General features: G+C 66.5%; 111 protein-coding genes, 3 tRNA genes and 1 rRNA gene (1 of these 115 only partly in view). 46 read left to right on the top strand and 69 right to left on the bottom strand.

Features of this window, described 5'->3' with window-relative positions; genetic code table 11:
* The 7 genes from DV709_RS00560 to dph2 form a co-directional block, all read right to left on the bottom strand.
* Positions 1-200, bottom strand: the 5' end (the start) of a protein-coding gene (locus DV709_RS00560; protein ID WP_117591038.1) for a hydantoinase B/oxoprolinase family protein. Its footprint begins 1411 nt before the window's first position; the window shows 200 of its 1611 coding nt (coding positions 1-200); it begins with the start codon at positions 198-200; its stop codon lies off the left edge, out of view.
* Positions 197-2215: a hydantoinase/oxoprolinase family protein gene (locus tag DV709_RS00555; RefSeq protein ID WP_117591037.1), complete on the bottom strand. Its 2019-nt coding sequence runs from the start codon at positions 2213-2215 to the stop codon at positions 197-199. The genes DV709_RS00560 and DV709_RS00555 overlap by 4 nt, the downstream gene beginning before the upstream one ends.
* The gene (locus DV709_RS00550) at positions 2216-3424 is read right to left on the bottom strand and encodes an Nramp family divalent metal transporter (protein WP_117591036.1); all 1209 of its coding nucleotides are present in this window, start codon (positions 3422-3424) and stop codon (positions 2216-2218) included.
* Positions 3425-3547: 123 nt separating this feature from the next.
* The gene (locus DV709_RS00545; RefSeq protein WP_117591035.1) at positions 3548-4117 is read right to left on the bottom strand and encodes a ribbon-helix-helix protein, CopG family; all 570 of its coding nucleotides are present in this window, start codon (positions 4115-4117) and stop codon (positions 3548-3550) included.
* Between the two features lie 46 nt (positions 4118-4163).
* Entirely contained in the window at positions 4164-4706 is a 543-nt protein-coding gene (locus tag DV709_RS00540; RefSeq protein ID WP_117591034.1) for a hypothetical protein, read from the bottom strand.
* A gap of 68 nt (positions 4707-4774) precedes the next feature.
* Complete coding sequence (locus DV709_RS00535; protein WP_117591033.1) at positions 4775-5317, bottom strand: hypothetical protein; 543 nt, start codon at positions 5315-5317, stop codon at positions 4775-4777.
* A gap of 69 nt (positions 5318-5386) precedes the next feature.
* Positions 5387-6433, bottom strand: coding sequence for a diphthamide biosynthesis enzyme Dph2 (gene dph2, locus DV709_RS00530; protein ID WP_117591032.1), 1047 nt, complete (start codon positions 6431-6433; stop codon positions 5387-5389).
* A gap of 303 nt (positions 6434-6736) precedes the next feature.
* On the opposite strand from dph2, the gene DV709_RS00525 reads away from it, so the two are divergent.
* The 3 genes from DV709_RS00525 (at position 6737) to DV709_RS00515 (ending at position 8118) form a co-directional block, all read left to right on the top strand.
* Positions 6737-6928 carry a hypothetical protein gene (locus tag DV709_RS00525; RefSeq protein WP_117591031.1) on the top strand — a complete coding sequence of 64 codons (192 nt, stop codon included), beginning with the start codon at positions 6737-6739 and terminating at the stop codon, positions 6926-6928.
* 83 nt (positions 6929-7011) lie between these two features.
* The gene (locus DV709_RS00520; protein ID WP_117591030.1) at positions 7012-7668 is read left to right on the top strand and encodes an alpha/beta hydrolase; all 657 of its coding nucleotides are present in this window, start codon (positions 7012-7014) and stop codon (positions 7666-7668) included.
* Between the two features lie 33 nt (positions 7669-7701).
* Positions 7702-8118 (top strand): HIT family protein, encoded by a 417-nt coding sequence (locus DV709_RS00515; protein ID WP_117591029.1) that lies wholly within the window; start codon positions 7702-7704, stop codon positions 8116-8118.
* A gap of 42 nt (positions 8119-8160) precedes the next feature.
* Here DV709_RS00515 and DV709_RS00510 read toward each other — a convergent pair whose 3' ends face one another.
* Complete coding sequence (locus tag DV709_RS00510) at positions 8161-9183, bottom strand: sodium:calcium antiporter (RefSeq protein ID WP_117591028.1); 1023 nt, start codon at positions 9181-9183, stop codon at positions 8161-8163.
* Between the two features lie 116 nt (positions 9184-9299).
* Between DV709_RS00510 and DV709_RS00505 the strand changes: the two genes are divergently transcribed.
* From DV709_RS00505 to DV709_RS00495, 3 genes are all read left to right on the top strand, one after another.
* A complete protein-coding gene (locus DV709_RS00505) occupies positions 9300-9674 on the top strand; it encodes a YlbF family regulator (protein WP_117591027.1) in 375 nt (124 codons plus the stop codon).
* A gap of 323 nt (positions 9675-9997) precedes the next feature.
* Complete coding sequence (locus DV709_RS00500; protein ID WP_117591026.1) at positions 9998-10627, top strand: MinD/ParA family ATP-binding protein; 630 nt, start codon at positions 9998-10000, stop codon at positions 10625-10627.
* 19 nt (positions 10628-10646) lie between these two features.
* Positions 10647-11273, top strand: a complete 627-nt coding sequence (locus DV709_RS00495; RefSeq protein WP_117591025.1) for an RAD55 family ATPase — start codon at positions 10647-10649, stop codon at positions 11271-11273.
* 23 nt (positions 11274-11296) lie between these two features.
* On the opposite strand, the gene DV709_RS00490 is transcribed toward DV709_RS00495, so the two are convergent.
* On the bottom strand, positions 11297-11545 hold the full coding sequence (locus DV709_RS00490; protein WP_117591024.1) for a hypothetical protein: 249 nt from the start codon (positions 11543-11545) through the stop codon (positions 11297-11299).
* Between the two features lie 57 nt (positions 11546-11602).
* Entirely contained in the window at positions 11603-12604 is a 1002-nt protein-coding gene (locus DV709_RS00485) for an FKBP-type peptidyl-prolyl cis-trans isomerase (RefSeq protein WP_117591023.1), read from the bottom strand.
* Positions 12605-12805: 201 nt separating this feature from the next.
* Here DV709_RS00485 and cyaB point away from each other — a divergent pair, with 201 nt between their 5' ends.
* Positions 12806-13363 (top strand): class IV adenylate cyclase, encoded by a 558-nt coding sequence (gene cyaB, locus DV709_RS00480; RefSeq protein WP_117591022.1) that lies wholly within the window; start codon positions 12806-12808, stop codon positions 13361-13363.
* 18 nt (positions 13364-13381) lie between these two features.
* Here cyaB and DV709_RS00475 read toward each other — a convergent pair whose 3' ends face one another.
* The gene (locus DV709_RS00475; protein ID WP_117591021.1) at positions 13382-14551 is read right to left on the bottom strand and encodes an ABC transporter permease; all 1170 of its coding nucleotides are present in this window, start codon (positions 14549-14551) and stop codon (positions 13382-13384) included.
* 113 nt (positions 14552-14664) lie between these two features.
* Here DV709_RS00475 and DV709_RS00470 point away from each other — a divergent pair, with 113 nt between their 5' ends.
* From DV709_RS00470 to DV709_RS00450, 6 genes are all read left to right on the top strand, one after another.
* Positions 14665-15633: an ABC transporter permease gene (locus tag DV709_RS00470; RefSeq protein ID WP_117591020.1), complete on the top strand. Its 969-nt coding sequence runs from the start codon at positions 14665-14667 to the stop codon at positions 15631-15633.
* 135 nt (positions 15634-15768) lie between these two features.
* Positions 15769-16974, top strand: coding sequence for a methionine adenosyltransferase (locus DV709_RS00465; RefSeq protein ID WP_117591019.1), 1206 nt, complete (start codon positions 15769-15771; stop codon positions 16972-16974).
* An 88-nt stretch (positions 16975-17062) separates the two neighbouring features.
* A complete protein-coding gene (locus tag DV709_RS00460; protein WP_232819709.1) occupies positions 17063-18238 on the top strand; it encodes a tRNA sulfurtransferase in 1176 nt (391 codons plus the stop codon).
* Positions 18239-18299: 61 nt separating this feature from the next.
* Positions 18300-18752, top strand: a complete 453-nt coding sequence (locus tag DV709_RS00455) for a DUF5804 family protein (RefSeq protein WP_117591018.1) — start codon at positions 18300-18302, stop codon at positions 18750-18752.
* On the top strand, positions 18749-18898 hold the full coding sequence (locus DV709_RS17520; protein ID WP_157972613.1) for a hypothetical protein: 150 nt from the start codon (positions 18749-18751) through the stop codon (positions 18896-18898). The genes DV709_RS00455 and DV709_RS17520 overlap by 4 nt, the downstream gene beginning before the upstream one ends.
* A gap of 50 nt (positions 18899-18948) precedes the next feature.
* Entirely contained in the window at positions 18949-20004 is a 1056-nt protein-coding gene (locus DV709_RS00450) for a Kelch repeat-containing protein (protein WP_157972612.1), read from the top strand.
* A 26-nt stretch (positions 20005-20030) separates the two neighbouring features.
* Here the strand turns inward: DV709_RS00450 and DV709_RS00445 are convergent, their stop codons facing one another.
* Complete coding sequence (locus DV709_RS00445) at positions 20031-21038, bottom strand: PLP-dependent cysteine synthase family protein (protein ID WP_117591016.1); 1008 nt, start codon at positions 21036-21038, stop codon at positions 20031-20033.
* A 160-nt stretch (positions 21039-21198) separates the two neighbouring features.
* Between DV709_RS00445 and DV709_RS00440 the strand changes: the two genes are divergently transcribed.
* The gene (locus DV709_RS00440) at positions 21199-21582 is read left to right on the top strand and encodes a TlpA family protein disulfide reductase (protein WP_117591015.1); all 384 of its coding nucleotides are present in this window, start codon (positions 21199-21201) and stop codon (positions 21580-21582) included.
* A gap of 6 nt (positions 21583-21588) precedes the next feature.
* Here the strand turns inward: DV709_RS00440 and DV709_RS00435 are convergent, their stop codons facing one another.
* Positions 21589-23700 (bottom strand): thioredoxin domain-containing protein, encoded by a 2112-nt coding sequence (locus DV709_RS00435; RefSeq protein WP_117591014.1) that lies wholly within the window; start codon positions 23698-23700, stop codon positions 21589-21591.
* A gap of 166 nt (positions 23701-23866) precedes the next feature.
* On the opposite strand from DV709_RS00435, the gene purD reads away from it, so the two are divergent.
* The 3 genes from purD (at position 23867) to DV709_RS18275 (ending at position 27157) form a co-directional block, all read left to right on the top strand.
* On the top strand, positions 23867-25213 hold the full coding sequence (gene purD, locus DV709_RS00430) for a phosphoribosylamine--glycine ligase (RefSeq protein ID WP_117591013.1): 1347 nt from the start codon (positions 23867-23869) through the stop codon (positions 25211-25213).
* A gap of 155 nt (positions 25214-25368) precedes the next feature.
* A complete protein-coding gene (locus DV709_RS00425) occupies positions 25369-26487 on the top strand; it encodes a GNAT family N-acetyltransferase (protein WP_168191271.1) in 1119 nt (372 codons plus the stop codon).
* Between the two features lie 67 nt (positions 26488-26554).
* Positions 26555-27157, top strand: a complete 603-nt coding sequence (locus DV709_RS18275; protein WP_117591011.1) for an acyltransferase — start codon at positions 26555-26557, stop codon at positions 27155-27157.
* Here DV709_RS18275 and DV709_RS00415 read toward each other — a convergent pair.
* The 3 genes from DV709_RS00415 to DV709_RS00405 all read right to left on the bottom strand — a co-directional run bounded on the left by DV709_RS00415 (position 27148) and on the right by DV709_RS00405 (position 29307).
* Positions 27148-27936, bottom strand: coding sequence for a mechanosensitive ion channel domain-containing protein (locus tag DV709_RS00415; RefSeq protein WP_394338683.1), 789 nt, complete (start codon positions 27934-27936; stop codon positions 27148-27150). The two genes, DV709_RS18275 and DV709_RS00415, sit on opposite strands and share 10 nt — an antisense overlap.
* Positions 27929-28738, bottom strand: a complete 810-nt coding sequence (dacZ, locus tag DV709_RS00410; protein WP_117591009.1) for a diadenylate cyclase DacZ — start codon at positions 28736-28738, stop codon at positions 27929-27931. Before dacZ ends, DV709_RS00415 begins: the two co-directional genes overlap by 8 nt.
* A 485-nt stretch (positions 28739-29223) precedes the next feature.
* Positions 29224-29307, bottom strand: a tRNA-Leu gene (locus DV709_RS00405).
* Between the two features lie 94 nt (positions 29308-29401).
* On the opposite strand from DV709_RS00405, the gene DV709_RS00400 reads away from it, so the two are divergent.
* A complete protein-coding gene (locus tag DV709_RS00400; RefSeq protein WP_117591008.1) occupies positions 29402-29710 on the top strand; it encodes a transcription initiation factor IIB family protein in 309 nt (102 codons plus the stop codon).
* A gap of 5 nt (positions 29711-29715) precedes the next feature.
* Here the strand turns inward: DV709_RS00400 and DV709_RS00395 are convergent, their stop codons facing one another.
* The 10 genes from DV709_RS00395 to paaA all read right to left on the bottom strand — a co-directional run bounded on the left by DV709_RS00395 (position 29716) and on the right by paaA (position 36276).
* Positions 29716-30210: a phosphopantetheine adenylyltransferase gene (locus DV709_RS00395; RefSeq protein WP_117591007.1), complete on the bottom strand. Its 495-nt coding sequence runs from the start codon at positions 30208-30210 to the stop codon at positions 29716-29718.
* A 51-nt stretch (positions 30211-30261) separates the two neighbouring features.
* Positions 30262-30795, bottom strand: coding sequence for a helix-turn-helix domain-containing protein (locus DV709_RS00390; RefSeq protein WP_117591006.1), 534 nt, complete (start codon positions 30793-30795; stop codon positions 30262-30264).
* Between the two features lie 75 nt (positions 30796-30870).
* Positions 30871-31947 carry a glutamate--cysteine ligase gene (locus tag DV709_RS00385; RefSeq protein WP_117591005.1) on the bottom strand — a complete coding sequence of 359 codons (1077 nt, stop codon included), beginning with the start codon at positions 31945-31947 and terminating at the stop codon, positions 30871-30873.
* Positions 31948-32054: 107 nt separating this feature from the next.
* Positions 32055-32693 (bottom strand): fibrillarin-like rRNA/tRNA 2'-O-methyltransferase, encoded by a 639-nt coding sequence (locus DV709_RS00380; protein ID WP_117591004.1) that lies wholly within the window; start codon positions 32691-32693, stop codon positions 32055-32057.
* Complete coding sequence (locus DV709_RS00375; protein WP_117591003.1) at positions 32690-33532, bottom strand: NOP5/NOP56 family protein; 843 nt, start codon at positions 33530-33532, stop codon at positions 32690-32692. Before DV709_RS00375 ends, DV709_RS00380 begins: the two co-directional genes overlap by 4 nt.
* Positions 33533-33578: 46 nt before the next feature.
* The gene (paaE, locus tag DV709_RS17870; protein ID WP_168191272.1) at positions 33579-33743 is read right to left on the bottom strand and encodes a 1,2-phenylacetyl-CoA epoxidase subunit PaaE; all 165 of its coding nucleotides are present in this window, start codon (positions 33741-33743) and stop codon (positions 33579-33581) included.
* Positions 33743-34177 carry a 1,2-phenylacetyl-CoA epoxidase subunit PaaD gene (paaD, locus tag DV709_RS00370; RefSeq protein ID WP_117591002.1) on the bottom strand — a complete coding sequence of 145 codons (435 nt, stop codon included), beginning with the start codon at positions 34175-34177 and terminating at the stop codon, positions 33743-33745. The genes paaE and paaD overlap by 1 nt, the downstream gene beginning before the upstream one ends.
* Positions 34174-35007: a 1,2-phenylacetyl-CoA epoxidase subunit PaaC gene (paaC, locus tag DV709_RS00365; RefSeq protein WP_117591001.1), complete on the bottom strand. Its 834-nt coding sequence runs from the start codon at positions 35005-35007 to the stop codon at positions 34174-34176. Before paaC ends, paaD begins: the two co-directional genes overlap by 4 nt.
* Positions 35004-35330 (bottom strand): 1,2-phenylacetyl-CoA epoxidase subunit PaaB, encoded by a 327-nt coding sequence (gene paaB, locus DV709_RS00360; RefSeq protein ID WP_117591000.1) that lies wholly within the window; start codon positions 35328-35330, stop codon positions 35004-35006. The genes paaC and paaB overlap by 4 nt, the downstream gene beginning before the upstream one ends.
* Position 35331: 1 nt before the next feature.
* Complete coding sequence (gene paaA / locus DV709_RS00355) at positions 35332-36276, bottom strand: 1,2-phenylacetyl-CoA epoxidase subunit PaaA (protein WP_117590999.1); 945 nt, start codon at positions 36274-36276, stop codon at positions 35332-35334.
* A gap of 85 nt (positions 36277-36361) precedes the next feature.
* Here paaA and DV709_RS00350 point away from each other — a divergent pair, with 85 nt between their 5' ends.
* Positions 36362-37003: a helix-turn-helix domain-containing protein gene (locus DV709_RS00350; protein ID WP_117590998.1), complete on the top strand. Its 642-nt coding sequence runs from the start codon at positions 36362-36364 to the stop codon at positions 37001-37003.
* A gap of 48 nt (positions 37004-37051) precedes the next feature.
* On the opposite strand, the gene DV709_RS00345 is transcribed toward DV709_RS00350, so the two are convergent.
* The 6 genes from DV709_RS00345 to DV709_RS00320 form a co-directional block, all read right to left on the bottom strand.
* Positions 37052-38197: a YhjD/YihY/BrkB family envelope integrity protein gene (locus DV709_RS00345; protein WP_232819680.1), complete on the bottom strand. Its 1146-nt coding sequence runs from the start codon at positions 38195-38197 to the stop codon at positions 37052-37054.
* A 162-nt stretch (positions 38198-38359) separates the two neighbouring features.
* A complete protein-coding gene (locus DV709_RS00340; protein WP_117590997.1) occupies positions 38360-39133 on the bottom strand; it encodes a hypothetical protein in 774 nt (257 codons plus the stop codon).
* The gene (locus tag DV709_RS00335) at positions 39130-39933 is read right to left on the bottom strand and encodes a hypothetical protein (protein WP_117590996.1); all 804 of its coding nucleotides are present in this window, start codon (positions 39931-39933) and stop codon (positions 39130-39132) included. The genes DV709_RS00340 and DV709_RS00335 overlap by 4 nt, the downstream gene beginning before the upstream one ends.
* Positions 39926-40174 (bottom strand): hypothetical protein, encoded by a 249-nt coding sequence (locus DV709_RS00330; RefSeq protein WP_117590995.1) that lies wholly within the window; start codon positions 40172-40174, stop codon positions 39926-39928. Before DV709_RS00330 ends, DV709_RS00335 begins: the two co-directional genes overlap by 8 nt.
* On the bottom strand, positions 40171-41136 hold the full coding sequence (locus DV709_RS17515; RefSeq protein WP_157972611.1) for a hypothetical protein: 966 nt from the start codon (positions 41134-41136) through the stop codon (positions 40171-40173). The genes DV709_RS00330 and DV709_RS17515 overlap by 4 nt, the downstream gene beginning before the upstream one ends.
* Positions 41137-41297: 161 nt before the next feature.
* A complete protein-coding gene (locus DV709_RS00320) occupies positions 41298-41759 on the bottom strand; it encodes a MaoC/PaaZ C-terminal domain-containing protein (RefSeq protein ID WP_117590994.1) in 462 nt (153 codons plus the stop codon).
* A 279-nt stretch (positions 41760-42038) separates the two neighbouring features.
* On the opposite strand from DV709_RS00320, the gene DV709_RS00315 reads away from it, so the two are divergent.
* Entirely contained in the window at positions 42039-42482 is a 444-nt protein-coding gene (locus DV709_RS00315) for a hypothetical protein (protein ID WP_117590993.1), read from the top strand.
* A gap of 12 nt (positions 42483-42494) precedes the next feature.
* Here DV709_RS00315 and DV709_RS00310 read toward each other — a convergent pair whose 3' ends face one another.
* Entirely contained in the window at positions 42495-42809 is a 315-nt protein-coding gene (locus tag DV709_RS00310; RefSeq protein ID WP_117590992.1) for an ASCH domain-containing protein, read from the bottom strand.
* A 111-nt stretch (positions 42810-42920) separates the two neighbouring features.
* Here DV709_RS00310 and DV709_RS00305 point away from each other — a divergent pair, with 111 nt between their 5' ends.
* On the top strand, positions 42921-43367 hold the full coding sequence (locus DV709_RS00305) for a hypothetical protein (RefSeq protein WP_174786388.1): 447 nt from the start codon (positions 42921-42923) through the stop codon (positions 43365-43367).
* A gap of 26 nt (positions 43368-43393) precedes the next feature.
* Here the strand turns inward: DV709_RS00305 and paaK are convergent, their stop codons facing one another.
* Entirely contained in the window at positions 43394-44677 is a 1284-nt protein-coding gene (paaK, locus tag DV709_RS00300; protein ID WP_117590991.1) for a phenylacetate--CoA ligase PaaK, read from the bottom strand.
* 327 nt (positions 44678-45004) lie between these two features.
* Here paaK and DV709_RS00295 point away from each other — a divergent pair, with 327 nt between their 5' ends.
* From DV709_RS00295 to DV709_RS00270, 6 genes are all read left to right on the top strand, one after another.
* Entirely contained in the window at positions 45005-45796 is a 792-nt protein-coding gene (locus DV709_RS00295) for a hypothetical protein (RefSeq protein ID WP_117590990.1), read from the top strand.
* A 254-nt stretch (positions 45797-46050) separates the two neighbouring features.
* The gene (locus tag DV709_RS00290) at positions 46051-46932 is read left to right on the top strand and encodes a 3-hydroxyacyl-CoA dehydrogenase family protein (protein ID WP_117590989.1); all 882 of its coding nucleotides are present in this window, start codon (positions 46051-46053) and stop codon (positions 46930-46932) included.
* Positions 46925-47755, top strand: a complete 831-nt coding sequence (locus tag DV709_RS00285) for an enoyl-CoA hydratase/isomerase family protein (protein ID WP_117590988.1) — start codon at positions 46925-46927, stop codon at positions 47753-47755. The genes DV709_RS00290 and DV709_RS00285 overlap by 8 nt, the downstream gene beginning before the upstream one ends.
* A gap of 144 nt (positions 47756-47899) precedes the next feature.
* A complete protein-coding gene (locus tag DV709_RS00280; RefSeq protein ID WP_117590987.1) occupies positions 47900-48547 on the top strand; it encodes a DUF6517 family protein in 648 nt (215 codons plus the stop codon).
* 406 nt (positions 48548-48953) lie between these two features.
* Positions 48954-49922: a transcription initiation factor IIB gene (locus DV709_RS00275; protein WP_117590986.1), complete on the top strand. Its 969-nt coding sequence runs from the start codon at positions 48954-48956 to the stop codon at positions 49920-49922.
* 54 nt (positions 49923-49976) lie between these two features.
* Complete coding sequence (locus tag DV709_RS00270) at positions 49977-50156, top strand: DUF7836 family putative zinc-binding protein (protein WP_117590985.1); 180 nt, start codon at positions 49977-49979, stop codon at positions 50154-50156.
* Positions 50157-50211: 55 nt separating this feature from the next.
* Here DV709_RS00270 and DV709_RS00265 read toward each other — a convergent pair whose 3' ends face one another.
* A complete protein-coding gene (locus DV709_RS00265; RefSeq protein ID WP_117590984.1) occupies positions 50212-50616 on the bottom strand; it encodes a translation initiation factor IF-2 subunit beta in 405 nt (134 codons plus the stop codon).
* 161 nt (positions 50617-50777) lie between these two features.
* Between DV709_RS00265 and DV709_RS00260 the strand changes: the two genes are divergently transcribed.
* Entirely contained in the window at positions 50778-51014 is a 237-nt protein-coding gene (locus DV709_RS00260) for a UPF0058 family protein (protein WP_117590983.1), read from the top strand.
* A 36-nt stretch (positions 51015-51050) separates the two neighbouring features.
* On the opposite strand, the gene DV709_RS00255 is transcribed toward DV709_RS00260, so the two are convergent.
* From DV709_RS00255 to DV709_RS00245, 3 genes are all read right to left on the bottom strand, one after another.
* Complete coding sequence (locus tag DV709_RS00255; protein ID WP_117590982.1) at positions 51051-51500, bottom strand: DUF555 domain-containing protein; 450 nt, start codon at positions 51498-51500, stop codon at positions 51051-51053.
* A 92-nt stretch (positions 51501-51592) separates the two neighbouring features.
* Positions 51593-52528: a DNA-3-methyladenine glycosylase family protein gene (locus tag DV709_RS00250; RefSeq protein ID WP_117594004.1), complete on the bottom strand. Its 936-nt coding sequence runs from the start codon at positions 52526-52528 to the stop codon at positions 51593-51595.
* A gap of 61 nt (positions 52529-52589) precedes the next feature.
* Entirely contained in the window at positions 52590-53846 is a 1257-nt protein-coding gene (locus tag DV709_RS00245; protein WP_117590981.1) for a M20 family metallo-hydrolase, read from the bottom strand.
* A 121-nt stretch (positions 53847-53967) separates the two neighbouring features.
* Between DV709_RS00245 and DV709_RS00240 the strand changes: the two genes are divergently transcribed.
* The gene (locus tag DV709_RS00240) at positions 53968-55023 is read left to right on the top strand and encodes a lysylphosphatidylglycerol synthase transmembrane domain-containing protein (protein WP_157972610.1); all 1056 of its coding nucleotides are present in this window, start codon (positions 53968-53970) and stop codon (positions 55021-55023) included.
* Positions 55024-55066: 43 nt separating this feature from the next.
* On the opposite strand, the gene malQ is transcribed toward DV709_RS00240, so the two are convergent.
* Positions 55067-56557, bottom strand: coding sequence for a 4-alpha-glucanotransferase (malQ, locus tag DV709_RS00235; RefSeq protein WP_117590979.1), 1491 nt, complete (start codon positions 56555-56557; stop codon positions 55067-55069).
* Between the two features lie 129 nt (positions 56558-56686).
* On the opposite strand from malQ, the gene thrS reads away from it, so the two are divergent.
* On the top strand, positions 56687-58615 hold the full coding sequence (gene thrS, locus DV709_RS00230) for a threonine--tRNA ligase (RefSeq protein WP_117590978.1): 1929 nt from the start codon (positions 56687-56689) through the stop codon (positions 58613-58615).
* A 145-nt stretch (positions 58616-58760) separates the two neighbouring features.
* Complete coding sequence (locus tag DV709_RS00225) at positions 58761-59798, top strand: hypothetical protein (protein ID WP_117590977.1); 1038 nt, start codon at positions 58761-58763, stop codon at positions 59796-59798.
* A gap of 19 nt (positions 59799-59817) precedes the next feature.
* Here the strand turns inward: DV709_RS00225 and DV709_RS00220 are convergent, their stop codons facing one another.
* Complete coding sequence (locus DV709_RS00220) at positions 59818-61122, bottom strand: MFS transporter (protein WP_117590976.1); 1305 nt, start codon at positions 61120-61122, stop codon at positions 59818-59820.
* 146 nt (positions 61123-61268) lie between these two features.
* Between DV709_RS00220 and DV709_RS00215 the strand changes: the two genes are divergently transcribed.
* Positions 61269-64265, top strand: coding sequence for an FAD-binding and (Fe-S)-binding domain-containing protein (locus tag DV709_RS00215; RefSeq protein WP_117590975.1), 2997 nt, complete (start codon positions 61269-61271; stop codon positions 64263-64265).
* An 84-nt stretch (positions 64266-64349) separates the two neighbouring features.
* Positions 64350-65537: a pyridoxal-phosphate-dependent aminotransferase family protein gene (locus tag DV709_RS00210; protein ID WP_117590974.1), complete on the top strand. Its 1188-nt coding sequence runs from the start codon at positions 64350-64352 to the stop codon at positions 65535-65537.
* 36 nt (positions 65538-65573) lie between these two features.
* On the opposite strand, the gene DV709_RS17510 is transcribed toward DV709_RS00210, so the two are convergent.
* The 5 genes from DV709_RS17510 to DV709_RS00190 form a co-directional block, all read right to left on the bottom strand.
* Positions 65574-65747: a hypothetical protein gene (locus DV709_RS17510; RefSeq protein WP_157972609.1), complete on the bottom strand. Its 174-nt coding sequence runs from the start codon at positions 65745-65747 to the stop codon at positions 65574-65576.
* The gene (locus DV709_RS00205; RefSeq protein WP_117590973.1) at positions 65744-66082 is read right to left on the bottom strand and encodes a DUF7344 domain-containing protein; all 339 of its coding nucleotides are present in this window, start codon (positions 66080-66082) and stop codon (positions 65744-65746) included. Before DV709_RS00205 ends, DV709_RS17510 begins: the two co-directional genes overlap by 4 nt.
* A gap of 223 nt (positions 66083-66305) precedes the next feature.
* On the bottom strand, positions 66306-67022 hold the full coding sequence (locus DV709_RS00200; protein WP_117590972.1) for a hypothetical protein: 717 nt from the start codon (positions 67020-67022) through the stop codon (positions 66306-66308).
* Between the two features lie 114 nt (positions 67023-67136).
* Positions 67137-67796: a hypothetical protein gene (locus DV709_RS00195; RefSeq protein WP_198665615.1), complete on the bottom strand. Its 660-nt coding sequence runs from the start codon at positions 67794-67796 to the stop codon at positions 67137-67139.
* A gap of 216 nt (positions 67797-68012) precedes the next feature.
* Positions 68013-68086, bottom strand: a tRNA-Lys gene (locus tag DV709_RS00190).
* Positions 68087-68490: 404 nt separating this feature from the next.
* Here DV709_RS00190 and DV709_RS00185 point away from each other — a divergent pair.
* Positions 68491-69945: a DHH family phosphoesterase gene (locus DV709_RS00185; protein WP_117590971.1), complete on the top strand. Its 1455-nt coding sequence runs from the start codon at positions 68491-68493 to the stop codon at positions 69943-69945.
* Between the two features lie 6 nt (positions 69946-69951).
* On the opposite strand, the gene DV709_RS00180 is transcribed toward DV709_RS00185, so the two are convergent.
* On the bottom strand, positions 69952-70242 hold the full coding sequence (locus DV709_RS00180; protein WP_117590970.1) for a PRC-barrel domain-containing protein: 291 nt from the start codon (positions 70240-70242) through the stop codon (positions 69952-69954).
* Positions 70243-70430: 188 nt separating this feature from the next.
* On the opposite strand from DV709_RS00180, the gene DV709_RS00175 reads away from it, so the two are divergent.
* A complete protein-coding gene (locus DV709_RS00175) occupies positions 70431-71063 on the top strand; it encodes a halocyanin domain-containing protein (RefSeq protein ID WP_232819679.1) in 633 nt (210 codons plus the stop codon).
* Positions 71064-71100: 37 nt separating this feature from the next.
* Here DV709_RS00175 and DV709_RS00170 read toward each other — a convergent pair whose 3' ends face one another.
* Both DV709_RS00170 and DV709_RS00165 read right to left on the bottom strand, forming a co-directional pair.
* Positions 71101-73374 carry an LUD domain-containing protein gene (locus DV709_RS00170; RefSeq protein WP_117590968.1) on the bottom strand — a complete coding sequence of 758 codons (2274 nt, stop codon included), beginning with the start codon at positions 73372-73374 and terminating at the stop codon, positions 71101-71103.
* Positions 73371-73868, bottom strand: a complete 498-nt coding sequence (locus DV709_RS00165; RefSeq protein ID WP_117594000.1) for an LUD domain-containing protein — start codon at positions 73866-73868, stop codon at positions 73371-73373. The genes DV709_RS00170 and DV709_RS00165 overlap by 4 nt, the downstream gene beginning before the upstream one ends.
* 152 nt (positions 73869-74020) lie before the next feature.
* On the opposite strand from DV709_RS00165, the gene DV709_RS00160 reads away from it, so the two are divergent.
* A complete protein-coding gene (locus DV709_RS00160) occupies positions 74021-77215 on the top strand; it encodes an FAD-binding and (Fe-S)-binding domain-containing protein (protein ID WP_117590967.1) in 3195 nt (1064 codons plus the stop codon).
* Positions 77216-77298: 83 nt separating this feature from the next.
* Here the strand turns inward: DV709_RS00160 and DV709_RS00155 are convergent, their stop codons facing one another.
* From DV709_RS00155 to DV709_RS00145, 3 genes are all read right to left on the bottom strand, one after another.
* Positions 77299-78084, bottom strand: coding sequence for a helix-turn-helix transcriptional regulator (locus DV709_RS00155; protein ID WP_117590966.1), 786 nt, complete (start codon positions 78082-78084; stop codon positions 77299-77301).
* A gap of 293 nt (positions 78085-78377) precedes the next feature.
* Positions 78378-78824 carry a GIY-YIG nuclease family protein gene (locus DV709_RS00150; RefSeq protein WP_117590965.1) on the bottom strand — a complete coding sequence of 149 codons (447 nt, stop codon included), beginning with the start codon at positions 78822-78824 and terminating at the stop codon, positions 78378-78380.
* Positions 78821-79258 (bottom strand): DCC1-like thiol-disulfide oxidoreductase family protein, encoded by a 438-nt coding sequence (locus DV709_RS00145; protein WP_117590964.1) that lies wholly within the window; start codon positions 79256-79258, stop codon positions 78821-78823. The genes DV709_RS00150 and DV709_RS00145 overlap by 4 nt, the downstream gene beginning before the upstream one ends.
* 181 nt (positions 79259-79439) lie before the next feature.
* On the opposite strand from DV709_RS00145, the gene DV709_RS00140 reads away from it, so the two are divergent.
* Entirely contained in the window at positions 79440-81779 is a 2340-nt protein-coding gene (locus DV709_RS00140; protein ID WP_117590963.1) for a DEAD/DEAH box helicase, read from the top strand.
* 328 nt (positions 81780-82107) lie between these two features.
* On the opposite strand, the gene DV709_RS00135 is transcribed toward DV709_RS00140, so the two are convergent.
* Together DV709_RS00135 and malA are read right to left on the bottom strand one after the other, a co-directional pair.
* A complete protein-coding gene (locus DV709_RS00135; RefSeq protein WP_117590962.1) occupies positions 82108-82767 on the bottom strand; it encodes a hypothetical protein in 660 nt (219 codons plus the stop codon).
* Positions 82768-82925: 158 nt separating this feature from the next.
* Positions 82926-84908 carry an alpha-amylase MalA gene (gene malA, locus DV709_RS00130; RefSeq protein WP_117590961.1) on the bottom strand — a complete coding sequence of 661 codons (1983 nt, stop codon included), beginning with the start codon at positions 84906-84908 and terminating at the stop codon, positions 82926-82928.
* 129 nt (positions 84909-85037) lie between these two features.
* Between malA and DV709_RS00125 the strand changes: the two genes are divergently transcribed.
* Entirely contained in the window at positions 85038-89564 is a 4527-nt protein-coding gene (locus DV709_RS00125; RefSeq protein ID WP_117590960.1) for a glycoside hydrolase family 15 protein, read from the top strand.
* A gap of 137 nt (positions 89565-89701) precedes the next feature.
* Here the strand turns inward: DV709_RS00125 and DV709_RS00120 are convergent, their stop codons facing one another.
* Positions 89702-89977: a hypothetical protein gene (locus DV709_RS00120; protein WP_117590959.1), complete on the bottom strand. Its 276-nt coding sequence runs from the start codon at positions 89975-89977 to the stop codon at positions 89702-89704.
* 36 nt (positions 89978-90013) lie between these two features.
* Positions 90014-90259, bottom strand: a complete 246-nt coding sequence (locus DV709_RS00115; protein WP_117590958.1) for a hypothetical protein — start codon at positions 90257-90259, stop codon at positions 90014-90016.
* A 347-nt stretch (positions 90260-90606) separates the two neighbouring features.
* Between DV709_RS00115 and DV709_RS00110 the strand changes: the two genes are divergently transcribed.
* From DV709_RS00110 to DV709_RS00100, 3 genes are all read left to right on the top strand, one after another.
* Positions 90607-90948 (top strand): hypothetical protein, encoded by a 342-nt coding sequence (locus DV709_RS00110; protein WP_157972608.1) that lies wholly within the window; start codon positions 90607-90609, stop codon positions 90946-90948.
* Between the two features lie 72 nt (positions 90949-91020).
* Complete coding sequence (locus tag DV709_RS00105) at positions 91021-91500, top strand: SRPBCC family protein (RefSeq protein ID WP_117590956.1); 480 nt, start codon at positions 91021-91023, stop codon at positions 91498-91500.
* A gap of 77 nt (positions 91501-91577) precedes the next feature.
* A complete protein-coding gene (locus DV709_RS00100) occupies positions 91578-91982 on the top strand; it encodes a VOC family protein (protein ID WP_117590955.1) in 405 nt (134 codons plus the stop codon).
* 74 nt (positions 91983-92056) lie between these two features.
* On the opposite strand, the gene DV709_RS00095 is transcribed toward DV709_RS00100, so the two are convergent.
* From DV709_RS00095 to DV709_RS00060, 8 genes are all read right to left on the bottom strand, one after another.
* Positions 92057-92989: a DMT family transporter gene (locus DV709_RS00095; protein ID WP_117593998.1), complete on the bottom strand. Its 933-nt coding sequence runs from the start codon at positions 92987-92989 to the stop codon at positions 92057-92059.
* A 69-nt stretch (positions 92990-93058) separates the two neighbouring features.
* Entirely contained in the window at positions 93059-93637 is a 579-nt protein-coding gene (locus DV709_RS00090) for an NAD(P)/FAD-dependent oxidoreductase (protein WP_117590954.1), read from the bottom strand.
* Positions 93638-93860: 223 nt separating this feature from the next.
* Positions 93861-94604: a 7-cyano-7-deazaguanine synthase QueC gene (gene queC / locus DV709_RS00085; protein ID WP_117590953.1), complete on the bottom strand. Its 744-nt coding sequence runs from the start codon at positions 94602-94604 to the stop codon at positions 93861-93863.
* Between the two features lie 27 nt (positions 94605-94631).
* A complete protein-coding gene (locus tag DV709_RS00080) occupies positions 94632-95399 on the bottom strand; it encodes a 7-carboxy-7-deazaguanine synthase QueE (protein WP_117590952.1) in 768 nt (255 codons plus the stop codon).
* Positions 95399-95860, bottom strand: a complete 462-nt coding sequence (locus DV709_RS00075; RefSeq protein WP_117590951.1) for a 6-pyruvoyl trahydropterin synthase family protein — start codon at positions 95858-95860, stop codon at positions 95399-95401. The genes DV709_RS00080 and DV709_RS00075 overlap by 1 nt, the downstream gene beginning before the upstream one ends.
* Before the next feature lie 205 nt (positions 95861-96065).
* Positions 96066-96491 carry an acyl-CoA thioesterase gene (locus DV709_RS00070; RefSeq protein ID WP_232819678.1) on the bottom strand — a complete coding sequence of 142 codons (426 nt, stop codon included), beginning with the start codon at positions 96489-96491 and terminating at the stop codon, positions 96066-96068.
* A gap of 274 nt (positions 96492-96765) precedes the next feature.
* A tRNA-Tyr gene (locus DV709_RS00065) sits at positions 96766-96839 on the bottom strand.
* A gap of 27 nt (positions 96840-96866) precedes the next feature.
* Positions 96867-99137, bottom strand: coding sequence for an N-6 DNA methylase (locus DV709_RS00060; protein WP_117590949.1), 2271 nt, complete (start codon positions 99135-99137; stop codon positions 96867-96869).
* Between the two features lie 179 nt (positions 99138-99316).
* Between DV709_RS00060 and DV709_RS00055 the strand changes: the two genes are divergently transcribed.
* A complete protein-coding gene (locus DV709_RS00055) occupies positions 99317-100081 on the top strand; it encodes a hypothetical protein (RefSeq protein WP_117590948.1) in 765 nt (254 codons plus the stop codon).
* 27 nt (positions 100082-100108) lie between these two features.
* Here DV709_RS00055 and DV709_RS00050 read toward each other — a convergent pair whose 3' ends face one another.
* Positions 100109-101086, bottom strand: coding sequence for an AIR synthase family protein (locus tag DV709_RS00050; RefSeq protein WP_117593996.1), 978 nt, complete (start codon positions 101084-101086; stop codon positions 100109-100111).
* A 345-nt stretch (positions 101087-101431) separates the two neighbouring features.
* Between DV709_RS00050 and DV709_RS00045 the strand changes: the two genes are divergently transcribed.
* Positions 101432-102496 (top strand): pyridoxal-phosphate-dependent aminotransferase family protein, encoded by a 1065-nt coding sequence (locus DV709_RS00045; RefSeq protein WP_117590947.1) that lies wholly within the window; start codon positions 101432-101434, stop codon positions 102494-102496.
* Positions 102497-102840: 344 nt separating this feature from the next.
* On the top strand, positions 102841-103311 hold the full coding sequence (locus tag DV709_RS00040; RefSeq protein WP_117590946.1) for a HalOD1 output domain-containing protein: 471 nt from the start codon (positions 102841-102843) through the stop codon (positions 103309-103311).
* Positions 103312-103462: 151 nt separating this feature from the next.
* Here the strand turns inward: DV709_RS00040 and DV709_RS00035 are convergent, their stop codons facing one another.
* The 3 genes from DV709_RS00035 to DV709_RS00025 all read right to left on the bottom strand — a co-directional run bounded on the left by DV709_RS00035 (position 103463) and on the right by DV709_RS00025 (position 107135).
* Positions 103463-105376, bottom strand: a complete 1914-nt coding sequence (locus tag DV709_RS00035; protein ID WP_117590945.1) for a DEAD/DEAH box helicase — start codon at positions 105374-105376, stop codon at positions 103463-103465.
* A gap of 340 nt (positions 105377-105716) precedes the next feature.
* Complete coding sequence (locus DV709_RS00030) at positions 105717-106226, bottom strand: hypothetical protein (RefSeq protein WP_117590944.1); 510 nt, start codon at positions 106224-106226, stop codon at positions 105717-105719.
* Positions 106227-106565: 339 nt separating this feature from the next.
* The gene (locus DV709_RS00025) at positions 106566-107135 is read right to left on the bottom strand and encodes a hypothetical protein (protein ID WP_232819677.1); all 570 of its coding nucleotides are present in this window, start codon (positions 107133-107135) and stop codon (positions 106566-106568) included.
* A 1585-nt stretch (positions 107136-108720) separates the two neighbouring features.
* Here DV709_RS00025 and DV709_RS00020 point away from each other — a divergent pair.
* Positions 108721-109926, top strand: a complete 1206-nt coding sequence (locus tag DV709_RS00020) for a Cdc6/Cdc18 family protein (protein WP_117590943.1) — start codon at positions 108721-108723, stop codon at positions 109924-109926.
* A 192-nt stretch (positions 109927-110118) separates the two neighbouring features.
* Here the strand turns inward: DV709_RS00020 and DV709_RS00015 are convergent, their stop codons facing one another.
* Both DV709_RS00015 and DV709_RS00010 read right to left on the bottom strand, forming a co-directional pair.
* Positions 110119-110910 carry a helix-turn-helix transcriptional regulator gene (locus DV709_RS00015; protein ID WP_117590942.1) on the bottom strand — a complete coding sequence of 264 codons (792 nt, stop codon included), beginning with the start codon at positions 110908-110910 and terminating at the stop codon, positions 110119-110121.
* 131 nt (positions 110911-111041) lie between these two features.
* Positions 111042-111602 carry a TATA-box-binding protein gene (locus DV709_RS00010; protein ID WP_117590941.1) on the bottom strand — a complete coding sequence of 187 codons (561 nt, stop codon included), beginning with the start codon at positions 111600-111602 and terminating at the stop codon, positions 111042-111044.
* A 551-nt stretch (positions 111603-112153) separates the two neighbouring features.
* Between DV709_RS00010 and DV709_RS00005 the strand changes: the two genes are divergently transcribed.
* Positions 112154-112239, top strand: a 16S ribosomal RNA gene (locus DV709_RS00005); the annotation flags it as partial.

Below are 112239 nucleotides of genomic sequence, written 5' to 3'. Positions count from 1 at the left end.
TGGACCGGGATGTGCTCGGCCTGCGCGACGAGTCGTCCCTCGGCGTCGAACAGCGCCGTCGAGCAGTCGCGGCGCTCCTTGATGTTCGGCGAGTACGCCGAGGTGATGAGCACCTGTCCCATCTCCTCGGCGACGCCCTCCAACTGGTTGCGAAGGATTTCGAGCGTCACCGCGTCGATTTCGGCGTCGGGAGAGCTCACAGACCCTCACCTCCCTTCGTCAGGACGACGGTGCCGTCGGCCTCGACCTCGCCGGACCACCCGGGCGGGACGACGGCGGTGCTCTCGTCCTGTTCGAGAATCGCGGGGCCGTCGAACGTCGCACCGACGCCGAGCGCCTCGCGGTCGTAGACGGTCGTCTCGGAGAACTCGCCACCGCCGTCGAGTCCGAAGAACGCCTCTCGCGTCCCGCGAACCGGGTCGCCCGCACCCTCGTAATCGACCGACAGCGGGTCGCGTTCGACCGTCGCCGTCAGCCGGAGGTTGACGAGTTCGACGGGGTCCGAGAGCGTGTAGCCGTACGCCTCCTCGTGCGCCGCGGTGAAGCGTTCGGCGACCGCCTCGGCGTCGAACTCGTCGCCGACGGGGACGGAGAGCTCGAAGCTCTGGCCGACGTAGCGGAGGTCGGCGACGCGGTCGATACTCGCGGCGTCGGGCGCGGAGACGTCGGCCAACACGTCGGCGCGGAGGTCGTCGTACGCCGATTCGACGTGGTCGGGGTCCACGTCGGCAAGCGAGGTCCGGACGGTCCGGACCGAGTCGTGTTTCTCGTCGGCCGCGAGGAGCCCGTACGCCGAGAGCACGCCGCAGGCGCGCGGGACGACGACCGTTTCGACGCCCAACTCGTCGGCGAGCGCGGCCGCGTGCATCGGCCCCGCACCGCCGAAGGCGGCGAGCGCGAACTGCCGGGGGTCGTGGCCGCGTTCGACGGTGATAGTTCGGATGGCGCGAGTCATGTTCGCGTTGGCGACGCGGTAGACGCCCCGCGCGGCGGCGAGCGCGTCGGGCAGGTCGGCGTCGTCGGCGAGGGCGGAGAGCGCGTCGCGGGCGGCGTCGACGTCGAGCGAGAGTTCGCCGCCGAGGGCGGTGTCCCCGCCGATGTAGCCGAGCACGACGTTCGCGTCGGTGACGGTCGGCTTCTCGCCGCCGCGACCGTACGAGGCCGGTCCGGGGTTCGCGCCCGCCGACTCGGGGCCGACACGGAGCGCGCCGCCGGCGTCGACCCACGCGACGCTCCCGCCGCCCGCGCCGACGGTGTGCACGTCGACCATCGGCACGCGGATGGGGTGGCCGTTTATCTCGGCGTCGGTGGTCCGTTCGACCTCGCCGTCGCGGACGAGGCTCACGTCGCTGGAGGTGCCGCCCATGTCGAAGGTGACGAGGCCGCGCAGCGACTCGGCCGCTTCGACGGTCGCCCCCGCGCCGACGACGCCCGCGGCGGGTCCGGAGAGCGCCGTCGTCACCGCGTGCTTTCGCACCGTCTCGGCCGACGCGATGCCGCCGTTCGACTGCATGATTCGCGGCGTCGGGACGCCGGCGTCGCTCGCGCGCTCTTCGAGACGGCCGACGTAGGCGTCGATGGCCGGTGTGACGTAGGCGTCGACGACGGTCGTCGAGGTTCGCTCGTACTCGCGGAACTCCGCGAGCACCTCGTGGGAGACCGAAATCGGGACGTCGAGTTCCTCGCGGAGTACGTCGGCGACGGCCTGCTCGTTCTCCGGGTGCGCGTACGCGTGAAGGAGCGAGACGGCGACGCTCTCGGCTCCCGCGGCCTCGATGTCACCGGCGAGGTCGCGGATTTCGTCGGCGTCGACGGCGCGTTCGACCCCGTCGGCGGTCGCGCGCTCGTCGACCTCGAAACGGCGACGACGGGGGACGAGCGGGTCGGGGAGTTCGGCGTCGAGGTCGTAGAGGCTCGGACGGTTTTGGCGTCTGATTTCGAGCACGTCGCGGAAGCCCTCGGTGGTGACGAGCGCCGTCTTTGCACCGTTCGATTCGAGCAGCGCGTTGACCGAGACGGTCATCGCGTGCGAGAACACGTCGAGCGCCGCGGGGTCGAGGTCGGCCTCCGCACAGGCTTTCTCGATGCCCGCCATCACGCCGACGCTCTGGTCGTCGGTGCTGGGAACTTTCGCGGTGACGAGCGACCCGTCGTCGGTCAGGAGGACGACGTCGGTGAACGTGCCGCCCACGTCGACGCCGACGTGCGAGGGCACTCAGAGCACCCCCGCGACTTCGAGCAGCGTTCGGATACCGAGCCAGACGACGATGGCGGTGACGATACCACCGAGGACGTTCTGTTCCGTGCCGTTCGTGTACTCGCCGAGGAGTGTGTCCGAGTTCATCGCGACGATGAGGAAGATGGCGACGATAGGGAGTAAGATTCCGTTAACGACCTGCGCGAAGACGATGATCTCGACCGGACTCCCGCCGAGCAGCACCGCCGAGACGCCGACAGCGAGGATAACCGCCCAGACCGCGCGGAACTTGGTGTCCGAGAGGTCCGACTCCCAGCCGAGCGCTCCCGCGGTGGCGTAGGCGCCCGCGAGCGGGGCGGTCGTCGCGCTCGTGAACCCAGCGGCGAACAGGCCGATGCTGAAAAAGAGCGTCGCGTACGGGCCGGCGATGGGTCGGAGCTGTTCGGCCATCCGGCCGACGTCGGTGATTTCGGTGCCGACGGGGAACGCGGCGGCGGCCGTCACGAGGATGGCGATGGTGATGACGCCGCCGACGACGATGGAGAGCACCGTGTCGGTCCGGCACTCGGCGAGTTCAGCGGGGCCGGCCCACCGCTCTTGGACGTTGCTCGCGTGCAGAAAGAGGTTGTAGCCGACGACCGTCGTCCCGATGAGCCCGGTGATGAGAAACAGCGACCCCTCGGGGACCGCCGGGACGAACCCGAGCGCGAGCGCGCCGAGGTCGGGGCCGATGAGCACCGCCGAGGCGAGAAACGAGAACGCCATCAACGCGACGAGCCCGACGAGCACCCGCTCGATGAGTTCGTACTTCCCCGTGTAGAGCAGCGCGCCGGCGACGAGGCCTATCAGGATGCCCCACCACGTCGCGCTCACGCCGGTTATCGTCTCCAGCCCCGCCGCGCCGCCGAGAATATTCCCAGCTTCGTAGGCGGCGGTACCGATGCCGATGGCCGAGACGACGAGGACGATGGTGGCCCACTTCGCGACCTCGTTGTCGAACTGGTTACGCAACGCCTCGCCGAGTCCCTCGCGAGAGACGAGCCCCAGTCGGGCGCTCATCTCCTGGAGGACGATCGTCGCGACGATGGAAAAGAGGATAGTCCAGACGAGCGCGTAGCCGAACTCCGCGCCGGTGACGCTCGCGGTCGTTACCGTCCCGGGGCCGATGAACGCCGCGGCGACCATCGCACCGGGACCGATGGTTTTCAGTCTGTCTACGAGTGACATATGTGCTGTATTCACACACTTCTCGCTCACGGCAAAAGGGTTGTTGAGACCGGTGAACACCGAATACGCGGCCCGTGTGAACAGGTATGAACGACCGTGCAGTCTCGACAGCCGTCGCGTCGCTCAGCCGCCGGAACCCCGCGTCTCGGTCAACAACACCTTCGACACGCCCTCGTTGATGGTGAGGTCGAACGAGAGGTTGGTGGTGGAGCGGTCGATGAACCCGAGCATGAACCACTTGACCGATTCGGAGGGAAAGACGACGTGGTAGGTGCGACGCTCCGTGCCGCCTTCGGTCCGCCGAACCGTGAGGAAGCCGCAGAACGAGAGCCAGTCGAGCAGCTCGCCGAGCGAGTCGAAGCGCCGTTCGTACTCGTGGGCGTGGTAGTCGGCGACGCGGTTGGCGGCCGCGAGGAACTCCGGGTCGGGCGTGCCGTCCTCGGCTTCGACGTGGTCGAGAAAGCAGTGCAGGAAGTCCACGTCCAGCAGGACGTGTTCGCCCGACGAGAGCATCTGGTGGTACGCTTCGAGATTGGGCCCGGCGTCGGCGGTCGCCGCCTCGAAGTTCGCGGCGTAGAACGTCAGCGCTCGGCGGACGACCTCGCTTCGCGACGTGTCGGTCCGACCGACCAGGTCGCCGAGCGCCGCCTCCGCCTCGTCGTCGAGCGAGATCGTCAACCGGTTCGTCGGCATGCCCTCCGCTACGAGCGGCCGGGGGTAAAGCTGTTTCTTCGGTATTTCACCGACCGTCGCGGAACTCGTTGACCACCGCGCCGCCGCCGATCATCCCGAGGACGAAGTTCACGAGGCCGCCCAGAATCGGGACGAGGCCGATGAGCGAGACGATGATGACGCCGACAACCAGTGCCTTGAACAGGCTGTCGTCGACTGCGCCGCCCGCGACGAGCATCCCGAGGGTCACAGCCACGATGACGTTCCCGACGATACCGAGGACCAGCAGTGCGGGAATCGTGACGATCATCGTGATGATGAGGATGGAGGCGACCAGCAGTCCGATGAACGCGATAAGTCCCCAGATGAACGACGAGACGGGGTCGTCGCGGACTCGGGCGGAGGTCCGTCGGAGGTAGTCCGGCGCGACGGCGACGACGATGCCGCCGATGACGAGGTTGAGTGCTAACGAGGCGACGAAAGTCAGAATCGGCGAGATTTGCGGCGGGCTGGGAGTCGAGGGCGGTTGCTGGGCGGCGGCGACGCCCGCCAACGCGGCGAGCGCGACGGTGGCCGACCCCGCGACGCGGAGAGTGCGTTTGGAGACCATACCAGTGAGAATGAACAACGCCATGAAATGTTTTGGGGTTGAGTGCCGGCGTCGCTCGGTACTCGCCTTCAGCGACCGTCGCGGAACTCGTTGACCATCGCACCAGCACCCATCATTCCGATGACGAAGTTCACCACGAGACCGAGAATCGGAATCTGGCTGACGAGCGTGACGACGAGGAGGCCGACGACGAGCGGCTTGAGTAGACTGTCGTCGACGCCACCGCCTACGATGGCCATCCCGATACCCACGCAAGCGATGATGTTCCCGACGATACCGAACACCAGCATCGCGGGAATCGTGACGACCATCGTGATGATGAGGACGGAACCGACTACCAGAACGACGAACGCGAGAAGGCCCCAGAGGAACGTCGAGGCGGGGTCGTCGCGGAAGCGGGCGGAGGTCCGCCGGAGGTAGTCCGGTACGAAGACGACGAGGAGGCCGCCGACGAGAAGGTTGAAAACGAACGACCCGCCGACGGCGACGAGCGGCGAAAACCGGGGCGTACTCGGGGGCGAGGGCACTTGCTGTGCGGCGACGACGCCCGCCAGCGCGACGAGCGTGACGGTGGCCGACCCCGCGACTCGGAGAACGCGTTTGGAGACCATAGCGGAGGGACAGAGCAGATACGTGAAAAGATTGTGGAGAGACGACCGCCGGCGACGACTACGCCGACCTCACCACGTGCCGTGGAACGTGTCGAACTCCAGATTTTCGAGCGGTTCGTTGCCGACGGCGATTTCGTACTCGCCGGGGGTCAGCATCGGCTTGTGGAAGCGCGGGCCGTCGTCGGTGGTGATGCGCGGACAGCCGGTGTTGACGAACGCGTCCATGTTGAAGTTGCGCAGGCGGTCCGGCGTGACTTCGTCCATCGTGATGAGGTAGGCGTTCTCGTTGTTCTCGACTATCTCCTGGGCTTTCTCCCAGCGACCCTGCCCGATTTTGGTGCAGAAGATGACGCCCCACTTGTCGGCGTCCATCGCGCGGTGGACCGCGCCGTAGCGCTGCTTGAGGAACTTCTCCGTGTCCGCGATAGTGACGACGTTGTTGACGGGGTCAGCGATGACGACGTTCTTGTCGGGGTGTTCCATCGCCAGGCCGAGCGGGTGGAACTTCCCGCCGCCGACGTACAACACCTGGTCGGCGTCGATGTCCGCGGAGGCGTAGTTGCAGCCGAGCACCTGCCCCTCGTGGGTGAGTCGGTCGTCGCCGCGGCGGGTGTGGACCTCGAAGCCGCGCTCCTCGAGCCACTCGCACATGTCCTCGAAGAGGTTCATGTGCTGGGCCGTCGTCACGAGGCCGACGTCGGGGTTCTCCTCGGGGTCGTCGAGTTCCTCCAGCGACTCCTCCATGATGGGGAAGGGGTCGACGTTCGAGAAGAGGGGAACGTAGATTATCTTGTCCGACTCCTTCATCGGCGAGTGGCCGAAGTGGACGAACACGTCGGTCCGGCGCATCAGGTAGGTGTCGAGGTCGCACGCGCCGTAACACGGCTGCCCCGAGAGCAGAAACGTCACGTCGTCGTCGCAGAGCTCTCGGAGGTCGTCGGCGACGGCCGGGCCGCGGCGCTTGAGACCTTCGGGGAACTGCAGGCCGACTTTCGTCGCGTCGCGCTCCTCGATCTCGTCGATGATGCGTTCGAGTTCGTAGTCCCACTCGCGGTCGTGGCGGAGGGCCATGCCCGTGTTCCTGAGGTCCCCCTCGGAGTAGGCGTCCTGGCTCATTGGCCTCTCTTGCGCGTCGGGACGTTTAACCTCGGCGTTTCTGGGATTCGCCGCGTAGCGGCTTCGACGTCGCTCGGCGGACGAGAAGTCGACACCGCGGGAGTTCCGCGGCCGTTCGTCGAGTCGCCGGAGCGAGCGTGTGCGGGTCGCCCCGTCGCGGGTACCTCGGGCACGTATCGGAGAACGACCTCGGTCGGTTTCGGATGTGCCGCCGCCCCGAGACCTCGACACAGTCACCGTCGGCGTGTCGTCGGGGGGACGCCGCACCGTGGTAATCATGCGTCTGCGTGTCGTAGTCGGTGTATGTCCGCGGAACCGGTTCGATGCCCCGACTGCGAAGCCGATATCGAAACGACCGACGACCTCGAACACGACCACGAAGTCGCCGAACTCGAACTCGACGACGCGGTCGACCCGCCGCGCGTGATTCTCGGCGCGGGGACCAGAGACCTCTGGCGCTGCAAGAACTGCGGGCGAGTCCTCGGCGTCAACTAACGTCCCGAGACGCACGGCGAACGGTACCGGTTACGTCGGCGTCACTCCCCGTTTAAAGACCGACGAGGCCATACGTGGGGCCGATGGCCGACCTGCCACTGGAACACGTACACGTCGAACCCGCCGTATCGAGCGACGGCCCCGCGCCCGCCGTCTTCGTTCTCCACGGACGGGGTGCCGACGAAGAGGACCTGCTTCCCGTCGCCCAGCAGTTGCCCGACACGCTACACGTCGTCAGCCTCCGGGCACCCGACCGGTTGATGGGCGGGTACACGTGGTACGAACTCGACATGTCCGGGGGCGGCCTCCACCAGAGCCAACCGCACGCAGAGGAGTTCCGCCGGAGCCTCGACCTCGTATCGGAGAGCGTCGACGCCGCGGTCGAGGCGTACGACCTCGACGCGGGGAACCTCGGACTGCTCGGCTTCAGCCAGGGGTCCATCACGAGTCTCGCGCTCCTCTTGGAGAACCCCGAGCGATTCGCGTGGGTCGTCGCGCTGCACGGCTACCTCGCGGAGTCGCACGCGGAGCTCGAACCGTCCGGACTCACCGGAAAGCCGGTGTTCGTCGGGGCGGGAAGCGCCGACCAGATAATCCCCGCGGCGCGCGCCGAGGCGGCCGCAGAGCGCCTGAAAGAACTCGGCGCGGACGTCTCGTTCTCGGTGTACCGAGTGGGTCACGGCGTCGGTCAGGACGAACTCCGCGACCTCGCCGAGTTCGTCGAGAACCGACTGTCGTAACGCTCAATTACTCTGCTCCGAATCGTTGCGGCGATGCCCTGCCCGTTCTGTGCGGTCGTCGACGGCGACGCTCCCGGAGTCGTCCTCGACGAACGCTCCGAGTCGCTCGTCGTCGTCCCTCGAACGCCGGAGACGCCGGGACACGTGCTCGTCGTCACCCGAGACCACTATCGGAGTCTCTTCGACGTGCCAGAGGAAGTGCTCTCGGACGTCACGGAGCACGCTCGGGACGTCTCGCATCGCCTGCAGACGGCCGGTTACGACGGCGTCAACCTACTACACGCCAGCGGCGAGGCCGCCCAGCAGTCGGTGCCCCATTTCCACATCCACCTCGCGCCGCGTCGAGACGGCGACGGCTACGACCTCTGGCCCGCCTCGAACCAGTGGGACGGAACGAACCAGCACGGCGTGTACGACGAACTCCACGCGGTGCTCGGCGACGAGAGATAGCGAGTCGAAGCGTCGCGTGTTCGAAATTCCGAACGTCGACAGCTAGACCCCGGGGACGAACGAGGTCACCCCGGCCGTCTCGGCGACCATCCATCCGACGAACGAGAGGTAGGTCGTGAGCAACACCGTCGCTTCGCCGTCGGTCAGTTCGAGGTCGGTCCGCATCGCGGTGAACAGCACGACGGTGGCCACCGTCAGAAAGCCCATCATCGGCACGGCCGCGCCGTAGTTGAACTCGACCGTACCCACGATGAGAACGCCGACCGGAACGGCGACGAGTAGGTCGAAGATGTTGCTTCCGAGGACGTTTGCGAGGCTCGTCACGCCGCGGTCGTCGCGGGCGGCGCGGACGCTGACGAGCGTGTCGGGGAGGCTGGTCCCGGCGGCGACGACGGTGAGACCCCAGAGGTACTCCGGCGTGCCGAACACGTCGGCGAAGCCGCGAGCGGCGTGGACCAACCCCTCGACGGAGACGACGACGATGACGAGACTCGCCGCCAGCAGCGCCCACTGCTTGCCGACGTCGACGGTTCCACCGGGCGACGGCGGGTCGTAGTCGGCGGTGTCCTGGTACTGGATGAAGATGTACAGCCCGTAGAGCAGGATGGGCAGGAGCGCCATCGGTCGCGTGACGGTGGTGACGAGTCCGCCGGCGTCGGTGACCGGCCTCGGCGAGTAGATGACACCGAAGGAGAACACCAACAGCAACACGGCGACCGAGAGCATGTAGAACTGCGCCTCCTTGTACACCACGTTGCGGTCGGCTTCGAGGCGGTCCGAGAACAGCGTCGCCACCGCCGGGATGACGAGGACGTTGAAGATGGCCGACCCCACGATAGCGCCGACGCCGAGGCCGAACGAGTCGTGCAGAACCGTCGAGAGAACCACGCTCGCCAGTTCCGGGAAGCTCGACCCGACGGCGACGACGACGGCCCCGTGGACGGCGGGCGGGAGGCCGTAGTGCTCCGAGAGTTGCTCGCTGGAGGATTCGAGCAGGTCGCTGCCGTACCAGACGACGGCCGTGGAGACGGCGGCGAGCCCGAGCAGAGAGAGCGCAGACTGCATCGTCCGAGCGTTCTCGGTCGACCGGATATAACCCGGTGGTACGATCGTCGATTCCGGTGAGCGCCGTCCGGTCGGCTATTCGGCAGGCCTAAACCGCTCCGGTTCCAAGCGCGCCCATGAGCATCGAGACGGCGCGGACGGACGAACTCGGCCGCGAACTCGGCGACGCCATCGCGGCCCTCCCCGAGTACGAAGCGTTCGAAGACGCGAAAGCCGCGGTCGAGGACGACGACGAGGTCCAAGCCCAGATTTCGGAGTTCGAGCAGCTCCGCGAGGAGTTCATGGTCGCGCGTCAGATGGGCGAGGCGAACCAACAGCAGCTACAGAAAGTCCAGCGCGCCCAGCAGGAACTGCACTCGCTGCCGACGATGGCCGAGTATCTCGAAGCGCAGGAGGAGCTCCAGAGCCGCCTCGAAGAGATCAACAGGGCGATTTCGGAGCCGCTCGCCGTCGACTTCGGCGGCGAGGCCGGCGGCTGCTGTCACGACTAAGCACCCACCTTTTACGCTGCGTGAGGGCGCAAAGCGCCCTCACTCGGTAAAAGCTGGACCAAAAGCATTCGTCAGTCGCTTCTTCGCCGCTCACTTCGTTCGCGGCGATTCCGCTCCTTCCTCAGCCCGCTCGCTCGGCCTCTCGGCCTCGCTCGCGGTACAACGACGGGTTCGACTGTCCGCGCCGCAACCGCCTTCACCGCTATCCGCCACAGCACCGCCTCCGTCATCACCCATCACAGCACCGCCTCCGTCGTCGCCCACCACAGCACCACTCCACCACCGTCCGAACGTTCAAATCCGAGAGCGCGGCCAGAGTCCGTATGCTCGCAATCGCTGGCGGGAAAGGTGGCTGCGGAAAGACGACGACGACGCTCGGGGTGGCGACGGCGCTCGACGGCGAAGTGCTCGTCGTCGACGCCGACCGGGATATGCCGAACCTCCACGCGCTCGCGGACGTACCGCGCGAACCGACCGTCGCGGACGTGAGCGACGACGCGCTGGCGATTGCGCACGAGTCGTCGGGTGGACTGTCGGTGCTCCCGGCCGCACCGGGCGGTCCCGACGGCGACACCGCGACGCAACTCGCCCGAGTCAAGTCGGCGGATGCGGCGACGCTCGTCGACTGCCCGGCCGGAGCGGGACCGGACGCCGCCGGACCGCTGCGCGTCGCCGACGCGGCGCTGTTGGTGACGACGCTCTGCGCGCCCGCGCTGCGCGACACGGCGAAGACGGCGGCGATGGCGCGCGCGCTCGGGACGCGGGTGGTCGGCGTCGTGCTCAACCGAACGCGACTCGCTCCCGGGTCCGTCTCGGAGTTGTTCGACTGCCCCCTCCTCGCGGCGGTTCCGGAGTACGAGACGCCGTCGGAGTCGGTGCGTCGGACGAGCGGCGGACGGGCGGCGTACACCCGCGTGGCGAACGCGCTCTCTCGTGAGCAAGACATATTATGATTCACGTTCGTGGAACTGTATGGCAAGTAGGCTTCCGACCGGAATCACGGTGCTCGACCGCCAGTTAGGCGGCGGCATCCCGGCCGGAAGCATCGTCACGCTCGCGGCGACGCCGGCGAGCCAGTCGGAGTTACTGCTGTACGAACTGACGTCGACGCGCGGCACGCTGTACCTGACGACGGTTCGCTCCGACCAGGCGGTGCAGGACGCCCTCGACCGGGTGACGACCAGAGTCGGTCGCCCGACGGTGCGCGACATCGGCGGCGACGCGGCGCTGGACCACGCGAATCGACTCGTCCAGGCGCTTCCGGAGGGCGCGAACCTCATCATCGACGTCGTCGACGTACTGGAGCGCACCGATCCGACGCGCTACCGGAACTTCCTCAACGAGCTACAGACGCACGTGACGAACACCGGCGGCGTCGCCGTCTTACACGCGCTCGACGGTCGGTCGGTACCGGAAAACCGAGATATGACCGAGCACATGTCGGACGCCGTCTTCCAGTTGCAGACGCAGGTGAAAGGCTCCGAAATCGAGAATCGACTGGCGATTCCGAAGTTCCGCGGCGGGCGGGCGTTAGAGGAGACTATCAAACTGCGGCTGACCGAGGAGGTCACCATCGACACCAGCCGCGACATCGCCTGAGCGCCAACATCGCCTGAGCGGGTTCAAATCGCGTAGAAAACGGCCGCCGCCAGCGTCGCGGCGACGGTCACGACGTACCACGTCGTCGTCTCGCCGAGCGCCGTCTCCGAGAGCGCGTCTTTCGCGAACAGGTAGACGAAGTAGACGAAAAGCGGCAGGAGACGCACGAAGAGGTTCGCGTCGACACGCAGTCCGTAGCGGAGCGACAGCGAGAGACCGACGGTGCAAGCCGAGGCGACGGCGGCGACTTTCAGGTCGTCGGGGACGTCCATGCTGGTCAGTGACGCGTCGGGAGTAAAGAAATCGCGGATTCGCAGCGGACGGCGCGGTTAGTGGTCGTGATCGTGGTCGTGACCGTCGTCGCCTTCGGCTTCGAGTTCGTCGACGATCTCGTCGGCGTCGACGTCGACGTCGTCGAGGGCGTCTTCGATGTCGCCGGCACCCATGCCACCCATGCCGCCCATCATGCCGCCCATTCCGCCCATACCCATCCCGTCGATGGTCTCCTGGACGATGACGCGGTCGACGTCGAGTCGGGTCATGAGGTCCTGGGCGATCTGCTGCTTCGAGAACATCCACTGCTGGTTCATCGTCATCTGCGGCGTGGCCTCGATGTACAGCGTCTCCTTCTCCTCGGTGACGGTCTCGGTTTCGACCTCGTCGGGGTCGACGTCTTCGCCGCCTTCGAGCGGCATCTCCTCTTCGACCTCGTCGGTCTGGATCCAGAGCTCGGGGCTCTGCTGGAGGTACATGCCGAGCAGACCCTTCGCCTGCTCCTCGCGGTCGTCGACGACGTCGAGGATCTCGTACTCGTACTCGAGGTCGTCACCCGCCAGCGGGTGGTTGAAGTCGATGCGGGCGCGGCCGCCGATGATGGTCTCGATGTGGCCCTGCTCGCCGTCGACGTTGACGTGCGCGCCGGGGTAGCGGTCGTCCTCGGAGATCTTGTCCGCGCTCACCGTGCGGACGTTGTCGGAGTCGTACTCGCCGAACGCTTCGGCGGCGGGGACGTCGACGGTACCCTCGTAGCCGACCTCCTTACCGACGAGGTCGTCGTCGACGGCCTCGAACACGTGACCCGCGCCGACGATGACGACGCGCGGTTCGAAGTCGTAGTTCTCGGTGTCGATTTCGGCCTCTTCGGCCACTTCCTGGCTCGTCGTGTCGACGACGGTGTCGTCGTCTTTCGTCCGGACCGTGTAGGCCAGACGGACGAAATCGTCGTCCTGTACTCCGGAGCTCTCCCCTGTCTCCGTCTCGTCTTCGACGTCCTCGGGCGTGTCGGCGTCTACTGACTCGTCGGCCGATTCCGCCTGTTGTTCATCGCTCATGTAGGCTACGTCTCCCGTGCGCCCTATAAGAATCACGTTTCGTACCTGCGGAAGCGACTGCCTCCGGGACGAGAGGGTCGTGATACCGTTGCACTCGAGGACGTCGACGACCGCCGAGAAACGTCGACGACCGCCGAGACACCCGACGTGGCGTGCGAAGTGGACAGCCACGCTTTTGGGTCGCACCGTCGAGAATCGGCCATGTACGAGGTCGAACTGAAAGTCCGCGCCGACCACGACGATGTCCGAGAGCGACTCGCGGCGCTCGACGCGGAGGAACTCGGCGGCGTCGCGCAGGCTGACACCTACTACGACGCGCCGCACCGCGACTTCGCCGAGACCGACGAGGCGCTCCGCATCCGGCGGGAGCGTCGCACCGACGCGATGGCCGACGAAGACGCCGCGGAGACGGCGAAAGTGACCTACAAGGGGCCGCTCGTCGAGAGCGAGTCGAAGACACGCGAAGAGTTCGAGACGGGCGTCGACGACGGCGAGACGATGGCGAACGTCCTCGACGGCCTGGGCTTCGAGCCTGCGGCCGTCGTCGAAAAGGAGCGCACGTACTTCGGCGTCGACGAGTACACTGTCGTCCTCGACGACGTGGAGGGACTCGGCGAGTTCGTCGAGGTCGAACGCGAGGCCGAGGAGTCGGCACTCGAAACGGTTCGCGACGGCGCGGCGGCAGTGCTTCGGAGACTCGATTTGGACTCCGACGACCAGATTCGGACCTCGTACCTCGGGTTGTTGCTCGAAACGTAGGAGTGAACGATAGCCGGGTCAGGCGTCGAGCACGTCCTGTAGCGCGTCGCCGAAGACGCTGAGCGAGACGACGGTGAGCGTCAGAAACACCACCGGTATCGTCGAGATCCACCACGTCACCGTCGGAGTGCCCTGCGTCCCGCGCGCGATGGTCTCACCCCATGACAGCAGCGTCATGTCGTTGAGGTTCATGAAGGAGATCGCCGCCTCGACGAGGACGAGCAACGGTATCTGACGCGTCGCCGCGACGACCACCGTCTCGCGGACGTGCGGGAGGATGTGGTGTCGGACGATGTTCCATCGCTTCACTCCGGCGCTCCGGGCGGCGACGACGAACGGCTCCTCGCGCAGCGACAACACCTCGCTGCGGACGACGCGGGCGACGCCGCCCCACCCCAGCAGACCGAACACCAGCAGGAAGAGAAACAGACTCCGGCCGAAGACGTAGATGGCGATGAGGTAGACGACGAACGCCGGGAGCGTCTGTTGGATATCGACGTAGCGCATCGTCAGCGTGTCGACCCACCCGCCGAGATAGCCCGCCGACACGCCGACGACGGTGGCGATGGGGACGACGAACATCGACGTGACGAAGCCGATGACGACGGCGACGCGCATCCCCTCGACGACGAGCGAGAACATGTCTCGACCGTACGGTCCCGTTCCGAGCGGGTGCCGGAGCGACCCCCGACACAGGCCCTCCGTGGTCGGTCCCACACAGTTCGAGACGATGTACTCGGAAGCGCCGAACCCGACCGGCGGTTGGAGCACACGCGCCGGGTCTGCTGCGGAGTCGAACACGAGCGGACCGACGAGGCCGAGGACGAAGACGACGAGGAGATAGCCGAAGCTCACGACGGCGAGGCGGTTCTGTCGGAGTCGACTCCAGTAGCGGGCGGTTCGCTCGCGGTCGGTCCAGAGCGGCGCGACGACGAACAGGGCGAATCCGGCGAGCGAGGTGGCGAAGAGGAGGTCGACGACGGTCGGCCGCCACCCGGCGACGAGCGGTGCGTCCGCCGAGAGCACCAGCGAATCGTACGCGTAGACGGTGACGAGGACGACGGTTGTGGCGACGAACGCGGCGGTGTTCCGCGACGGGTCGTCGGCGCCGAACCCCGGTCGAAGGCCGCGGAGACGGGGAAAACGCGGGGTGTTGGAGAGATCCGACGAGTCGTCGCTCGGAGGCATGTCAGACGACTGTCGCCGCAAGAGGCATAAACCATGCTGAACGATGCTGATGAAGTGATGCGACTCGCCCGCGACGAACGGACGCGACGAACGCCCGCGACGCCAGACCGACGATGACTGACTGGCCGCGAGTCGCCGCCCGTCTCGGATTTGCGTTCTTCACCGTCTACCTCGTCGTCTCGGTGACGTTCGCCGTCGTCGTACTCACCAACGACCCGAACACCGCCGCAGTGCGGTGGGGCGTCGCCGCGGGCGGAGGAGACGCCGCTGCCCAACAAGCCGCCGTCGACGCGTATCGGGAAGCGCGAAACCTCGACGGACCCGTTCTCGACCGGTATCTTCGGTGGATGACGGGCGTTCTAACGCTGGACTGGGGGCGGTCGTACAACCTGGGCGCACCGGTGACCGCGCTCATCGCCGAGCGAGCGCCGTACACGCTGTCGTATCTCGTTCCCGGTGTACTCGTTAGTGTCGCTGTCGGCGTCTCCGGCGGCGTGTTCGCGGCGTTCCGACACAACAGCCTCGTCGACCGGGTGGTGACCTCGCTGGCGTATCTCGGGTTCGGGGTGCCGTCGTTCTGGTTGGCGCTGGTGTTCATCGTCGTCGTCGGCCCCGCGCTGGGATGGAACACGGAATTCTCCACCGCGGAGGGCGCGTTGAGCGGCGAGAACCTTCGACGGTATCTGTTGCCGACGGCCGTGTTTGCAACCGGACTGACCGCCGGGCAGTTACAACACGCTCGCTCGCAGACGGTCATCCACCTGAATGCGACGTTCGTCCGTCTCCTCCGAGCGATGGGCGTCGGTCCACGCGGGACGGTGAAACACGTTCTACGAAACGCCGCCGTCCCGCTTCTGACGCTGTTCTTCTCGGACCTGCTGGGTATCGTCGTCGTCAGCGTCTACGTCGTCGAGTACGTCTTCGGTATCCCCGGCCTCGCCATGCTGAGTTACGACGCTATCTTCAACCGCGACCTTCCAGTGCTCTTAGGCACCACGTTCATCGTCGTGTTCGTCGGCGTCGTGAGCAACCTCGTTCAGGACATGGTGTACCCTCTCGTCGACCCGCGAATCGAGAAGTGAGCCGTTGGCGACGGGCGACGACCGCAGGTAGACCCGAGTGCGGACGGAGGCGGCAACTCACCGACGCCGCGATAATAACGCCCACGCCCGATTACTACCGCAAGTTATAGCATCTGCGGCGCAGAACGCCGAACAATGAGCGAGCGGAACATTCGGGTCGAGGGTATCGACCGACTCGCAGTCGAGGACCAGGAAGTCGAAATCGTCGAGCGGAAGGGTATCGGGCATCCCGATTCCATCTGCGACGGCATCGCCGAGAGCGTCTCGCGGGCGCTCTCGAAGCTGTATCTCGACCGGGTCGGGAAGGTGCTGCACTACAACACGGACGAGACGCAGTTGGTCGCCGGAACCGCCGCGCCCGCCTACGGCGGCGGCGAGGTCATCGAACCCATCTACATCCTCATCGTCGGCCGCGCGACCAAGGAGTACGAGGGCGAGAAACTCCCCGTCGGGTCGACGGCGCTTTCGGCCGCCCGCGAGTATCTCGACGAGAACATCCCGGAACTGGAGTACGGTCGCGACGTCGTCGTCGACGTGAAACTCGGCGAGGGCTCCGGCGACCTCCAGGACGTGTTCGGCGAAGAGGAAGTCCAGGTGCCCATGGCCAACGACACGAGTTTCGGCGTCGGCCACGCGCCGCTGACGGAGACCGAGAAGATCGTCCTCGCCGCCGAGCGCGAACTCAACGGCGCGTACGCCGCCGACCACCCCGAACTCGGCCCCGACGTGAAGATTATGGGCAAGCGCGAGGGCGACCGGATAGACATCACCGTCGCCGCCGCGATGGTCGACTCGTACGTCGCCGACCTCGACGCCTACGACGCCGCCGTCACCCGCGTCGAAGAGTTCGTCGCCGGTCTGGCCCGCGAACACACCGACCGCGAGGTCAACGTCGAGGTCAACACCGCCGACGACTACGAGGAGGGCTCGGTCTACCTCACCACCACGGGCACGAGCGCCGAACAGGGCGACGACGGCTCCGTCGGCCGCGGTAACCGCGCCAACGGCCTCATCACGCCGAACCGCCCGATGAGCATGGAGGCGACCAGCGGGAAGAACCCTGTCAACCACATCGGGAAGATATACAACCTGCTGTCGACCGAAATCGCGGAGAGCGTCGTCGCCGAGGTCGACGGGATTCGGGACCTGCAGGTCCGCCTCCTCTCGCAGATCGGCCGCCCCATCGACCACCCCCACGTCGCCGACGCGCAGGTCGTCACCGACGAGGGCGTCGCAGTCGCCGACATCCGCGCCGACGTCGAGGCCATTGTCGACCGCGAACTCGCGGACGTAACCGACGTGACGCGCTCGGTCATCGAAGGCGACATCTCGACGTTCTAAACCGCAGTCGAGGTTTTCTCCCTCTCGACCCGCGGCGAGGTGCGAACCCTCTTATCCTCCGCCCGGATAGCCTCGCGTAGTGGAATCCGTGGTCCCCGAACGCGACACCGTCGTCGTCTCCTACGGCGAGGTGGGCACGAAGAGCTCGAAAGTCCGCGGCCGGATGGAGCGAACGCTCGTCTCGAATCTCGAAGCGATGCTCGGTTCTCGCGGCGTCGACGCCGAGGTGGAGCGACAGTGGTCGCGGCCGCTGATTCGGGTCCAGGGCCCCGAGAGCATCGACGCTGCCGTCGACGCCGCGGCGGACACGTTCGGCGTCGTCGCCGCCCGGCCGGCCGTCACGTGCGTCCCCGAGCGAGAGACGCTCGTCGACGTGCTGGCGTCGATGGCCGACGGGCAGCGGAGCGACGAATCGTTCGCCGTCCGCGTCTCCCGCGCCGGGCCCAAAGACGCCCACGACTTTGGGAGTCGAGAGCTCGAACGCGTCGGCGGCGCGGCCATCGGGGAACGAACCGGCGCGCCGGTCGACCTCGATAGCCCCGACGTGACCTACCGGGTCGAAGCCCGCGAGGACGAGGCGTTCGTCTCGACGGAGGTGCGCGACGGGCCCGGCGGCCTGCCGCTCGGTACGCAGGGAGCGGCGGTCGCGCTGGTCAGCGGCGGCATCGACTCGCCCGTCGCGGCGTGGGAGGTGATGAAGCGGGGGTGCGTGGTCGTCCCCCTCTACGTCGACCTCGGCGAGTTCGGCGGGCCGGACCACGAGGCGCGGGCGGTGTCGACGATGCGTCGCCTCGCGGCGTTCGCGCCGGGGTTCGACGTTCGGCCCCGGGTGGTCTCGGCGGGCGACCTCGTGGCCGAACTCGCCGCCGAGGTGGGGGCGACGCGGATGCTGTCGCTCCGGCGGACGATGCTCCGAATCGGCGAGACGGTGGCGAGAGACGTGGGCGCACACGCCGTCGTCACCGGCGAGTCGCTGGGACAGAAGTCGAGTCAGACCGGCCCGAACTTCGCCGTCACCGACGCGGTCACCTCGCTTCCGGTGTATCGACCGCTCCTGACGCGCGACAAGTCCGACATCGTCGCCCAGGCGCGACGAATCGGGACGTACGACGACTCGACGCTTCCCGTCGGCTGCGAGCGCGTCGCGCCGTCGCGCCCAGAGACGAACGCGGCGCTCGCGGACGTGGAGGCCGCGGAGCCTGAGGGGCTGTTGCGGCGGGCCGAGGAGGCGGCCGCGGACGTTCGCACGGTGGAGTTCGACTAGCCGTCTCTGGAAACTGCCGCCGGACCGCAATCCCTTTAGCCGTAACCGGGGACGTACAGCCGTGACGCGGGTCTGTCTACTCGGCGCGCCCGAGGTGAACCTCCGATACGAGTTGCTGTCGCGCGACACCGCCCGCGCGGCGCTGTCGACGTACGCCCTCGGCGAACCGTACCGCAACAGCCTCGAACTGGAGACGGTGAGCGTCGGCGCGGCCGTCTCGCTTCTGAACGACCTCAACTGGTATCTCGTCCGGTTCGTCAACGAGGCGCTCGTCCAGTCGCCGAGCATCAGCGAGACGGAGTGGCTCTCGCGGAAGTTGGCGACCGCGGTCAGGGAAGGCGAGCTCCGACCCGAGGAGACCGACCGCTTCCTGAAGGTGTACGGCGTCGACGACGACGAACTGCTCGACCCCATGTTCCTCGCGCGCGTCGACGGACAGGTCCCCGAGTACGACCTCTACGACGTCGACGAGACGCTGACGGTGCGCGTGACCGAAGCCGAGTTCGGCGAGTGACCCGACTCGACCGACTCGACCGACTCGACCGACTCGACCGACTCGACCGACTCGACCGACTCGACCGACTCGACCAACTCGGCCGACTCGAATCCCCTGACCCACCGACGAGGAGACGCCCGTCTCTCGGCCTCGTATCCGGGTAAGCGCGACATAACCTTGGACGCGGTCTGTGTACTCTCGCCGAGAGCAAACCGTGAGCACGAACAGACGACGGTTCCTCCGACGCGGTACAGTGGCGGCGGCCCTCGCGCTCGCCGGGTGTACGGACCGGATAGGCGGCGCGGGCGGGACGCCGGCCTCCACCGAGCGACCGAACGAGACCGAGCAACCGGTGCAGACCGACACCCCGACGCGGGCGACGGCGAGCGCCGAGGAGACGAGTTGGACCGAACTGACGCCGATGCCCGGCCCCGAGCGGACGGAGGTGGAGTCGGTCGCGCTGGACGGCGAACTGTACGTCATCGGCGGCTACGTCCCCGACGGCGTCACCGGCGACGTCGCCGTCTACAACCCCGACGACGACGCCTGGCGCAGCGCCGCGGCGCTGCCGCAGGCGCTTCACCACGTTAAGGCGGTCGCCCACCGAGGGCGGATTCTCGTCTTCGGCGGCTACACCGAGGTGGAGAAGTCGGTGGCGACCACGTACGCCTATGACCCGCAGAGCGACTCGTGGGAGGAGCGCGCGCGGATGCCGACGGGGCGCGGCGCGCCGACGGCCGAACTCGTGAACGGGAAGGCGTACGTCGCCGGCGGGTACACGAAAGGCGGTCTCGGCGGGGGGCTCCGGGCGACGCTCGAAATCTACGACCCGCGGGCGGACAAGTGGTCGAAAGGCCCCGACATGCCGACGGCTCGAAACCACCTGACCTCGGGGACCGTCGGCGGAAAGCTGTACGTCGTCGGCGGCCGCGAGGAGTTCGGCGAGGAACTGAGCGCCAACGAGATGTACGACCCGGAGGCGAACGAGTGGACCGAGTTGACGCCGATGCCCTCCGAACGCGGCGGCGTCAACGGCGGCGCGATGGGCGGGAGGGTGTTCGTTCTCGGCGGCGAGAAGCCCGAGGGCACGCAAGCGACCATCGAGGCGTACGACCCCGAGAGCGACTCGTGGGAGCAGTACCCCGACATGCCGGAGGGGAGACACGGCCTCGGCGTCGCGGCCATCGACGGGCAGTTGTACGCCGTCTCCGGCGGTCCCGAACCGGGCAAGGAGTACTCCTCGACGCTGTGGCGACTGGCGGCGGAGTAGTCTCCGGTAGAGTCGGGACGGGGCGTTTACGGCGACCCGCCGTCGTCGAGGTCGGGACCGCCGTCGAACATCCCGGTCGACATGTAGCGCTCGCCGCTGTCCCAGAACACGGTGACGACGAGCGGGCAGTCGTCGTACTCGGCGGCTCCGCCGTCGGTCTCGATACGTCGTGACGCGGCGTCGGGCGCCTCCGGGCAGTTCAGTTCGGGCTGTGCGAGTCGTTCGGCGACCTGCTGGGCGGCGAGGTTCGACGCGCCGCTCGACTGGCCGACCAAGATTCCCTCCTCGCGGGCGAGACGGCGACACTCGGCCTCGGCGTCGTCGAGCGAGACCGTAATCACGTCGTCGAGGAGGTCCGTGTCGAGATTCGGGCTCACGAAGCCGGGACCCATCCCCTGGAAGCTATCGCCTTCGGGTTCTCTCCCGGAGAGGACGGCGCTGTCCTCGGGTTCGACGGCGACGATATCCATCTCGGGGAACTCCTCTCGGAGGCGTCGACCGATGCCCGACAGCGTGCCGCCGGTGCCGACACCGGCGACGAGCGCGTCGACCTCTCTCCCGTCGACCTGTTCGAGAATCTCCTCGGCCGTGGTTCGGTAGTGCGCCTCGGGGTTCGCTTCGTTCTCGAACTGGCGGAGTTGCACCATTCCCCGCTCCGCTTCGAGTTCGTCCGCGCGCTCTTTGGCGTCGGAGATGTCGCCGTCGACGAGTTCGAGATCCGCGCCGTAGGCCTTCATGATGCGGCGGCGCTCGGGCGATTTCGAACCGGGCATCACGATAGTGATGTCGTAGCCTTTCGCGGCGGCGACGACGGCTAAACCGATGCCGGTGTTCCCGCTCGTCGGTTCGACGAGTTCGTCGCCGGGCGAGAGCGTACCGTCGCGCTCGGCCGCTTCGACCATCGCCAGCGCCGGGCGGTCCTTCGCCGAGCCACCGGGGTTCTTCGACTCTATCTTCGCCGCCACCGTCGCGCCCTCCGGCGAGTCGAGCCGCACCAGCGGCGACCCGATAGTATCGAGGATGCTCGCGTCCATCGGCGTCGGGTAAGCGGTTGTGACGTAAACCGCTGGCGGACACCGGCAACGTTCGACGGCGTTTGTGGCGCGCGAATCCGCGAGTGGACTCCGAACGGTCGTGCGCGCAGAATCACCGCCAGCGAGTCGGTTAAAAAGCTCCGCTCCCAACGACCGGCCGATGAAACTGAACACGATGGAGCCGAACCCGACGTGGGGTCCCGCGGGCTACGAGGACGCCGTCGAGGCGCTCGGCCGAGCGGGGCTGACGTTCAAAGTGTGGGGCGGCGACTGGTGTAAAGACTGCCGTCAGCAACTCCCCGACTTCGCGGCGGCGCTGCGAGAGGCGGGCGTCCCCCGGGAGCACATCGAGCAGTTCCCGGTCGAGAAGGAGGAGGACGGAAGCAAGACGGGTCCGCAGGTCGAGGAGTACGACATCGAGTTCATCCCGACTATCGTCGTCGAAAAAGACGGGAGTGAGGTCGCTCGGTACGTCGAGGACGAATCGATCCCGGCCGCCGCGTATCTCGGCGAGCGACTCGAAGAGGCCGAGCAGACGGCCTAATCCGCGTTAGTTCCCGTCTCCGTTCTCCAGCGCCCAGTCCAACGCCGACCTGATATCCGCCTGCGGCGGCGAGCAGGTGAAGTTCTCGCAGGCGTACACCGTCGGCTCGCCGTCGACGGCCTCGCGTCCGGCCCAGATGGCCGGTGTCTCGTCGACGCCGAGCGCTTCGAGCCACGAGTCCAGTTCGGCGTCTGTCTTCGGTCGCTGGGTCAGAATCGTCGCCGGGAGATAGCGACTCGCTAGCGCCTCCCACCAGTCCTCGGGGAGTTCGTCGGCGGCGACGGTGAGTTCGAGCGCGCCTCGGCGCTGTTTTTCGGCGGCGAGGACGAGCGACCCGTGTTCGAGCGGGCTCCCCCGAAGCCGGTTCGCGTGCGTCGACAGCACCGCCTCGGCGACGTGGCCGAACTCGGCGTCGGGCGCGAAGTGGTCCAGGTCGAGGAGGACCGAGACGGCGACGCCGAGACTCGACGGGGTCGACTGGTCGCGGCGCTCCTGCGGGCGGGCGACGAGCGTCTCGCCGCTCTCGGGCGTGAAGTACAGCGTCTTCTCGTCTCCGTCCCAGAACTCGGCTTCGATGACCCGCGCGAGGTCCAGCGCGAACGCGAGATGGTCGACGTCGCCGGTCGCCTGATAGAGGTCGAACGCGCCGCGGGCGAGGAACGCGTAATCTTCGAGGTAGCCCGAGCCCTTCACGTCGCCCGACTTGAACCGCCGAGAGAGTCGTCTTGCGTCGTCGTCCCAGAGGTGCTCGCGGACGAACGTCAGCGCAGCCTCGCCCGTCGCCGCGAGCGCCGGGTCGAGCGTCCGCGCGCCCGCCGCGAACCCCGATATCATCAACCCGTTCCACCCGGCGAGAATCTTCTCGTCGCGGGCGGGGCGCTCGCGCTCCTCGCGGGCCTCGTACAGCGCCGTCCGGGCGTCCATCAGCCGCTCTTCGACGTCGGCAGGGTCGAGGTCGTACTCCTCGGCGAGGCTCTCGATGCTCTCGGCGAGCGTCAGTACAGTCGTACCGTGCTCGAAGTTCCCGCTCTTCGTGACGCCGTAGCGCTCGCAGACGAGGTCGGCGGTCGTCTCGTCGTCGACCGCCTCGCGCACCGAGTCGGGCGTCCAGACGTAGAACTTCCCTTCCTCGCCCTCGCTCTGGGCGTCGAGCGTGCTGTAGAACCCGCCATCCTCGTGGGTGAGTTCGCGCTCGACGAACGCGAGCGTCTCCTGCGCGACCGTCGCGTACCGAGGGCGGCCGGTGAGTCGGTAGGCGTCGAGGTAGACGCGGGGGAGTTCGGCGTTGTCGTACAGCATCTTCTCGAAGTGCGGGACGGTCCACTCTCTGTCCGTGGCGTAGCGGTGGAAGCCGCCGCCGACGTGGTCGTACAAGCCACCAGTAGCCATCGCGTCGAGCGTCTCCGTGACGACCGCGAGCGTCTGGTCGCGGCCGGTTCGAGCGTACGTCCGCATCAGGAGGTCGAGCCGGGTCGGTTGGGGGAACTTCGGCCCGCCGCTGCCGAAGCCGCCGTACTCGCGGTCGGCGCTTCTGAGCGCCGCCTGCGCCGCCGAACCGAGTAACTCGTCGTCGAGTTCGCCCGGTTGCTCGGGGGTGTCCTCCAGTTCGTCGCGGACGGCGGCGGTCCACTGGTCGGCGCGGTTCTCTATCTCGTCGCGGTCCTCCTCCCACGACCGCGAGAGGTCCCGGAGCAGGTCGAGAAAGCCGGGCATCCCCTGGCGCGACTCGGGCGGGAAGTACGTCCCGACGAAGAACGGTTTACCCTCGGGGGTGAGCCACACCGACAGCGGCCACCCGCCGCGCCCGGAGACGAGTTGGCAGATGCTCTGGTAGACGCCGTCGAGGTCCGGACGCTCCTCGCGGTCGACTTTGATGGGGACGAACTCCTCGTTGAGCAGCTCGGCGACGGCGTCGTCCTCGAAGCTCTCGTCGGCCATCACGTGACACCAGTGGCAGGCGGAGTAGCCGATGGAGAGGAAGATGGGGACGTCGCGCTCGCGGGCGGCGTCGAGCGCAGCCTCGTCCCACGGCTGCCAGTTGACGGGGTTGTCCGCGTGCTGCCGGAGGTACGGCGACTGTTCCTCGTCGAGGCGGTTTCGGCCCGTCGGGTCGGTCATACCAGACGGTACGAACCACAGCAGGGAAAAGCCGTGTGCTCCGGCGGGCGGCTCCCCATCGGTCGACGAACGACCGAGCCAATCCGAACCAGTTATACACCAATTCGCATAGAAATGGACGGTCGAAGCAGCAAGGTTTACACTGTCGTGCGTAGCACGTCGTCGTATGACGGAGACGGTGCTTCTCATCGGCGGCGGCGGCCGCGAACACGCAATCGCCCGGTCGCTCGCGTCCGACTGCGACCTGTACGCCTGCGCGAGCAACCGAAACCCCGGAATCGTCGCGCTCGCCGAGGGGTTCGAGCGCGTCGACGAGACGGACGCCGACGCCATCGCCGACTACGCCGAGACGGTGGAGGCGACGCTCGCCGTCGTCGGCCCCGAGTCCGCGCTCGCCGCGGGCGTCGTCGACGCGCTCGAAGACCGCGGCGTCTACGCCTTCGGCCCGAAGAAGATGGACGCCCGCCTCGAGACCGACAAGGCGTTCCAACGCCGGTTCATGGTCGAAAACGACGTTCCCGGCTGCCCCGACTTCGAGACGTTCCACGACATCGAGGCCGCCTGCGCGTACGTCGACCAGTACGACGGCGACGTGGCGGTCAAACCGGCCGGCCTCACCGGCGGGAAGGGCGTGAAGGTCACCGGCGACCAGGTGACGAAGGAAGAGGCGAAAGAGTACCTCCGCACCGAGAAGTACGAGCGGGTCGTCGTCGAGGAGCGCTTCGTCGGCGAAGAGTTCACCGTGCAGGCGTTCGTCGCCAACGGCGACGTTCGGCCGACGCCCGCCGTCCAGGACCACAAGCGCGCCTACGAGGGCGACGAGGGGCCGAACACCGGCGGTATGGGAAGTTACAGCGACGCCAAGCGGACGCTGCCGTTCATGGAGGAGAGGGACTACGAGGAAGCCGTCGACGTGCTCGAATCCGTGGTCTCGGCGCTGCCGGACTACCGGGGCGTCCTCTACGGACAGTTCATGCTCACCGCCGACGGCGTCCGCGTCGTCGAGTTCAACGCCCGGTTCGGCGACCCCGAGGCGATGAACACCCTTCCCGTACTCGAAACTCCTTTCCTCGACGTACTCGTCGCCGCCCGCGACGGCGAGACGCTACCGGACCTCGAGTTCGCACCGACGGCGACGGTGTGTAAGTACGCCGTCCCGGAGGGGTACCCGACGAACCCCGAGGCGGGCGCTCGCATCGACGTCGACGAGGAGCGCGTGACGCGAGCAGCGGAGCGCGTCGCCGACCAGTCGAGCGACGACGAGTCGCGGGACGACGTGGGCGAGGGCCTGCTGTTCTACGCGAGCGTCGAAGAGCGCGAGGACGGCCTGTACACGAGCACGTCGCGGTCGTTCGCCGTCGTCGGACTCGGCGACACCATCGCGGCGGCGGAGGCCGTCGCGGCCGACGCGCTCTCGGCGGCGGGCGACGGACTCAGGGTTCGCCAGGACATCGGTACTGCGGAGTTGGTCCAGCGGCGAATCGACCACGTGGCCGATTTACGTGGTGTATAATCCCACGAAGACGAACTGTTTCGCGGACAGCGCCCGGTGGTAAGAGTAAACAACCGACGCCTCATGAACTCGGTTACGAACGGTACGTACGGCATAACAAAGCCGGTAGCTGTGAAATCCGAGGGCACATGGGACACGCATCGCCTCAAAGTAAAGTGACTCCGGCGGAAGACGGCTACATCGTGCGTCGGTACGAACCGGCCGACCGGGAGAAGTTCCTCGCACTCTACGAAGAAGTGTTCGAGAAAACTCGCACGTCCGAGTGGTTCGACTGGCGATACGGCGGCCCACACACCGACGACGTCCGAATGTTTCTCGCCGAGAAGGACGGCGAAATCGTCGGCGCGGAGCCGTTCATCTCCTTCGAGATCCGCGGCGGCGACGAGACGGTGTACGCGCTCCAACCCGCCGACGCGATGGTTCATCCCGACCACCGACGCAACGGTCTCCTGACTCGAATCACCGAGGCGGCCATCGACTACTACACCGACAACGGCCCATCGTTCATCTTCAACTTCCCGAACCAAGCCGCGATCGGCGCGTTTCTCAAACTCGGCTGGGTGCAGGTCGGCGAGGTGGCGACGGCGTATCGCATCCAGAGACCCTCCACGTTCCTCAAATCGGACCGCGCGCAGCGATTCGGCCCCGTCGCCGACGTGCTCTCTGCAGCCGGATACCGCGCCCGCGACGCCGCGACGCTCGCCGCGTCGCGTCGCCAGAGCGACGACGAGGTGACGGTGACGAGACACGCCGAGATTCCGGCCGAGCGTCTCGCCGCCCTCTACGAGTCGGCGGTCCCGTCGCGCCTCCACGCCCCGCGGACCGAGGCGTTCTACGACTGGCGCTTCGGCAACCCGCAGTGGGACGTCGCCGCGTACTCGGCCAAGCGCGACGGCGAGATCGTCGCCAGCATCGTCGCCTGTACCCAGGAGACCCGCGGCATCACGACGACGAAGATTCTCGACGCGCTGCCGATGGTCGACGCCGAGGCCGAGAGCGAGGCGTTCGACCGTCTGCTCCGCGTCGCCATCGCCGACCACGAGGACGCCGACGCCATCGCCGTCGCCGAGGACACTATCCCGTCGAACGTCCTCTCGCGGCTCAACTTCCTGAGCAACGACAGTTTCCCGATGTCGATTCGGGGGTCTCCGACGCCGGTCGTCGCGCGACCGCTCGTCCCCGAGGACGACGCCCAGTGGACCGTCGGTGGTAAGCATCTCGCCGACCGCGAGGACTGGCGCCTCTCGTTCGCCGAACAGGACACGAGCGTCTGAGCGCGGCGGAGGGCCGAGCGCTCTCCCGTCCCACCGCTTTATTAGCCGTCGACCGAAAGCACGCGGCGTGACAGACGAAGGAACACGGTACGACCGGCTCACGAGACATCCGACTCCGGGTCCCCGAAACTCGTTGCAGTCGTGGCCGAGCGCCCGGTCGCCGCTCGTCGTCGCCCGGAACTACGCCGCTATCGTCGCCGCCCGCATCTCACCGAGCCTCCGGCTGAAGAACTGGCTGCTCCGCCGCATCGGCGTCACCGTCGGCGAGGGCGTCTCGTGGGGGTTAGAGTCGACGCCGGACGTGTTCTGGCCGGAGCTCGTAACCGTCGAGGACCACGCGATAATCGGGTACGACGCGACGCTCCTGTGTCACGAATTTCTCCAAGACGAGTACCGGACCGGCGAAATCGTCGTCGGCGAACGGGCCATGGTCGGTGCGGGTGCGGTCGTCCTCCCCGGAGTCCACGTCGGCGCGGGCGCACAGGTCGCGGCGAACTCGCTCGTCGTCGAGGACGTCCCTCCCGATGCGACGGTCGCCGGCGTCCCTGCCGAAGTCGTCTCACGCAGCGCCGCCGACGGCGGTTCGGAGCGCGACGGAGCGGGCGACAGCGGCAGGAAGAACAGCGAAGAGAACGACGGGGACAGCGTCGACGACGCGGCTCAGTCGTAGACGCGGACGATACCTTCGTCGAAGACGGTGCGGTTGGGGATGATGTACTCGCGGTTGTCGGTTTCGACGCGCGTGACGAGCATATCGACTTCTTGGACGATGCCGGACTGCTCGCCGAGTCGGACCTCGTCGCCGATAGTGTACGGCTGGTTCAACAGCAGGTAGATGCCCGCTGCGGCCGACGAGAGCATGTCCTTGAAGGCGAGCGACGTGAAGACAACGAGCGCGAACGCGTACGCGCCGAGAAGGACGACGAGTGCGAGCGTGTTGATGTTCACCTGGCTGAGCGCGACGAGGATGGCGAGATAGAACACGCTGTACTTCGCCAGCGTCGGGATGAGACCGATCTCCGGGAGTTTGACGCCGCGGAGGCGCTCGGCGACGAGCAGCTCGACTTTGTCGCCGATGAGGATGCCGCCGATGAGGATGAGCAACGCGACGAACAGCCGCGGGAGGAACGCGACGAGGCGCGTCCAGAAGGTGTCGGTGTAGCCGACGTCGGCGACGGTGAGCGCGACGACGATGGTGAGACCGATGAGAAAGTACGTGCTGAGTTGGGCAACGATAGCGATGGTAGAGGTGCCGAGACCCTGCGCGAGGCGCTCGAAGCCGGTGCCCTCGATGACGCCGGCCAACCCCGCTCGTTCGAGCAGTCGGCGGTTGACCGCGCCGACGATGATGCTCAGCATGACACCGAGGGCGAGGACGCCGAGGGAGAGCCAGATGCGCGGCGGCACCGCGTCGTAGAGCTGTCCCAGCTGCGCCTGCATCTCAGTAATCCTCCGGGTCGAGTTCGAGTATCAACCGTCCGCCCTTGAACGCTCGGACGAGACCGTCCGACTCCGAGAGCACGATGGCCGTCGCGTTCGTGTCGCGGGTTATCGCGCCACCGGCCATGTGGCGCGCACCGAGTCCCTTCGGGATGTCGACGCCCTCCGCGCCGGGTTCGAGATAGCGGTACGCCGAGACGATCTTCCCCGAGTCGGAGATGACGAACGCGCCGTCGAGCCGCGAGAACTCCTTGAGCATCACGTTGACGATGGGGTCGCCGACGTGGACGTGGCTCTTCTCGAAGGGGTTGTAGCTCAGCGGACGCGACTTGTTCATCACTTTCCCGGCGTCGCCGACGACGAACAGCGCGCCGACGGGACTGCCTTTCTGTCCCTTCTTCCCGAGTTCGATGGCGACCTCGAACACGTCGCGGATGACGCTCGGGTCCGCACGGGAGTTGGTGAACAGGTCGTACATCCCCGAGTGCATCTTCTCGTCGGCGCGGACCCGAAGCAGGGTGTCGGTGTCGTCGCCGAACGTCCCGATGGCACAGGCGATGGCGTCGCCGGCGTCGACGAGGTCCTCGTCCATCGCGCCCTCGATGCCGAATCGAACGCGGTCGCGGACGTTCTCGAACTCCAGGGGGAGTTCGACGAACTGGTCGGCACCGACGTTGTTCTGCGGTGCGACGACCACGAGACCCGTCTCGACGCTCTCGAACCGTTCGTAGAACGAACTGCTCGGGGAGAACAGAAACAGTCCGTCCACGTCGGCGACGAGGTCGTTCAAGAAGTCAGCCAGCATTGACATTGACCGATACCTCTCAAGGAGTGCCTATAGAAGTTGTGGCGCGTGCCTAACGCCGTTTGGCGATTCGTGACATCATACATCACGAAATAAGAGTGTTTGATTTTTTGTGGTGAGCGAATCGAACACTGGGCCGATTGTCGAAAGCGCAGTAATGGCACACGAGAGACAGTATTTGGTGGGGGTTGAGGAGAACCGAGGCGGGCGTGGACGAACTGAAGTAGGGTGAACTAGCTTACCTCTGTCACCGTCACAGAGGGTGCGTAACGGAAGCTGAGAGGTGGGCGACATCTCGTTGTCGTCGGCGAGCGAGCGGTTCGGAGAACCCGAGCGAAGCCGTTCACCGAGCGCCGGAGGCGGCCCGCAGCGCAAAAGGTCGTAATCCGTGGGACCGGATTTGAACCGCGAGGACTTCGCTTCGCTCGTCCTCTGGGCTCAAATCCGCTCTGAACGATTTTCACGACTCTCCCTGCGGTTGAGTCGGAAAATGCGTGGGACCGGATTTGAACCGGCGGACTCCTACGAGACAGCGTCCTAAGCGCTGCGCCGTTTCCTGGCTTGGCTACCCACGCGCACCCTCCACTACTGGAAAGTGCAGTAAGTAGCTGTCGTTCCCGAGCATCCTCACGCGGTCAGTTTATAGCCGCCGAGAGAGAACGGGAGGGCATGTACCGCGCACGGGACCGCGTCGACAACGAGGAGTGGCTCACCCAACTCGAACGGGCGGCCGACAGCCTCGAACTCGGCTCGGAGTCGCGGTCGAACGCGACTGACCTGTTTCTCACTCACGTCCCCGACGAGGACCGTTCGAAGCCCGCGACGGCCGCCGCCAGCCTCTACGCCGGCGCGCTCATCGCTGGCGAGGAACGCTCGCAGACCGCCGTCGCCGACGCGATGGACGTGACTCGACTCTCGATACAGAAACGCTGGAAGAACATCTTGGAGGACGCCGGATTCCGCCCGCCGTCGTGGTGAGTTAACTACTCCGGCGGCGTCTTACCGCGGCCCTCGCGCTCGGGCGTGAGGTTTCCGTGGCGGTCGATTTCGCCCGAGACGATGCGCGTCGAGGAGATGCGCTCGCCGTCCTCGGCGGCCACGTGGCCGACGACTTCGATTTCGAGCGGGTCGAGACCCCGTTCTTCGCGGATTTCGTTGACCTTCTCGCCGCCGCGTTCGGTCTCGGGGGAGACGATGAGAACGTCGAAACCGGGTTCGGTGGCGATACCGGTCGGCTCCGACAGCTCCCGGACCTCGAACTCGCGGTCGTACTCGGCGGCCATCGGTTCGAGTTCGGCGACCAGGTCCCGCTTTCGGTCCTCGAACGAGCGGACGTACCGCTCGACGTGTCGGGTTTTCGGGGCGAGTTCGTCGGAGGTGAGTCCGACGGTGAGGTCGCCGATCTCGAACGCGCGCTCGAACAGGGCGCGGTGGCCGTCGTGAACCGGGTCGAACGTGCCACCGAGCGCGACGTGCATAATCTGCGTGTCGGCGCCTGCTCACTTAAAAAGGTCGGCTTCGTCGGACTGTTAGTCGTCGACGGCGTCGTCTGCGTTCTCGTCTGCGTCGTCGTCGACGGTGATGGTGACCGGGGTCGACTCGGGAGGCTCTTCGCCGTCGGCGCGGAGTCTCGAATCGAGGTTGAACACGGTGTTCAACTCCGACTGCACCTGTCCGGCGACGCTCCGAACCAGATCGCTCGGCGGGATGGCCTCGTACTCGTAGGGGTTGTTGCCCGCGCCGGAGCTCTCGCGTTTCTGTCTCGTCACTCGTTGTTCGTCGTGGAGTTCCGCAAGCGCCTCCCGAACGGTGCTCGGGTACAGTCCCGTCCCCCCGGCGACCTCGTCGCTCGTGCTCTCTGGGTGTTGACGGAGGTAGACGTAGATGCGCGCTCGCGTCTCGGTGTCGAGCACCCAGGCCAACAAGTCGACGACGCTCTGGTCGAACTCGGTAGCGGCACGGCCCGAGCCGTCGCCGAGTCGCGCCCGAGTCGTCGGCTGTTCGTCCTCCTCAGCCGTTCGCTCGTCGGTGCGTGCGTCTTCGGGGGTCTCCTCGGCAGACATATGTTTCGGGTCGAAGGTCGGAACTACAGTCAGAAAAGGCGTTTGGCCGCTCCGGTCGGAGCGGGAACGGCCGACTCAGATGAGCAACGACGCACAGAGCGCGTCCATGCCTCCCTCGTCGAGGATGCGCCGCTGCCGGGTCGCACCGCTCTCGTCGTCGAGCACCGAACGCAGTCCGGAGACGCCGAGTCTGTCGCAGGCGCGGTCGACGGCCGTCCCGAGGTCGACGACCGATTCGGTGTCCGTGTCGACGAACGAGGCGTCGTGGCCGTGTCGCATCGCTCGCCACTTGTTCTCGTCGAGGAGTTCGCGGCGGATGTCGGTCCCCGACTCGCCGTCCTCGAACCGTTCCGCGAGGTCGACGACGAGCGCGTGGACGAACTCGGCGAACGCCAGCACCACGTCTGGGTCGCGCTGGGCGTCTGGCGTCCGGACTTCGACGGTTCCGTGGCCGGTGTGAGGGCGGACGTCGTGCCAGAGTTCCCCTCTGTCGTTTATCGACCCCGTCTCGACCATCCGGCGCTCGAAGCGCGCGTACGACTCGAAATCCGAGAATCGGGTGGGCATCCCCGTGTTCGGCAGCCCCTCGAATATCTTCGCCCGCGCCGAGGCGAGACCGGTGTCGAAGCCGTCCCAGAACGGCGAGTTCGCCGACAGCGCCAGCAAGAGCGGGAGATACCAGCGGAGCTCGTTCGCGACCCAGACGGCCTTGTCGGCGTCGTCGACGCCCACGTGGACGTGCAGTCCCGCGGTCGTGTTTCGGTGCTGCGGGTACTGGATGCGGTCGAGTTGCGCGCGGTAGCGCGGTTTCTGCGCGTGGTCGAGTTCGCGCCACTTCGCCGCCGGGTGGAGACCCGCGGCGGCGACGCCGAAACCGTGCGTCTCGGCGTGGTCGGCGAGCGCCTTCCGAACCGAGTGGAGCGCATCGCTCGCCGCAGAGGGTCGTTCGATGAGCGGCGTCTGCGTCTCGATGGTGAACTGGAACAGTTCGTGGTCGATTCGGTCTTCGAGCAGTTCGGGCGGGTCGTCGCCGTACACCAACTCGTCGATACCCGACGTGGGACGCCCGGCGTCGTCGACGATGAAAAACTCCTCTTCGATGCCGAGGGTTCCCATCCGGTCGAACGCCTCGCGCGTGCCCAACTCCTCCATTGCCCGCCTTTCGGAACCTCGAAGTAAATAGTTCGTGAAGTCGGCCGCACACACCGGGTGTGCGGGCGATTCGTCCAGCCGCCGGGGGCGCGCTCGGTGTATCCGCGTTACCGTGGCCGGGCGACGATGCCGAGGTGGTCGCTGTGGAAGCGGTCGAGACGCTTCGTCTCCAGTAGCTCGTAGGCGTCGTCGAGTCGGGAGACGACGCCCTCGAACACGTCGTCCGGGTCGCTCGTCACGTCCTCGCTCCGAGCTTTGACCGCCATGAGCAGTCTCCCGTCGTCGGCGAGGAACCGGCGATTGCGGACCGCGACGTCGGCCTGCCCGCGCGTCGCCACGTCCTGCACGAGCACGTCGAGGTCCGATTCGACGACGTGCGCGTACGCCTCGGGCTTTCGAGCGTCTTTCAGCAGCGGAAACAGATTGTCTCGGTCTTCGGCGACGCCGACGAGGTCGCGGACCGTCCGGGGGGCGAACTCGACGGCGTACGTCGGACCGGCGAAGTCGGCGACGTGGCTCACTGTCGTGCCCGACGCCGCGCCGAGATAGAGAACGGTTTCGCCGCCCGTGAGGTTCGTCTCCACGCCGAGTTCGAGCATCGCGCCGAGCTTCGAACGCCCGGCGTCCCAGAGCCGCCAGCCGTCGGCGGTCGGTTCGCCGTACACCGTCTCGCCCCGCGTGGCGAGGCGCTCGCGACCGTCGAACGTCCGGCGCTCGACGCCCTCGGGGAGTTTCGGGTCGCTCATTCGTTGCCCTCCTCGGCGCGGGCGCGAATCGCCTCGATTCGCTCGCGGAGTTCGTCGTGAATCTCCGGCCGCATATCGCCGCTGTAGTGGTCGATGCGCGCCGCGATGACGAGTTTACCCGCGAGCGCGCGGGCGGCCGACCCGCGGTCCTGCGGTCGGGTTCCCCTGATTGCTTCGTGGACGTAGATGACGCCGTGTTTCGGCGACGGCGCGCGTCCGGCGAGGTGGGCGAACAGCGCGTCCTCCGCGCCGAGAACCTGCACCGTCCCGCTAGGTTTCTTCGCCAGCGAGTCGAGTCCGCCCGCCAGCGAAACGAGTCGGGCGGTGAGAACCGGTCCGGCCATCTCGGCCATGTTCGGCGCGACTTCCGGGGCGCGGCGCTCGACGTACTCCCGGAGCGCGTCGCGTTCGTCGGCCAGTTCGGCGACGCGCCCGGCCAGCGAAACGACGCGCTCCTCCGTGAGGTCCTGCGGCTCTCGCTCGGCCAGTTCGCGAGCGTAGTCGACGCCGGTACCGCTCTCCTCGAAGAGGCTCCCGGCCCACTCGCCGAGGCGCTCGGCGAGTTCGTTCGCGGTCCGCTCGGCGTCGTCCATCGCGCGGACCGCGTGCATCAGTTGCTTGTCGTCGGCCCGCTCGGCTTCCGCGGCGGCGGTTCGGGCGGCCTCGATGCTCGCTGCGCGGAGCCTCTCGTAGTACTCGTCCTCGTCGGCGGCGAACCCCGACTCGACGGCGGCGGCGGGCCAGTCGGCGGGCGCGTCGGCGCTCCCCTCGCGGATGCGCGACACCGCCGTCTCGGTGTCGTCGGGGTCGACGTCGACGAACCACGCGTCTTCGGTCATGGTCGGAGGTGGACGCGCCGGGGGTTAAAAGGGGACGACTCCGGCGTCAGCCGAACTGCTCGAACGGCTGCTCGCACTCCTCGCAGTAGTGCATCGACCGGCAGAGGCCCGGCCCCTTCGGGTGGTCGCGTACCGTGTTCGTCGACTCGCAGTAGGGGCACTCGACGCCGGTTTCGGGGCCGTCGCCGCGGGTGCTCGGGTCGAAGCGCATCAGACGCTCAACCCGAACTCCCGCAGGTCCCTCTTTCCGTCTTCGGTCACCATCTCGACGTTCCACGGCGGCGAGTATCGAAGCGTCACCTCGGCGTCGGCGACGCCCGCGGCGAGCGCGGCGCAGCGCACGTCGTTGAGAATCATGTCGCGCGCCGGACAGCCGGTGTAGGTCAGCGTCATCTCGACGCGCGCGACGTCGTCGACGACCTCGACGCCGTAGATGAGCCCCAAATCGACGATGCTGACGGGCATCTCGGGGTCCTCGACCTCGTACAGCGCGTCCCACACCTTCCGTTCGGTGCCGGTCGCTCCCTCGCCGGTTTTGGGGTACTCGTCGTGTGCCTCGCCGGACGAGTAGTCGGTGTAGGCGCACGCCTCCGACTCGAACTCCGACTCTTCGAACTCTCCGCCGTCGAACTCGTCGGTGCTCACGCGCCCTCACCTCTGAGCGTGGTCGGCTTCTCGAAGTCGAGTTGGCGGTACGTCGCGGTGAACTCCTCGTAGAGGTCGAACCAGTCGTCGGTGTGGTCGCCGTCGCGGCCGGTCGTCTCCGGCCGCGCCACCTCGTCCGGTTCGGGCACGTCGAGTCCCAGCGATTCGAGGTACGGTACGACGATGTCGAGCCACTCTGTGCGGAGGTCTGCGAGCGTCTCGGTTCGCAGGCCGAGGTCGACGATGTCGTCCTCGTGAGGACCAGCGGCGAACAGTGTCAGCGCGTGAGGGAAGAGGCGGTCAAGTGCGGTCTGGACGCGGGTGCAACTCTCCTCGCTCCCCTCGTCGGCGAGGCGGTCCAACCAGTTCTGGGCGTGCTCGCGGTGGTACGACTCCTCGGCGAGCACTTTCTCGACACGGTCGCAGAGCGGCGCGTACGACGAGTCGACGACGGCCTCCATGCGCAGCTGCTCGGCGGTGTCGTAGAGATAGGTTCGAAGCATCGTGTCCGCCCAGTTGCCGGGTTCAGTTTCGAGTTCGACGAGCGTCGCGTGGGTCCACTCCTCGGGCGGGCGCTCCCAAATGAGTTCCTGCTCTTCGTACCCCAAATCCTGAAGCAGGTCGTACCAGAGCCGGGCGTGACCGTACTCGTCCTGGGCGACGTTGGCGAGCGCGAGGTCGGATTCGAGCGTCGGCGCGAATATCTGCCACTCGATGTAGCGCTCGGCGGCGACGTACTCGTCGTCGGCCATCCGGAAGAGGAGCGCTTCGAGCGCCGTTCGTTCGCTGTCGCCGAGGTCGTCGGGGCCGGCGAATCGGGGGGTGCTCACGACTGCGCCTCCTTGCGCTTTTCGGCAGCTTCGCGCTGTTCGTCCTCACTCTCTTCGACCTCGGCGGCGAAACTGGCGTCGACGTCGTTGTACGTCATCGCCCAGCGGTACGCCTTGTCGGTCGTGCCGCCGAACTTCGCCTCGTCGATGTCGACCTCGCCGATTTCGTCGCGCGGGACGACCCAGAGGCTGTTGGTCTGCATGCGGCGGCCGTGTTGAATCTGCGCGAACATCAGCGCCATGTCGCGGTCCGGCGCGTGGACGTTGCCGCAGTGCTGGTGGTACTTCCCGGGTTTCTCCTGTCTGAACACTTCCCAGATCATTTTAATCAGCTGCCTGCGGGGTCGTGCCCGCCGATTCGTTCTCCCAGCTGTCCATCGCCTCGCGCACCCACGACACCGCCTCGTGGCGCTGGCGACGCGACCCGATCTGTTCGTAACTGCCCTCGTAGTCGTTCTTGGCGATGGTCCAGAACTCGTCCCAGTCGAGGTCCTCCTCGACGACGGTGTACTTGCCAGTCTCCTCGTCGTACTCGATTCTGGGTTCGTCGGGTATCTTGAGACCGTACTTCTCGGCCTTCGGGATGTAGGCGTTCAGAAACGCCTGGCGGAGTTCGGAGTTCGAGACGGTCTTCAGTCCGACCTGCTGGGCGAAGTCGTTGTGCGTGCTCTCGCTGTTCATCGGCCCGAAGAACTGCAGGATGCGCGGCCACCACGTGTCGAATACCTCCTGAGTACGCTCCTGGTTCGCCTTCGAGGATCGCATGAGTTCGCGGAGGATGTCCTCGCCGTGCTTGACGTGGAACCCTTCCTCGAAGCACACCTTGTCCATGGCGTGCGCGTACGGTTCCCACGAGGTGCTCTTGAGCGTCGCCTGCCGACGCATCGCGCCGCCGTCGACGAAGAAGTCGATCATCGGCGCCTCGTACCACGAGTTCACCGGGTAGTGAAAGCAGTTGAGGAACTTCCCGTCGCCGCGTTCGAGTTCGTCGAGCATCTCCTCGCGCGTCTTCACGCCGAGCGTCTCGGCGGCGCGGTAGAGCAACTGCGCGTGCCCGATCTCGTCCTGCGTCTTCGCCGTGCACGCGAGCTTCCGGTCCAGACTCGGGGCCATGCGCGTGAACGCCTTGTCGAGGTAGCCGCCCATCACCTCGGAGTTGGCGTGGAACTGAATCATCCGCGTCGCCGCCTTCCGATACTCCTCCGGCATGTCGTCCTTCGGGCTGAACTGCCTGGGTCCGGCCCGCTCTTTGACGGTGTCGAGGTCCATGGTCGTTCGTTACAGATTGTCCGGCTTACGCGTTCACCCGGCTATAGGCGGCATTTATATGTCCCCGCCGCACGATAAGCGGTCGATGCGCGAGGAGTGTCTGGTCGTGGAGTTCCGCGTGACCGGCGACGACTGCCCGTTGGCGGCGGCGTCGCGGGCGGCGAACGCGACCATCGAGTGCGAACCGCCGCAGTTGCGCGGCGACGGCAACGTCCTCCTCCGGTTCGGTTCGCCGACGAGCGACGAACTCGCGGCGACGCTCGACGGCGACGAACGGCTGCGCTACCTCCACCGCGCGACCGCCGAGGAGCGAGACACGTACCGGTGTCTCTCGAAGCATCCCTGCATCGTCCACGAACTGACCGACGCGGGGTTCGTCGCGGAGGCGCTGACCTATCGCGACGGCGAGGAGCGGTTCACCGGCGCAGTCGTCGGTTACGACGTGCTCCAAGGGGTCTTGGCTGCCGCCGGAGAGGCCGTCGGCGTGACGCTCGAACGCGTCTACCCGCTCGGTCCGCAGGCCGATTCGGCCGCCGCGCGGTGGGACGTGACGCCCGCGCAGGAGGCGGCGCTCCGGGCGGCGCTGGAGATGGGCTACTTCTCGGTACCGAAGGCGGCGACGGCGACCGAAGTCGCGGAGGAGTTGGGAATCAGCAAGTCGGCGTTTCTCGAACGCCTTCGGCGCGGACAGACGGGGTTGTTGGGACAGATTCTCGGTCAGCGATAGTCGGTCGAACCCGGTCGGTCGGAGTCGATTAGTCGAGCCCGGTCGGGGTCAGTCGTCTCCGGGCGTCGACGACCGGTCCGGCGACTCCGTGTCGGCGGTCTCCGTCGCCTCAGAGTCGACACGGGCGTCGGTCTCGTCGACCTCCCACCGAAGTCGCACCTCGTAACTTTGTCCGTCGTCCTCCTCGACCGCTCGCTCTTCGACTTCGAGCGTCCCGGTCTCCGGCATCCGCGGGCGGCCGCGCGTCCCGTCGGTCGTCGTCGGTTCCATCCCCTCGTACCGCCGCGCGACATCCTCGCGGAGTCGCCGCAGATAGCTCGCCGCTTGGTCGCGGTTCAGGCGGTCTTCGCGCAGCGGGCCGCGATTCGCCGCTCGCTCGGCGGCACCGCGACCGACGCCGCCCGACGCGCCGGTCGCGTAGCCACCGACGACGGCGTTGACGACCGCGCCGAGCAGGAGGACGAGGCCGCCGAAGTAGAGCCAGGTCACGAGGAGGATGACGCCGCCGAGCACGCCGTACGCCTCGGATTTGTCCGAGAAGGCGATGTAGAACTGGAACGCGCCCTGGAGGAGCGCCCACCCGACCGCCGCCGTCAACACGCCGGGGAGGATACCGCGGACCGAGAGGTCGGTGTCGGGGAACACGTAGTACAGCGGGAGGAACGCGATGCTCAGTCCGAGAACCAACACGAGCGGGTTGAGGAGGCCGAGCCAGGGTAGCGACTCGAAGGCGGCGAAGGCGGTGCTGGCGGCGACCATCGCCGTGATGCCGACGAGGAGCGCGACGAAGACGACGAGTCCGTCGCGGAGTTGGTCGACGAACTCGTTGCTGTCTTCGGTCTCGTAAATCTCCGAGAAGGCGGTGTCGAGACCGCGGAATATCTTCAGCGTCCCCCACAGCAGCACGACGATACCGACGATGGAGAGTCCGGTCCCCTCGCTCGCGCTGTCGAGGGCGTTCGAGACCAAGTTACCCGTCGCGGGAGTCAGCGACGACGCGACCAGGCCCGAAACCCGCCCTTCGAGTTGCTCGGACCCCAGAAGCGACACGAGAAGCACGACGAGGAGCAACAGGGGAATCAACGAGACGAACGCGTTGTACGCGAGGCTGCCGGCCATGAACGCGACGTTCTTCGAGCTGAACTCTTCGAGAACGGCTCTGCCGACCGTGATGGGGGAGCGTCGAGTACTCACATCGTCCGGTCAACGCCGCGGCGGAAAGCGTTTCGCCGACGTCGGTCGTCGACGTCGTCCGGACAGTCGAGGGACGAAACGTCGTCTCGAGTGAGAGGTCGCGGGCGGTCGCGGGCGGTCGCGGGCGGTCGCGGGCGGTCGCGGGCGTCCGATCGGGGCCGTTCACCGCTTCGGCACGGTCGAGTGACGGGCGACGCCGTTCATGTCGCGGCGCGACTTCGGCACGGTCGAATGCATCGTCGCGCGCCCCCGCGAACCGCGGTCCTCGCCGTCGTCGCCGACGTCGAGGAGACCGTCGTCGTCTTCTTCGTCCTCGACGTCGGCTTCGGCTTCCGCTTCCTCGTCCGTCTGCTCCTCGTCGTCCGCCTGCATCTGTTCGACGCTGGCTCGGAGCGAGTCGGCCGCCCCGTCGAGTTGCGACTGTAACAACGCCGTAAGTAGCGAGTCGTCGCTCTCCGACTCGGGTTCTTCGCTCGCTTCGGTTTCGGCCTCCCCGGCTTCGACCGCTTCGGACTCCGCTCCGTCGGTCGCTTCGGCCTCGGCATCGACCTCGTCCTCGTCGGCCGCCTCGCTCTCGGCGGTCCGTTCGGCCTCGTCCGCTTCCGCGGTGAGTTCGGAGAGTCGTTCGCGGAGTTCGCCCATCGTCTCCTCGTCCTCCAGGCCCTCGGTCTTCGACAGTGCGAGAATCGTCTTGAGGTCGAGCACCGATTCCTCGCCGCCGACGGCGAGGGCGTTCGGAATCGTCTCCACGTGGTCGCCGTCGTCGTCCGTGAGACCGACGGCTTTGATGAGGTCTTCGGTCGTCGTCTCGTCGACGAACGCCGACGTCTCTTCGGCGAGTTCGCGGAGTCTGTCGTCGCTCTCCTCGTCGGACGCCGAGAGTTCCTGTCTCACCCCGTCGAGGAGACGGTCGACGGTCTCGGCGGCGTCGGTCATTCGTCTTCGTCACCCCCGTCGTCGGATTCGGTGGATTCGTCGGATTCCTCGGGCTCCTCGGCCGACTCGGTCTCCTTATCGAACTGCTCGACGAGGTCGTCGACGAGTTCCTCGCGGCTCTGGTTCGCCTTTATCTCCGCGTCCTTCGCCATCGACTGCAGTTCGCGGTAGGAGACTGTTTCGAGCAGTTCCCGGTACGTCTCCCGGCGAACGTCGCTGAGGTTGTCCGGAACGGCGTCCGACGCGCGTGATTCCGCCTCGTCAGCGGCGTCTTCGGCCGTCTCTTCGGTACTCTCGGCGGCGTCTTCGGCCGTCTCTTCGGCACTCTCGGCGGCATCTTCGGCCGTCTCCTCGGCGCTCTCGGCGGCATCTTCGGCCGTCTCCTCGGCGCTCTCGGCGGCGTCAGTCGCCTCCTCTTCCGCGCTCTCGGCTGTCTCTTTAGCCGACTCCGAGGCATCCTCGGCCGCCTGTTCTATCTCACTCGGTTCGGAGACCGCGTCGCGCAGTGCGCTGGCGCTCTCCTCGACCGCCTCGCGGCTTCCGAGCGAGTTCAGGATGGCCTCTTCGAGCCGCTCCTTTACGTCCGCGAGAATCTCGAACGGTCTCTTTCCCGCTTCGACGCCCTCCCGGACCGTCTCGTCGACCGTGTGGCCGAACCGCTTGCCGAGTTCGCGACCCAATCGACCGCCGAGCTTTCGGCCGATGCTCTCGCCGACTTCGCGGCCGTCTATCTGGTCTTCGACTTCGTCGGCGACGACGCTCTGCAGCGACGACGAGGAGGACGAATCGCTGTCACTCATCGTCGTTCCCTCCGACGAACCGACCGAGCGCGCCCTCGACGACCTGCTCGCCGAGGAGTGCGCCGAGCGCAGAGCCCACGAGCGCACCGAGGACCTCGCCGCCTCGGCCGCCGAGTCGCTCGCCGAGACCGTCCTCGTCCTGGATTCCGTCCCACTTCGTGTCGGCCAGCAGGTCGTCGTAGTCGAGGTTCGTCAACAACTCGGTCACGTCGAGTCGGCCGAGAAGCGACGACTCGCTCACGATTCGCCGTCCTCCTCGTCGTCGGACGAGTCGCTCTCTTCGTCTCCGTTCTCGCCCTCACCGTCGCTCTCCTCGCCGTTGCTCTCGTCGCTTTCGTCCTCGTCAGCCTCGCTCTCCTCCTCGTCGGTGTCGCCGAACAGCTGGTTCACCACGCCGACGATGAGCTGGACCGCGATCTCCTGCAACGGGAGTTCCTTCGCGGCGGATTTGAGCGTGCTCTTCGTGGCGTCCGCCGCGGACGAGAGGCGGCCGCCTTCGCCCTCTTCGCCCTCTTCGCCCTCGCCGCCGAGCGACGGCAGAAGGTCGCCGAGTTCCGGCAGCTCCGGGACGCCCGGGAGTTTGTCGGCGATGTTGCCGAGTCCGTCGTCGAGCAGTCCGGCGACGGCCGCCAGGAGGTTGCCGACGAGGTTCCCGTCGCCCTCTCGGGCGGAGAGGTCGAGGACCACGTCGTCGAGGTCGACCTGAAGCCCGAGGAGGTCGAGGTGAAGCCCTTCGAGGTCCAAGAACAGGACGCCCGTCTCGTCCTCGCCTCGCATCGCCTCCTGTCGCTCGTCGGAGGCGTCTTTCTTCTCCTCGGCCGTCTCCGACGGGAACTCCTCTTCGTCTCCCTCGTCGGCCTCGGACTCCTCGTCCGCCGACTCTTCGGATTCCTGTTCCTCCGCGTCCGCCGACTCTTCGGACTCGTCTTCGTCTGCCGATTCGTCTTCGTCTGCCGATTCGTCTTCGTCTGCCGATTCGTCTTCGTCTGCCGATTCGTCTTCGTCTGCCGATTCGTCTTCGTCTGCGGACTCGTCGGACTCCTCCGACTGTTCGCTCTCCTCGGCGGAGTCGGACGTGTCCGACTCGTCGTCCTCCTCTGCGTCTTCCGCCTCGGCCGACTGCCCTCCGTCCGGCAGTACTCTGCGTTCGACACCGTCTACCGCTACCCGTCCAACTCGATGGGATGACCGTTCCGGATCCATTGCTTTGTGAGGAGTCAACGGCTCCGCTGAAGGTGATTCGGCTTGCCATAGCAAGCCACCCCGGTGACGAGGCGAAACTAGCCCGACGCGGCCACTATCCGCTCGGCGAGAGAGTCGTCCAAACCACATGCTCGAAGCGGAACCGAAAGAGAAGCGTTCGGCTACGATTCGGTCTTGATCATGAACTTCATGTCGCCGGCGAACACCGTTTCGCCTTCTTGGTTCGTCATCTCGGAGTCGATGACGACGAGACCGGCGTCGTCACGGCTGGAGAACGGTTTCGTCTCGACGACTTCCATCTCCAGTGAGATCGTGTCGCCCATCTTGACCGGTGCGGGGATGTCCATGTAGTTCATGCCGAGGAAGGCGACGACGGTGCGTTCGAGGAAGCCGCAGCGGAAGACGAGTCCCGTCGCGAGGACGAACGTCATCGGCCCGTGAGCGACGCGCTCGCCGAAGTACTCGTCGTCGGCGTAGTGACGGTTGCTGTGTAGTTCCGTCCAGTCGCCCGAGAACGCCGAGTGCATGACGAAATCCGTCTCGGTCACGGTGCGGCCGGCGCTCTCGAACGTTTGGCCGACCTCGAACTCCTCGAAGTACTGTGGTTCGTAACTGTATGGCACGTCCCCCGATTCACGTATCGATGATAAAAATTTGTGTACTACCCGTCGCCTCACCCATGATAACGTTTAACGCACGGCGGCGAGCAGTACGGACGATGACGGAACGTCCAGTGTTCGTCTGTGAGCGGTGTGAACAGCGAGTGACACCGCGCTCGTACTACGCGCTCTGTCCGAAGTGCGGCGGTGGCCTGCGGTCGGCGCCTTCGTGAACGATTCTGTCGTTCGAGTCGCGGGCGGAAGCGCGAAAGCGCCTTGGTTCTCTCCCCCGAACCGAGAGCGATGACGCGCGACGACAGCGGGACGACCGATAACGACCTCACCCGCATCCGCTCTATCGCAGTCACGGCCGACGACGTCGTCGCCGCCTTGGAGGCGCGACGCCGGAGAGGAGTGCCCGCCGTCCTGCGGGTGACGCCGCCGTTTGCCGGGCGGATGCGCGCTCGGCTCCACCTCGCCGGCGGCGAGGGAAGCTACGAGGGACCGACCGAACCGATTCATCTCGACCCCGAGCGCCTCGTCGCCGGCGTGCCGCCGTTTCCGGACCCCGACGAGACCGAAGACCGCCTCCGAGAGGCGGGGGGCTACTCGGTCGACGCCCACCGCGACGAGCACGCGGAAGCGGTCCGACGGTGGCGCGAGGCGGTGATGGACGCCATCGTCGAGGCGGTGACTGTCGGGACCGAGAACGGCGGACACGAGATTGCGGTGAAGCGGCTGGGATAGCCGAGAACGCGGCTACTCGACCGGTTCGAAGCGGTGTCGGACGACTTCGGCGTCGTCGTCCCACTCGAAGTCGTCGTGGGCGCGTTCGAGGCGTTCGCGGTACGTGTCGAGGTTCTCGGAGCCTTCGGCGCGGGCGTCCTCCTCGGTCAGATCGCCGAGCGTCCGGGCGTCGACGGCGACGACCTCGAACCGCCGGCCGTCGACCTCGAACGTGTCGCCCGTCTCGGCGTAGGCGTGACCGCGGTGGAGTTGCGTCACTCGTCCCTCGGCGACCATCGACCGAAGTCGGTCGGTCGGGAGCACGTTCGCGGCGTCGATCTCTGCCATGGGGGCTTTTGGGACGGGACGGAGAAAAGCGACCGGGCCGTCGGCCCGCGAACTCGGCGAAACCGGCCCGCGGGCGAATCGTTTTTGCTCTGTCGGCGTCCATCCCGACGCATGGACGGCCACAGACGCGGACGCGACGCCGACCGCGGCGGCGACGGGTGGAGCGAACGCCGCCTGGTCGCGCCGTACCGCAAACTCGTGCTTCTCATCTGGCTCCTCGGGATTCCGCTTCTCGTGCTCTCGATTCCCCTCGGTGACGGGTCGGGGCTGGTGGTGATGCTCGTCACGCACCTGTTCATCGCCGGGTTCGTTCGCTCGGACATCAAGGCGATGCGCCGACAGGGGTACGAGTGGGGCTGGACGCGTCACCTCTGGTTCGGCGCGGCGTTCGCGCTCCCGTTCGTCGGTCCGGCGTACTACTTCTACAGCGGACGGCGCATCCGAGCCGAGAACGAGCGACGACGGGAGAAGTACGCTTCCGGGGACGGAGACGCCCGCGAGGGGTCGCCGGGCACAGACGACGCCGTCGACCCGGCGGTGACGTCCTCGGACGCCTGACGGCCTCCACGAGGTTCGTGCGGCGGTCAGCGGTGGTCGTAGACGCGTTTTACTTTCCCCGTCTCGGTCCGCTCGATACCCCCGGGCGGCGCGATAGTGAGCGAGTCGGGCGACAGCGAGAGCACGGTCTGGAGTCGGTCGCGGAGCCTGTCGGCTAACTCGTCGTCGTCGCCGTCGAACGACTCGGTCCGCTCGACGGTGATGTCGATGGTGTCGAGTTGCCCGTCGCGCGTCAGGTCGATGCGGTAGTACGGCGCGACGGCGTCGAACTCCAGTACGACCGATTCGATTTCGCTCGGATAGACGTTGACGCCGCGGACGATGAGCAGGTCGTCGCTTCGGCCGGTGACGTGCGACATGCGGACCATCGTCCGCCCGCAGTCGCACCGCTCGCGCGTCAGCGTCGCCAGATCGCCGGTCCGGTAGCGCAGTACGGGAACCGCTTCCTTCGTGAGCGTCGTGAACACGAGTTCGCCCTCCTCGCCCTCCGGGAGCGGGTCGCCCGTCTCGGGGTCGACGACCTCCGGATAGAAGTGGTCCTCCCAGACGTGGAGCCCCGATTTGGCCTCGCACTCCATCGAGACGCCCGGCCCGATTATCTCGGAGAGACCGTAGATGTCGAGCGCCGTCACGTCCAGCGCCTCCTCTATCTCGGCGCGCATCGGTGCGGTGCAGGGTTCCGCGCCGATGACGACCGTCGAGAGGTTCCACTCGCGGGGGTCGAGACCCTCGTTTTCGGCCGTCTCAGCGAGGTAGAGCGCGTACGACGGCGTGCAGGTCAGCACGTCCGAGTCGAGGTCCGACAGCAGTTCCAACTGTCTCCCGGTCTGCCCGCCACCGATGGGGATGACGTTCGCACCGAGCGTCTCACAGCCCCTGTGGATGCCGAGGCCGCCGGTGAACAGCCCGTAGCCGTAGGCGTTCTGGACGGTGTGGCCGGAGTCGACGCCGGCGGCATCGAGCGACCGCGCCACCACTTCGCCCCACAGCTGGAGGTCGCCCTCCGTGTAGCCGACGACCTTCGGTTTTCCCGTGGTTCCCGACGAGGCGTGGATGCGTCGGAGGTCGCCCCTGTCGACGGCGACGAGGCCGGTCGGGTAGTGGTCCCGGAAGTCCTCCTTGGCGGTGAACGGTAACAGCGAGAGGTCGTCGACGCCGCGGACGTCGCCGGGCGAGACGCCCGCCTCGTCGAGAGCGTCGCGGTAGAAGGGAACGTTCTCGTAGGCGTGTTCGACGGTCGTTCGCAGTCGCTCGTCCTGCATCGACCGCAGTTCGTCGCGGTCGGCGCGCTCTATCTCATTGTAAACCATGATACATCGCTCGGAGAGGTGGTACAAAACGGTTACCCCGAGCGGTCGGGTCTTCTCGCCTACTTCGGCCGCCAGTCCATCTTTATCGATACCGTCTCGCGGTTCGTCTCCTCTGCGTCGAGCGTGACGCCAGCCATACCGTCCCGTGGGATGGACTCTGTTGAAATCCTCAAGGGTTGATAGGATCGGTGTGTGAGATACAGAGGATGTAGTCAGCAGAAATCCGGAGTGATGTGCCACCTGATCGGTGGTGACCAAAGTGACCGTCAGACGCGTCAAGAAACCGTGACGGCTATTCAGACGCCGGGAGTAACTGGGAGACATGATATGAACGAGGGGAACAATACCAAGCGATGCGTTGTGGACATTACCGCAAAGTTGGAGGCCGGCGTTGACCTGGACTCCGGTGACGTCAAGTTCGTTCTCGGATATATACCGTCTCTTATGGAGTACGGAGAGCTGGAGGCGTACCGGGACAATATCGATGAAGCAGTTACCAGCGAGGTAGGGCACGCAGTGTACGCGTCGATTCTTCGAGACTTCGAGACTATGGGTGTAATTAACGAGCTACGGCGCGATTTGATCGACCCCTCGCTTGATCCTGACGGCTTCGAACGGGTTGAGACGAGTGATCGAACTCGTTACCGGGGCATCAGGATCGGGGAGGATGCGACCGAGGGCGTCGGGTGGCTTGATCCACCGGAAAAAGAACCGACGAGCCTCTCGCAGATTCGGAGTTCTCTGTTCGACTATCTGTTCTGTACCGGTCGAGGGTTCTACCTCGATGCGGAGATGATCTACGATATCGAGACGGATTACCGGGAGTTTCTCCGGGCTGTCATCGACTGTACGGATGGGTTGGGCAGGTACGAACTAACGGTTGACTGTGACGATAACGGGAAGCAGTCGATAGTTCGCATCTCCCTGGATTTGGAGGACCGCTCGTACCAGCAGGAATTCGAGCAGGTGAGCGATTGGCTCCGGTTCGATGCACTGGACCCCGTTCAGGCAGCTCTCGACCGAGAAACCTCACAGACGGTCCATTACAGTGGTGGGAACGACGGCTGGATACTGGTGCTGGAGAATGTACACGAGGACCTGGTGAGGAAATACATCTAACTATCGAGTTCCATTTCGACCTCCTCTCGAAGTGGCGTTCTCAACAGTATCTGAATCAAGCAGTCGAATGCTTGTGTTGCTGCACTTGCGCTCTGTATTCAGCACGCCTCCAAGAAAATATCACCAATTGAGGATTTCAACAGGGCAGTAGGATGGAATCGCAAAGTAGTCAGTAGATTCGGACATTCTGATACCTCTCGTCGAGACGCGACGCAATGGGAATGATTTAATCGCCGACCCGAGCCACATCGTTCATGAACGTCTGTGTAATTGGCGCGGGGACGATGGGCCACGGCATCGCACAGGTGAGCGCGATGGGCGGTCACGACGTGACGCTCCGTGACATCGAAGACGGGCTCGTCGCCGACGGCCTCGCGGCCATCGAGGCGAACCTCGACGGCGGCGTCGAGCGCGGGAAGGTGAGCGAAGACGAGCGAGAAGCGACGCTCGCGCGACTCGACGGGACGACCGACCTCGCCGAGGCCGTCGCCGACGCGGGTCTCGTCGTCGAGGCGGTGCCCGAAGACGAGGAGCTCAAAAAGCAGGTGCTGTCGGACGTGTCCGACCACGCGCCGGCCGACGCCGTGTTGGCGACGAACACCTCGTCGCTGCCGGTGACGAGCATCGCCAGCGCGCTCGACGAGCCCTCGCGCTGCGTGGGCCTCCACTTCTTCAACCCGCCGCACATCATGCAGTTGGTCGAAGTCGTGCTGGCCGAGCAGACGAGCGTCGAGACGCGCGAGTTCGCCGAGTCGTTCGTCGACGGCGTCGGTAGAACGGCCGTCGTCGTCGAGGACGCACCCGGATTCGCTACGTCGCGTCTGGGCGTCGCCCTCGGCGTCGAAGCGGTCCGGATGGTCGAGTCAGGGGTCGCCAGCCCGCGCGACATCGACGCCGCGATGGAGCTCGGCTACAACCACCCGATGGGGCCGCTGGAACTCGGCGACGTCGTCGGACTCGACGTCCGACTCGACATCCTCGAACACCTGCGCGAAGAGTTGGGCGAGCGGTTCCGACCGCCGTCGCTGCTTCGGAAGAAAGTCCGCGCCGGAAAGCTCGGCAAGAAGACCGGCGAGGGGTTCTACGTCTGGGAGAACGGCGAAATCGTCGGCGTCTCGGGGGAGAACGATGCGTGAAGACGCCCTCTCGAACGCGGAGACCGCGGCGACCGACGCCGAGTTCGTCCGCGCCCGGCGCGGCGAGTACGGCGAGTACGCGCTCACGGTCACCATCGACCGCCCCGACGCCCGCAACGCGCTGAACGCACAGGTTCGGACGGAACTCGCTCGGGTGTTCGACGCCGTCGAGAGAGACGACGAGGTGCGGGTCGTCGTGCTCACCGGCTCCGACGAGGCGAAGGCGTTCGTCGCGGGGGCCGACGTGAGAGAGCTCCGCGAGCGGAGCGCCGTCGAACAGCACGAGGCGAGCGAGCGACCCCGCATCTACGAGACCGTCGCCGGCTGCTCGAAGCCCGTCGTCGCCCGTGTCAACGGTCACGCCCTCGGTGGCGGCTGCGAACTCGCGCAGGCCTGTGATGTGCGGCTGGCCCGTGAGGACGCCAAACTCGGGCAGCCGGAGATCAACCTCGGCATCATCCCCGGCGGCGGCGGAACCCAGCGACTGACGCGACTCGTCGGGCCGGGGCAGGCGCGAAAGCTCGTGCTCTCCGGCGAACTCGTCGATGGGGCGGAGGCGGCCGAGATAGGGTTGGTCGAGGAGGCGCGCCCGGCCGACGAACTCGACGAGCGAGTCGCCGACCTCGTCGGAAAGATGGCGTCGAAGAGCCCGCTGGCGCTGGCCCGGGCGAAGGAGGCGCTCCGGGCCGCGACGCGGATGGACCTCGATTCGGGGCTGGCGTACGAGTCGGAGCTGTTCGTCGGTCTCTTCGACAGCCACGACAAAAACGAGGGGATCGACGCGTTCTTAGAGGGTAGAGACCCCGAGTGGCGCGGTGAGTAGGGCGGACGCGTCGGCTCCGCTCCACTTTACTTCACTCCACTCTACTCTACTCCACTCCGCTCCGCTCTACTCCACTCGAAGTAGTCGTTTCTACCGACTGTTCGGCCGAGAAACTTATAACGCTGAGTGAGAGAGACGGGGGCGATGAGACACACGAGACGCGAGGTAGCGACTGCGGCACTCGGCGCGTTGGTCGCGTCGAGCGGTTGTCTGAGCTTCGTCACGGGCCAGGAAGCGCTCTCGTTCGAGGCCGACCCTGCGCTGGCCGAGGAGTCGGTGGCGAGCGACACCGGGTACGAACTCGACGGTACCGAGGCGCAGACCATCACCCGAGAGTTCAGCGCCGCCGGACAGACCCGAAGCGTCGAAGTGACGAACCAGATATCGACGTACGAGAAGAGTCTGAACCTGAGCCTGCTCGGCGAGCAGAAACTCGGCGTCTTCGCCGTCATCTCCTCGCCGGCCGTCGAGATCGCGAGTCGAACGTTCAACCCGCTCAAAGACTACGGCAACGAGGACCTCGTCCAGATGCTGACGAGCCAGTACGACGGGCTGAGCAACGTGAGCGAGGCGAGTTCACAGACGCTAACGCTACTTGGAACCGACACGGAGGTGACGAAGTACGACGCGACCACGAACGTCGAAGGCGAGCAGATAGACGTGTTCATCCACGTGACGAAGGTGCGCCACGAGGACGACTTCGTCATCGCACTCGGCGTCTACCCCCAGCAGATGAGCGACGAGGAGTCGAACATCGTCTCGCTGTTCGAGTCGGTCCAGCACCCCGCCTAACGGGTCGGAGACGGAAGGCGAGTCGGAGGTGAACGTTCGAGACGGCCGCCGAGCGGTCGACGAGCAGCCGATAGGCAATTAGTGCGGATAGAGTACGATAAACCGAAGTCCGTTCGGCGTGCACGAAAAGCCTTCTGAGGCGTCGTCGCGAGATAGTAGCCCGCACACTCGAACCGCTGCACTCGCGGAGGAACTTACCGTCAGGTTTAATACACTCAAATAGAGCCACCAGAAGTTCTCGAAAGATGAATACTCACGTATTCGTCGGTTTGAGAGCGCCTCCCGCGTTTTGCGGGCGATATATTTATAAGGCTTGCGGCCTTACTGAGGGTAAGGACCGACTCCGGAGTCTTCTCCATATTCTCCCTCTCCCGGATAGCGGTCCGCCACTATCACGAGGACCATCATGACCGACACAACCATCCGTACGTACACCGGCGAAACGGAACCAGAACGAGAACGAGAGAGCGAGTCGGTGCGCACCTGTCCCGAGTGTGGCGGCCGACTCGTCAGCGACACCGAACACGGCGAGACCGTCTGTACCGACTGCGGCCTCGTCGTCGAGGAAGACTCCGTCGACCGCGGCCCCGAATGGCGCGCCTTCGACAGCGCGGAGCGCGACTCGAAGTCCCGCGTCGGCGCGCCGACGACGAAGATGATGCACGACAAGGGGCTGTCGACGAACATCGGCTGGCAGAACAAGGACGCCTACGGCAACTCGCTGTCGTCGCGTCAGCGCCAGCAGATGCAGCGACTGCGAACGTGGAACGAGCGCTTCCGCACCCGCGACTCGAAAGAGCGCAACCTCAAACAGGCGCTCGGCGAGATCGACCGCATGGCGTCGGCGCTCGGCCTCCCCGAGAACGTCCGCGAGACCGCTTCGGTCATCTACCGCCGTGCGCTCGGCGAGGACCTGCTCCCCGGCCGCTCCATCGAGGGCGTCGCCACGGCCAGTCTGTACGCCGCCGCTCGTCAGGCGGGGATGCCCCGCAGTCTCGACGAGATCGCGACCGTCTCCCGCGTCGAGAAGATGGAGCTCACCCGGACGTACCGCTACATCGTCCGCGAACTGAAGCTCGAAATCCAGCCCGCCGACCCCGAGCAGTACGTCCCGCGCTTCGCCTCGGCGCTCGACCTCTCCGACGAGGCCGAACGCCGCGCCCGGCAGCTACTGAAGACGGCCAAGGAGAAGGGAATCCACTCGGGCAAGTCGCCGGTCGGCCTCGCCGCCGCCGCCGTCTACGCCGCGGCGCTGCTGACCAACGAGAAGGTGACCCAGAGCGAGGTGAGCGACGTCGCCAACATCAGCGAAGTCACCATCCGAAACCGGTACAAGGAGCTGCTGGAAGCGGAAGACGCCGGCCTCTTCGCCTAAAGTGTGCGAGAGCGGCACAAACATTTATTGAAGTCGCTCCCGTCGGTCAGTCGTATGGTCGAAGCGTTCGTCCGCCTGTTGTGCCCCGAGTGTGGAAAAAACTGGGAGTCCGGTCCCAGCGAGTTGCCCGGCCATCGCACGAACTTCAGTTGTCCCAACTGTCACGCGACGCGCCGGCTGGCCGAGTTCATGCGGACGGAATCGGACCTGAACACCGTCAAACAGTTCGAGTAGCGGCCCCTCTTTTCGCGCCGATTTTTCGGAACGCAGTCCGCCGAGCGACGCTTCGTCACCGACCCGTCGGCGACAGCGCACCGCAGGCGTCGCACTTCAGCATCCTCGTCCCGCGTTCGTCGACGAGGCGCGTGTCCGGAAGCCCGCACTCCGGACAGAGGACGAACGCCTCCGTGTACTCCTCGACGGCGCGGGCGATTCGGTCCTGGCGGAAGTCGCCCGTCAGGCGGGCGCGTCCGCTCTCGTCGATCTGCCCGCTCGTCCCCAGTTCGGTCTGGAGGAACTTCAGGACGTCCGACTCGTCGCGGCCGAGTTTGGCGACCACCGACTGAAAGTTTTCGAAAACCGTCATGTTCCCCTCCGGACGGACGTTCGGGTCGGGGACCTCGAACCGACTACCGGTGCTTTCGATGTCGGGAGACTCCGAAAGTGCCTTCTCGAGTTGGTCGTCGTAGTCCATATCTCACGGGTCGACGCGCGGACGGTAAAACGTTCACGACAGGGTATTGCATCGCCTCATGGAAGTACAGGTATCGAGGGGTAGAGTGTCTCACACACAGCACTATGTTAACGAGACTCAAGATAGTACTATAAGCATCGAGTATCAACGAGAATTTGCTCATGAAGAAGCAGGAGCTCATTCACCTTCACGGCCTGCTTGCAGAGGTACGAAGCCAGCAGGAACACTGGAAAGACACCGAACTCGACCTGACCGAATACAACGAACTTGGCGTTCGTCCGACATCTATTCACAAGTCGAAGACCGACCACAAGGCCGCCGTTTTCAAACTCGCAAAGGGAATCACGGCCTCGATGGAAGAGACCGAACCGGAGACAGTCGCGCCGAAAGCCGACTGAACCGTCGACTGCAGTTCTCTCGCAGGTTACGACCGCTCAGCCGTCGCTCTCTTCGTCGACTATCTCTTCGAACTCCGGGAGCAACTCGTCGTCCCCGTCGTCTCCGTCGTCTTCTTCCGACGACTCGCTCGCGTCTTCTTCGTCGTCCTCGTCGGCGATGACGGCCACCTCCAGGACTTTGAGCGGAATGTTTTCCAGGCGCTGACCGATCTCCTTCCTCGCGATTCTCGACGCGTGTTCCTCGCGCTCGACGTTGAAGACGGTCATCTCCAGTTCGAGGGCGACGAGCGCCTCGTCGGCCGCGATGAACGCCGGCGGGAGTTCCTCGCCGGACGGCGACTGTCGGCTCCCCATATTTATCTCGACGTAGTTGAGGTCCGGGTTGAGCATCTCGCCGGTTTTGGAGATAGCGATGCGGACCGCTTCGTCCGTCGTCCCCACGTCGTAGACGGGCACGGCCGCCTCTACGACGACTCTGCAGTCCATAGTGGGTAGTGATAACCCATCGAAACGCATAGAGTTTCGCCCGGCAGGACGTGTCCGTCACGGCGAACGGACTGTCAGGCGGAGTCGGCGGCTCAGTCGCCGCCGTCGCCGCCGGCGCGCAGGTAGTAGAAGACGTACGTCTGGGCGTAACCCGCGTACTCGCCGCCGAACCGCTCGCGTATCGCCCGCGACGTCTCGCGGTAGTTCCCCCGCTCGCAGTCGGGGTAGTGGTCCGAGATAGCGGTTTGAATCCACGTATCCAGCGGCACCGCCTCCAGGAAGCCCAGCGAGAAGAGGAGGACGCAGTCGGCTACCTTGTCGCCGACGCCGACGAACCGCGTCAGCGACTCGCGGGCGTCCTCGTAGTCGAGGCCGAGCGCCTCGTCGGGGTGCGCCTCGCCCGAGGCGACCATCTCCGCGCTCCGCTGGACGTAGGGCGCGCGGTAGCCGAGGCTCAGTTCGCGGAGTTCGTCCTCGGTCCGCTCGGCCAACTGCGCGGGCGTCGGGAAGGCGTAGTACGTCTCGCCGTCGAACTCGATTCGGTCGCCGTACTCGCGGGCCATCGCCATCTGCATGCCGTGGATGCGCGAGACGCGCATCTGCGCCGAGCAGATGAAGGAGACGAGACAGGCGAACGGCGGGTCGCGGACGAGTCGCATCCCGCGGTAGGCGTCGTACGCTCGGCGGAGGAGCGGGTCGTCCGGCGTCGCATCGAGAATCGCGTCCAGGTCGTCGTCGAGGCGGAGCAGGTGGGTCAGAAGCGGCACGGCGTCGACGTTCGACTCCCACTCCAAGCGCCCAGTCGCCGGGTCGCCGACCTGTCGCACGCGCAAGACCGCTTGCTCGTCGCTCACGCCGTCTATCCGCGGCACGACCGTCTCGTACCAGTGGTCGCCGCCGTAGGCGACCAGTTCGTCGTACATGCCGCCGTCGGCGCGGTTCCAGAGATACGACTGACCGCTCTCGACGGTCGCCTGTAGGTCGAACTCGCCGGCCAACTCGTCGAGCGGAATCGCCCCTCGCTCCATCGTCTCTTCGTTCGTTCCCGCGGGCTTGCGGGTTTCGATGTTCGTCCGTGACGCCGGTCCGTCAGAGACGTCCGCCCGCCGCGTCGGCGACGGCACCGGCGAGCACGCGCGTCGCCGCCGCACAGTCGTCCCAGTCGGTCCACTCGCGGGGGTTGTGCGAGATGCCGTCGCGCGACGGCGCGAACAGCAGCGCCGCGTCGGTCACGTCGGCGACGTGCATCGTGTCGTGGGCCGCCCCGGAGTGCATGTCCATCGTCTCGATACCGGCGGTCTCGCCGGCCGCGTGGGCCGCCTCCCGCAGCCGGTCGGCCATCGGCGTCGGTTCGAGGTCGAACGGTCGCTCGAACTCGGTGTCGACGCCGCGCTCGGTTTCGAGGCGGGTGAGGCTCTCTCTGGCCGCGCCGACGATGGTCTGCATCGACTGGTACTCGACGTCGCGGACGTCGACGCCCATCTCGACGCGGCCGGGGACGACGTTCGTCGCGTTCGGCGAGACGTCGAGCGAGCCGACCGTCCCCACGGCGGAGTCGCTCGATTCGGCGACGACGCCGTTGGCCGCGCGCTCCACGTCGAGGACGAACTCCGCGGCCGCCGCGAGCGCGTCGGTCCGCTCGTCCATCGGCGTCGCTCCCGCGTGGTTGGCCTCGCCGAACACCGTCGCCTCGCAGTGGGTGATGCCGGTGATGGTCGTCACGACGCCCACCGGGACGTCGGCGCGTTCGAGTTGCGTGTCCTGTTCGATGTGGAGTTCGTACCACGCGTCCCACTCGCTCGCGTCGAGCAGTCCGTCACCGCGGAAGCCGATGTCGTCGAGGGCGTCTCCGAGGGTTACGCCGTCGCTGTCTTCGAGCGCGAGCGCCTCCTCGACTGTGCGCTCGCCGACCGAGACCGAAGAGCCGAGCAGCCCGTCGGCGAACCGCTGACCCTCCTCCTCGGTGAAGGAGACGACGACGACGGGGCGCTCGGGTTCGACGGCCGCGTCCTGCATCGCGCGGGCGCTTTCGAGCGCGGCGTAGACGCCGAGCGGGCCGTCGAAGATACCACCTTCGGGGACCGAATCGAGGTGGCTGCCGAAGGCGACGGGCGCGGCGTCTCCGTCCGCGGAGTCGGGCGTCCACGTCCCGGAGATGTTACCGATGGCGTCGATTTCGACCGACAGTCCGGCGTCTTCGAGTCGTTCGACGAAGTACTCGCGGGCCTGCCTGTTCGCCTCGGTTCCGCAGAGGACGGTCCGACCGCGACCCTCCTCGGCCGCTACGTCGCCGAACTCGGCGTTCGCTTCGATGTCCGCTCGGAGGCGGTCCGTGTCGACTTGCATGGACAAGTGGTTGCGATAGAACGGTATGTGGCTTGCCCCCGCGGCTATCCGTGCGCGGCCGACTCGTTCGATTCTCGAACAGACAGAAGATTCATACTGTTCGGTGCGACTACCGCTCTGCATGGGTACGACGGAGGTCACTCGCGGCGGGGCGATACGGAGACGTATCGGCGCGGGTGTCGCCGTCATCGTCGCGCTCGCGGCGCTCGTCGGTCTGTCGGGCGTGAGTTGGAGCGGAGTGGTCGCGGAGTTGCGGACGATAGACCCCCTGCTTCTGGTGGTGGCACTCGCCGCGAGTCTCCTCGCACAACTGGCGTGGAGCAGTTCGACGCTGCTGTTTCTGCGAACCGTCGACCCCACGGTGTCGACCGGTCGGGTCCGACTCGGGTATCTCACCGGGACGTTCGCCAAGCAGATTCTCCCGTTCGGCCACGCCGGGGGCGTCCCGCTGATGGCGTACGTGCTCGCCGAGGAGATGGACCTCGACTACCGCGGGACCTTCGCCTCCGTCACCGCGAGCGAACTGCTCATCTTCGTCGCCTCGCTCGCGGTCGCCGGGCTCGGTTTCGGGTGGTTCGTCGTCGCCGACGGCGTCGCCTCCGGAACCGAACTGGTCGCGCTCGGACTGGTCGGCGTTTTAGCGCTCGTCGCCGTCGCGATTGCCGGGTTCGTCAAACGCCGGACGGCGTTCCGGCGCGTCGTCCACGGCGTCGCGCTGGTCGGGCGGGCGGTGTTTCGCCGGGCCGGGCCGCGAGTGCAGGGTCGTCTCGCCCCGAAGGCGGTCGACCGCGGCCTCGACGAGTTCTTCGAGACGTTCGACCGCGCGACGAGCGACCGCAGTACGGTAATTCGGGCGGCGACGTTCGCCGTCGTCGGCTGGGTGTTGTTCGCACTCCCCCTCTATCTCGGGTCGCTCGCCGTCGGCCAGTCGCTGCCGCTGGCGCTCGTGCTGTTCGTCGTCCCCGCGGCCGGGTTGGCGACGCTGTTGCCGACGCCGGGCGGTCTCGGCGGGACCGAGGTGGGGTTGACCGCCGCCGTCGTCGTCCTCGCCGAGGTCGGACTGGAGACGGCTGCTGCCGCCGTGCTGGTCTATCGAGTGTGTTCGTACTGGTTCCTGTTGGTGGTCGGCGGCTTGAGCTCGCTGTTCCTCTCGGTTGGGTTTCGGGAGCTTCGGTGAGACCGAGAGAGAAGGAGTTCCCGACGCTGAGTCGACTCGGTGGCTACCGAATCGTGAAGTCGGTCACGTCCCGAAGTCGCTCCGCCACACTCTCGTCGAGCCCCTCGTACGTGCACCGCCACGACCAGTTGCCTTCGGCGGTTCCAGGCGTGTTGAACCGGGCTTCCGAACCGAGTCCGAGAAGGTCGGGCACCGTCGTCATCGCCAGCACCGCCTCTGAGTTCCAGACGGCTTCGATGAGCGACCAGTTGATGTCGCTGCCGTCGACGCCGAGGTTGTAGTGCAGGCAGTCCGTCTGGTCGTCGGGGAGGCTGCGGTAGTAGCCGACCGTCGTGTCGGTGTCGTGGGTGGCGGTGTAACCGATGCTGCCGTGGGGGTAGTGCATCGGCTGGTTCATGTCGCCCTCGCGGCACCAGTCGGCGTAGTGCGGCACGCGCATGCCGGGGAACTCGAAGTGGTCGCGGAACGCGACGAGTTGTTCGTCGATGAAGCCGAGGTCCTCGACGACGAACGGCAGGTCGCCGAACTCGCGCTCTATCGTCTCGAAGAAGTCGTAGCCGGGCGCGTCGCGCCACGACCCCGCCGCGGGGTCGTCGGCGTCGGCGGGAATCGCCCAGTACTCGTCGAACGCCTTGAAGTGGTCGAGGCGGGCGACATCGACGAGGTCGAACAGTCGAGAGAAGCGGCGACGCCACCACTCGTAGCCCGTCTCGCGGAGGTAGTCCCAGTCGTAGAGCGGGTTGCCCCAGCGCTGGCCGCTGTCGCCGAACTGCGGCGGGACGCCCGCGACGGCCGCCGGTTCGTTGTTCTCGTCGAGGTCGAACGCTTCGGGAGAGGCCCACACGTCGGCGCTGTCGAGTGCGACGTAGATGGGCAGGTCGCCGACGAGCGAGATGCCCCGGTCGCTCGCGTAGGACTTGAGGTCGCGCCACTGCTCGTCGAACAGGTACTGGCAGAACGCGTGGTATCGACGCTCGGCTTCGAGGTCGTCTCGGGCCTGTTCGAGCGCGTCCGGCTCTCTCGTCTTCAGTCCCTCGGGCCAGTCGGTCCACGCGACGTGGTCGTGTGCCTCCTTCAGCGAGATGAAGAAGGAGTAGTCGTCGAGCCACGACGACTCCCGCTCGCGGAACGCCTCGAACGCCTCGTGTTCGTCGTCCGACCCTTCGGACTCGAACCGCTCGAACGCCGTTTCGAGCAGCGGACGTTTGTACTCCGAGACGCGCTGGTAGTCGGTCTCGTGCGGGTCGAACTCGGGGACGGGCTTGAGGTCCCCGTCGGTGAGCAGGCCCCGGTCGAGCAGGTCCCTGAGGTCGACGAACAGCGGGTTGCCTGCGAACGCCGAGAACGACTGGTACGGCGAGTTGCCGTGGGCCGACGAGGTCGGGCCGAGCGGACAGAACTGCCACAGCGACTGGTCCGCGTCCGCGAGGAAGTCGACGAAGGCTCGCGCGCCGTCGCCGAGGTCGCCGATGCCGTGGGGGCCGGGCAGCGAGGAGACGTGGAGAAAGACGCCGCTTTGTCGGTCGAATCGCATGGCAGACAGTTCCGGCTTCTGCGATTTAACTGTAGGGACCGGCGGAATCGGGCCGCCGATAAATTCCTTTCGCTACCCCGGTAGCGCGGGTCAAAAACACTTATCCCCGTCCTCCGGTTTCGTCCTCTCATGAGTGATATCGTAGTGACCCTGCCGGACGGCTCCGAGCTGTCGCTCTCGGCTGGGTCCACGGTAGAGGACGCCGCCTACGAGATCGGACCGGGCCTCGGCAAGGACACCGTGGCCGGCGTCGTCGACGGTGATCTCGTCGACAAGGCGACGGAACTAGCGGACGGCGCAGAGCTCGTCATCGTCACCGACGGCTCCGACGAGTACCTCGACGTGCTCCGCCACTCGGCGGCGCACGTCTTCGCGCAGGCGCTGCTCCGACTCCGCCCCGAGGCGAAGCTGACCATCGGCCCGTGGACGGACGAGGGCTTCTACTACGACGTGACGAACGTCGACCTCGACGAGGACGACCTCCGCGAGATAGAGGAGGAGATGGCCGACATCGTCGCCGAGGACTACGACATCGAGCGGTTCACGATGAGCCGCGAGGAGGCGTTCGACCACTACGAAGACAACCGGTTCAAGCAGGACATCCTCGACAACGAGGCCGCAGACGAGGAGGAGATAAGCTTCTACCGACAGGGCGAGTTCGAGGACCTCTGTAAGGGACCGCACGTCGAGTCGACGGGCGAGATCGGCGCGTTCAAACTTCTCAACATCTCGTCCGCTTACTGGCGCGGCGACGAGTCGAACGAGACGCTGACGCGCGTCTACGGCACGGCGTTCGCCGACGAAAAAGAGCTAGAGGAGTTCGTCGAGCGGCGCGAGGAGGCCGCCGAACGCGACCACCGCAAACTCGGCCGCGAGCTCGACCTGTTCTCCATCGACGAGGTGACGGGACCGGGCCTGCCGCTGTACCACCCCAACGGCAAGCGCGTCCTCGACGAACTCGCCGACTACGCGAAGAGTCTCAACCTCGAAGCGGGCTACGACCCCGTCGAGACGCCACACCTGTTCCGCACGGAACTGTGGAAGAAGTCGGGCCACTACGAGAACTACGTCGACGACATGTTCCTCCTCGACGTCAACGACGAGGAGTACGGGTTGAAACCGATGAACTGCCCGGGTCACGCGACCATCTTCGACCAGAAGTCGTGGAGTTATCGGGACTTGCCCGTCCGCTACTTCGAGGACGGCAAAGTGTACCGGAAGGAACAGCGGGGCGAACTCTCCGGGCTCTCGCGCGTCTGGTCGTTCACCATCGACGACGGCCACCTGTTCGTCCGCCCCGACCAGATAGAGGCGGAGATCAACCTCATCATCGACAACATCCTCACGGTGTTCGAGACGTTCGACCTCGACGCCGACGTGGCGCTGGCGACGCGCCCCGAGAAGTCCGTCGGGAGCGACGAAATCTGGGAGAGAGCCGAGAAACAGCTGAAAGCGGTGCTCGACGACGGCGACATCGACTACCACCTGGAGGCGGGTGACGGCGCGTTCTACGGCCCGAAGATCGACTTCGGCTTCGAAGACGCGCTCGGCCGCAGTTGGGACGGCCCGACGGTCCAGCTCGACTTCAACATGCCCGAGCGGTTCGACCTCACCTACACGGGCGAGGACAACGAGGACCACCGCCCGGTGATGATCCACCGCGCGCTCTACGGCAGCTACGAGCGCTTCCTCATGGTGCTCATCGAGCACTTCGACGGGAAGTTCCCGCTGTGGCTCGCGCCCGAGCAGGTCCGCGTACTCCCCATCAGCGACGACAACCTCGACTACGCCGAGCAGGTGGCCGAGGAACTCCGCGAGGAGGGACTCCGCGTCGGCGTCGAGAACCGCTCGTGGACCATCGGTCGGAAGATTCAGGACACGCACACCGACCGCGTCCCGTACATGGTCATCATCGGCGACAACGAGGAGGACGCCGGCACCGTCTCCGTCCGCGACCGCAAGGAACGCGAGGAGAACGACGTGAGCCGCGACGCGTTCCGCGCGCACCTCCGCGAGGAACGCGACGAGAAGCGAGTCGCGCCCGACTTCCTCGACTGACGGTCGCCGAACCGATTCCTTTTCTGACTCGTCCTATACGAGTACTGTCTGACTAAGTTATATGTAGTGGTCGCCCTACTATCGGTCCGTGTCGCAGCGTATTCGGTCGGCAGTCGTCGGAAGTGACGAAGCTTTGACTCGTCGAGTGACTGTCGCGTCGGTCGTCTTCGCGGTCGGACTCGCGAGCTACGGGTTCGTCGACCCGGTGGCGCTGCGCCGACTGACGCTCTTTTCGGTGCCGACGCTGCTCGGCGTGACAGCCGGCATCGCGGGACTGACGTTCTACGCCGTCCGCGGCGGCGGTGCCGGCGGCGCGTGGACCGCGGTGTTTTCGGTTCTCTTCGCGCTGTCGCTCCACGGCCAGCAACTGTTCAGTACCTCGCTCGGCGTCGGCGACGTCTCGACGGCCACCGCCGTCGCCAGAGCGCTCGGCTACGCCGGGAGTCTCGCGGCAGTCGTCGGAAGCCTCGTCTTCGTCGCCGGCGTCGCCGTCCGACGCTACCGGAGTTCGGTCTCGCGCGGCGACGTGACGCCGCTGTCGTTTCTCCTCGACGTCAGACGTAGCCGCGGGACGAGCGACCACGACGTGGTCGTCGGAACGCTCGTCGTCGTCGGTACCGCCGCGCTCGTCGTCGCCGGATGGCTGCTTCCGTGGAGCACCGCCATCTACACCGTCGGTATCGGTACGCTCCTCGGCGTCGCGGTGTACGCTCGGATACGGGGTTGGGGACGGAACGCCCGGCTGGGCGTGCTCTCGCTCGTCGCCGTCCTGTTGGCGGCGTACCTCTCGCAGTTCACCCACCCGGCGCTTCTGAACGGTCTCGTCGTGACACTCACGCTCGGGGCGGTCGCGTACGGTTCCGCACACGGCGAGCGCGTCTTCGCGTGCCTCTCCCTCGCCGTCGGCGTGTCCTCACTCCTCGGGGTCGTCTGGGCGGTTCGGTCGGCGGAGTTGTCGCTCGTCGACGTTCTCGCGGTGAGTATCGGGAGCGGCCTCGGTCCCGGACTTATCGTCGGTGTCGTCGGCTACGCGCTCGGCTGGGCCGTTCGGCCCGACGAGGTCGAACGAGTCCGGGAGGCGGAGACGGAAACGGAGACAGAAGCGGGAACGGGGACGGAGACGGAGACGAATCGCCGAGTCGAGTCGTCGTCGGGACAGAAACGAGTCTTCGGCGACGACTGAACGACCGACGCGGCGTCGCTCACCACTCCGTCAGCGCGCGAACGCCGGTTCCGTTGTGGTAGACGAGCACGCCGAGCATCGTGACCACGCCCGTGATCGCCGACGCGCCGCCGACGTAGAACACCCACTCCATGCCGACCTCCGCCATCAACCAGCCGCCGAGCAGCGGCCCCACGACGCTGCCGGGCCGCCAGACCAGTTCGCGGATGCCGAAGCTCGACGCCACGCCCTTGCCGCCGCTGCCCTCGTCGGCGAACAGCGCCATGCTCGCGGGTTCTCGGAAGCTGTCGGCGACGCCGAGCAGCCCCGAAAGCGCCGCCAACGGAAGGAACGCCGGGGTGAGCGAGCCGAGAAACGGGAGGTCGGTCGGAGCGCCGAGCGCCGCCCCAATTGCGGGCGAGAACGGCACCGCGAGCGCGATGAGACCGTAGAGGCCGCCGCCGAAGAAGACGAACAGCGCGCGACCGTAGCGGTCCGAGAGGCCGCCCGTGTACGGCTGTAGCAGCATGTTGCAGAACTTCTCGGTGACGACGGTGACGCTCACCGCGAGCGCACCGTAGGCGAGACCACCGCTGGCCGCCGAGACGCCCGCGTAGATGGGCACCCACGTCCGAACGAGCGTCACTGCGACGGCGTACTGCGCGCGGAAACTGGAGACCGTGACGATGCGGCGGTTGAGCGCGAGGTCCGAGAATGGAAAACCCTCCACTCGGGTGTCGTCGGGCGAGACGAACAGCCAGACGATGCCCGTCGCCACCGAGAGCAACGCGACGATGAGCGTGAAGATGGGCGTGAACCCGAGGAACTCGTACAGCGCGCCGGCGCTGATACTCCCCACGACTGAGGCCGCGAAGTTCGACGCGTTGGCCTTGCCGATGTGGTTCGCGCGCGTCCCGCCGGAGGCGAGTTCGCCGACGAGCGACAGCGACATCAGCGACGCGCCGGTGACGGCGACGCCCTGTAGCGCGCGACCGAGAATGAACAGGAGGCTCGCGCCGGAGGCACCGGTGTCGAGCAACGGAAACAGCGCGTAGGCGACGATACCGACGAGCAGCGACCCGAGGAGAACGAGCCGTTTGTCGTAGCGGTCGCCGGCCCACGCCAACGGGACGACGGCGACGGTCTGAGCGAGCGTGAACCCCGTCGTGTACATCCCGATGATGAACCCGGCGCTGAGCGTGATACCGACGAGCGGGAGGACGAAGTTCTGCGGGTCGAGCAGGTCGATGTACTCGGGCAGGAGCGTGATGAGCGTGATGAACCCGAACCCCTCGGCGAACCGCGTGAGATAGAGCCCGTAGAACTGGAGTCGCTTGGATTCCACGGAGTGGGATGCGACGGTCCCCCGAAAATGGGTTTCGGTTCGTAGGCTCCCCGTCGCCCGCTCGTCGCCGGTCCTCCCCGCCGCCGTTCGCGCGTCTTGCGAACTACACCCATGCTATTTATCCCCACTCGGTCGTAGGCTGCGTAATGGCGGTCGACGAACATCCGACGGTCGAGGCGTTCGAGGCGTACCGCGCATCCGAGTTGGATGCGGCGACGGACGTGAGCGAGTACGCCGCGTTCGCGGCGGCGTTACGCGACGCCGTCGCCGGAGAGGTCCGATTCGACGAGTACAGTCAACTGTTGTACGCGACGGACGGGAGCATCTACCGGGCGCGGCCGGCGGGCGTCGTCCTCCCGCGCACCGTCGAGGACGTGCAGGCGGCGGTGCGAATCGCCGCCGACTACGACGTGCCGATTCTGCCGCGCGGCGCCGGTTCTTCGCTGGCGGGGCAGGCGGTCGGACCCGGCTGCGTCGTCCTCGACTTCTCGAAGTACATGGACGAGATTCTCGACGTCGACGCCGACGCCAAACGCGCGCGAGTGCAGCCCGGCGTCGTCCAGGACGACTTGGACGACGCGCTCGCTCCCTCCGGATTGAAGTTCGCACCCGACCCGGCCTCGTCGAACCGCGCGACCGTCGGCGGCGGCATCGGCAACAACTCGACGGGCGCGCACTCGGTCCGCTACGGTATCACCGACGCCTACACCGAGGAACTGGACGTGGTGCTCGCCGACGGGTCGCTGATTCGCACGCGGGACGTGGTCGTCGACGGCGACGAGTGGGACGAGATAGTGGCGAAAGACGACCTCGAAGCCGACATCTACCGCACGGTTCGCCGCCTCGTCGACGAGAACGCCGACGAGATAGAGAGCCGGTATCCCGACCTGAAGCGCAACGTCTCGGGCTACAACCTGGACAAAGTCGTGAGAGAGACCGACGAGGGCGAGCGGGTGTTGAACCTCTCGAAACTCGTCGTCGGCGCGGAGGGGACCCTCGGCGTGGTCGTCGAAGCCGAACTGTCGCTCGTCACCAAGCCGGCGGAGACGGCGCTGGCGGTGTACTGCTTTTCGGATCTGGTGGACGCGATGGCGGCGGTGCCGGCGGCGCTGGAGTTCGACACGAGCGCCGTCGAACTGATGGACGACGAGGTGTTTCGACTGGCCCGCGAGTCCGGCGAGTTCGCCGAGTACGCCGCGCAGATGCCCGAGGGGACGGCGGCGGCGCTCATGCTGGAGTTCGACTCCGAACTGCACGACGACTTCTCGGCGGCTATCGAGCGGACGAACGACCGTTTCCTCGCCGAGGGCGAGGCGTTCGACGTCGTCGAGGCGTACACCGACGAGGCGCAGGGTCGGCTCTGGAAGCTCCGAAAGGCGGCGATTCCGTTGCTCATGTCGCTGCCGGGCGACGCGAAGCCCTATCCGTTCATCGAGGACGCGACGGTTCCGCCCGAGGAGTTGGCCGAGTACGTCGAGCAGTTCGAACGGGTGCTGGAAGACCACGGTACGTCGGCGGCGTACTTCGCTCACGCGGGGGTCGGCACGCTCCACATCCGGCCGATTTTGAACCTCAAAGACGGCGAGGACATCGAGACGATGCGCTCTATCTCCGATGCCGTCACCGACCTCGTGTTGGAACACCACGGCTCGTTCTCGGGCGAGCACGGCGACGGACTCGCGCGGACCGAGTTCAACCCGAAGATGTACGGCCCGCAGTTGTGGGCGGCGTTTCAGGAACTGAAGACGGCGTTCGACCCCGACTGGCGGATGAACCCGGGGAAGGTCGTCTTTCGAGAAGAGAGCCCGACCGACATGCGGCAGTCGCTGCGCTACGGCTCCGAGTACTTCTCGACGGAGTGGGAGACGAACCTCGACTTCGAGGAGCACGGCAGTTTCTCCGAACTGGTCGAACTCTGCAACGGCTGCGGTACCTGCCGACAGACCGGCGGCGACACGATGTGCCCGACGTACCGGGCGACGCGCGACGAGGCGGCGACGACCCGCGGGCGAGCGAACCTCCTTCGCGCCGCGATCACCGGCGAGTTGGACGAGGAGGAGCTCTATTCGGATCGGTTCCAGTCGGAGGTGTTGGACCTCTGTATCGGCTGCAAGGGCTGTGCGAACGACTGTCCGACCGGCGTCGACCTGGCGAAACTCAAAGCCGAGGTCAAACACCAGTACCACGAGCGCGAGGGCAGCGGCCTCCGCGAGCGGGCGTTCGCAAACATCGACTGCCTCGCCGCGGTCGGCAGCGCCACGGCACCGGTGTCGAATCTCGCGCCGAAGCTTCCCGGCGTGCGTCCGCTTCTGAACCGGGCGCTCGGTCTCGCTCCCGACCGCGAACTGCCGACGTTCGCCCGTCAGTCGCTCGAACGGTGGTTCGACGAGCGGGAGGCGACGGTCGCGGCGGCGGACGCCGACGAGAAGGTGCTGCTGTTCCCCGACACGTACACGAACTACGTCTACCCGGAGGCGGGGAGGGCGGCGGTCCGGGTGCTGGAAGCCGCGGGGGTGCACGTCGAGCTCGCCTCCGGCGTCGCGCCGAGCGGTCGAGCGGCGTACTCGGGCGGCTTTCTGGACCTCGCCCGCGAGCGCGCGAGCCGGAACGTCGACGCCCTGCATCCGTTCGTCGAACGTGGGTGGTCTGTCGTCTTCGTCGAGCCCTCCGACGCCGTGATGCTCCAAGACGAGTACGCGGACCTGCTCGACGGCGACGAGGTGCTGGCGGTGGGCGCGAACGCCTACGGCGTCCTCGAGTACCTCGACACCCATCGGTTGGACGAGCGCCTCCCGTCGCGGGCGGTCCGCGAGCGCCTCGCCTACCACGGCCACTGCAACCAGAAGGCGCTGAACAAGGACCACCACGCGGCGAACGTGCTCCGCGCCGTCGGCTACGAGGTCGACCACCTCGACTCGGGCTGCTGCGGGATGGCCGGGTCGTTCGGCTACGAGGCCGAACACTACGACCTCTCGCAGTCCATCGCGGACATCCTCGTCGAACAGGTGGACGCGAGCGGCGGCGACACCGTCGTCGCCCCCGGCGCGTCGTGTCGGACGCAACTCGGCGACCGAGAGGACGCGAGAGAGCCGGCGCATCCGGTCGAACTCGTCGCGGCCGCGCTCGACTACTCGGCGAGGTAGCCGGGCGGCGGTCGGCACGCGAGAAACCGGCATCGTGCGACGAACACCCATGGCTTTTTCTCGCAGTCCGCGAAACGGAGGGACATGTCCGACGCGCCCGACGTCGACGAACTGACACCGCCGCAGCGAACGCTGATGGGTCCCGGACCGAGCGACGTCCACCCCCGCGTGTTGCGGGCGATGAGCACGCCGTTGGTGGGCCACCTCGACCCCTCGTTCATCGACATCATGAACGAGGTGCAGGAACTGCTCCGCTACACGTTCCGCACCGACAACCAGTGGACGATTCCCGTCTCGGGGACGGGGTCGGCGTCGATGGAGGCGGCCATCGGCAACCTCGTCGAACCCGGCGACACGATGCTCGTGCCGACGAACGGCTACTTCGGCGGGCGGATGGCGAGCATGGCCCGGCGCGCGGGCGGCGACGTGGTCGAAGTCGAGGCACCGTGGGGCGAGCCGCTCGACCCCGCGGACGTACAGGCCGCCTTCGACGAACACCAGCCCGACGTGTTCGGCTTCGTCCACGCCGAGACGAGCACGGGCGCGCTCCAACCGAACGTCTCGGAACTAACCGACATCGCGCACAGCCACGACGCGTACGTCGTCGCCGACACGGTCACGTCTCTGGGCGGCGTCGAGTTCCGCGCCGACGAGTGGGGTGTCGACGTGGCGTACTCGGGCCCGCAGAAGTGTCTCTCCTGTCCGCCGGGCGCGAGTCCGCTGACGCTCAACGACCGCGCCATGGACAAGGTGCTCTCGCGGGAGGAGGAGCCGCGCTCGTGGTATCTCGACCTCTCGCTCCTGGAGGGGTACTGGGGCGACGACCGCTCGTATCACCACACCGCGCCCATCACGAACGTCTACGCGCTGCGTGAGGCGCTCCGTCTCGTCGCCGAGGAAGGCATCGAAGAGCGCTGGGACCGCCACCTGCACGTCGCCGGCGCGCTCAAAGCGGGCGTCGAGGCGATGGGACTGGAGATGAACGCCGCCGACGACTACTGGCTGCCGAGTCTCAACGCCGTTCGCGTCCCCGACGGAGTCGACGACGGCGCGGTCATCTCGTACCTGCTCGACCGGTACGACCTCGAAATCGCCAGCGGACTCGGCGACCTCGACGGCGAGATATTCCGCATCGGCTGCATGGGCCACTCGGCGAACCCGAAGAACGTCACGTACCTGCTCGCGTCGCTCGCGGACGCGCTCGACGCACAGGACGTCGGCGTCTCCGGTGACGAGGCGCTGGACGCGGCGGCGGCGGAGTTGCAGAAGTAGCTTCGGGACGGTCGGCGAGTCGCGTGACTGTCGGCGCTACGTCGCGCTCTCGTCGAGTTTGCTGAAACTGCCTCTCGTCATCTCGTAGAGAGCGTCGCTGCCGCACGGACAGCCGGCGTCGGTGCCGATTATCCGGACCGGCTGGTCGGTCGGTTTTCTGGCGGCGTAGACGCTCTCGCAGTCTCGACACCGGCACAGCGTCCGGTTCATCGCGGGACCTCCCGGCCGGCGTCGACGACGGAGAGCGCTCTCGTCGTCGTCGGAGTCGACGAGACGACGCGGTCGTCGCGGTCGTACGACAGGAGACCGACGTCGTCGAGTCTCGGAAGGTGAGAGTGGACGAGCGAGACGCGTAGCGTCCGGACGTCGTCCTCGTCGGCGTCGTCGGGGGCGAGCGCGTTCGCCAGTAACGCGACCGGGAGCCGGGGGTCGGCTCGCTCGACCGCGTCGAGAATTCGACGGCGTCGCTCGTCGGCGAGTGCGTCGAACAGTTCCGTCAGAGTCGGCTCGTTCTCCGCGTCGAGCGGAGTGCGTACGCTGGACATCGTTGTGATTCACCAAGAAGTACATAGTTACTCTGTAAGCGAACCACGTGTGGAAGCGTGACCGGGCCGTGTCGTGGGACGACTTTGGCCGCTGTCCGAATCGGCTCGGACGGACGCGTACTGTGTAATCGTGCGTTCCGTCGCCACCTCACCGCGCCACACGTATCAACCTGCTGCCTGTGACGGATACGAACACAGTTCGCGCAGCCGACGCGGAGAACGTTCAGAGCGAGATTTCCGAGAGGTCCGCCTCCAGGTCGGCGACGTGGTCGTTGTAGGCGTCGACGAACGCGACGAAGTCGTCGGCGTGTTCGCGGACGTCCGGCGCCGACGGCGGTTCGTACTGCGAGACGAGGTACGTTCCGCTCTGTCCGCCGACGCGGAGGTACGAGACCCGCGCCTGTTCCCGCTTCAACTCCCAGCGAGCGCCGTTGACCCGGGCGGAGAACGTCCCGTAGTCGGTTCCGTCGTAGCGGTGGAGTTCGCCAGCGATGGCGTCGGCGACGTCCCGGATGCGCTCGACCAGGCGGTTCCGCTCGGAGACGACGGAGTCGGTCGTCTCCACGGTCGGAAAGTCGCTCCGCACGTCGTCGAGGACGCCGTCGAGCGACCGAACGTAGCGGTTGTACGATTCGACGAACGCGTCGTAGTCGGTCATCGCGCGGTGGAGGTCGGTCGGTTCGGGCGGTTGCTTCGTCGAGACGACGTAGACGTCGTCTCCGGAGCGCCCGCTGAAGCGGAGGTACTGGAGGTCGCCGGCTTCGTACTTCAGCGTCCACTCGCCCTCGTCGGTGCTGAACGTCCGCTGGCCGTAGTCGCCGCCCTGCAGGAGCGCGAGTTGGCGGGCGATCTGGCCGGCGTGGGAGCGAACCTCGGCGACGACGTCGTCGCGGTCGGCGACGAGGTCGTCGGTGGATTCGGCGTCGGGGAACTCGGTCACGGTGAAGCGGATAGGCGGGTCGTCCCTATAACCGCTGCGTGTTCGACGGCCGGGTTACGAGTCGATAGACGTGATTGCGGGTCGAGAAGCGTAATTACGAGTCGATAAACGCGATTACGAGTCGGGAGGCGTCCGTCGCGCACGCGCCTCGAGACCCAGAAGCATCTCCCGCTCCATCAGGAAGTGGGCGGGTTCGTCGACCAGAAAGTACAGGAGCCGACCGACCCGGCTCGAAATCGGGGCCGCCCGCGAACGAACGAGCAGTCGCGTCGTCTCCGCTGCGATGGGTTCGAGCACGAACGCCCACGTCCCGCCGTCGAACCCCTGCAGGACGAGCACGCGTTCGGCGTCGAGTTCTCGAACGGTGAGCGTCGTCACCGGCGGACTGACGAAGTACTCGGTCGGGGCGAGACGGACCGTGTCGGCCGGTGTTAGCGTCTGTTCGTCGGGCAGAGTCCGGTCGGCGCTGTGGGCGTCGGTTCCGACGAAGTTCCCCAACCAGTCACAGCCGTAGAAATCGCTCTGTCCCGGTCGGGCGAGCCACGACCAAACCTCGCCCGGCGGCGCGGCGATGGTCACCGCCCGCGTCGACTGGGCGAGCGCGTCGTCGAGCAGTTCGTCGCCGGGCAGCGACGACCGGCGTTCGGCCGTCGTGGCCCCCCACGACGTGTGCCACGGCCGAACCAGGTGTCGGTAGAGGGTCGCCGCGAAAGCGAGTCCGGCGAGTGCAACGAGGCGGCGAAGCGTCAGGAGGCGGCGTGAACTATCAGACACGGGCGGTCACCTGTGGAGGGGTCCGCGAGTAGCGACAAAAAGTTTCGAGGAGGGATTTGAACTACGCGAAGACGGACCTGCTCGCTCCGCTCGCAGGCTGCGACTTCTCTACTCCTACTCCTCTGTGGCGTTTTCACTGCTCACTCTGTCTGCGGGCGACCTAAAAGTCGCCTGCACGGCCTGCGGGACCTTCGGTCTCGCGTCGTTCGCAGAAAACGGGCCGGGAGGGATTTGAACCCCCGACCGACGGATTAAGAGTCCGTCGCTCTCCCTAACTGAGCTACCGGCCCTCACTACCACCTTTCGAGGGTACGCTAAAAGGCGTTTCCTTTCGGAACGGCAGCAACGCGGCAAACCCGACCGTGTCGGCTCTCCGAGCCGGTTCACCCGCGGTACGGTATCGAACTCCTGTTTCATGTTGCCACGAATCACACCAAACGGTTTAGCTGGAGCGTTTAATGGAACTCCTCCCGACGATGTAGATAGCGAGCGGGTGTCCGTTCGCTCGCTCTGCAACGGCCGTGACGCCGGTGTAACCGCGTCATCTCGCCACGACCGCCGCGACAGAGCGATGGTGTGTCAGGGCCGCGGAGTTCTCGCGGCCGAACTCGTCTCCGGAGCGTCGCATCGGTAGCGCCCTCTCGGGAGAGAAACGAATGCTGTTAAGTGTCGTCCGCGGGTACATGAGGTACTGATGAGTTCTGAGGTCAGCATCTCCTCGATGTCTACGTACGCTATCTTGGGGTGCGGGAGCGTCGGGCATGCCGTCGCGGACGAACTCGCGGCCGGGGGTAAAGACGTCCTCATACTCGACAAGGACGAGAGTCGGGTGGAGGCACTCCGCGACCAAGATCTGAACGCGCAGAGACAGGACATCCGAGAACCGGAGGTCGCGTCGGCGGTCGAGGACCGCGACGTCATTCTCATCCTCTCGTCGGACGTCGAGGCGAACAAGGCGGCCGTCTCGACGATTCGAGAGCGCGGCGGCGACCAGTTCGTCGTCGTGCGCGCCTCGGACCCCGTCTCCGAGGACGAACTGACCGAACTCGGCGCGGACGTGGTCATCAACCCCTCGACGGTCATCGCCGACTCCGCGCTCCGGACGCTCGAATCCGGCGAGTTAGAGTACAAGGCCCGGCAGTTGGCCGACGTGCTCGTCGCCACCGACGGCGAGTTGGCCATCCTGACGCACGACAACCCCGACCCCGACTCCATCGCCAGCGCCGTCGCGCTCAGACAGATCGCCGAGGAGTACGGCGTCGACGCCGACATCCTCTACAACGGCGACATCGGCCACCAGGAGAACCGGGCGTTCGTCAACCTGCTCGGCATCGACCTGCTCTCGCGCGACGAAACGAAGCCACTGTCGCAGTACGGCGCAGTCGCGCTCGTCGACCACATGAAGTCCGGCGACTTCGACGTCGAGGTCCCCATCGACATCTTCATCGACCACTACGAACCCGACCGGGAGTTCGACGCGACGTTCACCGACGTCCGACCCAACGTCTCCTCGACGTCGACTATCCTCACGAAGTACATCCAGGAGTTCGACCTCAGCCCGAGCGAGGAAGTCGCCACCGCGCTGCTGTACGGCATCCGTGCGGAGACGCTCGACTTCAAGCGCGACACAACCCCCGCCGACCTCACGGCGGCGGCGTACCTCTACCCCTTCGCCAACCACGACACGCTCGAACAGGTCGAGTCGCCGTCGATGTCGCCGGAGACGCTGGACGTGCTCGCCGAAGCCATCCAAAATCGAGAAGTGCAGGGCAGCCACCTCGTCTCGAACGCGGGGTTCATCCGCGACCGCGAGGCGCTCGCGCAGGCGGCCCAGCATCTCTTGAATCTGGAAGGTATCACGACCACCGCCGTCTTCGGCATCGCCGAGGATACTATCTACCTCGCCGCACGCTCGAAGGATATTCGGATGAACATCGGCAACATCCTCCAGGACGCGTTCAAAGATATCGGCGAGGCGGCCGGCCACTCCACGCAGGCGAGCGTCGAGATCCCGCTCGGCATCTTCACCGGCATCGAGACGAGCGAGGACAACCGCGACACGCTGCTGGCGCTGACCGAGGAGGCGGTGCGTCGAAAACTGTTCCAGGCGATGGGCGTCGACGGTAGCGAGAGCGGAAACGGTAGTTAAGCCGCGTTAGACCGCGATTTCTGACTCTTCTTCCGGTTGTTTCAAACGCTCGATGACGTCGTTGATGAGGACGACGTCGCCGACGGCGCGAACCCAGCGGTACGGGATGAGTACTCCCTTGCCGCGCTCGATGCGGCCTTCGAACAGCTCTCGGTTCAGTTCGGCGAGGGCGAGTCCCGTGACGACTTCCTGGTCGAGGTCGAGGCGAACGTCTTCGACTTCGCCGACGTACACCCCGTTGTTGGAGTACACCTCTCGGCCGACGAGCGTCGTGATTTCTTGTGGCGTCCCGTCCATACTCGCCCTCATGGAGGCCCGGGTCTTTAATGTTCGTAGAGTCCGAGCGCGGCGTCGGACGCCGGTCGCACCGCGGACGGGCGAACCGACCGCGACGTCGTTTCACCGTCCGTCACTCTCCGCCGGACAGTTCTCAGCACGTGAGTCTCGCAGTGAACGGTTTTCGTGCGGCCGTCGTCCTCGTCGGCGTGACCCGAAATCGAGCCGGTGACGGACGAGATTCCCTCCCGACGTTCTCCAGACGACAGACCCTCCGAGCGGCCGGTGCGGCCGCCGTCGGGACGGCGACAGCGCTCGCCGGTTGCTCGACGGGCGAGGCGGGGTCGGACGCGACGCCGACCGACGGCGAAACCGGTGGCACCGGCGAGTCGAACGGGACTCGGACGGGGGCGCCGACGGAGTCGGCGGAGGGGGCGCAGACGGAGACGACGGAGGGGGCGCAGACGGAGTCGGCGGAGACCGAGACGCCCGACGAGGAGTGGGAGTCGTGGTTCGGGCCGACCGACAACTACGACGGGTTCGCCGACCGAACCGGCGAGGCCGAGGTGACGGTGATGGTCGGCGCGGACGGCATCGAGGGTCCGCACGCCTACGAACCGACCGCGATTCGCGTCTCGCCGGGGACGACCGTCGTCTGGGAGTGGACCGGCGCGGGCGGTACTCACGACGTGATAGCCGAGGACGGCAGTTTCGAGAGCGAACTCGTCGCCGACGAAGGCCACACCTTCGAGCGGACGTTCGACGAGACGGGAACGACGAAGTACTTCTGTACCCCGCACAGGGCGATGGGGATGCGCGGCGGCGTCGTCGTCGAAGAGTGAGCGACGACGCGCTCCGAGTCTCGAAGACGGGGGCGGCTCAGCGCGGGGCGACGAGTTCGACGGGGTGCTGCGTCGGCCGCGAGAGCAACGCGTCCAGTTGTTCGAGACAGGACGTCCCCGAGGCGACGACGGCCCGGTCGGCCGCGTCCGCGGCCTCGAACTGTTCGCGGATGGGTTCGCCGACGTCCATGCTCAGTTCGTAGTACTCGCGTTTGTAGCCGAACGACCCGGCCATCCCGCAACACTCCGTCTCGGAGGTGACCACGTCGTAGCCGAGGTCCTCGAGCACGGCGACGGTGTACGATTCGAGTCCGAGCGTCCGCTGCTGGCAGTGACTGTGGTACGCGACGCCCGCGTCGTCGGCGTCTCTCTCGTCGGCGTCTCTCTCGTCGGGGGCCGACAGGAGCGTCGACTCGGCGCCGGCGTGGAGCAGCCCGTAGACGTACTCCATCACCTCGTAGCTGTGCATATCGAGTCGCTCGAACGACTTGGGCGCGAGGAACTTCTCGTACTCGCGGCGGAACATCGCCAGGTCCGAGGGCTCGACGACGACGACGTCGCGGTCGGCGTCGATGTGCTCGGCCAGCGCCGCGTACACCTCGTGAGCGTGACCCTCGGCGGTCGACACCATCCCCTGCGAGAGCGGGGCGCGGCCGCTCGACGGCACGTCGGGAACGACGACGTGGACGCCGAGCGCTTCGAGCGTCTTGACCGCCGCCTTCCCGCGTTCGACCTGCACGTGGTTCGTGTAGAGGTCCGGGTAGACGACGGCCTCCCGTCTCGCCCTCGCCTGCGGCACTTCCGACCCGCCGCGGCGCTCGAACCAGGCGCGGAACGTCTCGCGCCGAAACGCGGGGAGTTCGCGTCGGGGGTCGACGCCGACCGTCTCGGCCAGCAGCCGCCGCGCGGGGCGCGTCCCCGCCAGCCAGTTCGAGACCGGCGCGGTGGCGCTCCCGAGTTTTGCTACCGTCGAGAAGTTGCCGAAGAAGCGTTTGCCGAGGTCCAGCCCGCCGGGTTCGGCGTCCGGAGTCAGTCCTTCGACGAGGAAGTCGAGCCTCCCTCCTTCCCCCCGGTTGATGCGGTCTCTGACGACCGTGTTTATCCACGGGATGTCGATTTTGACCGGACAGGCGTTCACGCAGCGCGAACAGCCGGTGCAGAGGTCGTTGAACTCGGCGGCCACGTCGAGACCCTCGATGCCGGTCTCCCAGCCCGTGGCGATACCGCCCGAGTACGTCTCGCCGCCGAAAGCGTGCCCGCCGACGCTCTGGAAGTTCCCGCAGGAGTTGGCGCACGCCGAACACCGGATGCAGTAGAGCGTCTCCTTCAACTGCTCGTCCTCTCGCATCGCCATCCGCCCGTTGTCGACGAGGACGAGGTGGAACTCTCGGTCAGAAGTGCGCGACGGTACAGAGCTACCGTCGCGCTCCGTCCCCCCGGCGGTCATCGGCACGTCGGGGTCGTCGAACTCGACGGTCGGCGAGTCGACCGGCGGCGTCAGAAGCGAGATGTACGAGGTGATATCCTGACCGGTGCCGGAGCGGCCGATGAGTTCGACGAACGGCTGGAAGTCGGTGACCGAGGGGACGATCTTCTCGACACCCGCGACGGCGACGTGCGTGTCTGGAACGACCGCCGACTTTCTCGCGTTGCCCTCGCTCGTGACGAGCAGCAGCGTCCCCGAGTCGGCGGCGATGAAGTTCGCGCCGGTCATCCCCACGTCGGCCTCGGCGATGCGCTCGCCCAGTTTCTCGCGGGCGAACGCGGTCAGTTCCTCGGCGGTTTCGAGCGGTTCCTCGGTGTCGAACGTCGCCTCGAACAGGTCGGCGATGCCCTCCCGCGACTTGTGGATGGCGGGTGCGACGATGTGCGACGGCGCCTCGTCGGCGAGTTGGATCACCCACTCGCCGAGGTCCGTCTCGACCACGTCGACGCCGTCCGACTGGAGCGCGTCGTTGACCTCCAGCTCCTCGGTCGTCATCGACTTGCTCTTGACGAGGGTTTCGGCGTCTTTGCGCTCGGCAACCTCGCGGATGTAGCGGTTGGCGTCGTCGGCGTCGTCGGCGACGTAGAGGGTGCCGCCGTTGGCTTCGACCGACTCCCGCAACTGGTCGACGAGTTCGGGGAGACGCTCGATGGCGTCCTCCTTGATGGCGCGGGCGCGGTCTTTCAGTTCCTCGTAGTCGTCGAGTCTCGCGACCGACTCGTAGCGCCCGGCGTTGAAGCCGCGGGTCCCCTCGGCGACGGCGTCGCCCTCGGTGGCGAGGAAGTGCCGGATTCGCGCCGCCTTCTCGTCGCGCGTCGAACTCATTCGACGACCACCACGTGCACTTCTTTGGGACCGTGGGCGCCCTTCACGAGCGCGCCCATGTCGGCCGTCGCGCTCGGTCCCGTGGCGACGATGGCGCTGTCGCCCTCGGCGGTCCACTCGGCGAGTCGCTCGAACGCCTCGGGCATCCCGGGGACCACGTCCGCGGCGCGGACGACGGCGACGTGGACGTCCGGGAAGAGGCTCACCTGCTCTGTGGCGTCGGGCGTCGCGCGAATCACGACGCTGCCGTAGTCGGCGACGGCCATCTCGGCGGCCGTGACGCCCGTCTTCGCTTGCTCCAGTTCGGCCGGTGTCGGGTCGGTCCGTATCCAGTCGGGCAGCGAGTAGTTCTCGAACGGCAGCGGTGCGCCGACGACCGGGTCGAGGGTGACCGACGCGAGCGTCTCGCCCAACTCGTCGGCGCTCGTTCGAGTCGACTCCACGTCGAGCCGCCCGAGAGACCGTTCGAACGTCGACAGTGTGGCAGTAGTCATGTCACCACTTAGCGTGGCGTCTGCCATTGTGCTTTCGGTTGCAGAGCTCGTGAAACGAACGGCCGAAAGCCGGGAGAGCCGACGGACTACCGCGTCGTCTCGCGCTGCCTCGTCCGGACGTTTATAGTACGATACCACACAACACATAGACGATGGTATCTCACTCTTCTTCCGCCGGGTCCGCGAAGTCGTCGGGGGACGCCGAGCCCGCGACGGACGCCGCGGCGAACTACGACTACGTCGGCGGCGACGTGGCCCGTCCCGGGCTCGTCCGCGACCTCCAGTCGCGCGTCGACGGCGACGTGCGCTTCGACGAGTACACCCGGCAGTTGTACGCGACCGACGCCTCCGCCTACGAGGTGACGCCCGTCGGCGTCGTCTTCCCCACGTCGACGGCCGACGTGACGGCGGTCGTCGACTACTGCGCCCGGCGCGAGATTCCGGTCCTCCCACGCGGCGGGGGCACGAGTCTCGCCGGGCAAGCCGTCAACGAGGCGGTCGTTCTCGATTTCTCCCGGTACATGGACGGCGTCGTCGACATCGACCCCAAGCGAAGAGAAGCGACGGCGCAGGCGGGGACGATACTCGGCGAACTCAACGAGGAGCTCGCACCGCACGGCCTCAAGTTCGCGCCCGACCCGGCGTGGGGCGACCGCAGCGCCATCGGCGGCGCCATCGGCAACAACTCCACGGGGTCGCACTCGCTGAAGTACGGGAAGACCGACTACTACGTCGAGGAAGTCGAGGCCGTCCTCGCCGACGGCACCGTGACGAGATTCGGCGAAATCGAGGTGTCGGAACTCCGCGAGAAGGCCGACCCCGCGTCGGCGGCGTGGGGCGACGACGGTCCCGACAGCGACCTTCTCCCCCGAATTTACGCCGAAGTCGTTCGCGTCCTCGACGAAGCGGCCGACGAGATAGACGCCCGTTATCCGGACCTGAAGCGCAACGTCTCGGGGTACAATCTCGACATGCTCGTCGACGAGGCCCGCGGCGAGCGCCGGACGCCCGACGACTCGGGAGTCGACCCCGAGAGCGAGGCGGGGACCGTGAATCTCGCGCGCCTGCTCGCGGGCAGCGAGGGGACGCTCGCGGTCGTCACCGAGGCGACCGTCTCGCTCGAACCGATTCCCGAGACGAAGTCGGTCGCGCTCCTGACGTACGAGAGCGTCGCCGACGCGATGGAGGACGTCGCGCCCATCCTCGAACACGGTCCCGCCGCCGTCGAAGTGATGGACGACGTGCTGCTCTCGCTGGCCCGCGACACCGCCGAGTTCGCCGACGTGGTCGGCTTGCTCCCCGAGGGGACGGACTCCGTCTTGCTCGTCGAGTTCTACGCCGAGGACGGCGACCACGGCCGCCAACGGGTCGCCGACCTGGTCGCCGACAGAGTGAACAGAGAGCTATCGACGGCCGACCCGTCGCCGGGCGCGGCCGACAAGACCGAGAAAGAACGCTACGCCGTCACCGCGATGGAGGCCCACGACGACGAGACGATGGCGAAGTTCTGGAAGATGCGCAAATCGGGGCTGCCCATCCTGCTGTCGCGCACGTCCGACGCCAAACACATCGCCTACATCGAGGACACCGCGATTCCCGCCGAGAACCTCCCGGACTACGTCGCCGACTTCCAGGAGATTCTCGACGAACACGACACGTTCGCCAGCTACTACGCCCACGCCGGGCCAGGCGTGCTCCACATCCGCCCGCTGACGAACACCAAGACCGTAGAAGGGGTCGCGGAGATGGAAGCCATCGCCGACGCCGCGACGGATCTCGTCGTCGAGTACGGCGGGTCGGTGTCGGGCGAGCACGGCGACGGCCGCGCGCGGACGCAGTGGAACCGAAAGCTGTACGGCGAACGTCTCTGGAACGCGTTCCGCGACCTGAAGTCGGCGTACGACCCCGACTGGATTCTGAACCCGGGGAACGTCTGCGGAGACGCCGACATGACCGAGAACCTCCGGCTGTCCCCCGACTACGAGTTCGACGCAGGGTTCGACCCGGCGCTGAACTGGGAGAACGAGAACGGCTTTCAGGGGATGGTCGAACTCTGTCACGGCTGCGGGGGCTGTCGCGGCGGGCAGTCCACGGTGGGCGGCGTGATGTGCCCGACGTACCGCGCCGCCGACGAGGAGTCGCTGTCGACGCGAGGACGCGCGAACATGCTCCGACAGGCGATGAGCGGCGACCTCGGCGAGGAAGCGCAGTTCGACGTCGAGTTCATGCACGAGGTGATGGAGCTCTGCATCGGCTGCAAGGGCTGCGCGCGCGACTGTCCGAGCGAGGTCGACATGGCGAAACTCAAAGCCGAGGTGACCCACGAGCACCACGAGCGTCACGGTGCGAGTCTACGCGACCGACTGTTCGCGAACGTCGCCTCGCTCTCGGCGCTCGGGTCGCGGTTCGCCCCGCTCTCGAACTGGGCGACGAAGGTCCCGGGCGCGCGGACTGTGCTAGAAAAGACCGTGGGCATCGCCTCCGACCGGACGCTCCCGACGTTCCACGCCCAACCGTTCGGGGCGTGGTTCGAGAGTCGCGGCGGGTCGCGCGTTTCCGAGTCGCAGGCGACGCGCAAGGCGCTGTTGGTCCCCGACACGTACACGAACTTCAACCACCCCGAGGCGGGTAAGGCGGCCGTCAGAGTGCTGGAGGCCGCCGGCGTCCACGTCCGCGTGCCGAGCGACGTCGCCGACAGCGGTCGACCGGCGTTCTCGAAGGGGTTTCTCGACGAGGCGTACGAAACCGCCGAGTCGAACGTCGCCGAACTGGCCCCGCGAGTCCGCGACGGCTGGGACGTCGTCGTCGTCGAGCCCTCCGACGCGGTGATGTTCCAGTCGGACTACCTCGACCTGCTCGGGGGTGAGCCAGCGACGGTGACCGACCCGACGAAAGCCGAGGAGCGCGCCCCCGACGAGACGCCCGACACCGACGTCGGCGTCGTCGCCGCCGCGACCTACGGGATACTGGAGTACGTCGACACGTTCCGCCTCGACGAGTCGATGTCGTTCGCCGACGGCGGGCACCGCGAGTTCCTCACCTACCACGGCCACTGTCACCAGAAGGCGACGAAGAAGGACCACCACGCCGTCGGCGTACTCCGGCGAGCGGGCTACGACGTCGACCCGCTCGACTCCGGCTGCTGCGGGATGGCCGGCTCGTTCGGTTACGAGGCCGAACACTACTCGATGAGCGAAGCCATCGGCGAGGTGCTGGTCGAACAGGTCGAACGCGCCGGCGGTACCGTCGTCGCGCCGGGAGCGTCCTGCCGGACGCAACTCGGTGACTTGGCGACCGACGAGGAACCGCCCCATCCCGTCGAGAAACTGGCCGAGGCGCTGAGCTAACCGGTTTCCGCTCGTAAGCATCGCGCCGAGGGCGTCGACTCCGGCGCACACCTGCGTGGATGCGCGCAGAGCACCCGAGAGAGCTACTGGTCGGAGCGCATCGGGAGCGGAGTCGCGTCGGTCCACCACTCGGCGAACATCGACTCCGCCCACTCGACCGCCTCGGGGCTGTCGTTGCCGATGAACACGTAGGCGCCGGTGTCACCGTACAGCAGCAGACTCACCTCGGGACCCGTCGGCGTCTCCGCGCAGACGAGGCTGTACGGCGGGTCCGACGTCGTCTGTCGGATGTGGGCCCGACCGGTCGAGAGCGCCTCCCGTAGCAGGTCGTCGTAGACGGTGACCAGGCGTTCGACGACCGCCTCCGAGAGGGCGAGTTGCGCTTCCAACTCGCCGTCCATGAGACGGTCGTGATATATCTGGACCTGCTGCGGGAGAACTGCCGGGGCGAGCGCACGGACGGTTTCGGCGCGAGAGACCACTTCGCCGTGTCGCGTGACCGGTTCGTGCGGCGAGTGCTTCTCGGCGTAGACGACGTCCGCGCCGTCGAGAAGCGCCGTGTCGAACTCGGTTTTCGGATGGAGCGTCCCGAGCGCGTCGAGTGCTTCGACGATGCCTCCGAGACGGGAGGTGAAGCAGTCGTACTCCGAGAGAACGAGTTCGCCGGCGAGCGTCCGCCGGTAGCCGTCGTCGGTGCGCTCGACCAACCCCTGCCCTTCGAGTTCCCGAATCGCCCTGTCGACCGTCGAACGCGACACCGAGAGTCGTTTGACGAGGTCCGACTTCCGGGTCCCTTCGTCGAGTGCGCGGAGAGTGCTACCGCGTCGGGCGACGGCAGCCATTATCTCAGAGGGACCCAGCTGACTCATCAGGTAGTGTAGCCTGGACGACGGACAAAAGCGTTCGGATGCGACACATCGTAAATAAATGTGCGATGGATTTATATACTCTTCGTCAGGGGTTGGCGAGCGACGACGACAGGTGATGTAAAGATACCCCCACCCGTACTCATCAGTGCCGGGGTGCCTCTGACAACCGGCAGTCGTCGACCACCGGCTCTGCCCGGACTGGTGGCCGACGGAGGGAGAATCGTCGGTTCGGTCGGCGGACGGCTCTGCCCGGACCGTCCGCCGGCCACCGGCTCTCCCGATGTCTCATCGATTCACGCCTTCGAGCCGCGCGCTTCGTCGTGTGCTCGCGTCGCCGCCCGCCGAGCGTCGTCGACGGTCGGCCAGCGCGCGAGATGCGACCGACACCCGCAGTCCGACGACCCGAACCCCGGTACCGGGCCGTCGTCGAGCGCGGCCGCGACGGCACACTCGACGTCCAGCCGCGGTGTCGTGACGACGTCGCGTATCGTCGTCGCCGGATGGCCGAGCAGGTAGTCGACGTGCCAGTGACGAACGTCTCGCTCGCCGGCGGCGACTTCGCGGTGTCTGTCGACGCGCGCGAACCCGCCCGGACCATGCGCGCTGCCGGTGTACGTGTAGCCACCCGCGAGCAGCTCGACGGCCCCGAGCGCACCGACGGTCAGCCGCGTGTCGGTGGCTACCTCCACCACGAGCGTGTACGTTCCCTCGTCGCCCGCACCGCTGTCGTCGGCGGTCACGTCCGCTCCAACGCTTCGGGCCGTTCGGCCGCCGCCGCCGCGACGAGCGCGTCGAACTGCTCGCGGGCCGCGTCGGTCAACGGATAGCTGTCGTGAACGTCGTCGGGGTCCCGCTCGCGGCCGCTGGCCGCGCCGACGGCGGCGGCGATGCGGTCGTAGCTGTCGCGGACGAGTGAACTGACGATGCCGGGCGTCCCCGCTCTGTCTGCGAGTTCTTCGGCGGCGGAACGACCGGCGTACGCGCGCCCCCGCCGCGCGTCGACGAGTACCATCGCGAACGGCGTCTCGCCGAACTGCGCCTCCAGCGCCGCCTGCGCGGCGTCGTCGTACCACGAAATCGCGCCGATATCGTCGAGTCGTCGGAGCGCGCGGGCGGCGACGGAGCAGTACGGACACTCGCCGTCGTAGACGAGCACCGCGTCGTAGTCGGCCATACGCGTCCGTTAGCGGTAGCCGAACAAAACCGCGTTGAACGCCGTATCGGACGGGTCCTCTCTCCTCGTGTCCCCGTCTCGAACGAGGATGCGCCGCGTAGAGCGGCGGCGGGCGGTACGGGCAGCGGTCTCGGAGGGGGCCCACCGCAACCGTTAGGCGCGTCCACTGCCGAACGCGGACGTGGACGAGTTCATCGCGTGGCTTCGGGACCGACCGTACTATCGGGGGCAGATAGCCGACCACCGGACGGTCCCGGCGCGCGACCCGGAGTTCGCCGACGTGGACCTCGAACCCAGGCTCGGGTCGGCGCTCGAATCGCGGGGCATCGACCGCCTCTACCGCCACCAGGCCCAGGCGGTCGAAGCCGTCAGAGACGGGGGAAACGTCGTACTGGCGACCCAGACGGCCAGCGGTAAGAGCCTCGCGTACACGGTTCCGGCGTTCGAGCGCGCGATGGACCACGGCGGTCGGACGCTGTACCTCGGCCCGCAGAACGCGCTCGTCGCGGACCAAGCCGAGACGCTCGGCGAGTTGGCCCGGGACCTCGGCTTCGGCAGTCGTGTCTCCGTCGCGCAGTACACCGGTCGCCTCTCGCAGTCCGAGAAACGGGCGGTCCGGGACCGCGCCCCGACGGTGTTGCTGTCGAATCCCGATATGCTGCACTACGCGCTACTGCCGCACGCTCATCGGCTCTGGGAGTGGTTCTTCTCGTCGCTCGAAACGGTCGTCGTCGACGAGGTCCACGGCTACCGCGGCGTCTTCGGGAGTCACGTCGCGCTGACGCTCCGGCGGCTGAACCGCATTTGCGAGCGGTTCGACGCGAACCCGCAGTTCGTCTGTTGTTCGGCGACCATCGGCAATCCCGTCGAACACGCCGCGCGCATCACCGGACAGAGAGAATCGTCGTTCGCGCTCGTCGACGAGGACGCGGCGGCGACGGGCGAGAAGCACTGGGTGCTCTGGAACCCGCCGGAGTACGAAGACGACAGTCGGGGAGGCGGGAGTGGGCGGCGAAAATCCAGCCACACAGAGACGAAGAACCTGTTCGTCGACCTGGTGGCGAACGACTACCAGACGCTGGCGTTCACCCGCGCTCGACAGGCCGCCGAACGCTACGCGACCGACAGCGGCAAAGAACTTCGACGGCGCGGCGAGCGCGACCTCGCGCGGAAGGTTCGGGCGTACCAGGCGTCGCTGAAGCACGACACCCGAAGAGACATCGAGTCGCGGTTGCACGACGGCGATTTGCGGGGCGTGTGGAGCACGAACGCGCTGGAGCTCGGCGTCGACGTGGGCGGCTTGGACGCCGTGGTTCTCGACGGCTACCCCGGCACTCGGATGTCGACGTTCCAGCAGGCGGGGCGAGCGGGCCGCGGGGCGGACGCGGCGCTGGTCGTCCTCGTCGCCGGCGAGGACCAGCTCGACCAGTACCTGATGCGGAATCCCGACGAGCTGTTCGAGGGTGCCCCCGAAAAAGCGGCGTCGGACCCCGAGAACACCGAGCTGCTGCCCGACCACGTCGCCTCCGCGGCCGCCGAAAACTGGCTCTCGGTCGACGACGAGCGGGTTTTCGGGCCGCCGTATCCGGACGTCGTTTCGAGGCTCGAAGCGGCGGGACGACTGGACCGCCGCGACACGGCGCAGGGCCCGCGGTGGATTCACAGCGGCGAGGGGAGTCCGCAGCACTCGATGAGCCTCCGGACCATCGAGCGCCGGGAAATCGACCTCGTGGTTCGCGACCGAAACGAAGTCGTGGCGTCGCTGTCGTTCTCGGACGCGCTCCGCGACGCGCATCCGGGCGCAGTCTACCACCATCAGGGCCAGTCCTACGAGGTAATCGACCTCGATTTGGACCGCGATATCGCCGAGTTGCAGGCGACGTGGGCGGACTACTACACGCGCGTGCTGACGGACAAGGAGATCGTCGTCAACGAGGATATCGTCGAGAAACCGCTGTCGGCACGACCCGACACCTCAGTTCGCTTCGCCGACGTGACGATGACAGAGCAGATAACCGGCTTCGAGCGCCGCGACCCCAAGCGCGGGGAAGCAATCGGACGGGAGGCGCTCGACCTCCCCGAGACGAATCTACGGACCAAGGCGCTGTACTTCACGGTCCCCGACGACGTCGAACGCGAGATGCGCGAATCGGCGGGCGACCGGGGATTCAACGGCGGCATCCACGCCGCCGAACACGGGATGATTTCGCTGTTTCCGCTCGCGCTGCTCTGTGACCGCGCGGACATCGGCGGCCTCTCGACGCCGCACCACCCCCACACCGGGAAAAGTACCATCTTCGTCTACGACGGCTATCCGGGCGGCGTGGGGCTCACACGCGGCGGCTACGACCGAGTGGAGACGTTGATGGCGCGCACCGCGCGACTCGTCGACGACTGCGACTGCGCCGACGGCTGCCCGGCGTGCGTCCAGTCGCCGCACTGCGGCAACGCGAACGAACCGCTCTCGAAAGAGCCGGCGGTTCTGTTACTCGACTCGCTCACAGGTCGCTCTCGTCGCTGACGGGTCCGTCGGTACCGCTGGGTCGTCGCCGTCGCGGGCCGCCGCTGCGAGATACGCCGTCGAGACGCAGTCGTTCGAATCTGTGACTGTTCGGGCGATTCGCGCAGTCAAAAGGTGAGGCCGACGCGTCGACTGTCGAGTGCATGGCACGACAAACGGTGTTGTCGACCTCCAGAATGTCATGTCTTCTGAACAGTCATAAGTCTTTATGGAAACTGACGGCGTCTGACGTAATCTACCTCGACAAGTAGCGATAACCGTCGAATACGTCCGCACGGACGGACGGAGAGTTCGGTAGTTAGACAGGATGTACGGTGTGTTTGAACTCCTAAACTCCGGGATTCGAATCGTCGAGCATCGTCTCGAACTCGTCGACACGGGCCCGTATCTCGCTGAGTCGTTCGCGCGATTTGGCAGTTCCCCGATACGATTCGAGCGATCGAAGTCGGTTCTCGATTGCGACAAGCAGTGCGTCTATCTCGTCGTCCCAGTCCGCGCCCTGGAGGTTCGCAAAGAGGTGGACGAACATCCACCATCCCGAGGGGACGGCAGCGTCGTCGGCGGCGACGGCCGGAACCGGACCGTCGAACGTCTCGTACCACTCCTTGGCGGCGCTGGTGGCGAGAAACGGGGCGTGCGCCGCGATGTCGGTGCTGTCGCCGGCGAACCGGTCGGCGGCGATGGTCTCGGCGTCCGTCTCGCTGGCTTCGACGCACCACGAGTCGACGAACGAGGAGTCCCGAAGGTCGTTCCATCGGTCGCGTTCGTGGTCGACGACCGCCTCAAACTCGCCTTCGATAGCCATCCGTACCTCGCCGCCGGGTAACTCGGGGTCCGCCCCGTAGCGGAGCGCGCGGATTCGGTGTTCGGCGTCCAGTTCGTCGGAGTCGGCGAGACGGTCCATCGCCGGAAAGACGTGCTTGCGGAGCAGGCGGACTTCGTCGTCGACCGTCGGAAGTGAGAAGACGACCATCGCGATGCCGGGCATGGTGAGAGGGGCGGGTGGACGACTGATATACTTTCAGGCGACTGAGGGGATCGATGCTCCCGAACCTCGGGAGCGTACTCTGACAAGATTCGGGCTGTCCGTGTTCAGACCACCGCCTCGGCGGGCAGTCGCGCGGGCGTCACCTCGCTCATCGCTCGTCACTCGCCCACCGGGAGCACCGCGACGTGGTCGACGTACAGGCCGCGTTCGTCGGCTTCCAACGCCTCGCCGGAGACGACGTCGCGGTTCTCGACCGACGGGCCGAACTCGACGGGCGCCGGCTCCGCGCCGAAGTTCAGCGCGACGACGTACCTCTGCCCGTCCTCGCGAGCGAAGGCGACGACGCGGTCCGACTCGGACTCGTAGTCGACGCGGCTGAATTCGCCGTCGTAGCGGAGCGCGTCCGTCTCGTTGCGCGCCTCGATGAGCGACTGGTAGTGGTCGCGGAGTTCCTCGTTCGCGTGGCCCCACGCGAGCGCGTCGCGTCGACCTCGCTGCCCGAGTTCCTGTCCGCCGTACAGCATCGGCACGCCGGGAAGCGTGAACAGCGCCGCACCCGCGGCGTACGCCTCGGCGTCGCCGCACTCGACGACGTATCTCGTCTCGTCGTGGTTTTCGAGGTAGAGCATGAACGACGCGTGGTCGGGGAAGCCGACCTCCGTGCGCTGTTCGACGGCGTCGAGGATGGCCTCGGCGGGTTCGACGCCGCGGCCGACCTGTCTGAGCGTGAAATACAGCGTCGTGTCGAAATGCATGTCGAACGCGAGGTCGTGGAAGTCCGCGACGTACGGAATCGTCTCGTCCAGCAGGAGAAACTCGGGGTCGCGCGCCTTCAGGCGCTCGCGGAGTTCGGTCCAGAACGGCCGCGAGACGGCCCACGCCATGTCGCAGCGGAAGCCGTCGGCGATTTCGGCCCACGTGTCCGCCGCGTCGAGCAGGTGTCTGCGGACGTTCAGGTTCCGGAAGTCGAAGTTGGCTATCTTCTCCCAGTCGAAGTAGGTGCCGGGTTCGCCGCTCTCCTGCCACTCGTACCAGTCGTAGTACTCCGACTCGGGGTTCCGGTAGGCGTCCTCGAAGAACGGGTGCTGGCGCGCGGAGTGGTTGAGCACGAGGTCGAACAGCACCTTCATCCCGCGGTCGTGGGCGGCGTCGACGAACGCCTCGTAGTCGTCGCGGGTGCCGAGGTCCTCGGCGATAGAGAAGAAGTCGGTGATGTTGTAGCCGTGCGGGGCGTCGTCGTTCTGCAGCACGGGCGTGAGCCAGAGGCAGTCGACGCCCAGTTCGTCGAGGTAGTCGAGTCGCTTCGTCAGCGCCTCGAACGTGTTGTCGCTGCCCTCGTCGTCGGACGCGAAGCCGCGGACGTAGATCTCGTACAGCGTCGCCTCGGTCGACCACTCCGGCGGTTCGTTCAGCCGAACGACGGAGACGTTCGCGTCCGCGTCGGCCGACGAGTGGCCCTCGGCGTCGACCCGGCCCGAAGACGTGATTTCGCCGCGCTCGACGGCGACGGAGTCGGGGACGCTGTACGATTCGCCGACGGCGACGGCGTGGATGCGGGCGAGTTTCGGCAGTTTCGAGACGGGGACGCGGAGCTCCCAGCCGTCTATCGTCACGTCGCGGCCGCCGAGGTCGTCGCGGTCGTCAACGAGGAACTCCACGTCGAGCGAACCGCGAGGTCGGTCGCTGTTCGGGTTCGGTTGCGGGTCGGCGCGGACGACGACCTCGTCGCCTTCGACGGCTCCGTGGAGCTGGATTCGGGGCCGACCGCCGCCGCTCCCGCCGGACCCTGCGCCGGACCCCGACCCGCCGACACCGCCGCTCTCGCCGGTCGGTCGGGTCGAACCGCTGGCGAAGCCGCTCATCCCGCTGACGCCGCCCGCCGCGCTCTCGGGGGCGAGTTCGCCGGGGAACGCGCGAATCGTCTGCCGGTGGGTTCCGTCGGGCGCGTCGAGTTCGACGACGTACGTGCCGGGCACGTCCGGGACGATGAACTCGACGGGGTCGTCGCCGACCGACGCTCGGCTGGTGAGCGGCGCGGTCTCGACCCGCCAGCGGTACGTCGCCCCGGGGGCCGGGTCGGTCGGTGCCAGTTCGAGCGTCCGCCCGGTCGCGGTGAATCTCGGCGGGCCAGGATGGTGCATGGGCGTCGTATCGTATCCCACCACATTGACTTTACGCCCCGTCGGACAGTTGCCGTTCGCGAAACGGAGTCGGTGACGCCGCGAGCGACCGCCACCAACGCTTATGCTATTTCGTCTCGCTTCTCCTGCATGAGACTCCGAACCGCGTTGAACGATTACAAGAGAAATCGTGGCGCGCGTTTTCCGGAGGAGTGTCCGACCGCGACCGGGGCCTTTTCGGCGCATGGCGACCGTCTCGTCTACGTCGACCCCCGCGGACGCCTCCGGGACTATTCGTCTTCGCTCTCCGGGCTTTACGGCATCGACCGGTCGCGTTTCGGCATCGAGACCGACGACGGGACGCGCTGGTTCGACGAACTGGAAGCCGTCCGACAGCACTACTACCGCGAGACGAACGTCGTCGAGACCGAGTACGACGCCGGGGCGTACACGGTCCACCAGTACGACCTCACGCTGGGCCGGGCGCACGTCACGCACGTCGAACTCCGCGGCGCGATTCCCGCGGACGCGCACCTGACGGCGTTTCTCACGTTCGCACCCGAAGGGAGAGAGACGCGCGTCGGCCGCCTCATCCACGAGACGGCGGGGCCGAACGGCACGAAAGCCGTCGAGGTGTTCCACCGGACCGAGCACGACTACGTCACCGCCTCGACTGGATTGGCCGACGTCCGCGGGCAGATTCCCGAGCGGTTCGAGGAGATGCTCTCCGACGACTCCTTCGAGTTCCCCCGCGAAGCGGTGTTGAACCGGTACGAGGACACCCACCTCAGCGGCGACATCGTCGTCTCCGCGCCGTTCGAACGCGAGGGCCGCGCCGCCCGAACGACGCTCGTCACGCAGCTCTCCGACCACGGCGAGTTGACCCGCGACCAAGCGCTGGCGGACCTCCGCGACTGCGCGCTCTCGCACGCGACGGCCGACGATTTGCGGAAAGCGGGACGGATGCGCGCCGAGGTGTACGTCCCCGACGGCGCGCCGAACGCCCGCGTCGTCCGCTCGGACCTGCGGGCGCTGTCGCTTCTCACCGCGCCGACCGGTGCGCACATCGCCGGCCCGGAGTTCGACCCCTTCTACGCGCACTCCGGCGGCTACGGCTACACGTGGTTCCGCGACGACGCCGAAGTCGCCGCGAACCTGCTGGAGAGCGACGAGCTGCTGGACCTCGATATGGACGACCAGCTCCAGCGGAGCGTCGGCTTCCTCTGCGAGACCCAGGAGGACGACGGGTCGTGGCCGCACCGCGTCTGGGCCGTCGACGGGTCGCTCGCGCCGGGGTGGGCGCACGGCCGCGTCGAGGGCGGCGACAGCGACGAGTACCAGGCCGACCAGACCGCGAGCGTCACGACGTACCTCGCCACGTACCTGCGAAAGCGCGGTGAGCGGCTGAGTTCGTCCGAGCGGCGGAACGTACGCGAGGCGGTCGGCCGGGCGGTGACCGCGATGGACGAGACGCTCGACGACGACGGCCTCCCGATTCGCTGTCAGAACGCGTGGGAGAACATGAGCGGACGGTTCACGCACACGGCCGCGACGTTCCTCGAAGCGTACGCCGCCGTCGCGCGTGCGCCCCTCGACGACGACCTCCGCGACCGCGCCGAGAGACGGGCCGGGGCGGTCGCCGAGGGCCTCGACGCCCTCTGGTCGGAGGACGACGGCCACTACGCGCTCCGCCTCGACGGCGGCCGCCTCGACGACCGACTCGACTCCAGCACGCTGGCGCTCGTCGACGCATTCGACGAGTACAGTCACCTCGAAGAGCCGACCGAGACCGAACTCGACCGACTGCGCGACCACGTCGGTGCGACGCTCGACGGACTCTACCGCGACCCCGACGACACGCCCGTCGCCGGCCTCGTCCGTTTCGAGGGCGACACCTGGCGACGCGGCGACCAGGAGCCCTCGAAAGTGTGGTCGGTGTCGACGGCGTGGGGGGCCAACGCCGCGGTCACGCTCGCGTCGCTGCTCGCTCGACTCGGCTACGACGGCGAGGCGTTCCTCGCCCGCGCGGAAACGCTGTACGAACTGCTGTTGCCGGAGGGGCCGTTCGCCACCGAGGCGGGCTATCTGGCCGAACAGATATTCGACGACGGCACGTTCGACAGCGCCACCCCGCTGGGGTGGTCGCACTCGCTCCGACTCGCGACGACGGCGCTGTTGCGCGAAGTCGACGCGCTCCCGGTGAGCACGCCCGCACCGTCTGGGCCGGAGGAGTGGCCGCGGTGGACGACCGGCGAGAAGTACGGCGTCGGCACCGTCGCCGACCACGGCAGCGAGGACCCCTCCCGCGTCTGGTTCACGCTCACCGAGGGCGCGCTGACCGAGGTTCGGTTTCCCCGCGTCGACCTGATGAACCTGCGGACGTTGGACTTCCTCGTCGTCGACGCCGAGGAGGAGTCGAGCTACACGGCCAGAACGTACAACGAGACGCGCCGCGACGACGCCGCCGAGACGATAGAGCGGCGCGCCGAGATCGTCGAGGAGGACGCGCTGGTGTTCCGCCACACCATCGCCGAGCGGGGCGACGGCCGCGGCCACAAGTGGGAACTCGTCGTCGAGTACGCCGCCGACCCCGAGCACGACGCGCTGCTCGTCGACGTCGACTTCGAGGCGCTCGACGACAACGAGTACCAGTTGTACAGCGTCGCGGACACGTCGCTGACGAACACCGGCACGAAGGACCGCGGCATGCGACTCGGCAAGCCCGGCAGCTACCACCTCGTCGCCCGCGACGCCGGCGCGTACGACGTCGGCGACCCGCTTCTGACCGACGAGGAGGGCGAACCGTACAGCGTCGCCCTCGCGCTCGCGGCGGCGCACCGCTTCGAGTGGGCGACCGTCGGCGTCGCCGGCTCGGAGTACCTCCACGGCCTCTTTTCGGGCGGCGAACAGCCCGACTCGCACTCCCGCGTCGACGACGAGAACATCGTCCTCGTCGGTCGGGTCGGCGTCGGTACCGACCTCGCTGAGACGCTCGCGCTCGGCTTCGGCGAGAACGCCGACACCGCGGCGGCGCTCGGCGAGGCCGCTGGGGCGCTGACTCGCGGCTACGAGACGGTCCGGTCGGCGTACGTCGGCTCGTGGGAGGGGTTCCTCGAACCGAAGGAGCTGCCGAGCTGCGTCGTCGACGACGACGACCTGAGGGCGCAGTACAAGAGCTGTCTGATGGGTCTCCGCGCCGTCGAGGACAAGACGTTCCTGGGTGCGGGCATCGCCTCGCCGTCCGTGCCGTGGGGCGAGGCGGTCAGCGCCGAGGAGGCGAAGGGGTACGGCTACAACTTCGTCTGGGCGCGCGACCTCTATCAGGTGTTCACGGTCTTCGAGGCGGTCGGCGACCTCGAGACGGCCGAGGACGCGCTGTCGTACGTCTACAACTACCAGCAGGACGACCACGGCTTCATCCCGCAGAACTCCTATCTCGACGGCCGCACCCGCTGGGGCGGCGAGCAGATAGACAACATCTCCTTCCCGCAGGTGATGGCGTACCAGCTCTTCGAGGACGGCGTCGACTTCGAGGACACCGACTACGACTACCTCAACGTCAAGCGCTCGGCGGACTACGTCGCCAGAAACGGCCCCGCGACGGCCCAGGAGCGCTGGGAGGAGGAGGCGGGTTACTCGCCCTCCTCTATCGCCGCCGAAATCGGCGGGCTCGTCTGCGCGGCCGCCATCGCGCTCGACGAGGGGCGGACCGACGACGCGCTCGTCTGGTTGGCGCTGGCTGACGACTGGACCGAGAACGTCGAGACGTGGACCGCCACCGAGACGGGGACCGAGCTACACACCCACACGCCGTACTACGTGCGGGTGACGCGCGACGGCGACCCCGAGGCGGGCCACCTGCGGACGTTGGCGAACAACGGTCCGACGCTCGACGAGCGCGAGATAATCGACGGCGGGTTCCTCGAACTCGCGCGACTCGGAATCAAGCCGTGGGACGACGAGGTGATTCGGAACACGCTGGTCGAAGTCGACGAGACCATCCGCGTCGACACGCCGTACGGGCCGGCCTTCTACCGGTACAACGGCGACGGCTACGGCGAGCAGGGCGGCGACGAGGAGGGCGCGCCGTGGTCCATCGAGACCAAAGGACAGGGTCGGCTGTGGCCCATCTTCACCGGCGAGCGCGGCGAGTACGAACTGCTCGCCGGAACCGAGGACGGCCCCCTCGCGCCCGAGAACCTGCTGCGGACGATGGCGGCGTTCGCCAACAGCGGGCGGATGCTCGCCGAGCAGGTGTGGGACCGCGACCAGGAGACCGAATACAACTGGCAGTTCGGCGAGGGAACCGGCTCCGCGACGCCGCTGGCGTGGAGCATGGCGCAGTTCGTCCGTCTCGCCCACGGCATCGACGCCGGGAGACCCGTCGAGATGCCGACCGTCGTCGCCGAGCGCTACCTCGAAACCGAGCGACCCGAGGGGCCGGCGGTCCGCGTCGACACCGACTTCCGCGGCGACACGATTCACGTCAGCGGCGAGACCGACGCCGCGATCGTCGCAGTCCGGACCAGCGAGGGGACGGCGCTCGTCGAACCCGAGGACGGGACGTACGAGGCGGCGATCGACATCTCCCACGGCGAGAACCAGATAATCGTCGCCGCGGCGACCGACACCGACCTCGAAACGGCGGGGACGACGGTGAAGCGGTTCACGCTCTGAGCCGCGGCGCGCCGATTCTCACCGACGGTCGTCGCGTCGACGCTGCGGGACGAGTTTCCCGACTCGGTCACAGACGAACGCGAGCGCGACGAAGACCAGCCACCGAGTCGGCGCGTCGGGACCGCCGGGATTCACGCTCACTCGCTCTCTGCGCCGGGCCGCGGTGACGCGTCGCGCGTCTGCTTCTCGCGGACGTAGACGTACGCCAGGAAGGCGGGAATACCGGGGAGGAACCCGGCGAAAAACAGCGCCGTCACCCCGAGCGCCCACGCCGGGGCGTACGCCATCCCGTGGTTCTTCGCGTCGTAGTAGACGAACAGGCCGGCGCCTATCGGGATGACGAGTATCAGGAGGATAATCGTCAGTTCGGGACCGCCCGGCAGTGCGCCGAACAGCGGGGTTGGAGGGGTCATGCTCCCGAAATAACAGCGCGGGAGAATAACTCTTGTCTACAGACCGCCCTTCTCGCGCACGTAGAAGTACGCCGCCAGCGCGAGCAGACCGGGGAAGAACCCGGCGAAGAACAGCGCGACGACGCCGAGCGCCCACGCCGGGGCGTAGTCGAGGCCGTTGCGTTTCGCGTCGCTGTAGACGAATCCGCCGATACCGACCGGGATGAGCAGGAACAGGAGGAAGAGGATGAGCAGTTCGGGACCACCGGGCAACGCGCCGAACAGCGGGGTTGGAGGGATCATCACCGACACGTTCACCACAGACGACAAATATCGTTCGGATTCGATCGGATACTTAACAGTACCGCGGGCATGCGTCACACACTCCGAGTACGGTTAAGTGACAACCCAGTATAGAGAAACCTGCGACGCCCCCGCTGGCGTCTACACACGGAGGATACGACCCATGCCAAACTACGAAATCCCGACCGACGCCGACCGAAAGCGCACGCGCTGCGCGTTCGGCGAGCGAGTCGGGGTCCTCCGCATCTCACTCCTACCGACGGAGCCGCGCGGGAACTAACCCCGCTCGACTCCGTCGACGCGCTACCGTTCGAGAGCGACCAGCGACCGGTACGTCCGGTCTTCGAATGGGTCCTCGCATTGCTTTGGCCCCACTTCCGCTTCGCTCTCGCTGGCGCGTCCCCGTCCAGTCTCCGACGACCAACCACGACTACAAGCAACCGATGTACACCACGTCACAACACCGCAGTACCGCTCAGACGACCACCGCGGCCGACCCCACGTTCGGCGTCACCGTCGCGCTCGCCGTCGCCCCTTTAGCGATATTCGTCGCGCTGTCGTACGCGGCGTTCACCGCCGTGTTCGTCGTCGGCGTCCTGACGACGCTGGCCGTTTCGTTCGTCCGCCGCCGACTGTCGGAGACGGCTCGTCGCCGTGAGACGGCGTTCGACCGCGCGACCCGCGCGTGAGCGCGAGACCCGAGTGGCGGCCACTTCGGCACGGACGACCTTTTGCGTCTCACGCCCGTAGTTCAGACACCGATGGCCGTCTACAAGCGACGAGTCCGTGTCGCCGCACCGCTGGACGAAGTGTGGGAGTTCTACTCCCGAATCGAGGGGCTGAAAGCGCTCACCCCCGGGTGGATGGGTCTCAGCGTCGAATCCGTCCGCGGCCCCGACGGGGAGGCGGACCCCGATGTCCTCGACACCGGGACGGAGATTCGGATGGCGATGCAACCGCTCGGCGTCGCGCCGAAGCAGCGGTGGACCTCCGTCGTCGTCGGCCGCGAAGAGGGGGACAGTTCGCCGTGGTTCCGCGACGAGATGATCGGCGGACCGTTCCCGAGGTGGGTCCACACCCACGAGTTCTACGGGGACGGGGACGAGACCGTCGTCTCCGACACCGTCGAGTACGAACTTCCGGGCGGTGAACTCGGACGGAGAGCGAGTCCGCTCGGCCGCGTCGGCTTCGAGCCGATGTTCCGGTACCGACACCGGAAGACGAAACAACTACTGGAGTAGTGTGGAACGCCACCGCCGTCGCCACGCGACGCCGACCGTCCCCGCACGGTTTTGTCGGGTCGCGTCGATGATTTCGTATGGATATCTCCGTCGTCGACGTCGACCACGTCGCCATCCGCGTCTCGGATATCGACCGCGCGCTCTCGTTTTACCGCGACCTGTTGGGGATGGAAGTTCGCGACCGCGAGCGGTTCGAGTCCGGGGAGGTGCCGTACGTCGCCGTCGTCGCCGGCGGACGGCACGTCCACCTCGTGCCGACCGACGACGACATCGACGTCGGCGGCGAGCACATCTGCCTCCTGCTGCGCTCGAACGAGATGGAGACCGAAGCGGAAATCGAGACGCTGCTTTCGGAACTCCGAGAGGAAGGCGTCGAAGTCGAGGAGGGTGAACCGTACGAGCGATACGGCGCGTACGGCCGCGACTGGGCGGCGTACGTCCGCGACCCGGACGGGCGGCGCGTCGAACTGAAACTGCACTAACTCGGTCGAAACTGCACCAACTCGGTCGGAACTGCACTAACTCGGTTACACTACACCGAGCGCTCTGCGCGCGCTCAGTCGTCGACGACGCTCGCTCCGTCGCCGGGCGGGTCGGCGCGGCGCGCACCGGTCGTGACGTAGATTCCCGCGAGAACGACGACGCCGCCGGCGAGCGTCGCGGGCGTCGGCACCTGCGAGAGCAGCACGAGCGCCAGGAGCGTGCTGCCGACGGGTTCGCCGAGCAGCGAGACGCTGACGACGCTGGACTCCAGATGCGCGAGCGCCCAGTTGATGACGGTGTGGCCGAACAGCCCCGGTCCGAGCGCCATCGCGGCGAACAGGAGCCACTCGCGGCGGGGGTAGTCGAGAAGCGGGAGGCCGCGGGCGACGACCAACGCGAGGAGAACGAGCGCACAGACGCCGTAGACGACCGTCACGTACGGAAACAGCGCGACGCGCTGTCGTATCGAGCGGCCGGCGAGCACGTAGCCAGCGGCGGTCACCGCCCCGACGACGGCGAGCGCGTTGCCGTAGAGGGGGTCGTCGCCGACGACCGCGGCACCGGTGAGGAAGTCGCCGAGCGACATGACGACCATCCCGACGAGCGCGATAGCGATGCCGACGACGGTCCGGCCGGTGACGCGCTCGTCCAACAGCGCCCACGCGCCGAGGGCGACGAACAGCGGTTGCGCCTGCACGAGCGTCACGCTCGCCGCGACGGAGGTCCAGTTGAGGCTCTCGAACCACGAGGCGAAGTGCAGCGCCAGCGCCGCGCCCGCCACCGCAGCGAAGAACAGGTCCCGGGAGCTCAATCGGGCGAAGTCGCCGCGGTTTCGGGTGAACGCGACGGGGGCGACGAGCGCGAGCGTAAACAGCACGCGGTAGAACGCCTTGACGAGGCTCGGCGCTTCGCTCCACGTGACGAGGATAGCGCTGGTGCTGACCGCCAGAATCGCGACGACGAGTCCGGCCAGCGGCGAGACGCGGGCCTCGGGAGCGGAACGCACGTGACGCCCGACGAACACCGAGGGTTTACCGGTTGCGGATGCGACGTCCGGCGGGCGGTCGGTGGAGACTCAGTCGGACGCGTTCGCGTCGTGCTCGCTGGATACGTCGAAGTCGCGGAACGGTTCGCCCGTCTCCTCGCTCAGGATGTCGAGCGCGGCGACCGCGCCGTCGCCGGCCGAGATAATCGCTTGTATCTTCTCCGCGCGGGCGGCCCATCCGGCGGCGTAGACGCGGGGGGTGGTCGTCCGCATATCGGTGTCGACGACCACGGTACCGTCGGCGGCGCGCTCACAGTCCACGTCGGCGGCGAGTTCCCGCACCCGACCCGACGCGAGGACGAGGTAGTCGGCCGCACACTCGCCCTCGTCGGTCGTGACGACGAACTCCGAACCGTCTTTCAGCAGTTCCGTCACGCGCTCGTTCCGACGGTCGACGCCGTAGCGGTCGGTCTGTCGACGGGCGCGCTCGACGAGCGTCGTGCCGTCGACGCCGTCGCCCTCGTCGACGCCGAGGTAGTTGAACAGCCGTGCGCGATGCATCGGCGTCTCGTCGGCGTCGAACAGGGTCACTTCGAGCCCGTTCTTGGCCGCGAACAGCGCGGCACTGAGCCCGGCAGGGCCTCCCCCGACGACTGCCACGTGTGTCATGTGCGTACAGAAGTCACAAAGGACGATAAGGGCTCTCCGAGTCCGGAGAACCGATAGGTCTCGGGAACGGGCGGGTGGTAGAGGGGCCGGAGTCGACGGAGAGAATCGATTCGAGTCACCGCGTGCACGCGTGGACGCGGCGGGGTGGAAACGGAGCGAGGTGAAAACAGAGCAAGGTGGAAACGGAGCGGGGTGGAAACTGAGCGGGGTGAAACGAGGGAAATCAGTCGGCGTACCGCGGTCGCTCGGCGTACTCGATGGGGTCGCGGACGCCGACGTTCTGGAACGCTTCGAGCCGATAGGCGCAGGAGTCGCAGGTGCCGCAGGCGGGTTCCTCCGCGCGGTAGCAACTCCACGTGTGCTCGAACGGGACGCCGAGTTCGACGCCGCGTTCGGCGATGTCGGTCTTCGAGTCGTTCACGAAGGGGACCTCGACCGAGAGCTCCGTCTCGGGTTTCGTCCCCACGTCGACCATCGCCTCGAACGCCTCGAAGAACTCGGGTCGGCAGTCGGGGTAGCCCGCGTAGTCCTCGGAGTGCGCGCCGACGAAGACGGCCTCGCAGTCGTTGGCCTCGGCGTACGAGACGGCCATCGACAACAGGTTCGCGTTGCGGAACGGGACGTAGGTGTCGGGAATCTCCTCGCTTTCGGTGTCGGCGTCGGCGACGGCCATCGCGTCGTCGGTGAGGCTCGACGCCCCGATGCGTTTCAGATGGTCGGTCTCGATGTGGAGAAAGTCGCGCGCGCCCAGCTCCTCGGCGAGTTTCGTCGCGCAGTCGTACTCTCTGGTCTCGGTCTTCTGCCCGTAAGAAGTGTGCAGGAAGTGGAGTTCGTAGCCGCGTTCCTTCGCCTCGTAGGCGGTCGTCGCGCTGTCCATCCCGCCGGAGAGGAGCACGACGGCGCGTTTTTCGTTCGCTTCGTCGTCTGTCGGGGTCGCATCCGCGTTTTCGGAGTTGTCGGGTGTCATGAGTGAGCGTCGGGGGAGTCGGTGGAGTTACTTCTCGGGTGCGTCGTTCCACAGGTCGACGTGGACGCGCGGCGTGTAGCGGTAGCCGTGTTCGAGTGCGAGGTCGGCGACGACGCCGCGCGTGCCGTCCAACTGTTCGCGGGTCTGTCCTTCCGGCATCAACAGCACGTCGTCGTCGTAGACGGGCGTGTTCGCCGTCTCGCGGACGTCGGCGACGAGCGACTCGACTTCGGGCATGTCGTCGGGCCCGGTGACGACGAACTTCAACTGGAAACTGTGGCGGTCGACGAGCGACGCCAGTGCGTCGAGGTCGATGCGGCGCTCTTCGTGGCGCTCGGCCCACTCGCCGTCGCCTTTCGGGTCTCGGTCGGACGTCGGCGTGCTACTTTCGAGTTTGGGGCTGATACTCGCCAGGTCGACCGGCGCGTCCGGGACGATGGTGCCGTTGGTCTCGACGGTCGTGTGGTAGCCACGGTCGGCGAGTTCGCGCAGGAGCGTCGCCGACGCGTCGTGAATCAGGGGTTCGCCGCCCGTCAGGACGACGTGATCGGCGTCGAACGACTCGATCTCGGCCAGCACCTCGTCGAGACTCATCCAGGCGTGTGTCGGTTCCCACGAGGTGTGGTAGGAGTCGCAGAACCAGCACCGCAGATTACAACCGCTGGTCCGGACGAAGATGCTGGGAACGCCCGCGAGTTTCCCCTCGCCCTGCAGCGAGACGAACAGTTCGTTGATGGGGAGCGCGTCGCCTTCGGGGGCGTCCCCGTTTCCGTCGACTCGCGAAGAAACCGGCATCAGTATCCGCCGCCGCAGAGTTCGCTCGTCTCGCTCACTTCGACGGCGACGTCGCGCACGGTGTCGGGCAGCGCTGCAGCGAGTTTCTCCTCCAAGAGGACGCTCATCACCTCGGCGGTCGGCGGCGCGTCGAGGACGACGGTGGCGTCGGCGTCGCCGGCGTCGGCGAACGCCTCGACCAGCGGGTCGCCGTCTTCGAGCAGGAACATGTGGTCCCACTCGTCGATGACCGCCGTAACCTCGCCTTTGTCGACGACCCACCCCTCCTCGGTGAGGTCGCCGACGAGGCGGACCGAAATCTCGTAGTTGTGACCGTGCGGGCGGCTACATTTCCCGTCGTGATGCATGAGCCGGTGACCCGCGCTGATTCGGATGGGGCGGTCGCGGCCGATGTGGAGGACTCGCTCGCCGGCGCGGGAGGCGAACGTCTCCGAGTCGTCTTCGAGTGCACTCCGAGTCATACCTCGAGAATATCGTGTCGGCTATAAATACGTGGCGTCAGCTCGTCCGACGGGTCGTTCGACGGAGGACGCCGCTAAGTCAGAGTCAACAAATTCTAAAAATTGTGAAGTTTGTAGAGTTTGCACAATTTGTACAAATTGTACAATTCACAAAGATTGTGTGATTTGTGCGGATTGTGAGAATCTCGGAGGGCGCGTAACGCGCTCACTCCAGCGACGGTTCGTACTCGCGTAGTCGCTCGCGCCACTCGGTCGGAACCGCCGTCGGGCGCTTGGTCTCGCGGTCGACGACCACCTGCGTCGTCTCGGCGGTGGCGACGACGTCGGCGGCGCGGAGTTCGTACGTCATCGTGAAACTCGACTCGCCGAGGGAGGTCACGGCGACGGCCGCCGTGAGGTCGTCGTCGAAGGTGACGGGTTTCCGGTAGTTCAGTTCGAGGTTGGCGACGACCATCGGCAGGTCGTCGGCGGTGAGGCCGAGCACTTCCCGGAGGTAGCGGATGCGCGCCTGCTCGCAGTAACTGGCGTAGACGGCGTGGTTGACGTGGCCGAGCGGGTCGAGGTCCCGGAACCGAACCTCGATGTCGTGTTCGTAGGCGAAGTCGGTCATCGAGGGCACTCGTCGGTCCATCGAGTAAACGACGGCGATTCGACGGTGGTCGGCGACGGTTCGAGAGGCAAAATCGCCCGAGAGGAGTCGAGAAGTCCGCTCTCCCCGTCCTCGTGAACGTAGTGAACGAGGGCTCGTGGCGAGCGAAAGCGAAGCCGCGGTGATCTGAACTCCGGAAGGCATTCCGGGTCACTCAGTACGTTCGCTCCCGGGCTGCGACTTCTCGGCCCAAATCGGGGAGAACAGTCCTTCACATTCACCACTGCTCGCTCCGCTCGCGAGTGGTGAAGTTCAGTCCGCTCTCCCCGATTTGAACGGGGGACAAGCCGATCTACAGTCGGCTGCTCTGCCAGGCTGAGCTAAGAGCGGTACCCGAAGATAGGTCGACTGTCGAACTTAAGAATTATCATCCCGTTCGGCGAGCAACCGCTCGACGGCGCGGTCGAGTTCCCCCGTCACGACCTCCAGTTCGGGTATCGTCGTTCGGTTGTACTCGCGCTTGCTCACGTCGACGTGGCCCGGGACGATTTCGTGCGCGCGCTCGGAGCAGTCGGCGATGCGGCGAAAGAGGGGAGTATCGCGCCACTCGGGGAGGTAGAGCTTCGAGACGGCCGCTTTCGAGAGGCTGGCCTTCCCCTCGCCGCCGAGTTCGCGCAGGCAGCGCTGGTACGGCGCGGAGTTGAGCAACCCGCAGAGAAAGTGCGCCTCCCGGCGGTCGTCGGTAGCGACGAACATGCAGTGGTCGCCGGGGACGACCGTCTTCTCGCCCAGTTCGGGGTCGTCGACGGTCGAGACGACGACGAAGTGGGGTTTGAATCCGAGGCGGCACCAGACGACCTTGTAGTCGGCCCACGTGTACGGTCCGAGTCCGAACAGGTTGTAGAACGGTCCGCCGTCGAACCACGTCGACGCCCGCCCGTCGAGCGTTTCGCGGTGGTTCGCGAGGTAGTCGTACGTCCGGGGCGCGTCGCGGGCGAGTTCCGACTCGTTCTCCTCGTTCGTGCGCCGCTGTGGAACGAGGTGACGGTCGTGACCGAACAGGCCGAACTTCACGACGTGTTTCGAGCGGAGGTACGGGTAGAGGTGGTCGAGTTCCAGCGCCGACACCAGTCGGTCGTCGACGGTGAACACCGCCTTCGCGTCGTCCTTGAGCCCGTGTCGAATCTCGTGGGCGCACGGGCCGAGCGCCGCGCGTTCGGCGTCGACGCGGACCCAGGAGCCCGCGGGGTCGTCGACGTCGACGGGGACGAGTCCCGTCGTCTCGGTGTCGAGCGTCCGGTGCATCGCGTCGAGACTGTCGAACGCGGGCGGGGCGGGGGCGTCGGGGTCGCTCCGTGCTCGCCACGTGCGAAAACTCACCGGAAACTCGGTGTCGGCGTCGGCGGTGAACTCGTACAACGCCGCCGCCGCGCGCACTTGGTCGCCGAACGGCGCGAGAGCACCGAAATCCTCGACGCGGCGCAGCGAGAGCGGGCGGTCGCCGACGCGGAGTTGCCTGAGCAGTCGCCCCGCCGGCCCGCTTCGGAGGTCGCGTTTGAGCACGAACGCCGCGCGGCCGCCCTCTTCGAGATAGCGCTCGATGCAGACCCAGACGAACGGCACCGACAGGTCGTCGTTGGCGTGGCCGAGCAGCCGTTCGGCACCTCGTCGCGGCAGGAGGTCCAAACGGTCGATGTGGTGTTCGCGCCACCGCGAGCGCGCGCGTTCGCTGAGTCGCTCCCACGTGAGCCACGGCGGATTCCCGACGAGCACGTCGGCGCGGAGGTCGGTCGTCGGCGAGGCGGTCCGGGCGGGAACGGCCGACTCCCCGCCGAGGCCCAACGAATCCCCCAAGTAGACGGGGAGTTCGACCGTCGGCGAGTCGACGGCGGCGAGAAGCGGCGTCAGCGTCAGGAGATACGCGAGGCGAGCGCAGCGGACGGCGACCGGGTTGAGGTCGACGCCGACGACGGTCGAGGTGATTCGGTCGAGCGTCTCTCGGGGCGTGAGGTCCGAAAGCGCCATCCGTTTTCGGTCGACGGCCGCGGCGAGGAAGACGCCGGCACCGCACGCGGGGTCCAGTACCGTCTCGCCGGCGCAGTCGGCCGGGAGCGCCAGTTCGGCGAGGCCCCGGGGCGTGTAGTACTCGCCGAGTGAGAGTCGCGCGCGCCGGGAGACGATTCGCTCGTAGAGGTGGCCGACGGCGGTCGGTTCCAGCGAGTCGAGGATGACCGGCTCTGCAGATTCGAGTCGTGCGAGTCGCGCCGCGCTCTCGTCGTCGAAATCGTCGCGAACGAGTCGGTGGACGGCGTCGAACGCCGTGGTGAAGTCGGCGTTCACGTCGACGCAATCGGGCGGGGGCGACGACCGACAGTCGGCGTCGAACGCGGATTCGACCGCACGTCTGAGTCGTGAAACGGCGAAATTTGCGGCGAGAACGTCGAGAAAGACTGTGCGTTCCGTCGGGGCGTCGGCCGCTCGGTCCTCGAGTACCGCGGCGTCGGCCGCTCGGTCGGCGGCGTCGAACACCGCGCCGTGGTGGTGCCGGACGAACGCCGTCCATCTCTCGGCCGCGTCGACTACGGCGACGTCGCCGTCGCGGAGGCGCTCGGTCGCCGCCTCTCGGTACGTCTCGCAGAGTCGCTCGGCGGATTCCAAGAGCGTCTCGTTCGATATCGGGTCGGTCATCGCCGACGCGCCGGCGAGAGACGGTCCGAAAGCGGCGCGGGCCCGGCGAGCGAGGCGGGAATCACGGTTCTCGTGGACGGTCTTGCGGAAGCGACTTAACGGTAGTTACACCGGTCGAAATCTCCCGCGGGCGACCCGAGTGCAGAGCGTTGATTACGTCGCCGCGCCGTCGGTTCAGCATGACCGACGAGCGACAGGCGACGTTCGGGTCCGACGGGAGCCTCCGGGCGGACACGCCGCCGGAAGCGACCGGGGAAAACGACTTCGGCGAGGAGAAAGCGGAGAACGAGACCGACGGCGGCTACAGCCGGTACGTCGTGTCGAGCCTGCTCCAGAAGGCCGTCAGGCGGTCCGACGAGGAGGTCGCCGCGTGGGCGGCGTGGGAACTCGCGCGCTCGGGGTTCGGCTGGAACCTCTGGGACCGCCTCAACCTCTACGTCGTCGAGGACCTCCGCGCGGGCGACGAGGTGGCGCTGACCATCGAGCGCTACGAGGAGCTCGCGACCGACCGGTGGTCGATGGACTCGTGGGAGGGCCGCCTCTGCGCCATCCACGCCGCGCTGGCGGCCGCGCGCGCCCCGTCGACCCGCGAGGCGTCGAACGCCGACGAGTACTTCCGAAAGGTCGCCGAGGAGCGGGCGGCGGCACGCGAACGCGGCGAGGACCCCGCCCACGACTTCCCGGTCGGCGACCTCGAAGCCGGCGGGACGTTCGACGCCGTCTTCGACGGTCACACCGGCGAGGGATCGAAACGCGGGCGGGGAACGGAGTTCTTCAAAACCCGCGGCGCGCGCGTCGGCCCCGAGGGAGAAAGCGAGTTGAGCGCGCGCTGGCAGCGCCTCGCCATGGTGTTAGACGACATCGACTACACGGAGGAACAGATTCGCCGGGCCGTCGAACCGGTCGACCCCGAGGCGCGGTGGGAGGAACCCGAGGAGTTCTGAGTCGATTCGGACGGGCGCCGCGGGAACTCAGTCCCAGAGCGCGTACATGTCGTCCGCCGGCGGCGACGCGAGGAACTCGTCGCCGAGGCGGAGTCCAGCCGCTTCGTAGTCCGTGTCTTCTGGTCGCTCGACGGTGCCGATTTCCGCGGCGTCGACACCTGCGTCACTCAGCGCCGCCAGCGCTTCGTCGACGGCTGTCTCGGAGACGGTGGCGACGAGTGCGCCCGACCCGAGAATTCGGAGCGGGTCGACGTCCGCTGCGTCGCAGAGTCGGCGGGTTTCGGGACGGATGGGAACGTCGCCGGGGTCGACCGAGAGCACGGCGTCGCTGGCGACGGCCATCTCGGTGAGACCGGCGGCGACGCCGCCCTCGGTCGGGTCGTGCATCGCCGCCGCGAACGGTTCGAGCGCCGCCGCGTCCGGGATGACGCTCAGGTCGTCGAAGAACGACGTCGCGTCGGCGACGAGGTCCGCGGGGAGGTCGAACTCGTCGGCGAAGTCCGACGCGAGCACGGCGGTTCCCTCGATACCGGCGGCCTTGGTCAGGAGGACTCGGTCGCCCGGTCGCGCGCCGCCGGTCGAGACGTACCGGTCGGCGGCGCCGGCGCAGGTCAGCGAGAGAAGCGGCCGAGAGAGCGCCGAGACGGACTCGCTGTGACCGCCGACGATAGTGATACCGAGCCGGTTCGCTTCGGCGTCGAGTTGAGCGGTGATGGTGTCGAGCAGCGCCGGGTCGTCGTCGGGCAGGAGAATCGTGCAGGTCAGCCACTCCGGAACGCCGCCGCAGGCGGCCACGTCGTTGGAGACGATGGCGACGCCGAGCGTCCCGATTCGTTCGGCGGCCAGCGAGATCGGGTCGGTGCTGACGACGAGCGTCTCGCCGCCGACTCGCACGGCGGCGGCGTCCTCGCCGAACGCCGGGCCGACGAGTAGGTCGTCGTTCGGTGCGCCCGTCCGCGAGAAGACGTAGGCGGCGAGGTCGTCGGGCGTGAACTTGCCGGTCATGGCCCACTCTGCGAACGGGCGGGACATGTGTCTTCCCGTCGCGGCCGACGCGAGGATGGCGGATAAAGAGGGAGGACGAACGGGGGTAGAGGGAAGAACGGACGAGGGTAGAGGAAAGAACGAGGGTAGAGGAAAGAACGAGGGTAGAGGAAAGAACGAGGGCAGGGAGAAGAACGGACGAGGGTAGAGGAAAGAACGGACGAACGGAGTGGAGGGGAGAACGAACGAACGGAGTGGAGGGGAGAACGAACGAACGGAGTGGAGGGGAGAACGAACGAACGGAGTAGAGGGCGAAATCGCCGCCGCCACCGACGGGCTAAAGTTCCGAAGCGCGGAGACACGAGTATGCTACTCACGCCCGGTCCGACCGCCGTTCCGGAACCCGTTCGACGCGCGATGGCGCGCGAGCAGCCGAACCCCGACGTGGAGGAGCGCTTCCGCGTCCGTTACGAGGGCCTGTGCGAGAAACTCGCCGAGGTGTACGACGCCGACCACGACGTCGTCGTCCCCGGCGGCGAGGGGATTCTGGGGTTGGAAGCCGCCGTCGCCTCGCTCGTCGAACCCGGCGACCGCGTGCTCTGCATCTCGAACGGACTCTACGGTGACGGGTTCGCCGACTTCGTGGAGAACTACGGCGGAGAACCGACGCTCGTCGGCGTCGAACACACGGAGGCGCTCGACGTCGACGCCGTGGAGGCGGCGCTCGAACGGAGCGAGGAACTGGACGAACCGTTCGAGTTCGCGACGATGGTTCACTGCGAGACGCCCACGGGGACGCTCACGAACCTCGAACCCGTGTTGGACGCGCTGGACGACCACGGCGTGCTCTCCGTCGTCGACGCCGTCTCGTCGCTCGGCGGGACACCCGTCCCGACGGAGCGTATCGACGTGTGCCTCGGCGGGTCGCAGAAGTGCTTCAGCGCGCCGCCGGGGCTGACGACGGCCGCCATCAGCGACGAGGCGTGGGCGGCGATGGAGGCTCGCGACCCCTCGTCGCTGTACACGAACTTCCTGCCGTGGCGCGACGTGAGCGAGGAGTTCCCCTACACGCATCTGACCGCGAACGTCGCGGCGCTCGACGCCGCCGTCGACCTGCTCCTCGAAGAGGGGTTAGACGCGGTGTACGACCGCCACGTCGCCGCCGCGGAGGTGTGTCGCGAGCGCGGAGAGGAGATGAGTCTGGAGCTGTTCGCCGACAGCGCACGGCCCTCGCCGACGGTGACGGCGTTTCACGTCCCGGGTCGAGCGAGCGAGTTGCAACGCACGCTGGCCGAGGAACACGACGTGATTCTCTCGACCGGGCTGGGTGACCTCGCCGACGACGTCATCCGCGTTGGCCACATGGGCCACGGAGCGGATATCGAGAAGGTCGACCGAGCGATGGACGCGCTCGAAGCGGCACTCTCGTAGATATCGACCGTCACAGCCCCGCGTAGGGTGTCAACCGGAAAGTCCCCGCGTGTAGGGTGTCGACCGGACAGCCCTCGCGTAGGGTGTTGACTGTCTGACTATCGGACCATCTAATCATCAGATTATACCACTGTCAGAAAACCCGACTATAAGATCATCTGACTGTCTCATCGTCTGACCGTCTCACGAAAGCGAACGGCGCGGGCGTCGGCAGAAAAGATAGATTCGTCCCCAAAAAGGAGGGTCGGTCGAGCGGTCGAGCGGTCGAGCGTTATTTGCGTGATTAGGCGCTCCGGTTATATATCTGGAGCCTTTCTGTAAAGGTGAGGGTTTGAGAAATAAAAATGTCCGGGCAGTCAGGCGGAGATAGACAGAGAGACATCAGCTACGACCCCGAGAGGAACCAGTACAGCGTCGAGTTCGACCGAGCGCGGGACGTTCCGAGCATCGTGCTCGTCGGCGCGCTAGCGGAAATCGAAGGCAGAGACACCAACGACATCGAACCGCTGTACGGGACGGTCGACCCCGATGCGATAGATACGATTTTCCAGCGGGATTCCAGAACGACCGCCGAACGAAACGGGCACCTCACGTTCGACTTCGATGGACGGACAGTGACCGTGTGGGCCGAAGGTCGAATCGATATCTCCCTCAGTGACGCCGAACGAGACGGAGCGGACACACGCCGAGACGAGACAGACGAGAACGGTGCGGAAGAAAGTGAACACGTCGAGGGACGGCGGGACGACGAGGACGTCGAATCGGGACTGACCGACTGCGACTCGGCCGAGGAAGACGAGTCGTCGGAACGCTAACTCGGATGCCGCGAGTCGCTCGGATAGCTCCGTTCGATTCTCGAACTGCGTCGTGCGAAGTGACAGCGTCGGACCCCGGTCGGTACGGGAGGCGTCTCGGTAGAAATCAGTGGTGCGACGACAACCCGCGGCGGGTCGGTTCGCCGGGGTCCTACTCCTCGCCGCCGGTCGGCCACGCACCCGACTCGCGGACGCGGATTCCTTTCTCCGCGAGATGCCGCAGTTGGCGTTCGGCGAAGTCCTCCTCCGGCGACCCGCGGGTGGCGAGCACGTACACCAGGGCGTTGCCCGCGGGCCGCATCGTCCGGCCGGCGCGCTGTGCGCCCTGTCGCCGCGACCCGCCGAGACCGGAGGCGACGATAGCGACCTCGGCGTTCGGGAGGTCGATACCCTCGTCGCCGACGCGGGAGACGACGAGCGTCCGCAGGTCCCCGTCGGAGTCGCGGAACTGCCGGAGGAGCTGTTGGCGGCGGTAGTGCGGCATCTCGCCGCTGATGAACGGCGCGTCGAGCGCGTCTGCGAGCGCCTCGCCCTGTTCGAGCCAATCGACGAAAATCAGGGCTTTCGCGTCCAGATGCTGTCCGCGCAGGTGGCGAACCTCGTCGACTTTCGCGGGGTTGAGCGCCGCGAGTTTGTAGCGCTCGCGGCCGTCGGCGCTTCGGTACTCGTTTTCGGCCATCTCGTCGGTCCACGGGACGTACCGAATCTCGACTTCCGGCTCCTGAACGAAGCCGGCGTCGAACAGTTTCCCCCAGTCGGTGCCGATGGGCGGGCCGACGAGCGTGAAGATGTCCTCTTCCTTGTCGTCCTCGCGGATCGGCGTCGCCGACAGCCCGAGTCGGTGCTTCGTCTGGAGGTCGGCGCTGCGTCTGAACACGCGACTCGGGATGTGGTGGACCTCGTCGTAGACGATGAGTCCCCACGCGCGCGAGTCGAACAGTTGGCGGTGGCGGTCCATCCCCGCGGTCTGGTAGGTGGCGATAGTGACCGGTCGAATCTCCTTTGTCCCGCCGTGATACTCGCCGATCTGCGCGTCTGTGAGCGTCGTGTGTTCGAGCAGTTCCTGTCGCCACTGGCCGGCGAGTTCCCGGCTCGGAACGAGAATCAGGGTTTCGCCGCCGACGGCCGCGAGCACCCCCATGCCGGCGATGGTCTTGCCGCTGCCAGGTGGGCCGACGAGGACGCCCGACCGCTGGTCGACGAAGCGGTCGACCCAGTTCTGCTGGTAGTCGCGTAACTCGACGTCGAGTTCGATTTCGAGCGGGTCGCCGGTGTCGAGGTCGCGCTCGTCCGTGACGGGGTAGCCGGCCTCGTAGAGGACGCGTTTGATAGCCGCCTCCTCCCCCTCGCGGACCCAGCTCTCGGTGTCGGAGATCGGGGCGTGGAGGTGCTGTTCGGTGAGCTTCTCGCGGGCGACGTTACCCATCAGGTCCTCGTTGGCCGCTTCGAGGACGACGTAGCCGTCCTCGTGGGTTTTGAGGGTGAACTGGTGGGCGCGTTTCCACTGCCGTTCGACCCACTCCTCGAGGTGCGGCGAGCGCCGCGGCAGCACCGACCGCATGCTCCGCAGCAAGCCGTCCAACTCGTCGAAGGGGGCCTGCCAGACGTCCTCGGTCCGAATCGTGTAGAGGTAGCCGCGTTCGTCGGTGTCGCCGCCGGTCGTATCGACGAGGTGCGCGAACTGCGACAGTTGCGCGCGGGTGTACTGCTCGGGTCGGTCGACGACGATTTCGCGGCGTTCGGGGAAGAGGATGACCCGTTCGCGCGCGGCGACGTCGCTCCACTGCGTCGGATACCAAACGACTGGGTCGGACTCGACGTCGACGCGCTGGACGGTTCCGGCGCCGGCGAGCGCGTCGAGCGCGTCGACGGCGTCAGCCTGCGAGACGTCGAGTCGGCGAGCGACCTGCTGTGCGGTGACGACTGGTCGCCCTTCGGCCTGCAGCGCATCGTAGAAGGAGTCGAGGGTGACGGAGTCGTCTTCGTTGTCACCGTCGGCGCCGTCGGCGCTCGGCGGCGTCGATACCGCGTCTCGGCGGCTCTCATCGCCGTGGTCGTCGGTCATCGTCCCTGGTAGGAACGCCGACGGAAAACCGCTTCCGACTCTCTCGAAACCGAGTCGATATGACCGCGCACCGTGGGCGGAACTTCACGTCCGCGAGTCCGAAGGTGTCGTCGTCGGGCCGGTCGACGGCGTGACCGACACGGGGGACTCGGGGGTCGACACTCGAAAAGGAGTGACCCTTCTGGAGTCGACGTTCTTCTGGGGTCGACGTTCTTCTGGGGTCGACGTTCGGGGGAAGCGATTTTTCTGGCGCCAACGCTCGGAGAGAAGTGACTTTTCGGGAATCGGATGCACGACGAGAGTCATAGACGATATCCGACAGTCGATCAGACCGGGGGTCTCACTCCGGCGGGAGTTCGCGTCGGTGCCGTTTTTCGAGTCGGCTGTAGACGGATTCGATATCGGTCCGGTCGACCCAGTTCGGGAGTTCGTCGAGCGAACTGTAGCCGTCGAGATAGCTGTACTCGAACGGTTTCTCCGCGAAGTTCCGGAACGCTTCGACGGGGCGGCCGTCGACGACGGCGACGAACATCCGACCGTCGGTGTCGACGTGCGGCGTCACTCCGTACTGGAGATAGAGGGCGCTGACGGCCAGTGCACTGGCGAGCGGAACGGGTCCTTTCGTGAGTTGCCACGTCACGTCCCTGTCGGTGTACTCGACGGTCGCGAGGTAGCCGTCGGCGACGCCGAAACACTCGACGACGGTGCCGGCCTTGCGCCACCGTACCTCGTTTCGCGTGAGCCAGACGCGCTGCCAGGACCGACTCGACCGCTCCGAGGCGAGTCGAGTCTCGGTCCAGTCGATTCCCGAGCGAACCGACTCGACGGCCGGCCAGACGACTCGCAACACTGCCCGTCGTGTTCGTGTTGCTGCTCTCCCGAATGCTGGTTTTCGCATAGTGAGCTCTCCCGCCTCCGAGGCTCATCCTCCCCTCGGCGGACGATACCGTACGTTCGTACTCTGAGTAGTTATATTTCCGCTTGTAGAGCCTCCACCGGACACTCTCGGGGTCTTGATTGTCAACAATACTGAATCCTCGAACGTCGGGATGATCGCGCAATCGAACGCACGAAATGGCGGTACCGTCGGGATGTGGAAACGGCGGTACCGTCGAGATGTCGAAACGGCGATGTCCAAGCAGCGGCGTGGTAAACGCCCGACGACAGGGTCGCGAACTGTGGGATGCGCTTAGCCCCGACGACAGGCGGTCGTGAGCAACTGTCGTTTCGACCGGAACCGACCTCGGCAGTCGCAACACTCGACGTGGCCGTCGCCTGCGGCGGTCGTGAGTCGGTGTTCGCCCATCTCGAACGGGCGTTCGACGATTCGCGGACGGATGCGTGACGGAATCCGGCAGTCGGACTCCTCGCTGAGTGCGGCTCTGAGACGAATCGTGTGAACGTCGTCGGCCGTCCAGCGGTCTGCGGCCATCGCCTCGTCCCAATCGTCGATTTCGGTCCACGCGGTGACCACGACCGGCGAGGTCGTCTCCGTGTCGCCGACGACGACGAGGAACCGGACGCCGTTGCGGACGAGGGCGAATCGCCACCCCTCGGTCCGGTTCCACCGAAGCTGTCCGTACTCGATGGCGTCGCTCACCGTAGAGAGTGAGACGTATCGACCCGGCTGTCGCAGTCGCTCGCGGAAATGGTCGGTGAGCGCGTAGAGAGTCGGGTCTCTGAGCGGCGGGTCGTGTGGCGTTCGTTTCGAGCGGATGCTCGGCGATTCGACGCGTTGACCGCCGTGTCGAGTGGCCACTGTTGACACGTATACCTCCGCCCGATATTGACTGTTACGCCCACCGGCAGTCAGTGAAACACCGTCGAGAGGGTTCACGAGTACGGTGTACGGCTCCGTGTCTGTGGGTAGAGAACCGCGGCGACGGGCGCGGCCCGACGAGCGTGTCCCACACCGCGTTTCCGGTGAATGTGAGATTGTGACGGACCGCAGTAGAAGCCCGGACACGCGATTCCACACCGCAGTCGACCTCTCACGCACAATCGACCTCTCACGTACAAGGTCAATCGTCACCGAATTTCCGGTGAATTTCGAGTAGATGCCGGGGAGAGTGTGAGAGACACCGAGTTTCCGGTGAAAGTCGAGGAAGTCTCTGTATCTACGTTTGACAGACACCTTGTTTCCGGTGAAATCTGAGATCGCCTCGGCGAGAACTGATGTTCGCTCTGAGACGCTGCGCACGGCGTCGCACAGTGGAGTGTATCCACTTGGAGTGGTCCGTCACAGACTCGTTGTAGACTCAGAGGTTGTGGGTACCAGGGGTTGTCGGTACCAGAGGCTGTCAGTACCAGAGGTTGTCGGTACCAGAGACTCGTTACGGAACACGCGAGAGTGAGAAACGGGGTGTCCGCGGGCAAGTGCGGGCAAGTGCGGGCAAGTACGAGCAAGCACGAGTGTCCGAGTAGGTAAGAGTAGGTGCGAGTAGGTACGAGTAAGCCAGAGTGTCGCACACCACGTTTCCGGTGAAAGCGTATCGAGGAAGAATCCGTAGCGTCCGACGAGAGGTGACGTTCTACAGTTCGGAGGACGAACTGTGGTGTTTTACGATTAAACGGGAATAGGTGCACGAGTGTCCAGGCGGGCGCGGACACACCACGTTTCCGGTGAACGGGAAAGAAACGTCGCTCAGAAACGGTGCACCGAACGAGAGGGGGAGGGACGGTTGTCGTTATAGGAGATATTCGCCGGTGGTCTGTCGATGAGAACCGCTTCGATAACCTACTGATTTATCACACGTAACCTACAACAGTCCAGTAAATCGGTTGCAGTAGTTCTATCGAGTGAGGTTGCGAACGGGTTCCAGATGAATCGACGGTCGGTGAAGCGTTCTGCGGGTAGTTTACGAAGAACTCTCAGAGACCGACGACGTACCGCAGAGACCGACGACGCACTTCGTGTGCGACCGGTGCAGGGAGCATCGGACTGGCTGGCTCGACGGTTCGATTCGCCTCCGGCCGTCCTCCCGAGATGTTGAATTCTAATCTCCGTAGTCGTTAGTTCTAACTCCGTAGTCGTTGGTTCTAATCTCCGCAGTCGTTGCCCGGTCTGAACCCATCACATTCTGTACTCCTCGTTTCTCGTTCCCTGTACTCACTGTTTACTCCGATCCTCCGAACGTTCACCTCCGTCGTTGCACCTGTAGTTCGCGACCCCCGCCGGTTGGAATCTTCCGGGAAGGGAGGGGTCACCTCGTTTCCGGTGAACCGAAACCCCCGTTTCGTGTGGACCCTCTCCTCACCTTTGACCCCGTTCACCGGAAACGTGGTGTGTGTGTCGACGGTCGGAAATCCGAAACCATTTCACCGGAAACGTGGTGTGCTCGGGTATGCCGGACGCAGGGGACGACCTCTTCACGCGCGAGGACCCGATATTCGCCAACAAAGAGCTACTCGAGATCAGCCACCTGCCGGGTGAGGGTCGAATCGTCGGCCGCGACGACGAGATCTCGGACCTCGCGACGGCGGTAAACCCCGCCATCTTCGGACAGAGTCCCAGCAACGTCCTCATCTACGGGAAGACGGGAACCGGAAAGTCGCTCTGCGCGAAGTACGTCTCCCAACGACTCGTCGAAACTGCGAGCGAGGAGGCGGTCAACGCGACGTTCGCCTACGTCGACTGCGCGCAGGACACGACCGAGACGCAGGCGGTCCAGACTATCGCCGACAGCGTCAACCAGTCGGAACTCACCGACATCAAAGTCCCCGACAAGGGCCTCAGCACGGCGACGTACTACAAGCGCCTGTGGCGAATCTTGGACGTGACGTACGACGTCGTCCTCATCATCTTAGACGAGATAGACAAACTGGAGAACGACGACATCCTCATGCAACTCTCGCGTGCGGGCGAGGCCGGCAAGATCGAGAACTGTAAACTCGGCGTCATCGGCATCAGCAACAAGATACAGTACAAAGACCGGATGGACGAACGCGTCAAGAGCAGCCTCTGCGAGCGCGAGTTCGTCTTTCCGCCGTACGACGCCAACCAGCTCCGCGATATCATGGACGCTCGCAGCGACGCGTTCCGCGACGGCGTCCTCGACCCGTCGACGATTCCACGGGCGGCGGCACTCGCGGCGCGCGAACACGGTGACGCGCGGAAGGCTATCGACATCCTTCGATACGCCGGTGAGATTGCGCAGTCGAACGGCGCACCGACGGTCAAGGAGATCTACGTCACGCAAGCGCGCGAACGCGCGGAGACGGACCGCTTCCGTGAACTCATCCGCGGGTCGACACCGCACTCGCGCTACGTTCTGCAGGCGCTCGCGGTTCTCTCGCTGTCGAATCAGCGGAAGGACGGGTTCAGGACCAGTCGCGTGTACGAGATTTACGAGAGTATCTGTCGACAGGAGGGGTCGGACAGCCTCTCGCTTCGTCGCGTTCGCGACTTACTGAAAGAACACGCGTTTCTCGACATCATCGAACAGTCGAAACACAGCGGCGGCAGCGCCGAGGGCAGCTACACGAAACACCAACTACTCGAAAATCCCGAAGTAGTGAAAGAAGTTCTGACCGAAAACGGCGATTCGTAGTCGTCTCCGCGCTCTGAATCGGTGGGAGGGCCGAAACTGGTCAGCGAACGGTGACTGCGTTTTGCTCGTCGTCGGAGGCTGTTATATATTTTCTCACTGACTATGTAGCCGAAACCATCACGCGTGACGGGGGCCATCACACCGGCCTCGACTCGGGTGCCGACGTCACCGTCTCCGCCAACCGTTCTCCCGCTACTCCGAGAGTGTCGTCGAGACCGGATCGACCTCGCTGGCCGTTTCGCGGACACTCTGGTACTCGCTTTCTACCCACTCGACCAGTTCCGGGTCGTCGCCGTCGAGGCACGCGACCAGGTTTCCGGTGTCGTACGCGCCCAACCACGCGTAACCGTCGAACAACGCGAGGCCGACGTCGATCGGCGAGGGCGATAGATACAGCGAGAACTGGTCGAGTTCGGCCGCTCGCTCGGTCGCCTCCGGGTCGACCGCGGGCGAGGCTTCGAGCACTGACGTGTCGACGACCAGTTCCATCTCGGTGTTCGGTGCGATGACTCGCGCTGCCGCCTCGTTGAACACTCGGCTTACGATGGGTGTCATCCCGCGGAACCGGCCGACGGAATCCGTGCCGAGCACGGAGAGAAATCGGTGGATGGGCGCGTGTGGGTCCTCCGACGTTCCGACGGTTATCGTCGCGCGCTGGCACACCTCGTGTGAGAGGTCGGTGAGCGAGTCGCAGACGTTCGCGGCGAACGGAGCGATGCGTCTCGCGTCCTCGTTCGCTTCGACGAGCGCGTGGTACCGATCCAACACGAGTTCACCGCCGAGTGTGAGATGGTACTGCGGCGAACGCTTCTCGACCCACCCTCGTTCGGTGAACCCCGCGAGGGCGCGCTGAACGGTCTCGCGCGTGCAGGGACACGTCTCCGCGAGTTCTATCGGTCGCTGTGGCGTGCGCTGGAGTTGTTCGAGTACAGCGACTCGACTCGCCGAACCGACGAGGAACGCGATATCCTCGCGTGCGGTCATCCACTCGACTCTTTTTGCCCCCCGTATTTGACGGTTTTGTCCGAGACGATGCTGCGGCCGACCTCCTCCGGCCGCCTCGCAGGGTCCGGTCACGTCTCGCGTGATAGCGTCGTCGACGCGTTCGTCGTCGGTCAGCCGAGTAGACCGAGGTTCTGAATTCGTTCGACGATCTCTTCGACCGCTGTCTCGGCGTCGTCGGTTCGTTTGCCGCCCGTGATGACGATTTTCCCGCTCCCGAACAGCAGAATGACGACCTCCGGGTGGTCCATACGGTAGACGAGTCCCGGGAACTGCTCGGGTTCGTACTCGACGTCCTCGAGACCGAGACCGATCGCGAGCGCGTTGAGGTTGAGATTGTGGCCGAGGTCCGCGCTGGAGACGATGTTCTGGACGGTGATCTCGGGGCTCTCCTCGACGGGAATACGCAGGTCACGGAGTTTCTCGAAGATTATCCCGAGCGCCTCGTGGACGTCGTCGATGCTCTTGGCACCAGTACAGACGATCTTCCCGGAGCGGAAGATGAGTGCGGCCGCCTTCGGATTCTGCGTCCGGTAGACGAGACCGGGGAAGTTATCCGGGTTGAAATCCGCCCCGGGAAGGTCCTCTGCGAGCGCCTCCAGGTCGAGCTCTTGTCCAATACCAGTCGATGCGACTACGTTCTGTATCTCGATTGAATCTGCCGGCGTCGTCATTGTTCGGTCTGGTTTCCTCGCCCCGGCCTTATAAACCGACACGAATCTTGTCTCACACATGCGTGCGAATGATAATATTACTATCGCGTCCATCCGCTCTCCACCCGCCGAGTGCTACGGTGTCGCATCGACTGAGAACTGATCTGTACCGTGCCGGTGAGTACCACGTTGAACGGTAACTCGAATTCGTGGATATTTTTCGTAGATAGGAGTGAATCAACAGCGTTAAGTTCTACGTTCCACTCAATAGAAATGCAGCAAGACGCAGTGTGGTTCGGTGGCCGTTCAAGCCGGTCACCAATCACGGACCGCCAACGAGATTCGACGGGTTTATACCCGACAATCGCATTGGTTCAGGTCCGAAGGAAATGAGGATTCCGCCCCTGCGGTCCGCCGTACAGACGGAATCTGATGTGAGCCAACGTAGTTCGGTGACACCCGACCGACCGACGGTCCCGTCGCCGAACTCGGACCATGCAATACCTATAACGGTGATTCGCTCTCGTCAGAGAGCAAATCCCGCCACCCCCTGACCCATTCGGGTCAGGAACATTCCGGTTGATCCTGCCGGAGGTCATTGCTATCGGGGTCCGATTTAGCCATGCTAGTTGTACGAGTTCAGACTCGTAGCGGATAG

Origin of the sequence: Haloprofundus halophilus (genome assembly GCF_003439925.1) — an archaeon.
Classification (GTDB): domain Archaea; phylum Halobacteriota; class Halobacteria; order Halobacteriales; family Haloferacaceae; genus Haloprofundus; species Haloprofundus halophilus.
The sequence above is the reverse complement of the archived record's forward strand: the minus strand, read 5'-3'. Positions and strand labels throughout refer to the sequence as shown.

Bases quoted from the DNA above. Each gene is read 5' to 3' on its own strand.
- DV709_RS17515 (WP_157972611.1), bottom strand. From the start codon at position 41,136: ATGGATCCGGAACGGTCATCCCATCGAGTTGGACGGGTAGCGGTAGAC.
- paaE (WP_168191272.1), bottom strand. From the start codon at position 33,743: ATGCGCTTCGACCCGAGCACCCGCGGCGACGGCCCCGAAACCGGCGTC.
- DV709_RS00335 (WP_117590996.1), bottom strand. From the start codon at position 39,933: ATGAGTGACAGCGATTCGTCCTCCTCGTCGTCGCTGCAGAGCGTCGTC.
- DV709_RS00475 (WP_117591021.1), bottom strand. From the start codon at position 14,551: ATGCCTCCGAGCGACGACTCGTCGGATCTCTCCAACACCCCGCGTTTT.
- DV709_RS00170 (WP_117590968.1), bottom strand. From the start codon at position 73,374: ATGAGTTCGACGCGCGACGAGAAGGCGGCGCGAATCCGGCACTTCCTC.
- DV709_RS00380 (WP_117591004.1), bottom strand. From the start codon at position 32,693: ATGAGCGACCCGAAACTCCCCGAGGGCGTCGAGCGCCGGACGTTCGAC.
- DV709_RS00265 (WP_117590984.1), bottom strand. From the start codon at position 50,616: ATGGACTACGACGACCAACTCGAGAAGGCACTTTCGGAGTCTCCCGAC.
- queC (WP_117590953.1), bottom strand. From the start codon at position 94,604: ATGACACCCGACAACTCCGAAAACGCGGATGCGACCCCGACAGACGAC.
- cyaB (WP_117591022.1), top strand. From the start codon at position 12,806: ATGTACGAGGTCGAACTGAAAGTCCGCGCCGACCACGACGATGTCCGA.
- DV709_RS00275 (WP_117590986.1), top strand. From the start codon at position 48,954: ATGACCGACACAACCATCCGTACGTACACCGGCGAAACGGAACCAGAA.
- DV709_RS00440 (WP_117591015.1), top strand. From the start codon at position 21,199: ATGAAACTGAACACGATGGAGCCGAACCCGACGTGGGGTCCCGCGGGC.
- DV709_RS00390 (WP_117591006.1), bottom strand. From the start codon at position 30,795: ATGTCTGCCGAGGAGACCCCCGAAGACGCACGCACCGACGAGCGAACG.
- DV709_RS00535 (WP_117591033.1), bottom strand. From the start codon at position 5,317: ATGGTCTCCAAACGCGTTCTCCGAGTCGCGGGGTCGGCCACCGTCACG.
- DV709_RS00045 (WP_117590947.1), top strand. From the start codon at position 101,432: ATGCTACTCACGCCCGGTCCGACCGCCGTTCCGGAACCCGTTCGACGC.
- dph2 (WP_117591032.1), bottom strand. From the start codon at position 6,433: ATGAGCCAGGACGCCTACTCCGAGGGGGACCTCAGGAACACGGGCATG.
- DV709_RS00155 (WP_117590966.1), bottom strand. From the start codon at position 78,084: ATGAGTCAGCTGGGTCCCTCTGAGATAATGGCTGCCGTCGCCCGACGC.
- DV709_RS00520 (WP_117591030.1), top strand. From the start codon at position 7,012: ATGGCCGACCTGCCACTGGAACACGTACACGTCGAACCCGCCGTATCG.
- DV709_RS00510 (WP_117591028.1), bottom strand. From the start codon at position 9,183: ATGCAGTCTGCGCTCTCTCTGCTCGGGCTCGCCGCCGTCTCCACGGCC.
- DV709_RS00350 (WP_117590998.1), top strand. From the start codon at position 36,362: ATGCGCGAGGAGTGTCTGGTCGTGGAGTTCCGCGTGACCGGCGACGAC.
- DV709_RS00205 (WP_117590973.1), bottom strand. From the start codon at position 66,082: ATGTCCAGCGTACGCACTCCGCTCGACGCGGAGAACGAGCCGACTCTG.
- DV709_RS00260 (WP_117590983.1), top strand. From the start codon at position 50,778: ATGAAGAAGCAGGAGCTCATTCACCTTCACGGCCTGCTTGCAGAGGTA.
- DV709_RS00145 (WP_117590964.1), bottom strand. From the start codon at position 79,258: ATGGCCGACTACGACGCGGTGCTCGTCTACGACGGCGAGTGTCCGTAC.
- DV709_RS00435 (WP_117591014.1), bottom strand. From the start codon at position 23,700: ATGACCGACCCGACGGGCCGAAACCGCCTCGACGAGGAACAGTCGCCG.
- DV709_RS00295 (WP_117590990.1), top strand. From the start codon at position 45,005: ATGAACGAGGGGAACAATACCAAGCGATGCGTTGTGGACATTACCGCA.
- DV709_RS00110 (WP_157972608.1), top strand. From the start codon at position 90,607: ATGGGTCCTCGCATTGCTTTGGCCCCACTTCCGCTTCGCTCTCGCTGG.
- DV709_RS00280 (WP_117590987.1), top strand. From the start codon at position 47,900: ATGAGACACACGAGACGCGAGGTAGCGACTGCGGCACTCGGCGCGTTG.
- DV709_RS00255 (WP_117590982.1), bottom strand. From the start codon at position 51,500: ATGGACTGCAGAGTCGTCGTAGAGGCGGCCGTGCCCGTCTACGACGTG.
- DV709_RS00245 (WP_117590981.1), bottom strand. From the start codon at position 53,846: ATGCAAGTCGACACGGACCGCCTCCGAGCGGACATCGAAGCGAACGCC.
- DV709_RS00055 (WP_117590948.1), top strand. From the start codon at position 99,317: ATGACCGACGAGCGACAGGCGACGTTCGGGTCCGACGGGAGCCTCCGG.
- DV709_RS00400 (WP_117591008.1), top strand. From the start codon at position 29,402: ATGTACCGCGCACGGGACCGCGTCGACAACGAGGAGTGGCTCACCCAA.
- DV709_RS00485 (WP_117591023.1), bottom strand. From the start codon at position 12,604: ATGAGCGATGAACAACAGGCGGAATCGGCCGACGAGTCAGTAGACGCC.
- thrS (WP_117590978.1), top strand. From the start codon at position 56,687: ATGAGTGATATCGTAGTGACCCTGCCGGACGGCTCCGAGCTGTCGCTC.
- DV709_RS00120 (WP_117590959.1), bottom strand. From the start codon at position 89,977: ATGACCCCTCCAACCCCGCTGTTCGGCGCACTGCCGGGCGGTCCCGAA.
- DV709_RS00240 (WP_157972610.1), top strand. From the start codon at position 53,968: ATGGGTACGACGGAGGTCACTCGCGGCGGGGCGATACGGAGACGTATC.
- DV709_RS00115 (WP_117590958.1), bottom strand. From the start codon at position 90,259: ATGATCCCTCCAACCCCGCTGTTCGGCGCGTTGCCCGGTGGTCCCGAA.
- DV709_RS00185 (WP_117590971.1), top strand. From the start codon at position 68,491: ATGAGTTCTGAGGTCAGCATCTCCTCGATGTCTACGTACGCTATCTTG.
- DV709_RS00090 (WP_117590954.1), bottom strand. From the start codon at position 93,637: ATGACACACGTGGCAGTCGTCGGGGGAGGCCCTGCCGGGCTCAGTGCC.
- DV709_RS17510 (WP_157972609.1), bottom strand. From the start codon at position 65,747: ATGAACCGGACGCTGTGCCGGTGTCGAGACTGCGAGAGCGTCTACGCC.
- purD (WP_117591013.1), top strand. From the start codon at position 23,867: ATGACGGAGACGGTGCTTCTCATCGGCGGCGGCGGCCGCGAACACGCA.
- DV709_RS00465 (WP_117591019.1), top strand. From the start codon at position 15,769: ATGAGCGAGCGGAACATTCGGGTCGAGGGTATCGACCGACTCGCAGTC.
- DV709_RS00070 (WP_232819678.1), bottom strand. From the start codon at position 96,491: ATGGACCGACGAGTGCCCTCGATGACCGACTTCGCCTACGAACACGAC.
- DV709_RS00010 (WP_117590941.1), bottom strand. From the start codon at position 111,602: ATGACGACGCCGGCAGATTCAATCGAGATACAGAACGTAGTCGCATCG.
- DV709_RS00050 (WP_117593996.1), bottom strand. From the start codon at position 101,086: ATGACCGGCAAGTTCACGCCCGACGACCTCGCCGCCTACGTCTTCTCG.
- DV709_RS00540 (WP_117591034.1), bottom strand. From the start codon at position 4,706: ATGGTCTCCAAACGCACTCTCCGCGTCGCGGGGTCGGCCACCGTCGCG.
- DV709_RS00550 (WP_117591036.1), bottom strand. From the start codon at position 3,424: ATGTCACTCGTAGACAGACTGAAAACCATCGGTCCCGGTGCGATGGTC.
- DV709_RS00075 (WP_117590951.1), bottom strand. From the start codon at position 95,860: ATGACTCGGAGTGCACTCGAAGACGACTCGGAGACGTTCGCCTCCCGC.
- DV709_RS00515 (WP_117591029.1), top strand. From the start codon at position 7,702: ATGCCCTGCCCGTTCTGTGCGGTCGTCGACGGCGACGCTCCCGGAGTC.
- DV709_RS00210 (WP_117590974.1), top strand. From the start codon at position 64,350: ATGTCCGACGCGCCCGACGTCGACGAACTGACACCGCCGCAGCGAACG.
- paaB (WP_117591000.1), bottom strand. From the start codon at position 35,330: ATGATCTGGGAAGTGTTCAGACAGGAGAAACCCGGGAAGTACCACCAG.
- DV709_RS00160 (WP_117590967.1), top strand. From the start codon at position 74,021: ATGGTATCTCACTCTTCTTCCGCCGGGTCCGCGAAGTCGTCGGGGGAC.
- DV709_RS00135 (WP_117590962.1), bottom strand. From the start codon at position 82,767: ATGCCCGGCATCGCGATGGTCGTCTTCTCACTTCCGACGGTCGACGAC.
- DV709_RS00305 (WP_174786388.1), top strand. From the start codon at position 42,921: ATGGACGGCCACAGACGCGGACGCGACGCCGACCGCGGCGGCGACGGG.
- DV709_RS00180 (WP_117590970.1), bottom strand. From the start codon at position 70,242: ATGGACGGGACGCCACAAGAAATCACGACGCTCGTCGGCCGAGAGGTG.
- DV709_RS00490 (WP_117591024.1), bottom strand. From the start codon at position 11,545: ATGGACGTCCCCGACGACCTGAAAGTCGCCGCCGTCGCCTCGGCTTGC.
- DV709_RS00500 (WP_117591026.1), top strand. From the start codon at position 9,998: ATGCTCGCAATCGCTGGCGGGAAAGGTGGCTGCGGAAAGACGACGACG.
- DV709_RS00040 (WP_117590946.1), top strand. From the start codon at position 102,841: ATGTCCGGGCAGTCAGGCGGAGATAGACAGAGAGACATCAGCTACGAC.
- paaA (WP_117590999.1), bottom strand. From the start codon at position 36,276: ATGGACCTCGACACCGTCAAAGAGCGGGCCGGACCCAGGCAGTTCAGC.
- malA (WP_117590961.1), bottom strand. From the start codon at position 84,908: ATGCACCATCCTGGCCCGCCGAGATTCACCGCGACCGGGCGGACGCTC.
- malQ (WP_117590979.1), bottom strand. From the start codon at position 56,557: ATGCGATTCGACCGACAAAGCGGCGTCTTTCTCCACGTCTCCTCGCTG.
- DV709_RS00545 (WP_117591035.1), bottom strand. From the start codon at position 4,117: ATGCCGACGAACCGGTTGACGATCTCGCTCGACGACGAGGCGGAGGCG.
- DV709_RS00015 (WP_117590942.1), bottom strand. From the start codon at position 110,910: ATGACCGCACGCGAGGATATCGCGTTCCTCGTCGGTTCGGCGAGTCGA.
- DV709_RS00035 (WP_117590945.1), bottom strand. From the start codon at position 105,376: ATGACCGACGACCACGGCGATGAGAGCCGCCGAGACGCGGTATCGACG.
- DV709_RS00215 (WP_117590975.1), top strand. From the start codon at position 61,269: ATGGCGGTCGACGAACATCCGACGGTCGAGGCGTTCGAGGCGTACCGC.
- DV709_RS00395 (WP_117591007.1), bottom strand. From the start codon at position 30,210: ATGCACGTCGCGCTCGGTGGCACGTTCGACCCGGTTCACGACGGCCAC.
- DV709_RS00445 (WP_117591016.1), bottom strand. From the start codon at position 21,038: ATGGACGCGAGCATCCTCGATACTATCGGGTCGCCGCTGGTGCGGCTC.
- DV709_RS00105 (WP_117590956.1), top strand. From the start codon at position 91,021: ATGGCCGTCTACAAGCGACGAGTCCGTGTCGCCGCACCGCTGGACGAA.
- DV709_RS00060 (WP_117590949.1), bottom strand. From the start codon at position 99,137: ATGACCGACCCGATATCGAACGAGACGCTCTTGGAATCCGCCGAGCGA.
- DV709_RS00080 (WP_117590952.1), bottom strand. From the start codon at position 95,399: ATGCCGGTTTCTTCGCGAGTCGACGGAAACGGGGACGCCCCCGAAGGC.
- DV709_RS00165 (WP_117594000.1), bottom strand. From the start codon at position 73,868: ATGACTACTGCCACACTGTCGACGTTCGAACGGTCTCTCGGGCGGCTC.
- DV709_RS00250 (WP_117594004.1), bottom strand. From the start codon at position 52,528: ATGGAGCGAGGGGCGATTCCGCTCGACGAGTTGGCCGGCGAGTTCGAC.
- DV709_RS00285 (WP_117590988.1), top strand. From the start codon at position 46,925: ATGCGTGAAGACGCCCTCTCGAACGCGGAGACCGCGGCGACCGACGCC.
- DV709_RS00310 (WP_117590992.1), bottom strand. From the start codon at position 42,809: ATGGCAGAGATCGACGCCGCGAACGTGCTCCCGACCGACCGACTTCGG.
- DV709_RS00340 (WP_117590997.1), bottom strand. From the start codon at position 39,133: ATGACCGACGCCGCCGAGACCGTCGACCGTCTCCTCGACGGGGTGAGA.
- DV709_RS00270 (WP_117590985.1), top strand. From the start codon at position 49,977: ATGGTCGAAGCGTTCGTCCGCCTGTTGTGCCCCGAGTGTGGAAAAAAC.
- DV709_RS00525 (WP_117591031.1), top strand. From the start codon at position 6,737: ATGTCCGCGGAACCGGTTCGATGCCCCGACTGCGAAGCCGATATCGAA.
- DV709_RS00385 (WP_117591005.1), bottom strand. From the start codon at position 31,947: ATGGAGGAGTTGGGCACGCGCGAGGCGTTCGACCGGATGGGAACCCTC.
- dacZ (WP_117591009.1), bottom strand. From the start codon at position 28,738: ATGTCAATGCTGGCTGACTTCTTGAACGACCTCGTCGCCGACGTGGAC.
- DV709_RS00315 (WP_117590993.1), top strand. From the start codon at position 42,039: ATGACGCGCGACGACAGCGGGACGACCGATAACGACCTCACCCGCATC.
- DV709_RS00100 (WP_117590955.1), top strand. From the start codon at position 91,578: ATGGATATCTCCGTCGTCGACGTCGACCACGTCGCCATCCGCGTCTCG.
- paaK (WP_117590991.1), bottom strand. From the start codon at position 44,677: ATGGTTTACAATGAGATAGAGCGCGCCGACCGCGACGAACTGCGGTCG.
- DV709_RS00020 (WP_117590943.1), top strand. From the start codon at position 108,721: ATGCCGGACGCAGGGGACGACCTCTTCACGCGCGAGGACCCGATATTC.
- DV709_RS00375 (WP_117591003.1), bottom strand. From the start codon at position 33,532: ATGACCGAAGACGCGTGGTTCGTCGACGTCGACCCCGACGACACCGAG.
- DV709_RS00505 (WP_117591027.1), top strand. From the start codon at position 9,300: ATGAGCATCGAGACGGCGCGGACGGACGAACTCGGCCGCGAACTCGGC.
- DV709_RS00470 (WP_117591020.1), top strand. From the start codon at position 14,665: ATGACTGACTGGCCGCGAGTCGCCGCCCGTCTCGGATTTGCGTTCTTC.
- DV709_RS00290 (WP_117590989.1), top strand. From the start codon at position 46,051: ATGAACGTCTGTGTAATTGGCGCGGGGACGATGGGCCACGGCATCGCA.
- DV709_RS00125 (WP_117590960.1), top strand. From the start codon at position 85,038: ATGAGACTCCGAACCGCGTTGAACGATTACAAGAGAAATCGTGGCGCG.
- DV709_RS00495 (WP_117591025.1), top strand. From the start codon at position 10,647: ATGGCAAGTAGGCTTCCGACCGGAATCACGGTGCTCGACCGCCAGTTA.